Here is a 115343-nt window from a genome sequence, read left to right as displayed (position 1 = left end):
GGCTTGCCGGCCGTGCCGGCGACATGCTCGCAGGCTTTTGCGGTTTCCGCCTTGGGCAGCATCACCGCGGCGAGCGGCAGGCGGGCGGCGGCGGCAAGATCATCGGCAAACCATGCTGTGTCCGCGCCGTTGATGCGCAGGATCACCGGGACAGGCGGCGTCTCCGGCACCCGGCCTGCGAGCGCGTCGCGCGCGGCAGACTTGCCCTCCGCGCCGACGCCATCTTCAAGGTCGAGGATGACCGCGTCGGCGCCGGCGCCGAGCGCTTTTTCCAGGCGATCGAGCCGGTCCGCGGGCAGGAAGAGCGGCAGTGAGATACGGTCGAGATCCATCGGCGGCCATCCTCATCGGGTCGGGCGTGCGGTCTGCGGCAAAGGCTATGCGCGCGCATGCGTCGCGGGGACATATTGCGAGCCGATACCGCTCACAGGCAAAACCTATTTCCGGGCGTTGGGGCGCGTCCGGCATTGTGAACAACAGTGCCGGATTGCGGGAAGGATCGAGCGTGGCGGGCGAACTGAAGGGCCTTCTTGTCGTTTCGCTGGAGCAGGCGGTGGCGGCGCCGTATCTCTCGGGTCGGCTCGCCTCTGCGGGCGCACGCGTCATCAAGGTGGAACGCCGGGAGGGGGATTTCGCGCGCGAGTACGATCACCTCGTCCACGGGGAAAGCGCCTACTTCGTCTGGCTGAACCGGGGCAAGGAGTCCGTCGTCCTCGACCTGCGCGAACCGGCGGACAAGGCCGTGATGGCCAACATGCTCGCAACGGCCGACGTCTTCATTCAGAACCTTACCCCCGGCGCGATCCAGCGCCTCGGCTTCGATCCCGCCGAACTGCGCGCCAGGAACCCCCGGCTCATCACCGTATCGATCTCCGGCTACGGCGATGAGGGGCCGTTTGCGAAGAAGAAGGCCTACGACCTTCTTGTGCAGGCCGAAAGCGGCCTGTCGGCAATCACCGGCAACGAACACGGGCCGGCTCGCGTCGGCGTCTCGGTCTGCGACGTGGCCTGCGGGATGACCGCGCATCAGGCGGTGCTGGAGGCGCTGATCGCACGCGGGACGACCGGCGAGGGGCGCCACATTGCGGTCAGCCTGTTCCACGCGCTGGCGGACTGGATGAACGTGCCGTACCTCCAGTTCGTCTATGGCGGGAAGCCGCCCGCCCGCAACGGGCTCAGTCACCCCACCATCGCCCCCTACGGCGCCTATGCCGGGCGCGATGACAAGGAGGTGCTGTTCTCGATCCAGAACGAGCGCGAATGGGCCAATCTGTGCGCCGATGTTCTGGGGGACGCCGGCATTGCCACCGACCCGCGCTTTGCCTCCAACTCGGACCGGGTCGCGCACCGCGATGCGCTGGACGCCGTGATCGACGGCGTCTTCCGCCAGCACGACCGGGACACTCTGGCCGGGATGCTGGAGGCGGCCGGCATCGCCAACGGGCGCGTCTCTTCAATGGAAGACCTCGCCGCCCACCCGCAGAACCGCTATGCCGACGCCGACACGCCGAGCGGCCCGGTCCGCTTCCTGGCGCCAGGCGCGCTCGTCGATGGCGAGACGCCCGACTTCGGCGCCGTGCCGGCCATCGACGAGCACGGCGCCGCCATCCGCGCCGAGTTCAGCCCCACCGATGCCGGCGCGAAAAGGGGGTAAGGGCATCATTCTTGACGGACCGCAGCTGCCGACGGTGGCAGGCCGATCATCAATGAGGTCAGCTCGGGCGCCCCACCGCGATCGCCGACCAGAACGCTTGCCGATGCCCGCGCTGCGCCACCGGCGGTCAGCCCGGCGAACTGAGAGCCTACCGTGTCGATCGCTCCGAGCGCCGCTTCCCTGCCATCGCAACCTTTTTCAGATGAGCGTTGCAGCGACGGGTCGAAACCGCCCAGTTCACCAGCATGGATTAGGCGGCCTTCCTGAAGCACCACAATCTTGAGCATTCGATGAGCCGGCGCGGAAACTGCCACGACAACGCTGTGTCAGAGAGCGTCTTCAATCTTCTCAAGCGCGAGAGGATCCGGCGCAGGACTGACCGAACACGCGAAGAGGCAAGGCAGGACGTGTTCGACTACACCGAGATGTTCTACAACGCAAAGCGCTAGCACGTCAGCAACGGGATCCTGTCACCCGCCCAGTTCGAACGGCAGCAGGAAATGTAACTCGAGGGCGTCCAAAAAATTCGGCGCTATTCACGGTAGACTTCACCGGCCAGGGCAACCAGCTCTCGCTTGGTCAGCCTGCGTGAGCCATTGCGCAGACCATCTCAGACTGTGTTGAGGTGGTCGAGGACGGCGGCCTGGCGGCGCTTTGCCTCGGCCGGGTCACGGGTGCGGAGAGAGAATCCGATCTCCGATTCCTTTGGGCCGAGAGTCTTGTGAACGACCCTGTCACCAAAGGGAATCGTCAGCCGCTGACCGAGTGCCTTCGGCAGGACGTCGGACGACCACTGTGGAACACCCTTGTGTAGCACATGGGCTCCGTTAAGTCCGCAGAAACGCTGATGTTCAGGCTGCGGCCCTTGAGTGGCCGTGGTGCCAGAAGAGGACTGGCATTAGTTCGTTATGCCGTTGATTTATTACTAGATTTCGCCTCCGCAAGTGGCGGGGTAGAAACGATTGTACCAACAAACTATTCAGCTTTCGTGGTGTTTCGACGGCCGTTCACGGACTTTGATAATCTGGGTCCGACCTGAAGCCGGCCAATGTGGCGCTTCTAAAGGCGCACAATCTGCCACTATTTCGCGCCTTCGCTCGAGCGTGCGACGAAGTTTGTCAGTCCTAGGCACGATGGGCGCGGCATCATTGGCTACTCGGCGCGCTGATGGGTTTTTGGCTCGAGATGTAGGATTGCGACCCAGGTCGTGTGGACGAACCTGATCCAGATTCAGATTGTGGCGAGTTGTACAATGCCGAGGAAGCTGGAGGCCAGCTTGTCGCAACAGGCAGCTACGATCAGTCCGCGACGCCTGTCAGCGAGGCGATCGCGGTGGTGCACATGACCAGGAACTCCGACGCGCCCGCAACAGACAGGCGCGCGGCGTAAACCTGCGCCGCGCAGGCCAGCGCGAATCCATACAGCGCCACGAGCGCGTAAATCTTCATGTACCCTGCCTCCCGCCGCCACGATCGCGGTCTCGAGAACCTTTGGACGCCGCCCCCGGTCCGCGTCGGACGATTGGCCAAGGTAAGGACCCGGGAGCCGCGACCCGTGCCCGCCTAGTCTAGAGCCGCGCGGGCGGCCGAGGCTTGCCTCGACCGTCTCAGGCCCGGGCAAGACCTTGCGTATAGTGAGTGCTCCATCCGTCTGCAGCGCCCCGACGGGCAGCAGAGCGTGGTGAACCAGACCCCGAGGACACGTCGCATGCTTGACAGGACCACGTACGACCCATCCACTTCGATGGGTGCACACGACGACTCGCAGCGGCTCGTGCAGATGCGGGAGAAGTTCGGCAAGTTTCTCGCATTCTTCCTCTGGGCCCATCCGCCGGCGGCGCTGCTTCTCTGCGTCGTTTCGGGTCAGACGCTCGGCTTCGCGAGTCTCGTCGTTGGCATCAGCCTCGTGCTTTGCATCGTCTCGCTGGTGGGTTGGCGCATGGGCGGCGCCGCTTCTTTTGGCCGCCACATCCTGTCGGGCGTCGCGGTCTCGCAGTCGCTTGTCTTGATCGCCGCGCTGAACGGGTCCCCCTACCAGCTTGACATGCACATGTACTTCTTCGTGCTCATGTCCGGCATGATCGGCTTCTGCGACAGGAACGTGTTCTTCACCACGTCGGCGATCGCCGTCGGCCACCACGTCGTCTTCAACCTCTTCTTTCCCATGTGCGTCTTCCCGGAAGGGACGGACTGGTTCCGCGTCTTCGTGATCCACGGCGGCTTCGTCTTCATCCAGATCGCGTTCCTGATGCCGGCCTCGTCGCGCATGGAGAGTCTCGTGCGCGTGGCGGACGCCAGCGAGCGGGATGCGCTGCACAAGGTCGACATGATGACCGCCGACCTCAAGGGCCGGCTGGCCGCCGAGACGGCGCAACAGTCGACGCTGCGCAGCTGCATCGATCGGTTCAACGTCGAGACCGACAGCATTGCCGCCACCGCCGTCTCGGAGATGGAGCGCATGTCCAGCGTCGTCGACGCCATGGAAGCGGTAACGCGGGAGGGTCACGGTCGGCTCGATGACGTGCTGACGGCAACGTCCCGCGTCACGCAGGCCATGGAGACGGCGGACGTGGCAAGAGAAACCGTGAGCGGGTCCTGCACCCGCATCCGCAATAGCATGAACGATGCGATCAAACGGGTGGAGGCCGTCGCCAGGCGCAGCGTCGAAGGCAACGCCGCGGTAGATGGGGTCGCGAGCGCGGCGGCGGAGTTGACGTCCATTCTGCAGGTGATCCGCTCGGTCTCGGAGCAGACCTCCCTCCTGTCGCTGAATGCGACCATCGAGGCGGCACGGGCGGGGGAGGCGGGCCGCGGGTTCGCGGTTGTCGCGGCAGAGGTGAAGCAGCTGGCCGAACAGTGCGGCGCCGCCACGGACACCATCGCCCAGCGCCTCGCCGCCATCGAAGCCTCCACGCAGACCGCGACCGCTAAAATCGGTGAGATCGGCGCCATGTGCAACGCGGTGAACGAGAGCGCGTCCCAGGTCACGGCCGCGGTGGACGAGCAGGACACCGCGACGACCGCTCTGACGGATGCCTTCCAGGATGCCCGTCAGGCGAACCAGTCTGCCATCGCGAGCGTCGACCGACTGTCGAGGGTCATCGAGACCGGCAGCAAGGAAGCCGGGACGGTGCAGGGGGTCGCCGCCGCCGCGGCCGAGAAGCTCCATGGGCTGAAGAACCGCATTGGCGCCTTCGTCGGCGAGGTCGCCGCGATGGGGCGGATCCAAGAGGGTTGAGAGACGATCCGCTTTGGCCGGCGTCCGCGATACCGCCGGCAATCGCCACCAACGCTTGCCCCGTAGCAAATGTGGGTCCGCGCTTTCAAGAATGGCGCGGCTTCTGCCGCCCCCCGAACTGTCTACTGACGCGACGTCAGCTCAGAGCGCTGGACCCCCGCCGCCACGCCTATGTCATCCGCGTCGAGTGGGTTTGCGACTGAGACGGCCTACGTCCCGCACTTCAGGTGCCAAAGCGCCCCGGTCCCAGCCGGGGCGTCGGCATGTCAGGCAGATACCGGAACGATCCGTCGTCTGCCGGGATGATGATCCCGAGGCCCGGATACGGAAAATGGTAGCCGTGGAACCGGAGCCGTTCATCGACGGCCTTCCTGAAAACAGTCGCCTTCGCCTCGGCACCCTGCGCAGGGTTGCTGTCGAACTCGTTGTGAAAGAACCACTCGGGATGGTGCGGATCGAAGACGTGGTGGTGGGTTGCGTCACCGGTGAAGATCACCTTCTCCCCGTTGCTCTCGAAAATGTAGGCGCATTGCCCGGAAGAGTGACCGGCCACTGACATGACCGAAACACCCGCAAAAGGCTGTTCGCCCGGCTCGACGAGGCGGATGCGGTCCCGGTACGGCGCGACGGCCTCCAGAATTCCTTCGGTCCATACGCCGCGAAAATCGTCCCGGCCGAGGTTCCGCGTGTCGGTCCATTCCTCCCAGTCGATCCGCGGCACGACGAGGTCGGCGTTCGGGTAGGTCTTGCTGCCGTCCGGGCGGATGAGACCGAACGTGTGGTCGGGATGCATATGGGTGATCAGCACGACATCGACGTCAGCCTGGTGCAACCCAGCCGAAGCCATGTTCTGCGCCATCTTGCCGGTGAAGTCTCCCATGATGGGGCGCTTCTGGCCCATCCCGGTATCAACGACGAACAGCCGGTCTGCGGTGTTCACAAGCGCCGGGTTGAGGTCCATCGGGATGTGATCGAGCGGCAGGCGGTATGCCTCCTGCAACCGCTGCACTTCGGCTGGATCGCCGTTCGGGAACAGCCCATCATAAAGATGATGGATGTAGCCATCCCAGATGATCGTGCACTCGAACTCACCGATCAGGAAGCGGTACCAGCCTGGTACCTGCGTGTTGAGGCGCGGTGCGGCCATCGTCGTCTCCTACGCTGCCGGCCGGCCGGGAATTTCGCTCAGCATGACCAGGTGGCGTATTTCCACCGGCCGCGCGAGCAGTTCTGCCTGCCGGTCCAGCAACGGTTTCAGATGCGGCTTGGCCAGATGCTCGTCCAGCGCCTGCCGGTTCGTCCAGTTTTCGTAGAAGACGAAGACGCAAGGGTCTGCGGCGTCGACATGGAAGTCGTAGTTGATGCAGCCCGTTTCGGCCCGGGTCGGCGCAACCAGCGCTCCGAGGATCGCCTTGAGCTCCGCCTGCATCTCGGGTTTTGCAACGACGGTTCCGATGATCGTGCATCCTATGGTCACGGCTCAGCTCCTCTTCTGGTTCAGAGCGACGGCGAGGATGATGATGCCGCCGCGCGCGATGAGCTGCTGGCTGAATTCCAGGCCCATCAGGATCAGCCCGTTGTTGATGAGGCCGATCATCAGCGCCCCGACGATGGTGCCGACAACGGTGCCGTAACCGCCGAACAGGCTGGTGCCGCCAAGGACCGCTGCTGCGATCACGGACAGCTCATCGCCTTCGCCGAACTGGAAGCGGCCTGATTGCAGGCGGCCCGCATACAGCATCCCGGCGAGTGCTGCGGCCGTTGCCGAGATGACCAGAACCCGGAATTTGACCGACCGCGTGTCGATGCCGGAATAGCGTGCAGCCGTCTCGCCGCCGCCGCTTGCCAGCACCCGCCGGCCGAAGGTCGTTCGCCGCAGGACGAAATGTCCGATCACGCCGATCACCAGCATCCAGATGAGGAGGACCGGCAGCTTGCCGATGGAGCCGCCGCCGAAAAACCAGGAATAGATCGGGTTGATGATCGGGACCGCGGCGGAATCGCTGATCCACATCGCAACGCCCTTTGCGATTCCCATCATCGCAAGTGTCGTCAGGAATGAGGGGATCCCGATCCGCGTCGTCAGAAGGCCATTGAACACGCCGGCGGCAATACCGGTGGCCAGCCCGGCAAAGATGCCGAAGACCATCCCGCCCGAGTCGATGGCCATCGCGACCGTGACCGAGGCAAGCCCTGCCACCGCGCCGACGCTGAGGTCGATCTCCCCGGACGCCAGCACGAAGGTCATCGCGATTGCCATCACCGCAATCATCGCAGTCTGCCGGAAAATGTTGAGCAGGTTGTTGGGGTTGAGGAACCCCTTGTCGCTCAGTGTCGCCGCAAAGATCAGGAAGATTGCGACGAAGCCGATGTAGATGATGTATTTTCGCCAGTTGGCAAAGCTTGCGCGGGAAACAAGCCCCTGTGATTGGCCGGATTTTTCAGTGGGCATGGCGCGTTTCCTGATCCTTCAGGGCGTTCTGGATGTGGGATTGGAGTTTTTGCTCGGCGGCTTGCAGCCGATGTGCGGTGTCGCCGGCTGCAATGGTGGGGTCATCAAGGTCCTTGCGAGCGTAGCTGCCGGCAAGGCGCCCTTCGGAAAGGACAACGATCCGGTCGCAGGCGGTCAGAAGTTCACTGAGTTCGGAAGAAACCATGACGACGCCCTTGCCGGCTTTCGCCAGTTCGCGGATCAGGCGGATGATCTCGGACTTCGACCCGATGTCGATGCCGGCCGTGGGTTCGTCCAGCACGAAGAGGGCAGGGTCGGCTGCGAGCCATTTGCCGATCACCACTTTCTGCTGGTTGCCGCCCGACAGCGTGCCCACCGGGTGGTCGCGCGAGGCGGTCTTGATCGAGAGGTCTGCGATCTGCCCGTCGGCGGTTATCGCGACCGCTTCACGCTCGATCCAACCGCGCGACGACAGCTTGTCGAGCACCGCCATCGTCAGGTTGTCGGCCACCGAATGCGCGGGGATGATGCCCTGTGTCGCTCGCGCTTCAGGGACAAGTGCGATGCCAGCTTCAATCGCATCTCGCGGGCTGCGAGCGAGGATCGGCTTGCCGGAGAGCCGGATCTCGCCGCTCGCGCATGGCTCGATCCCGGCAATCACCTTGGCGAGCGACGAGCGGCCCGATCCGAGGAGGCCGGCCAGCCCCACGATCTCGCCCCGGTGCACCGTCAGCGTTACTTCCACCGGCTTGTTGCGGCCAGACACGCCCACAAGCTCCAGAAGAGGAGCGCCAATCTCGACGTCTTCGCGTTTCACATCATGAAAGCCGCTGGATCGTTTGCCGATGATATGCTCGATCATGGTGTCCATCGGCAGCTCGGACAGGGGCGCCGTGATGACATGTCGGCCGTCGCGAAGGATGGTCGCACGGTCGGCAATGCGCGCGATCTCGTCCATCCTGTGCGACACGTAGATGACGGCCACACCGCGCGCCTTCAACTTGCGCAGGAAAACAAAAAGCCGGTCCACGTCCGAGACGGAAAGCGCAGTGGACGGCTCGTCCAGCACCAGCACGCGCGCATCCTGGCTGATCGCCTTGACGATCTCTGTCAGCTGCCGTTGGCCGGCACCGAGTTCGGCCACCAGTGCCTTCGGGTTCACGTCGACCTCCAGAAGGTCGAACAGGTCGCGCGCTTTCCGCTCGCCCTCGCGGTCGTCGATCAGGCCGAGTCGCGTCTTCATCTCGCGGTTCAGGAAGACGTTCTGGGCGACCGTCAGTGAGGGGACGAGGCTCATCTCCTGAAAGATCATCGCCATGCCGGCCGCTCGGGCCGCTTCCGGCGATGGCTCGGTGATTCTGGTACCGCAGACCTCGATGGTGCCCTCGTCAGGCGCGTGGACGCCGTTCAGCACCTTAAGGATGGTCGACTTGCCGGCGCCGTTGCCACCCAGCAGCGCATGGACTTCTCCCGCGTCGACCTGAAAGTCGACGCTCCTCAGTGCGTGCACGCCACCGAAACGCTTGGAGATGCCGCGCATGTCCACCGCATGAGCCGTGGGGGTCATGAGGCTACATTGACCCATTGCTGGGTCTTGCCCGACTCGATCATCGCATCGGCCACAACTTCGGTCAGGTGGCCGTCCGCAAAGTTGGGCGAGGGCTGCTTTCCGGTGGCAATCGCGGTGAAGAAGTCATGGCACTCGATGATCTTGGTTTCGGAATAGCCGATGCCTAGAGCCGGGATCGGCCACAGCCCCTCGCCATACGGGTGCGCCGGCCCCGTGTAGACGGTGCGGAAACCCCTCGCATCGGCAGGGTCGCTGTTGAACATCACCTGGAGTTCGTCGCGCCGCTCGTAGTTGAAGGCGATCGAGCCCTCGGTGCCGTGGATCTCGAAAGTGATGAAGTTGTTGCGGCCATAGCCGTTGCGCGTCGCCTCCAGAGAACCGATGGCGCCGTTCTGGAATTTCAGCATCGAGACCAGCTCGTCCTCGACATCGACCGCCGCGCGTTCGGCGTTGGCGTTCTTGTCGCTGGCGCCCAGCTTGTCGACGCCGCCCGACTGGACGGGGCGCGTCTTGATATAGGTCGGCGTCATCGCGGACACCGCCGCAATCGGGCCCACAAGGTAGTGCGCCAGATCCACAACGTGCGTGCCGATATCGCCGATGGTGCCCGAGCCGGCGATCTTCTTCTGGAACCGCCACGACAGCGGGCCGTCCGGATCGGCCGACCAGTCCTGCAGGTAGGTGCCGCGGAAGTTGAGGATCTTTCCGATCCGGCCCTCGTCGATATACTTCTTCGCCAGCGCCACTGCCGGCGTCCGCCGGTAGTTGAAGGCAACCATGTGGATCACGCCGGCTTGATTGACGGCGTCCAGCATCTGGCGCGCCTCTTCGCCGCCGCGGGCGAGCGGCTTTTCGCACATGATGTGTTTGCCGGCCTTCGCTGCTGCGATGGCAATCTCGGCATGCACATTGTTGGGCGTGCAGATGTCGACGATGTCGACGTCATCCCGGTTCACGACGGAGCGCCAGTCCGAAGACGCTTCGTCGAAGCCGAACCGCAAACGGGCGTCCTCGGCCATTTCGTCGGTGACATCCACCACGACCTTTCGGTGCGGGATGGCCGCGGCCGGCCAGAAGAACATCGGCATCACGGCGTAAGCCATCGCATGGGCCTTGCCCATGAAACCGCCACCGATCATCGCCACGTTCAGCGTTTTTGTCATTGTTGTTGCTCCCGTCGGGACTGGCGAGGTTCAGGGCAGGCTTTGCGTGGCTGCCCAGCGGTCGTCGGGGCCGGCGCTCCTGGCGCCAGCCCCGGTTTCTCAGTTCATGCTCTTCTGGATGTTTGCCGTCGCGTCGGTGCGGTAAACGGTCTTCCACGCGTCGAGGAGGTTGTCCTTGGTGACGGGCAGTGCCGGCAGCGCGACGAAGGCAGGCGCCTCCTTGTCCAGGAGGCCGTAGCCGGCCAGCATCGCTTCAGCCACGCCCTGGTCGAACGGCCGCTGTGCGCCGATCCCCTTCACGTAGCTGCCCTGGGCCATGTTGATGGCGACGTTTTCGCCAAGGTCGATCGTGGTGATGACGAGGTCGTCGCGCCCGGAAACCCGCGCTGCGGAAACCACGCCTTCCGCCGGAACGTCCCAGACGGCCCAGATCCCGTCGAGGTCGGGGTTCGAGATCAGCATGGCGGAGGCCGCCTTGTCAGCGTCGCCGCTGAAGTCGGGTCCGCCGACGCCCTGTTCGGCCACGATCTCGATGTCCGGATAGTCCGACGCCATCGTCGCCTTGAAGGCATCGTAGCGCTGCTGGGTCACGAAGAAGTCGGCGGCGAAGAAGACCATGCCGACCTTGCCCTTGCCACCGAGAGCCTTGGCCATCAGGTGCGCCGACGCGACGCCGTTGCCGTAGTTGTCAGCGGAAACCACGGAAATGTAGTCCTTGCCGACTTCCAGCCCCGGCGGCGTGTTTTCCATGAAGACGACCTTCACGCCGGCGTCGGCCGCCGCCTTGTAGGCCGCAGCGGTCGCCGCAGGATCGGTCGGGACCGAGACGATGATGTCCGGCTTCTGCGCCAGGACGGTCTCGATGTCGGCGACCTGCTTCTCGGGCTTGAAGCCAGCGTCGGTCACGGCAATGACCTCGACGCCCATCTCGCCGAACTGGTAGCGCATCCCCTCGACCTGGGCCCGCGACCAGTCATTGCCGCCGTAGTGCATGACGATGGCGGCGGTGGCGTTCATCGCCTTGATCTTTGCAATTTCGTCATCGGAAAGGACGAGGTCGGATGCCGGGCTCGGCTCCTCGCCGCTGGGACCCTTCGACAACACGGTAGACTGAAGCGCCGCGAGCGCGGCATCCGGGTCGGCATGGGCCGGCATGCTGGCAAGTCCGCCCGCAAGGAACGCGGCTGCGATGGCGCCGCGCGTGAACATTGTTCTTATCATTTGTGTTTCCTCCTCCACTGTTGGGACGCGCCGGCAGGCCCGCCCTTGCAAATCGGCCGATCAGGCTAATTTCAGTCGCGATTCAAGGTAGTTGCGGCTTTGGACGGCGCCGCCGAGGGGATCGTCCCAGGCGTCCAGCTCGACGGTCACCCAACCGTCGAATCCCGTGTCGATGAGCGCGTCGACGATCGGGCCGCTGTCGACGTCGCCGCGGTCGAGCGGCGTGAATGCGAACGGTTCGCGTTGCAGGCCCTTGAGATGCACGTAGCTGATCCGGTCCCGATGCTCGCGGATCATGGCCGCGGGATCGCCGCCGGCGGCGGCCAGATGGGCCGTGTCCGGGCAGAAGTCGATCCCGGTTTCACTGAATATGCGGCGCACCTGTTCGGGGCCCTCGACAATGGTCGACAGGTGCGGATGGTAGTGGGCGGTGAGCCCGCGCTCTCTGGCGATGCCAGCGACCCGATCGAGCGCGGCGCCAAGCTTGCCATAGTCGGCATCGCGAATGCCGGTGGCGCGCGTTGCTCCGCCGCCCACGACCAGATGCGGCGCCCCGAGTTCGGCGGCACGGTCCGCGACGCGGCGGATCCGCGCCAGCTCCTCTTCAATAATGTCATCGAAGATGAAGTTGCCGCCGGAATAGGCTGCAACCAGTGCAAGCCCGTTGATGCCCAGCATCTGCGTGAATTCGCGGGCCGGGACATCCATCAGGTTGCCGTCGAAAACCTCGACACCCTGGTATCCGGCTCTCGCTATGTCCTCGAACGCCTGCCCCATATCGCCAAAGGTTCGATAGGTCAGCTGTGTAATCGAAGTTACGCCCACCGCGTCGCCTCCAAGCGGGCCCCAGCAGTTCGCGTGGTAGGCGAGATTCCACTGCACCATCTGATTCTCCCTTCGCGCACCGGTGACGGCGACAAGCCGATCCGGGCGCGCTCCCCGGTGGCCGGAGAATTTAATCTTGTTGTGGGCAGTTTAGACGATCACGGGCGCAAGTCAAAATTTATTCAGCATAATATGGCGGACTTTTGCAGATTAAATGCAGAAGCCTATGATTGTCATGCAGATCGGCGGCGTGTATCCCTGCGCCTCCGGCAACAGCAAAGTGTCTGGTCGTGGCCGACAACGGGATATTCGAGAACGGATCGCGCAAGCGCGGCAGGGGAAGGCCGCGCAATGCCGACGCCGCGGCGCGGAGCCTGGCGACCATCCTCAATCTCGTGCGCACCGGGGCTGCCAACACCCGTCAGGAGCTGGAACGCGAAAGCGAGCTCGGACGGGCCATCGTGGCCGACAGGCTCGCCACCCTGATCGGGCTGCAACTGGCCGACGAAAGCGCCTTTGCCGAGGCGGCAGGCGGCCGGGCGCCGCGGCTCGTCCAGTTCAACGCCGACCGTGCGCGGGTGATCGTCGCGACGCTGGACCAGACGGCCATCGGCGTCGGCATCGCCGATCTGTCGGGCACGCTTCTGACCGTGCACCACGAAACCCTGGATCTTGGCGAACCGCCGGAGAGCACGATCGCCCGGCTTTGCGCCCTGTTCGAGTGGATCCTCGAAAAGGAGGAGCGGTCAGTGCCGCTGTGGGGGATCGGGATTTCGGTTCCTGGCCCCGTCCGGATGGCGCCGGGGGAGGATTTTCTTGTCACGACCCCGGCGTTCCTGCCCGCCTGGAACGGCATTCCATTCGTCGAGCGTCTCTCGGTCCAGTTCGGGGCCCCGGTCTGGATGCGCAGCAGCGTGGAGACGATGACCGTCGGTGAACTCTACTCAGGCGATGATGCGGAGACGTCCGACATGTTGTTCGTCAAGGTCGGCAAGCGGATTGGCGCCGGAATTGTCTGCGACGGGCAGCTCTACCGCGGCGCGCAAGGGTCGGCCGGGCTGATCGGCCAGATGCCGACAACGTTCGGCGGACGCACGGCCGCGCTGGATGTATTGGCCGGGAGTGACATGATCACCGCCGAAGGACTCGCCGCCGCCCGCGACGGGAGCAGCCCGGCGCTGGCCGACATCCTGAGCCGCGGCGGCGATGTCACCGCCATCGACGTCGGGCAGGCCGCACAGATGGGCGATCCCGTCAGCATGGAAATCATGGCGCGCAGCGGCAACCTGATCGGCCATGTCGTGGCTGCCTTCGCCAACATGCTGAACCCGTCGATCATCGTCCTCAGCGGCTCGGTCGCGCAGACGAACGACATTCTCCTCGCCGCCGTACGTGAGGCGGTCTACGGCGAATCCCACCCGCTCGTCACGCGAGACTTGAAGATCCGCGCCTCGCGCCTCGGCAGCTCCGCCGGGCTCCTGGGGGCTGCGAAGGTGGTGATCGAAGCGCTCTTCGACTCGGACTTCTTGCGGGAATGGATCACCCTCAGCGAGCCAACGGCCCTTGAGCGGTTCCGCCAGACGCTTTCCAGCCACGACCGGGACAAGCCGCCGGCTCGATACGATCCGCCCGCGGCGCCTCCCCACACGAGGCGCGATGAACAGGAGGGGCGATAAGCCATGCCGATAACCGGATTGGGCCCGCACGGCGAGCGCGCGGTTTCGCCAGCCTGGAAATCTCTCACCCCGTCCGACATTGCTGCGGCGCGCGAACGGCGGTTCCGCGTGGCCGTGGTGTTGCACACCAACGACAGCGACTGGTCCCGGCAGCAGTTGACGGGCATGGTTGGCACATTCGGCGACAGCGCCGTCGTCGTGAACGAGGTCGTCGACTGCGGCTTCCGGGCGGACGCCCAGAGCAATGCCCTGCAGAGGCTGAGCAACGAGCCACTCGATGCGATCATCTCCATCCCGGTTGCGAACGCGTCCGTTGCCGAGGCGCACCGTTGCGTGTCTCGCGCCGGCATCCGGCTTTTCCTGCAGGAAAACGTGCCAACCGGGCTGCTGCCTGGCACCGACTACACCTCGTTCATATCCGCGGACAATTTCGGGCTCGGCCTGATCTGCGCCGAGCTTCTGTCTCCCCATGTCGCAACCGGCAGCGAAATCGGGCTGATGACGTATGGCATCGATTTTTATTCATCCAACGAACGCGAGATTGCCTTCAGGCGCTGGATGATCGCGAACCGCCCCGACCTGACGGTCCGCATGATCCGCTTTCCGTCGCTGGATGCGGTGGGCGAGACCACACGCGCTTTCATCGACGCCAGCCCGGCGATTGCAGGACTGTTCGTCGTCTGGGATACGCCAGCTTTGGCCGCAATCCATGCGTTCGAGGCGGCCGGGTACGACATTCCCGTCACCACGGTGGATCTTGGTCGTGACGCTGCGATCTGCCTGGCGCGTGGCCGGCAGATCGTCGGCATTGCCGCGCAGGAGCCGTTCCGCCAGGGCGTCGCGGCCGCCGAGACCGTGATCCAGTCGCTTCTGGGCGTTGCGGTCCCGCACTGGATCGCGCTGCCAGGGCTCCCGGTGACAAGGGAAAACGTGGCCGAAAGCTATCAGACGGTTTGGCGCTCGCAGATTCTGGAAAAACATTCGTTTGCTCCAACTCCAAAACCCGCGGCGTGATGCAGGCTTGCGTGTGAACTTGCCCCTGCACAAATTTCAGGACCATCGGGTTCGAAGCGCCCAAAACCTCTTTCAGGACTTCGAGGCCCAGCGCGACACGATCCTCTATGGCCAGAAGGCATTGGCCGGAAACCAGCTTAAAATTTTTCATGAGGATCGGTACTTGTCGGGCCGCGTGCTTGCGATGGGTTGGGGGAAGCGGCCATGCCCAGCTTGGCCGATTCCCCCCGACCGATTGCGAGCGACGTTATTCGATTTGCCGGCCCTCCTTGGGCCCTAAAGGGAAGTTCTCGCCGAACAACTACGTCAACAAACGTGGCATCAAATCGGGCCCTGATGGAATTACGGATCTTCGAAAGATCGAACGTGGCGTTTGTGGTGACGGCGCCATCGAGCATGTTGAGCGCGGCAAACAGCGTCGTCGTTCCGTGCCGCTTGTAATCGTGGGTCATCGTCCCGGCGCGACCCTTCTTCATCGGCAGGCCGGGCTGGGTACGATCGAGCGCGTGGATCTGGCTCTTCTCGTCGATTGACAGCACGACTGCATGCGCCGGGGGCGCGACATACAGGGCGACGATGTCGGTGAGCTTCTCGCCGAACACCGGGTCTCTGGACAGCTGAAATGCCCGCCAACGGTGGGGGCTGAGGACATGCGCCTTGCAGATCCCCTTGCACCGTCGAGGCGGCGACACCGGCCGCTCTGGCCATCGCCTGCAGCGTCCTATGGGTCGCCTCGTGCAGGGGCTCTTCGTGGGTCAGGCGAACGATCTCTGCCACATCGTTGGCGGGAAGCGGTCAATGCCGGGCGAGCGCGACTTGTCATAAAGAAGACCATCAACGCCCTCGCGCATGAAACGCTCCTGCCAGCGCCAGACGCAGTGCTCGGACCTGGCCGTCTCGGCGACAATCGCGTTCGTCCCCGCACCACGACCGCTGAGAAGAATGACCCGAGCCCGTCAGACGTGCATCTGCGGGCTCTTCGGATCGACGACGATCGCTTCAAGTCACTTGGCGGCGCGAGCGGAAACCGCGAACGAGATGCAGGTGCGCCCCCCACAGACTCGCACCAATCCCAGCGCAATGGAATCCCAGAACGGGGATCTTTCGTTGCGAGCAATCCACTAGTCCCGTGTGCAAAGCGCTAAACCATTTTGCCATCTCTCGTCGCTTATCCCAATCATCAGCTCGATTATACGCCCGTCTCACGGCGTTGATTTCGACGTGGCCGAGTTCGCGTTCAATCGCGTCAGGTGACCATAAACCGCTTTCATTGAGGAGCGTGCTGGCTGTTGCCCTGAAGCCATGGGCGGTCATGTCATTGGAGGTGTAGCCCATTCGGCGAAGGGCTCCGGTCATCGTGTTTTCGCTAATCGGCCGGAATGATGAGGTCAGAGAAGGGAACACGAGATCGCCATGCCCTGTTAAAGTCCGGAGGTCGCTTAGGAGGGCGAGTGGTTCATCATCCGGTGGTTTCCGATGCTCCCGGCGCATCTTCGTCCTCCCCGCCGGGATCGTCCATATCCCTTGTTCGAGGTCGAACTCCGACCAACTCGCCGCCCGGAGCTCGCCGGGGCGAGGGTAGAGATAAGCCATCAGGAGGAGCGCAGTCCGGACTGTTGGTTGTCCTCCGTATTCCGTCACCCGCTTCATCAGCGTCCGGATCCGACCGACGTTTGTGATCGCTGCCCTGTTGGTGACCGTTGGCGTAACCAGGGCGCCGCGCAGCGCCAATATGGGATCGTCTTCGACGCGAGCGGTTGAGATCGCATACCGAAAAACCCGCCCGACCATTGAGCGCAGACGGTTTGCAGTTTCATGGGTCCCGCGAGCTTCAACCTTTCGAAGAACTGCAAGGATGTCGGCAGCGCTGATTTCTGTGATTTTCCGAGTCCACAATTCGGCGCGCGCAAACTCAAGGAGCCAGCGTGCCTTCCCGAGCGTGACTTAGGATAGGCCATTTTTCGCGCGCTTAATCAGAGCTCCTCGGCGATGGCGCCGAAGGTGTTGGTATCGAGGGTTCGCTGTGCCCGCTCGCGCTTCGCGTGCTCGCCGGGATCGATGTCCTTGGCCAGCAGCTGTTTGGCTTCGTCGCGGCGGGCTCGTGCCTCCGCAAGGCTGATAGCGGGATAGGAGCCGAACGCCACGGTCTTCTGGCGCTTATCAAGCCGATTATTCATCCACCAGAGGCGGCTTCCATTCTTTTGACCTGGAGGTACAGGCCGCCGCCGTCCGATAGCTTCACCGTTCGAGCGGTTGGATTGGAATTCCGGATAGCGGTGTCGGTGGCTGTTGGCGTTGGTTTCGATGCCAACAAATATACCAACATGTCGCTGGCTGGCAGCACCCTCCGGCGCACGCTGTCGTTTTAGCCGGATGCCAAACTTCCGGGGTCCGTGGGATGTTTCGGAAAACCTGAAACGGTGCAGGACGGAAAAATGGTGCCCAGGAGAGGACTCGAACCTCCACGCCTTGCGGCACACGGACCTGAACCGTGCGCGTCTACCAATTCCGCCACCTGGGCATTTGCGTCGGAAGCCGCTGGGTATTGGGTCGCGCGTGGAATGTCAACGGCTGTTGCAGCCATGCTGCGAAACATTGTGGATACGCACCGTCAGGCAAGGCTGCGGCGATGTTGATGGTGCAAAACATTGCGCTTCGCGCCGCGGCGCCCTAACCCATGGGCGGGGAATGCAAGAGATCGGTCACGCCATGGAGCGCAAGGCTACTAAGCTCGTCACAGTGTTCGGAGGCTCGGGGTTTGTGGGGCGCTATCTGGTGCGCGCCCTCGCAAAGTCCGGTTGGCGCGTGCGCGTCGCCGTCCGCCGTCCGGACCTGGTGGGTCACCTGCAACCGATGGGCGGGGTCGGGCAGATCAAGCCCGTCTTCGCCAACGTGCGCCACGTGGACAGCGTCCGCGCCGCGGTTGCTCACGCCGACGTGGTGGTGAACCTCGTCGGAATCCTGGCGGAAGGGGGCAAGCAGTCCTTCGAGGGCGTCCAGGCGGAAGGTGCGCGCAACATCGCGGATGCGGCAGCGGCTTCGGGGGCCACACGGCTGATCCAGATGTCCGCCCTCGGCGCCGATGCCGAGAGCGAGAGCGTCTACGCCCGGACCAAGGCCGCCGGTGAGCGGTCGGCGCATGAGGCAATGGCGGGCCAGGCAATCACCATTCGCCCGTCGATCCTGTTCGGGCCGGAAGACCAGTTCTTCAACCGTTTTGCCGGGATGGCGAAGCGCATGCCGTTCGTGCCGGTGATCTCGCCCGATACGCGCTTCCAGCCGGTTTATGTGGGCGATGTGGCAGCGTTCACGGCTGCGGCCGTGGAAGGCCGCATTCCCGCCGGGACAACCTACGAGCTGGGCGGCCCCGAGATTCGCACCTTCCGCGAGCTGATGGAGCAGATGCTCGAGGTGACGCGGCAGAAGCGGCGTGTGGTCGCCATGCCGGAGGGCATTGCGCGGCTCCAGGCGAAGGCGCTGTCGATCCTGCCCAATCCGCCAATCACGGAAGACCAGATCACCATGCTCGGCCACGACAATGTGGTCAGCGACGCGGCGATATCAGAAGGACGCACCTTCAAGGCGGCGGATATGGAGCCGCGGGCGCTGGCGTCGATCCTGCCCAGCTATCTCTGGGTGTTCCGCCGCCACGGTCAGTTCGCCGAGCCGGGCAGCGCCGCCTGACAGCGGCGCAACAGGCTGCGGGGGCCGCTTCAGCTCCCGTAGTGGATCAGCGCGAGGCCGAGCGTGCCCACCACGATGCGCCACCATGCAAACGGTGCGAAGCCGTGGCGGGACACAAAGTCCAGGAGCCTGCGCACCACAAACAGCGCTGACACGAACGCCGCCACAAAGCCGATGGCGATGATGGTCACGTCATCCACCGAAAGCACGTTGCGGTTGGCGTAAAGGTCGTAGGCGAACGCGCCGGTCATGGTGGGGATGGCGAGGAAAAAGGAGAACTCCGCCGCCGACCGCTTGTCCGCCCGTAGGAGCAGGGCGCCGGCAATGGTAGAGCCGGAGCGCGACATGCCCGGGATCAGCGCCAGCATCTGGAAGCAGCCGATCGCAAGGGCCAGCCACAACGGGTACTTCGTCGCGTCATGATAGCGCGGCGTGGGGGCACGCCGGTCGACCAGCAGCAGCAGGACACCGCCGATGATCAGCGTCGAGCAGATCAGCACCGGCGTCTCGAACAGCACGGTCTTGATGAAGTCGTGCAGGAGCACCCCGGCGGCCGCGGCCGGAAGGAACGCGAGGATGATGCCCGCGGCAAAGCGCCGTGCCGCCGGATCGTGCGGCATGGCGAATGCAATGCGCGTGAGGCGTGCGGTGTAGACCGTCAGAATAGCGCAGATGGCACCAAGCTGGATCAGCACCTCGAATGTCTTGCCGGTGGACTTGAAGCCGATCAGCTCTCCCAGGAGCAGGACGTGGCCGGTGGATGAGACGGGGATGAACTCCGTCAATCCCTCCACGACGCCGAGCAGCAACGCCGAAGCGATGGTTTCGTTTTCCAAAAAGATCTCCTATGGAGCGGCTGGCGCCAGTATACAGCGTGCCGGATCGATCGCGAACGGATGGCAAGCCCTTACGCCTTCGTCCGGCTGCAGTTAACCTCGCCTTACCAACGCGCGACTAGGGTTCTCCCGTCCCGTCTTGCGCGAGGGCATTCAGGGTGTCAGGCATTTCTCGATGATCGTTCACCATCACCCCTTTCTTGCACCGTGTCGCTTCGCACGGCTCGTTCTGGCCGAACATGCGCTGGAGCAGGAGCTTGTGGTCGAGCCATTCTGGGACGAGCGGCCGCAATTCGTGGCCGTCAATCCGGGAATGACGCTGCCCATGGCGTTCGACGGCGACCGCGGCCCGATCTGCGGCGCTGCCGTGCTGATGGAATATGTCGACGAGCGTTATGGCGACGGACGGCCCGGCCATCGGCTGATGCCGGCCGACCCGTTCCACCGCGCAGAGGTGCGCCGCCTCGTGAACTGGTTCACGCAGAAGTTCGAGGACGAGGTGTCCGGCCCCATCGTGACCGAGCGCATTCTCAAGCTGGAAATTCCCAACAAGAAGGGCGGCGGGGCGCCCGATTCGTCCGCGCTCCGGATCGCGCGGCAAAATGCGGTGAGCCATTTCCACTATATCGGCTCGCTCGCCATGAGCCGGAACTGGCTGGCGGGCGACCAGTTCACCTTTGCCGACCTTGCAGCGGGCGCTGCGCTTTCGGTGGTCGATTATCTGGGCGAAGCCCCGTGGCAGGCGGACCCGGCGGTCAAGGCCTGGTATCAGAAGCTGAAATCGCGTCCCTCGTTCCGCCCCCTTCTGTCCGACAAGGCGCGCCTGGTTGCACCAGCGCCGCATTATGCCGACCTCGATTTCTGAAAATTCCCGCGCCGACGCCGCCAAGGCCTTCATTGTAAAGGAGGCGAGGGCCGCCGGGTTCGACGATGCCGCCGTTGCCGACCTCACGGCCTTTGGCGACGCGCCCGGCGGACGGCTGGCTGACATGGTCGGCGCCGGCGAGCACGGCGAAATGGCCTGGCTGAAGGACACCGCAGACCGCCGCAAGCATCCGCAGGCCCTGTGGCCGGAAGTCCGGTCGGTGGTGATGCTGGCGCAAAATTACGGCCCCGAGGACAACCCGCTCGACGATCTGGCGCACACGGACCGCGGTGTCGTCTCGGTCTACGCCCGCGGGCGCGACTATCACGACGTGATGAAGGGCCGGATGAAGACACTGGCCCAGCGGCTGGTCTCCCGGTTTGGCGGCGACGTTAAGGTGTTTGTGGACACCGCGCCGGTGATGGAAAAACCGCTGGCGGCGGCAGCCGGGCTCGGCTGGCAGGGCAAGCACACCAACCTCGTCTCCCGCCATTACGGGTCCTGGCTGTTTCTTGGCGCGCTGTTCACCACGTTGGAGCTGGAGCCCGACCCTGCCCATGCAGATCGTTGCGGGTCGTGCCGCCGGTGCCTCGATGTGTGCCCGACGGACGCATTTCCGGCACCATACCGCCTGGATGCTCGACGTTGCATTGCATATCTGACAATCGAAGCGCGAGAGATGATCCCTGTTGCGTTCCGCCGCGCAATGGGCAACCGGATCTTTGGGTGCGACGACTGTCTGGCCGTCTGCCCGTGGAACCGGTTTGCAAAGGCTTCGGCAGAAATGCAGTTTGCCCCCCGTGAAGGCCCCGCGCCGTTGCAGGAACTCGGACGGCTGGACGATGCAGCCTTCCGCAAGCGCTATGCGGGCACGCCGGTGAAACGGCTGGGCCGCGAGCGCTTCGTGCGCAACGTGATGGTTGCGGTGGGCAACGCGCAGTCGGACGACTACGCGGAGCTGATAAGCGAGCGGGTGGCAGACGAGGCGCCGCAAGTGCGTGCCGCGGCAGCGTGGGCCGCGCGGCAGACTTTGGACGACGCGCCGCTCCGCCGTCTGGCGGATGAGGCGCTGGGGCGGGAGCGCGACGCTATGGTGCGCGCGGAATGGGACTTATGAGTGAGCAATCGGCACTGCCCGGACGTCACCCCGAGATGCGGCTTGTCTGCCTCGGCTTCGGTTACAGCGCCCGTGCGTTCTTGCGCGCGGTCCGGCCAGGGGCGGTGACGGGCACCACCCGGTCGCCCGAAAAGGCGGATGCGCTGCACCAGTCCGGCATCCGGTCCATTGTTTATGACGGCGGGTCCAGCCCCAGCCTCAGCGAAGCGATCCGCAGTGCAACGCATGTTCTGGTCTCGGCCGGACCGGGGCCGGGCGGCGATCCGTTCCGCTTTCATTTCGAGCGGGATATTGCCAACGCGCCGGACCTTGCTTGGATCGGTTATCTCTCCACCATCGGCGTTTATGGCGACCATGGGGGCGCTGTGGTGGACGAGCGGACACTGTGCGTGCCTACCGCTGACCGCGGCCTCTGGCGGCTTGAGGCCGAGGACGCATGGTTCGCGCTCGGCCGGCGGATCGACGTGCCGGTTGGCGTGTTCCGCCTGGCGGGAATTTACGGGCCGGGCCGCAGCCCGCTCGTTTCGCTCAAGGAAGGCCGCGCCAAGCGGATCATCAAGCCCGGTCAGGTGTTCAACCGCATTCATGTGGAAGACATTGCGCAGACGCTGGTGGCGTCGATCGCCCGGCCTGCGCGGCGCTACTACAACGTGGCCGACAATGAGCCCGCACCGCCGCAGGACGTAATCGAATACGCCGCCGGGCTGATGGGGATGGACCCGCCGCCCGAAATTCCATTCGACGAAGCGGACATGAGCCCCATGGCGCGCTCGTTCTACGGCGACGTGAAGCGTGTTTCCAACACCCGCCTGCGCAGTGAGCTTGGCGTCAGGCTGCGCTACCCGACATACCGCGAGGGGCTGCGCGCCCTGTGGGAAAGCGGAACCTGGGACAACGCCAGCTGATCAGGCGGACCGTCCCAACGCAAAAACGCCGGCCCGGAAAATCCGGACCGGCGCTTTATTCGCAAGCTTTTCAGAAGGACTAGAAACGCACGCGCGCCACGTCGTCCTTGGAGGCTTCTTCGGCGGAACCCTTGAAGAGCGCATCGGCCATGTAGTGCAGGAAGTCGCCCGTGCCGGCCTTCCAGATCTGCGCTTCACCAAGGTCGAAACGCAGGAGCACCAGGTCGGGGTCGTCCTTGCCGTTTTCGAACCAGGCGGACACCACGGGGCTCCAGAACTTGTCGATCACCGCGCGGTCCATGTCGACTTCGAGCGTGCCGTGGACGGAGGCGAACAGGTCGTGACCCTTGGCGCTGTAGGCGAACACGGCCCGGTGTGACTGTGTGAGCGCGCCGACAAGCCGGTTCTGCCGGTTGGTGTAGAAATAGATGCGGTTCGGCAGATCGTCGTCAAACTGCGCGGTCATCGGCTGGGTGTGCGCCTCGTCCACGCCGGCAAGGCCGAGCATCACGAAGGGGCTGTCCTCCAGTGCGTCCCAAAATTTTTCCTTCATCTCCTGGCCATTGCTCATGGTTCGTTCCTTTCGTTTCTGAGGGGAGAACCAATGGGAAGCGATCCGGTTTCATCGGCGTTTTGTCGCCCACAGAATGAGCGCAATCAAAGGGGCTTGCAGGACGACCCGCAGCCACAGCGCCCAGGCGGGCAGATGAAGGCTGCCGATGGGCGTGCCATCCAGTGCATGCTGGATATTGGCGGGAAGCACGGCCAGCGCATAAAGCGCCAGGAGCTTGCCCGAAAGCGCCCGCGTGCGCGGGGGGAGGAGGAGCAGGCCAAGCACGCCTTCGATGGCGCCGGTCAGCTGCACGAGGAAGATTTTGGCCGGCAAGGGGGCCGGAACGATGCTGGCAAAGGCGGCGGTCTGCGTGAAGTGGAGAACCGCAGCCGCGACGAAGGCGGCGCTCAGCAGGAAAACGACAATGGTGCGGATCACGGGTGTTCCTGTTGCTCGCGCGGCGGAGAGATGGTGGGAGCCTGACATTCCGCGCCCGAGCCGTCACCGATCGTTTTGCCTGCGGGCAAAGAATATTTTCAGCCTTCAGGAGCAATTGCAGGCAGTCGGGGTTTTCCGTCGTGGCAGCGGAACGAACCATCCCCGGTGACGATCATGCGCACCAGCGCCACGGCGTCCGTCGATGGCCATCAGGTGGTGACCGCCGAATGGGCGGAGCCCGTACGGGCCACCGCCAGCAATTCAACCCGCCGGGCAGCCCCGCCGGCGGTTTTTTGCGTCCTCGATCGGGAGATTGTTCAGGCCGCAATTGCGGGCTGCTGCTGCGCCGGCGAACCGGTCGCCGCGCGGGCGACCGGGAACGACAGGGCGATGACCGTCCCGTCCGGCGTCGGCTCTTGCGTCAGCGTCCCGCCGAGCTGCGTTGCGGAGAGTGATATCAGCTTGGTGCCGAATGCGCCCGTGGATGCCGCCAGAACCGGCCCTGCCGCGCCGCTTTCGCGCCAGACGATGGTCCAGCTTTCCTCGGTTCGCGCAATGTCGAGCGTGACCGTGCCGCCGTCCTGCGCAAAGGCGCCGTTCTGGCTGGCGCGGGCGCCAAGTTCGTTCACCAGCAGGCTGATGGGGGTGAGCTGGGAAACGGCCAGCGGCTCCGCCCCGCCGCGGATCACGAGCCCGTTCTTGTCCACCGCGTAGGCGCGCAGGATCGTTTCGATGATCTTGCTGGCGCTGGCACAATCGGCTGCGCTGGGACTGAGGCTGTGCGCATGAGCCTGGGAGAGCGCCGAAATCCGCCGCCGCAGGTTCTCCGCAAACTCCGGACTGTCCCCCTCTATGCGCGCACTCATCAGGATCAGCGAGTTCACGACGGAGAACGTGTTTTTCACACGGTGGCTGAGTTCACGCAGCACCAGATTATGGCGCGCTGCGGCCTCGTGCAGCGCGCTTTCGTTGCGGCAGATCTGCACGAACAGCGTTTCGCTGCCAATCTGCCCGGCACGGCGGACCGTGGTGCGCGCCGGCACCATTTCACCGGATTTGGCGCGAAGGGACAAAGCGCCGCGCCATGCCTTCCCCGCATAGATGTCCTCGCAGACAGTGTCCCACTCGGCATTGAGCGTATGCCCGAGGATGGCGGAGGGATCGCGCCCCAGAACCTCGTCCTCGCCGTAGCCATACAAGGTCCGCGCGCTTTCGTTCCAGCGCTGGATGCCGCGCCGGTCGCTCCACAGGATCACCGCGTCATCCAGCGTTTCGAAGATGTCGTTGGCGAGCCGGCCAAGGCCCACGGCATCACTCTCGCCGACGGCGGTGTAGACGCCGAACATCCGCGTCGGATGCCCGCCTTCGCGCTGCGCAAACCCGCGGCTGCGCATGGTGACAAAGTCGCCCGAAGCGGTGCGGAACCGGATGAACTGGTCGTACGGATGGGCCGGATCCGCGCAGTGGCGCACAAGATCGCGCTGGGCCTGCTCGTGGTCTTCCCGCACTGCGATGGCTTGCCAGGCCTTGGTCTTGTGTACCCGAGAGGCTGGCTCATAGCCGAGCGAGCGCCAGAAGCCGGGGCTGATCCACTCGTCTTCGTGGGTTTGTAGATCACGCAGCCAGAAGCCATTGAACCCCACGCCATCCAGAAAACGCAGGGTTTCCGGCTTCTGCAGAAGCTCTGAGAATTCGTGATAGAGGTAGTGTTCGGAATTTCCGTGGATGCCGCACAGCATGCGGTATTTGGCTAAATCATTACCATCGTTCAGGCGTACATCTGCCATGACCTGATCCTTAACGCACGATACATTCGTTATCTGTTGGCGTTAAGATCGTTCCGTATGCTTGCTTGCGGCTTGAGTGACTTAGTTTTGGGTTATTATATCTGTCTTCGGTTGTAATGGTGGGCGGCGCGAGGTGGACGGGAACTGACCGGGGCCCGCGGGCCCCGGTCATTGGTGTCAATCAGGCGGCGCCGACAGCCTGTGCGTGCTGGCGGTGGCGGGCGGCCAGCTTGTTGACGGCGGCCACATAGGCCTTGGCCGAGGCCACCAGCGTATCCACATCCGCGCCGCGGCCGGATTCGATCCGCTCGCCCTGTTGCAGGCGCACCGACACTTCGGCCTGCGCATCGGTCCCCTCGGTCACCGCATGGACCTGGTAAAGTGACAGGCGCGCCTCGTGCGGCATGATCTTCTTCACCGCATTGAAGACGGCATCCACCGGGCCGGATCCGGTGGCCTCTTCGGTCACGTGCCGGCCGCCCAGATCCATCACCAGAATGGCCTTCTGCGGGCCGCCGGTGCCGGCAATCACGGTGAGGGACATCACGCGGGCGACTTCGTTTTCCTCGGTGATCTGATCCTCGACCAGCGCCTCGATGTCCTCGTCGTAGACATGCTTCTTGCGGTCGGCCAGCTCCTTGAAGCGGCGGAACGCGTCCTGCAGCGCGTTGTCACCGAGGACGAAACCCAGCTCTTCCAGCTTCTGGCGGAAGGCGTGGCGACCGGAGTGCTTGCCCATGACCAGCGAGGTGGCGTTCACGCCAACGTCGGACGGCTTCATGATCTCATAGGTTTCGGCGTGCTTCAGCATCCCGTCCTGGTGGATGCCACTTTCGTGGGCAAAGGCGTTCTTGCCGACAATCGCCTTGTTGTACTGGACCGAGAAACCACTGGCGACGGCAACCAGCTTGGAGGCGCGCATGATCTGCGTTGCATCCACCCGGGTGTCGTAGGGCAGCACGTCGGCGCGGGTGCGCAGCGCCATGACCACCTCTTCCAGCGCCGCGTTGCCGGCCCGTTCGCCAAGGCCGTTGATGGTGCACTCGATCTGCCGTGCGCCACCTTCCACGCCCGCCAGCGCATTGGCCACCGCGAGGCCGAGGTCGTTGTGGGTGTGGGTGGAGAAGATCACGTCCTGCGCGCCGGCGATGTCCTGCATCGCCTCGAACATGGCGCGGTATTCGCTGGGTGTCGCGTAGCCGACAGTATCGGGCAGGTTGATGGTGGTGGCACCGCAGCGAATGGCGGTTTCCACGCAACGGCGCAGATATTCGAGCGGGGTGCGCGTCGCATCCATGCCCGACCATTCGACGTCGTCGACGAGGTTGCGCGCCTGCCCGACGGTCTTCTCGATGATGTCGATCACCTCGTCTTCGGACTTCTTCATCTGGTATTTCAGGTGAAGCGGCGAGGTGGACACGAAGGTGTGGATGCGCGGACGCTTGGCGTGGCGCACAGCTTCGGCGGCGCGGTCGATATCGGCCGGGATGGCCCGGGCGAGACCGCAGACCACGGCGTCCTTCACTTCGTGGGCAATCTGGGAAACGGACTCGAAATCACCGTCGGAGGCGATCGGGAAGCCGGCTTCGATGATGTCCACCTTCATCTCGTCGAGAATGGTGGCGATCTGGACCTTTTCGTCCAGCGTCATCGAGGCACCGGGCGATTGTTCGCCGTCACGCAAGGTGGTGTCGAAAATTTTGATGTCGTGCATTTTAGAACGTCCTGACCGGGTTCTGTGCGAACCGTTTGATGCTGGTTTTGCGATCAAATCCCCTGAACGTGCGCCCGTCCGGCGGGCTGCCGACGATCAGGGGCTGGTAAGGAGAAGAAGCGGCGCGCACGGCAGCGCAGCAGCGGCCGAGGGGGCCGCAACCTGCCGGAGGAGGAAATGCGCGTGCGTCATAACAGCATGTTATACAGCACAAAGCTTGTGCTGGGAAGTGCCTACTTGTTGCCGCCGGGATTGAGCAGCACCCGGACGCGGGACGATGACTGCACGCTGGCAACGCCGGTATCCAGCGAAACGGTGAGCTTGTCGCCGGTGACCACGTTGCCGTCCTGCGTCAGCGTGACGTTGCCCGTCAGCGACAAAGTGCGGTCGTCGAAGTTGACGACGCCCGCGTCGCCGGTGGCGGACTGGCCGTCGGCGGTGATGAGCACCCTGCCGCTGGCCTCGAGGCGCGAGATGCGCTGGTTCTGCGGGGTGGAGGGGTTTTCACCGCTCGCCGGCATCGCGCTCTGGGAATAGTAGACGGTGAGGGTGGACGTCTGCAGCGCAGCCTGTTCCTGTTTCACGACCACGTTGCCCTTGAAGATGGCCGCGTTGGACTTGTCCTGGACTTCCAGCTCGTCGGCCTCGATCTCGATCGGCGAGGACTGATCGGACCCGAAGTCGGCAAAACCGGTGTCGAAGGTCTGGGCACTTGCGTGCAACGGAGCCAGCGCGAAAGCGGCAAGGAGGAGCGCCGCAAATGCGCTCAGGCGGACCACTGGGGCGGACATGGATAATCTCCAGCTTCGGTCAGTTCGAAGGGTTGATCATGATGGATACGCCGCCGGTCAGGCGGATGAAAGTGCCGCCATTGGTGACGGAAATGCCGCCGGCCGTCACATGGCCGCGCGGGGAGTCGATCTCGATGCCGCCGTCGGCGTCGACGGAGCCGGCGCGCAGGTCCACGGTGGCTGCCGGCAGGCTGATGGTGCTGCCATCGGACGAGGCGAGGGACACACCGTCCGTCAGGTCGAGGATCTCGGTGTCGGTGTTGTAGGCCGCCGTGTTGCCGTTGATCACGACTTCCTGGCCTTCGCCCATGTCGAGGTTGGCAGTCAGCCCCTCAAGGGTCAGCCGTGAGGGATTGAGAAGGCTCTGAATGGCGCGCTCGGCCACCACTTCATAACGGCGCCCTCCGCCCAGATGGCCGGCAAGCCGCGGCTCGTTCATGACCAGCCCGTCGGCGGTGAGGCTGAGGCCGGCAAGCGCTGCCAGCGGAAAGAGCTTGGGCAGGACTGCGGCGCCGACCAGCACCACCGCAATGAGGGCGGCCACCACCGGAAGGAAGACCCGCAACCGCCGGACCCGGCGGGAGTTCGACCGCGCGCGCCGCTGCTCCACCACCCGCCGCGCGGGCGGCAGGGCCTCGCCGCCATGGACGGCGGCTGCGGCGGAGATGGCGGCCTTGCCCATCACGAGTGCGCGAAGATGTCGACGTTTTCCCAGCCCGCCAGATCGAGGCGGACACGTGTGGGAAGGGCTTCGAACACCGCATGTGCCAGCTCGGCACGGCCTTCGCGCTCCAGCATCGCGTCAAGCTTTTCGCGGATGCGGTGGAGATACAGAACGTCGGACGCGGCATAGGCTTTCTGCGCGTCGGTCAGGGCAGGGGCGCCCCAGTCGCTGCTCTGCTGCTGCTTGGAAATATCCTCGCCAATCAGTTCGCGCGACAGCTCCTTCAGGCCATGCCGGTCGGTGTAGGTGCGGGCAAGCTTGGACGCGATCTTGGTGCAGTAGACCGGCGCGGGCATGACGCCGAGCGTATGCGCCAGCAGCGCCATGTCGAACCGGCCGAAGTGGAACAGCTTCTCGATGGACGGGTCGGCCAGCATGGCGGCGAGATTGGGCGCCTCGGTCTGGCCGCGCTCGATCTGCACCAGATCGGCCGTGCCGTCGCCGGTGGACATCTGCACCACGCACAAACGGTCGCGGGTGTTGTTGAGACCCATTGCCTCGGTGTCGATGGCAATGGACGCTATGCCAGTAATCGGGGCTGGCAGGTCGCGCTGGTGAAAGCGTATCGTCAAGGGAAACTCGCTGCGGTTTCTCTGTTGATGGGGTTGTTGGAGCCCGAGCGCAACCGCGGCGTGCTATCTGCAGTGCACTTTGCGATAATATGTGGCGTCTCGGACGCGCAAGTTTCCAGAACGACATCATTTCAGTGCCGGAGCCCGGAATGCCGCCATTTCACCTGTGCCGCATCAATGCAACCGCAAGCGGTTCGATTTGCCGCGCGCTGACGGCCGCGGTCCTTCTGGCCGCCAGCGCCGCAGTGTCGCCGCTTGCTGCGCAGGACGACGTCGCGCCACCGCACGCTGCCGGCGCGCCTGAAGTGCCCGCGACCGAGGCCGCCACCAAGCCGCCCGAACCGAAGACAATGTCCCCTGCCGAAAAGAAGGCGAAGGAAACCGCCGAGCTTTGCACCCTTCTTTCCGCAGCGGCAGATGCGCACGGCGTGCCGCACGAATTCTTCATTCGCCTGATCTGGAAGGAAAGCCGCTTCAACGCCGGTGCAGTCAGCCCCGTGGGGGCACAGGGGATTGCGCAGTTCATGCCGGGCACGGCGCGGCTGCGTGGGTTGAAGAACCCGTTCGACCGGGAGGAGGCGCTGTTCGCCTCTGCGTCATTTCTGGCGGATCTGAAGGCGGAGCTTGGTTCGTGGGGGCTCGCGGCGGCCGGGTATAATGGCGGGCCGAACCGGATTCCCCGCTTTGTGGCCGGCGAGGGGAGCCTTCCCTACGAAACCATCGACTACGTCTATTCCATCACCGGGCGCACGGCAAAGCACTGGGCCATTCGCGCCAACGGCCTGCCGGACCGTCCGCCCGTTGTGACCGCATGGCGCCGCAGCGGTGACCTTGCCGCACCAGCCCCGGCAAAACCAGACGCCGTGCTGACGGAGACGGCGGGGCCGCCGGCGCCCTCTGTGCCGGAACGTGCCGGACCGCCCGTGCAGGCGGTGGAGGTGGCGCTGGCCTACCCGCCGCCCGCCCGGCCGGAATACAGGCCGCAGGCCGTGGATTGCCCGGATCTCATTGCCCGGCTGGGCCGTGCGCGCGATGTGCGGCCGCCGACCGGTGGCGGATGGACACCATGGGGCGCGCAGGTGGCCGGCCACCCCAAGCGCAGCATCGCGATGCGCCAGTATGCACGTCTCAAGTCGCGCCTTCCCGGCGATCTGGTGGCCAAGGGGCCAAGCGTCGTCGTGCGCCGCTTCGCCGCCCGCGGCCGGTTGCCGATCCACGCTGTCCAGTTTGCCGCACCGAGCCGCGGCGAAGCGCAGGCGCTCTGCCGCCGCATCGCCAGGGCGCTCGCCCCTTGCGTTGTGGTGAAAAACAGCTGAGCCAAAGCTTCACGCGGCGCGCCCACCCGTTGCGGCGTGGGCGGACGCTCTCCTTCGCGGCCATTGCGCTGCGCAGGCTCGCAAATAGACTTGCAAATAAAATGCAGTTTGCAGTTCACATTGTTCATGGGCCGAGCATCGGTTCGCAGACCGAACGCACACGGCACATGGCACAATCGAAAGGGCTGTCAGATGGTTGATCTAATCCTGCGCGGTGGACGGGTCCTCGACCCGGCGGCCGGCCTCGACGCGGTGACGGACGTCGCCTTCGAGGACGGCAAGATCGCCGCCGTCGGCCCCGACCTTGCGCAGAGCGCCGGCACCGAGATCCGCGACGTCTCCGGCAAGATCGTGACCCCCGGCCTGATCGACCTGCACACCCACGTCTACTGGGGCGGCACGTCGCTCGGCGTGGATGCGCCAACCATCGCCAAACGCTCCGGCACCACCACATTCGTGGACGCGGGCAGCGCCGGCGCCGGCAATTTTCCGGGCTTTCGCGCCCATGTGATCGAGCGGACCGAGCCGCGGATCCTCGCCTACGTCAATATCTCCTATGCCGGCATCTTCGGCTTCTCGAAGAACGTGATGGTCGGCGAATGCGGCGACATGCGCCTCGTGAATCCCGACGAGTGCATGGCCGCCGCGAAGGCCAACAAGGATCTCGTCGTCGGCATCAAGTGCCGGATCGGGGCCAAGGCGGGCGGCGCGTCGGGTATTGCGCCGCTGCAGCTCGCCATCGAGGTGGCGGACATGCTGGACCTCCCGGTGATGGCCCATATCGACAGCCGACCCCCCAGCCAGAAGGACGTGATCGAGATCCTGCGGCCGGGCGACGTGCTGACCCATTGTTTCCGTCCCTGGCCCAACGCGCCGGTGGACGCCAACCGCAACGTGCGCGCCGAGGTGCTGGCCGCCAAGGAGCGCGGCGTCTATTTCGACATCGGCCACGGGCAGGGCGGCTTCTCGTTCGCCTCCTGCCGGGCAATGGTCGCCGAGGGCATCCTGCCGGACGCCATCTCCAGCGACGTGCATGTCCTGTGCGTCGAGGGTCCGGCGCACGATCTTCTGGCCGTCATGTCCAAATTTCTGGCGCTGGGCATGGACCTCAACGACGTGGTGCGCTGCGTCACCGAGAATCCGGCAAAGATCATCCGCCGGCCGGAACTTGGCGGCCTTGCCGCCGGCACCCCCGGCGATGCAACGGTGATCGAATTGCGTGACGAGACCGTGGAGCACACCGACGTTGTGGGCGAGAAACTCACCGGCAGCCAGCGGCTTGCCTGTGTCGGCACCGTCATCGGCGGCAAATGGTGGAGCGACGGCGCCGAACCGGCGTAGGCCGGCGCCTCACAGATTGTGGCAGGCGACGCGGCGGTTCTGGGTGGTTGCGCGCAGCGGCGGCATGGTCTCACACACATCCGTCCGCCTGGGGCAGCGGTCCTGGAAGGGGCAGCCTTCGAGCTGGCGGAACCGGCTCGGCGGCTCGCCGCGCTCCACGGCGCCGGTGACGCGGCGGCTCACATCCAGCCGCGGCACCGAGGCAATCAGCATCTGCGTATAGGGGTGCTGCGGATCTTCGAACAGCGACGGCCCGTCGCCGATCTCGACCACATGGCCCATGTAGAGGACGGCCACCCGGTCGGAGATCTTCGCGACCACGCCGAGGTCGTGCGAAATGAACATCATCGTGAGGCCGAGCCGCGCCTTGAGGTCGGCCAGAAGGTTGAGCACCTGCGCCTGGATCGACACGTCGAGCGCGGAGACCGGCTCGTCGGCGATGATGAGGTCCGGCACGGGCAGGATCGCGCGCGCAATGCCGACGCGCTGGCGCTGGCCGCCTGACAGCTCGTGCGGGAAGCGCGGCGCGTAGGAGGGGTCGAGGCCCACCTGCGTCAGCGCTTCGCCGACCTTCGCCGCACGGTCCTGCCGGCCGTTGAAGATGCGGTGGATGTCGCCGGTTTCCGCCACCGAGTCGCCGACCGAGCGGCGCGGGTTGAGTGAGGCGTAGGGGTCCTGGAAGACCATGCGCAGCTTGAGCCGCGCGGTCTTCAGCCGGCCGCCCCGCGCTTTCAGAAGGTCTCCGCCGCCGAACATCACTTCGCCGCCGTCGGCATCGGTGAGGCCAGTCACGATCCGCCCCACCGTGGTCTTGCCACAACCGGATTCGCCGACAATGCCGAGCACCTCGCCGCGCGTCACGTCCAGCGATACCGCGTTGACGGCCTTGACCTTGTATCGCTGCCCCTTCCGCTTGGCGCTGAAGCTTTTCGAGACGTCCCGCAGCGAGAGGATCGGTTCGGAGGTGGCCGTTGCATCGGTCATGCGGCGACCTCCGCATTCATGGGGAAGTGGCAGACCGCGGTGTGCGCGCCGTCCGTCACCACGGGCACGGGGCCGCTGCGGCAGGCGTCGGCTGCCCGCACGCAGCGCGGCGAAAACGGGCAGCCGGGCGGGATCTCGTAGGGTTTTGGCGCATGGCCGGGGATCGTCACCATCGCCTCCTGCCCGCGCGCCGGGTCGGGCACGCAGGCCATCAGCCCGTGGGTGTAGGGGTGGAGCGGGGCGGAGAAGATCTCGTCCACCGTGCCGGTTTCGACGATGCGCCCGGCGTACATCACCGCCACGCGGTCGGCGAGCTGGGAGACCACGCCAAGGTCGTGGGTGATGAAGAGGACGCCCATGTCGAGCCGGTCGCAAAGGTCGCGCACCAGGCCGAGGATCTGGAGCTGGACGGTGACGTCGAGCGCGGTGGTCGGCTCGTCCGCAATCAGTACCTTGGGGCGGCAGGCGAGCGCGATGGCGATCATCACGCGCTGGCGCATGCCGCCGGAAAGTTCGTGCGGGTAGGCGGCGAGCTGCAACTGGGCATCGGGCAGGCGAACGAGCTCCAGGAGTTCGCGGGTGCGGGCTGCGAGGTTGGCCTTGGGGTCGTGCACCCGCACGGCCTCGGCGATCTGGTCGCCGATGCGCATCACCGGGTTCAGCGAGGTCATCGGCTCCTGAAAGATCATCGCCACCTCGCCGTGGCCCTTGCGCACGCGCTCGTAGGGCGTGGCGTGGGTGATATCGGCACCGTCGATGGTGATGCGGCCCTCGCGCACGCGCGCCTCGGGCTGGGGGAGGAGGCCCATCACGGCCAGCGATGTCATGGACTTGCCGCAGCCGGATTCGCCCACCAGCGCCAGGATCTCACCGGGTTCGATGGCAAGGGTCACGCCGCGCACGATGTCCAGCATGCCGCCGCGGGTGCCGACCGAAACGACGATGTCGTCGACATTGAGCATCGTCATTTCCTCCGGTTGCCCATGGCTTCGCGGAAGCGCGGGTCCATGTGGTCGCGCAGTGCGTCGCCGGTGAGGTTGAGGGAAAAGGCCGTGAGCGCGATCATTGCGCCCGGAAAGAACAGGAGCCACGGCGCGCGGGTGATGTAGATGCGCGATTCGGCCAGCATGTTGCCCCAGGAGGGCACATCCGGCGGCGTGCCGAGGCCCAGAAAGTCCAGCGAGGCGGCGCCCAGCTGCGCAAATGCGAACACGAAGCTCGCCTGCACCAGAAGCGGCGAGATCATGTTGGGCAAAATGTGCTTGCGGATCATCCAGAAGGTGCCCGCCCCCATGGATTGGGAGGCCTCCACATAGGTTTCTTCGCGCAGCCGCAGCGCCACGCCGTAGACGATGCGCGCGGTGGTGGTGAGGTAGACGACACCTATGGCAAGGATGGCGTTCTCCACGCCGCGGCCGAGGATGACGATGAGCCCAAGCGCCAGAAGGAGCGACGGGAAGGCCATCAGCACGTCCACCAGCCGCATCAGCACCCGGCCAAGGCGCGGGTAGAGCGCGGAGAGGACGCCGATGGGAATGCCCGTCGCCAGCGCGAAGCCCACCACGCCGATGCCGATCATCAGCGCCAGCCGCGCGCCGTAGACGATGCGCGAGAAGGTGTCGCGGCCAAAGTGGTCGGTGCCGAACCAGTGGACCGCGTTGGGCGGTTGCAGCCGCTCGGTCGGCGCAATGTCCAGCGGGGCGTAAGGCGCGATCAGCGGCGAGGCGAGGGCGAACACGATCACCACCGCCAGGAAGACGAGCCCCGCCGCGGTCAGCGGGCGCCTGGCGATTGGCTCAAGGATGCGGCGGGTGGAGACGCTCACTGGAGTTCCACGCGCGGATCGAGGAAGCGATAGGAAATGTCGACCAAGAGGTTGATCACCAGATAAAGGCACACGATCACGAGGATCACGCCCTGGATGACAGGATAGTCCCGGCGCAGGATCGACTGGACGACCGTCCGCCCGACGCCCGGCAGCGCGAACACCGTTTCGGTGACGACAGCCTCGGAAATCAGCGCGGCGAGGGTGAAGCCGAACGCGGACACCACCACCAGAAGCGCGTTGCGCAAGGTGTGCCGCAGCACCACGCGGCGCGGGCTGATGCCCTTGGCGCGCGCTGTGCGGATGTAGTCCTCCTTCGACACATCCAGCATGGACGCACGGGTCAGCCGCAGGATCAGCGCCGCGTTGGGCGCGGCGAGCGCGAAGCTCGGCAGGAGCAGGTAGCGCAAGTTGGACAGGCCCCCTTCCTCGAAGATGGACGGGTAGCCGGACGACGGCAGCCAGCCGAGCTGCGCCGCGAACACCAAAATGAGATAGAGGCCGACCCAGAAGGTGGGCACGGAGGCAAGCAGCATGGCCGCGCCCGACAGCGTCTGGTCCAGCCACGTGCCGCGCTTCACGGCAGCGATGACGCCGACCGGCACGCCGATCAGGATCACCCAGACCATGGTGATGGCGGCGAGCAGCAAGCTCGTCTCGGCGCCGTCGGCGATGACTTCGGTGACAGGCTGGTCGAAGAAGATCGAGCGGCCGAGATCGCCCTGGAGCGCGGAACCGGCCCAGTAGAAATATTGCAGCACCAGCGGCTCATCGAGGCCGAGCCGCGTGCGCAGCTTCGCCACCTGCTCGGGCGTCGCCTGATCGCCCAGCATGACGAACACCGGGTCGCCCGGAATGAGGTGGATGAAGATGAAGATGATGACGGATGCGGCGACCAGCGTCGCCAGCGCCGCACCCGTGCGTTTCAGGACATAGCCCCACATCAGCGGCAAGGTCCTCGTTGGAGGCCGATCGCGCCTATTTCGATGCGCCCCAGAAGTAGGCGAAGGTGGGTGCCTTCTCCCACGGGGTTTCAAGGCCCGGCGCCGCGATGTCGAAGGAGTAGACGTCGCCAACCTTTACGGCCGGAACCTGCTCATAGGCGAGCGCCTGGAGCTTGGCCCATGCTGCGGTCCGCTTTTCCATGTCCGACGTGCCGATCAGCTCGGCGGCCAGCGCCTTCTTTTCCGGCGAGGTCCACCAGCCGGGGTAGTTCTCGTTCATGAAGGTGAGGAGGGCAGGCTCGGGCAGCGTGCTGTGGTGGGTCATGAACATGTCCCACGCCGCAGGGTCGGCGCGCTGCTTCAGGAGCGTCGCCCAGTCGACCACGTTGAGTTCGAGGTTGATGCCGGCATCGGCAAGCTGCCGCTTGAAGACGTTGGCCTGGTCGAAGTGCTGCTGATAGTTGGTGGAGACCAGAAGGCTGATCGGCTCGCCGTTGTAGCCGGCAGCCTTGGCCATCTCGGCAGCCTTCTCGGCGTTGCCCTGGTTGTAGTGCTCGGTGCCGGCGTCCGAATGCCAGACTGAGCCTTCGGTGAAGAACGAGCCCTGCGCGTCGAACAGCTCGGGGTCGCCGACGGAGACCTGGAGCGCCTCGGTCATGTTCAGCGCTTCGAGGATGGCGCGGCGAAGGGCGTAGTTGTCCTTCAGGATGCCGTCCGACGAGTTCATGAACATCAGCCCGAAGATCGGACCGGCGCTGATGTACGGCTTGATCGACGCGTCGTCCTTGAGGAGGCCGTAGAGGTCGCCGGAGATGTACTCGGCGTAGTCGTAGTCGCCGGCCTGCACGCCGCTGACGCGGGTGCCGACGTCAGGCACGGGCACGAACTGGATCTTGTCGAAGATCGCCTCGCGCTTGCCGGCCCAGCCGTCGGACGGCTCTTCGCGCGACGCGTAGTCGTCGAACTTCACCACTTCCACGTAGCGGTTGGGGCGCCATTCGCCGAACTTGTAGGGCCCGGTGCCCACATAGTTTTCCGGCTTGATCGGCTCGCCGCCGGCTGCGGTGACGATTTCCGCCGGGTAGATCACGCCGCCGCCGTTGACGTAGGAGAGCATCTGCTTCCACGCGCCGTTCGGCTCGTTGAGCGTGAGCGTGACTTCGTATTCGCCGGTGGCCTCGGCCTTGTCGAGGTTCAGCGTGCCGCCTCTGGCGCCGTATTCGGCCCAGCGGGTGAGGGAGGCGACCACGTCCTCGGCGTTCATGGTGTCGCCGTTGTGGAAGGGCACGCCCTCACGCAGCTTGATGGTGATGGTCTTCTCGTCGTCCGAGACGCTGTCACTTTCGGCCAGAAGCGGCTGCGGCAGGGACTTGGAGTCCAGCGCGTAGAGCGGCTCGAACATGTGCTGGGAGACGATGGTGGCGACGTTGGCCGTGCCCATCTGCGAATCAAGGCTGGGCGGCTCGCCGATGGTGGCGTAGCGCATTGTCTCCGCCATCGCAGGCGCTGCGCCGATGCCGGCAGCAAGCGTGATCGCAAGAGCGGCACCGGCCAGAAGAGACCGGGTCGGACGGTTCTTTGTCATCTCATCCCTCGTTGGTTCTTGTTCATTTTGTGGTTGGTTCAGATCACCAGCACGTCGAGCCGCCGTCGATGACCAGTGTCGCGCCCGTCATGAAGCGCGATGCATCTGAGGCGAGGTAGACTGCGAGCGGGCCGAGATCTTCCGGCGCGCCGGCGTGGCCGAGCGGGATCATCGAGACCACGTTCTCGATGACCTCCGGCTTTTCCCGCTCCCAGCGCTGGTTGGGTTCGGTCATGAAAAGGCCGGGGCAGATGGCGTTGGCGGTGATGGCGTGGGGCGCCCAGTCGACTGCGACCGCGCGGGTGAACTGCACCAGCCCGGCCTTGGCCGCCTCATAGTGCCGTCCGTTGATCCCCTTGCCGGCAATCATGGCATTGACGGAGGCGATGTTGATGATCCGGCCGCCGCGGCCTGCCTTGATCATCGCGCCGCCGATCACCTTGGTGCAGGCCACAGCGCTGGTGAGGTTGAGGTCCATCAGCCTGCGCCAGTCGTCCAGCGCGACGTCCTCTACGGGAATGCTCTCGCGCCGGCCGCCAACATTGTTGATGAGGATGTCGATGCCGCCGGCTTCGGTGAGGGCGCGGGCTGCGATGTCTTCGGCGGTTTCGGGCACGCCGACGTCACCTTCGAAGGTCCACACCGTGCGGCCGAGGGCGCGGATGGCATCGGCCGTGGCGTCGAGTTCGGCAGAGGGGCGGGCCACCACCGCCACATCGGCGCCGGCGCTTGCCAGGCCCAGCGCCATTTCGCGGCCGAGGCCGCGGCTGGCGCCCGTGACGAGAGCGCGTTTGCCATCAAGACGAAACCGGTCGAGTACGCTCACATCATCTCCTCATGGCACCGCAGACGCTGCGTGCCGAAGGGCCTTCGTGAGATGACACCCAGAATGATTGACCACTCCGGTTGCCAGAAATTTGCCCATCCGGTGCAGATTGGAGCATCAATTGCGCCCGTGTCGAGGGCGCAATAGCAATTTAGTTTCAAACAATTGCAGGCGAATGGCGGCCAAAAAGCTGGCGAATGTCTCCGGCCGGCGGGCTGCCGCAAGGCAATGGAATTGCCGCAGCCGGTCAGTATGCCTTGCCGCGCGCGGAAACCGGCCAGACGGTTTCCACCTTGCCGGCCCGCACGCCCACATACCAGTCGTGCAGGTTGCAGGTGGGGTCGCAATGGCCCGGCACCAGGCGCAGCTTTTCGTTGATCTTCAAGGCGCCGTCCGGGTCGGCGATCACGCCGTGCTCGTCGGAGCATTTGAGATATTTCACGTCGTCGCGGCCGAAGACCACGGGCAGGCCGCTGTCCACCGACTGGGCCTTCAGCCCCGCATCGCACACCGCCATGTCAGGCTTGGCGTGGCTCATGATGCTGGTGAGAAGGAACAGCGCATTTTCCCACTCGCTCTTGTCGATGCGGTTGCCGTCCTCGTCCAGAATGCGCCCGTAGTCGGCGTCCATGAACGCATATGAGCCGCATTGCAGCTCGTTGTAGACGCCCGAATTGCTCTCGAACTGGTAGGAGCCGGTGCCGCCGCCCGAGATGAGGCTCGGCGGAAGGCCCTCTGCCTCCAGCGCGGCGGCGGTTTCCTTCACCTGCGCAATGGCAATGTCCAGCTTCTCCTTGCGGGCCGCAAAACTGTCCAGATGCTGCATTGCGCCCTGGTAGGCCTGGATGCCGGTGAAGGTCAGCCCCGGCGCCGCATCGATGGCTTTGGCAATGGCGACGACATCTGCGGGATCGGTCACGCCGCAGCGGTCGGCGCCGCAGTCGATCTCGATCAGGCACTCGATCTCGGTGGCATGGCGGACTGCGGCGGCCGAAAGCTCGGCCACGTTGTCGATGTCGTCGACGCAGACGATGGTGCGGGCGCCAATCAGCGGCAGGCGGGCGAGCCGGTCGATCTTGGCCGGGTCGCGCACCTGGTTGGAGATCAGCACATCCTTGATGCCGCCGCGCACGAAGGCCTCGGCCTCCGACACCTTCTGGCAGCAGACGCCGACGGCCCCGCCGATGTCCTCCTGCAGCTTCGCCACATCCACCGACTTGTGCATCTTGCCATGGACGCGATGCTTCATGCCGTGGGCACGCGCATAATCACCCATCTTGCGGATGTTACGCTCCAGCGCGTCGAGGTCCAGGACAAGGCAGGGTGTCTGGATCTCGGATTCGTCCATGCCGGGGCGGGCCGGCACATCGTAGCCGACATCAAGGTCGGCGAAGTCTGATGAGGTGTTCATCCGGGTTGGATACTTCATATTGCGGCAATTGGTGCAAGTGAAACCCGACGCCGGCGCTACCCCCAGGTGGCTTTTTTCATTTTCGAGATGGTCAGGTGCTGGAGGAGGATGATGGTCTTGGCATCGCGGATTTCGCCGCGCGCAATCATGGCCATCGCCTCCGGCAGCGGGACATGCATGACCTCGATGTCCTCGCCTTCCTCATAGCTGCCGCCACCTTCGGAGGTCTGATCCTTCACGCCGTAGGACCCTGCGAAGAAGGCCAGATATTCGGTGACCGAGCCGGGGCTCATGTAGACATCGAAGAGGTGGGTGAGGGCTTCGATCTCATACCCGGTTTCCTCCACCAGCTCGCAGCGCATGCGTTCGGCCGCGCCGGCCCCGTCCAGCAGCCCGGCCGGCGTTTCCACCAGAGAGTCCAGCCCACCATTCAGAAACACGGGGAGCCGGAACTGACGGGTGAGAAGCACGCAATCAGTGTCCGGGTTGTGAAGAAGGCAGGTTGCGCCATTGCCCCGATCATAAGTTTCGCGGGTCATCCGCTGCCACGCGCCATTGCGGCGCCGCAGCTCGTATTCGTGCCGGGTCAGAATCCCCCAGTTGTCCGAAAGGACTTCTGTCGAGATCGGGCGAAACACGGTGTTTTCGGTCATTTGCATTGCTCCAGTGCATGAATGGCCGTATCGTGCAAAAACATGCAGAGTCAAGAAATAGCGTGCAATGCTGACCCACGACCGAAAAGCGCATCTCCTCTCCCTTCTGGCGGCCACCGGCAGCGTGGTGGCCAAGGATGTCAGCCGCGATCTCGGCCTTTCGGAGGACACGATCCGACGCGACCTGCGGGAACTGGCGCGGGACGGGCTGCTGAAGCGCGTCCACGGCGGTGCGGTTCCGCTGGCCGCAGCCAATGCGCCGTTCCCGAGCCGCGTCGCCATCGCCAGCCCCGAAAAGGTTGCCATCGGCAAACGCGCAGCGCGCATGGTGGAGCCCGGTCAGGTGGTGTTCGTCGATGGTGGCACGACGGCGTTGCAGCTTGTGCGGCATCTCGCGCCGCGCCTTGCGGCCACGGTCATCACCCACAGCCCGAACGTGGCGATGGCGCTGCTGGAGCACGAGGGCCTGACCATCGAGATCGTGGGCGGCAGGCTGTTCCGGCACTCGGTCGTGACCACGGGGGCAGCCACGCTCGCCTGGCTGGACCGATACCGGCCCGACATCTGCTTCATCGGCGCAACCGGCGTTCACACGGCGGAGGGCATCACCACCGGGGACAGTGAAGAGGCCGAAGTGAAGCGGGCCGTCATCGCGAAGTCGGGATCAGCGATCGTGCTGGCATCGCCCGAGAAGCTGGGGGCGGTGTCCTCGTTCGCGGTGGCGCGCCTTGCCGATATTGATGGATTGGTCGTCTCGAAGGAGACACACGCCAAGGCCCAAAAGGAGTTCGACCCAACGGGCTGCGAGATCTACAGCGGTGACTAATGGCGGGCGCATCGTCCGGCCGCCAGCGGACGCGCCGGCGGCGGCGCTGCCTGATGGTCAGGCCGGGCTGGCCTTGGCCAATGCTGAATGATTTTCAGGAAAACGGGTGGTGGAGCCTAGCGGGGCCTCTTTTACCTGTCTGAAAGTTCCATACATATCTGTAATCTCTCGTTTTTTCCGGCGCTGGATGCGCAAAGTGGGTGCGTTACTGGTTACGCTGCTTGAGTTTTGGTTGGGCTAACATCGCTCGATCTTTCGATAACGATAAAGGATTCCTCGAACGCGATGGCGCCAAGTGGCGTGTTGTGGTCCCCGTCCCCCGCGAGCTTCACGACAAGGCTTCCGACAAACCTGAAGCAGTCCCTGAGTACGGACAGCCTTACCGTTGCGAACCGGCTCAAGTGGCGAGTGATTGCCGAGCTAAGAGACCGGATCAACAAAGAGCGGACGGGGGGTATCGAAGACCCTATTTTGGCGCTTGCCTTGGACCTTCGCGAGGCGCTTCGATCCGCACAGACGGATGAGGAGCACGAGAAGGCCATCGACGATATCGACATCATCGCGGATCAACTCCTTGGTGGATAGGTAGGAGAGTACTACCATCCGAGTGGCGAAATGATGCCTCGCTGTGACACTGTGCGTTCTCGCAATGCTGGTAGTTTGTCCGCATCGCGCGCGGTATGGCGACACCGATCCTTCTTCACCACCCACAATTCCTCGCAGAGCGTCAGGTGAAGGCGCGCACCCGGGCGGACGACGAGCGGACCATAGCGGCGTTGATGCGGTGGTGCGAAGCTGGAGCTGAGGTCGAGAACCGCATCGACCCTTCGAATGAGATGGCCGGCCGGCACCCGATCCTCCAAATTGAACTCGTAGAACAGTGATGCTTGCCCGATCTTCCGATCCATCATTGCGTTGCTCCGTTTTCGCTTACCGGCGGAGCATCGATCCAGATGAGGAGCCCGGCGGCCATCGTCCGACGATGTTGTTCAACAGCCTCAAGTATTTTCGAGATCCAGACCCACACGCAATGGCAGAGACGCAAAGCTGCCATCTGAAGGGCTCGAAACCGGTTGTTAGACGCGGCTAGAGAACCCCATCAATATATCAACACTGCAATAAAACACTTCATTTCACAGGCGCGAAATATTGGTTAGAGCTGAGAATGCGGCCCTTGAATGATTGTCAGTCATATTCAAGTTGTTGGTCATCATCGCATTATTTGCGATTTACGTGAAATGCTCATGCGAACAAGAAGGGTTCCTGCGGGGCGGGTTATGAACGTGGTCACTAAATCGATTACGCCGCAGGCGGAGCAGCATCTGGTGGCCCTGGCCAACTGACCTGCCCCTGCCGTTCGTCCAGTTAAGGCAAAAACGCAATCCGCTTCAGCTGGAGTCCGTCAGCGCGGAATCCGCCGCCCCCGAGGATGAGCCAGCGCTTCCATTTTTTTCGGTGCTGCGTGGGAGTTTCTGCAGAATCCTACTCTAGGGGCATTCGGACTCGGAGGTGGCTTCGGTGAGGGCGGCGAGGGCGGCCGCAAGCGTGTCGGGTTCAACGGGCTTGGGCAGGATCGTTCCAGCGGGCAGCTCGTCCGGGCTGTACGTCTCGGTGTAGCCTGACAGGTAGACGAACGGGATCGCAAGGGCGTTGAGGCGCCGCGCGATGGGGGCGGAGGTCAGGGCCGGGCCGAGGTTGATGTCGAGCACGGCGCAGTGGGGTGCCGATTTGTCGATGAGGGAGAGCGCGGTCGCAGCGTCGCTCGCCGGCCCCACCGGAAGGTAGCCCGCCTCCTCCAGAATTAACGTCAGCTCCATGGCGATCAGCGTGTTGTCTTCCACCACCAGAACACGCGGCGGGATGCCCGCGCCGCCATCACGCATAAACGCTCGTCCGCGTCATGATGAAGTCCTGGAGCCTGTTGGCCTGCTCCTCGATCTCGCTGGCGTTGGCCGCAAAGCGGTCGGCGCTGGCGCTGCGCTTTGCGGCCCTGGCGTCGGACGCCATGGTGGCCAGGAGTTCGGCGCGCTCGCGCAGGCCCCGCAACGCGGTCCACAGCGCCTCTTCAAGCTTTTCCTGTTCGGCGGCGGCAAAGTCGGCCGCGGTGTAGGCGTGGCCCACATGGCAGCGAAACCGCAACACGTCGTCGTGGACGCGCCACAGGTTGCCGCTGCAGTCCGGGCAGGCGAAGGGGGTGAGCTCGCCGATGCGGTCTTCTGATCGTATGGTCATGCGTCTGCCAACGGTCATTTCGGTTTCGAGGATCACGTCGTCCGGCACATCGGGATCACTCGGCGCCGGCTGGGTGACGATTTCGCGCAAGAGATCGCCGATGCGCCGCGCGTCCGCGACAAAGTCCGCCTCATGGCGGTCGAGTGCGTTCTGCGGCATGTCGGCGACGCTGGCGTCCGCGGGGTCCTGCACCACGGTGAGGCCGCCACACCGGCGCACGGCAGACAGGCCCGCAAGCCCGTCCGACAGGTAGCCGCTGAGCAGCACCGCGACGACGCGGCCGCGATAGTGCCGCGCCGCTGAGCGGAACAGGGTGTCAATCGCCGGGCGCGAGTGGTTCTCGCGCGGCCCCCTGGTGAGGTGCATGTTCGCTTCGCTGAGCACGAGATGGTAATCGGGCACGCACGTGGACAGGGTTCCGGCCGTGAGTGACGCGCCGTCGGTCGCCTCGCGCACTGTGAGGGCAGTGCGTTGGGCAAGGATGTCTGGAAGCGCGGAGGTGTGGGTCGCCGGCAGGTGCTGGACGAACAGCACCGCTGCCGGGAAATCGCCCGGAAGGTGGCGCACGATCTGCGACAATGCGTCCAGCGAACCGGCCGACCCGCCGATTACGACGATATTTCTGTTCCGCCAATCCAGTTGCTGGGCCATATACTCCATCGGTGCCTGGCAATCCCTGAAGATGGCTCAAAGCGCTGACGTGTGGGGTTACGGAGCGCTGCGCTCTTGGTTTACTCTGGTTGAAACGCCCTCAGGCCATAGATCGTTCAAAATGGATCAAGTGACGGCACCAGAACCGCGCACCAGCACTGTGCCGCTGGTCGGAATTGGCGCGTCTGCTGGCGGGCTTGACGCGCTGCGCACCATGTTCGGCGCGCTCTCGACCGACACGCGGGCCTGCTTCGTCGTCGTCCAGCACCTCGATCCGACTCACAAGAGCCTTCTGACCGAGCTTCTCAGCCGCTCCACCGAACTGCCGGTGACGGTGGCGCAGGACGGCATGATCCCGGCCGCAGGCACCATCGTGGTGATCCCGGAAGACGCCACGCTCACCGTCGAGCACGGTGCATTCAAGGTCGAACGCCCGGCACCGCCGCGTGCGGTGCGCACGCCGATCGACACGTTCTTCCGCTCCCTGGCGACGGAACGCGGCGAGGACATGGTGGCGATCATCCTGTCGGGCACGGGTAGCGACGGGACCCAGGGCGCGAGGCTCATCAAGGAAACCGGCGGCTTCCTGATCGCGCAGGAGCCGGAATCGGCCGCCTACGATTCCATGCCGCGCAACGCCATCGCCACCGGGCTGATCGACAAGGTCTTGCCGCCAGGTGAAATCCCGGCCGCGATCAAGACCTACCTTGCGCAACTCGTCTCCGGCGGCCCCGTGGACCGGACCGAAGCCGCCGAGGCGGAACGCCAGATCGGACGCATCTGCCAGCACCTCAAGCTCGCGACAGGGCACGACTTCCGCCACTACAAGGAGCCGACGATGCGCCGGCGGGTGCAGCGCCGGATGCAGGTTCTGTCCATCGAGAACCTGTCAGACTACGCCGACCGCCTGCGCGACGACCGCGACGAGGCCGGCCACCTCTTCCGCGAACTGCTGATCTCTGTGACCGCGTTCTTTCGCGACCCGGACGCATTCGAGGCGCTGGAGACCGCGGTCGACGAAATTCTCGCCCGCAAGCAGCCGGGCGAGCCGGTGCGCGTCTGGGTCGCCGGGTGCGCCACGGGGGAGGAGGCCTACTCGCTGGCGATCCTCCTGTCGGAGAAGACCGGCGTATTGCCGAACCCGCCGCGCATCCAGATCTTCGCGACCGACATCGACGAGGGCGCCCTCGCCACCGCCCGGCGCGCGATCTACCCGGAGCCCATCGAGGCCTACGTGCCGCAGCGCTATCTCCGGCGCTACTTCCGCAAGAACCACCAAGAGTATCAGATTGCGGAAGAAATCCGCGAAATGTGCATCTTCTCCACCCAGAGCCTCGTCAAGGACCCGCCCTTTTCAAGGCTCGACCTCCTGTCCTGCCGCAACGTCCTCATCTACCTGAAGCCGGAGATGCAGGAGCGCGTCCTGCCGATCTTCCATTACGCGCTGCAGCCGGACGGATGCCTGCTCCTTGGACCCTCCGAGAGCGTCACCGGGCATGAAGCGCTGTTCGACACCATCAACCAGCGTTGGCGGTTGTTCCGCAGGCGGCCGAGCGTGCCCAATACGCAGCCGCGGTTTCCCCTGATGGGCCTTGCGGCCTCCTCTCAAAGCCGCGCCGCCGCTCCCAAGGGCACGCGAGGCGGTATTGCCGCTTACGTCAAAGCGGCGCAGACGGTGGTGCTGGCCGACCTCAGCCCCGCCTTCGCGGTGGTGGATGTCAACCGGGAGCTGATTTTCTCGGGCGGTGCCATCGGCACCTACCTCAAAATGGTGCAGGGCCAGGCCTCGCTCGACTTCTTCAACCTCCTGCACCCGGACCTGCGCATGGAGGTGCGCTCGCTGTGGCACCGCCTGACCACGGACGCCAAGCCGGTGGTTCGCGATCCGGTCACCTTCCGGCAAGGTGAGACGACGGCGATCGTGCGCATCATTGGCAGGCCGCTGGAGCTGGAGGGCAGCCAGCAGCATTTCCTCATCGCATTCCACGATCTCGGCACGGTGCGGGCAGAGCTGGACGGCGACGGGACCGAGGGCGACGGGGATCTCGGTATCAATGCGCTGGAGGTGGAGCTCAAGGCAACGCGGGAGCTTCTCCAGACCACCACGGAGGAGCTGGAATCCTCCAACGAAGAGCTGCAGTCGGCCAACGAAGAGCTGATGAGCATGAACGAGGAGCTGCAAAGCTCCAACGAAGAACTGGAGACCTCCAAGGAGGAGCTGCAGTCCATCAACGAAGAGCTGGAAACGGTGAACGCCGAGCTCATCAACAAGGTGGAGGAACTGAGCCGTACCAATGCGGACCTGACCAACTTTCTCTCCAGCACCGAGATCGCGACACTGTTCCTCGATGCCGATGGCCGTGTGCGCCGCTTCACGCCCGTGGCGCGACAGGTCTTCAACCTTATCGAGACGGACCTCGGACGCCGCATCGACGACATCTCCACCCGGGTGGTGGACATCGACATGGAGTCCGATGTTGCGCAGGTGCTGGAGAACCTGAAGCCCATCGAACGGGAGGTGACGGCGCGCGACGGATCGAGCACCTTCATGATGCGCATCCTGCCTTACCGTTCGGCGGCCAACGTGATCGAGGGGACGGTGGCGACATTTGTCGACATCACGCCGCTCACCCACGCGCGTCATCTGTCGGAACGCCGTGCGGAAGAGCACGAATTTGTCGCCCGCCTCGGCCGGCGCGGCGTCGCGGGGCTTTCCGCGCGCGAGATGATCGAGTTGTTGCCGGAAGAGCTTGCCACGCTCCTGCAGACCGATTTTGCGAAGGTTCTCATCCTGCGCGACGACGGGAGCCTGGAACTTGCCGCCGCCTACGCCTTCAGCGCACCCATCGGCAGCACGGTCGACATCGGCTCCGACAGCCAGGCCGGCTATACGCTCAACGTCAAGGAGCCGGTCATCGTGCGGGATCTCAACACGGAGACGCGTTTCAGCGGCCCGTCCATCCTGACCGATGAGAACATCCGCAGCGGGATGAGCGTGATCGTCGGATCACCGCGCGAGCCGCTTGGCGTGATCGGTGTTCACGACCGCGGCTTCTACGAGTTCACCCAGGACGACATCTCCTTCCTGGAGACGGTTGCGAACATTCTCGCCGCCACCATTCGCAGGGATGCAGCCGATACGCAAAAACGCCTGCTCCTCGACGAGTTGCGCCACAGGGTCAAGAATACCCTCGCGGTTGTCCAGTCGGTGGTGAGGTTCTCCCTGCGCGACGGTGGCGTCGGCGACGAGACTGTCGAACGGATCACGCATCGCCTGCGCTCGCTTGCGCTGTCCCACGACCTCAACTTCCGCCGCGACGACGACAAGGTCGACATCCGCGAGCTTATCGCGACCCAATTGAAGCCCTACGACCCGACCGGCAAAAACATCCGGGTCGAAGGCCAGTCCACGGCCAGGCTGTCACCCAACCTCTCGATCGACGTTTCGCTGCTGATCCACGAACTCGTGACCAACGCCGTGAAGCACGGCGCGCTCGGCCAGGACGGCGGCACGGTCGAGATCGCGTTGGAGAGCGAAGGCGGCACCGTGCGCATGGTCTGGAATGAACAGTCGCCAAACCCGATTGCCGCGGTGGGGGCAGAGGGCGCCGGCTCGAAGCTCTTACGGGCGATCGAGACCCGCCGCGAGATCAACCTCACCCGCAGCTTCCACGAACACGGCCTCCACTGCGAGCTGACGATCACGATCGACAACGCATCTCCCGATAACACGGCGGCCGAGCCGAAGGCATAGAGGCGCGAAGCGGCACCAACGCGGGATTCGAGGGTTTGCGGAGGAACTTTGATCGCTCCAGCCATTTCGTGACCCCTGTCGGGCCCCGCGTAAACGAACCGTTCCGTGGTCCCTGGCCGGCATCGCAAAAACGTTCCGTTTTGCGACAGTCGCGCATCAAAGAGCGAGCAAATAAATGGAAAAAGAAATCCATATCCATATTGGAACACACAAAACGGGCTCGACGTCGCTTCAGTCAATACTGGGTTCCAGCCGCATCGAGCTGCGACGTCAAGGCAAAGACTACTACTTTGGGTCCATTAATGAGAACAACCATATTGAACTATACCTAGTAACCTTGAGAAAAAGAGTGGAGACATTTGGCAGGCTCTCCGCTAATCCACGGCATAATGTGACGTATGGCGTTGTAAAGGCTGATGTTCAACAGTTCATCAATGAAAGCTCGTGCGATCGTTTGATATTTAGTTGTGAGGGACTCAGTTTGTTGCGCACACCCTCAGAGGTTCGCGCCCTGAAGTTACTTTTTGGGGATCAGCACAAGTTCAAGATACTTCTTGCTCTCCGAAACAAAATTGACTTTTTGGCATCGTACCGCGCTCAGATTTTGAAGAAACCTGGTCGAATGCCTTCATCGGATCCAGACTCCGCGCTCTACGTTGAGTCCGACACATGGCTGCTCAAGTATGAAGAATTGGAGAAAGTTTATCGGGACGAATTTGGCGATGTTGAAGTTGTTAACTATAGCCGTTCGGTGGTCAGAGAACTATTGATCGCTATGGGGGTAAATCTCCCCGAAGAAGAAACGCGGGTGTTCTTGAATTCTAGAAATTAAATCGGAAACTAAAGCATTCAAAGAGCGAAGAGATATTTCTTTAAGAAGGTTTTTGGGGTCAAATAACCATGCGAAATTTGGTGCTCTCAAAAGTCCTTTTGAGCAACGCCAATCTCGGTAATTTTGGCGTGGCCACGTCGTTCGCAGCCAGAACAATCGCGCCCCTTCGAGCCGGTCACCGGCCAACGGAAAGAAAAATCGGAGCCGCCCACCATTCTCAAACGGGCTCTAAATCTGATAGACCACCGCAACGAATAGCCGCTTTGTTCTCAAACGAGCATCGGTTGAATCGGCACCGAAAAGCGGACATGCTTAGTCTCGAAAACGGACGAGGCTGTTGAAAAACACCGTTGGTCGGGCCGCTTATTGGCGGTTCCGGTCTACCGGCACCGCACCCCTCGGTGCGCGAGCGTTGGCGTGGGCTCTTCCGGTAGTCCTCAGGCGGGTTCACGCTGCCACCATTCCAATCCTCGGTCCCCCTGTGGCGAGGAGCCTCGTCATCCGCTTCAGGTTCTGCGCCGTGGCCGCGAGCACGAATTGCTCGTCGGCGCCGCGCAGGCCGCGGAGCTGAAGGCGGTGGAGACCATCGTTGTGCTTCACGCATCCGTCCGGCGGTCTGGTGCGTGCGATCAATGATGGGAACATGCGCCTCGATCCCGCGCTCCTCGATCCACGCCAGGAAGGGGCCCAATCCGTAGGCCTTGTCCGCGGTGAGGATCTCGGGGACCGCACTGTGCCGAACGCGCAGCCGCTCGACCATCCGGCGGGCGGCTTCGGGTTCGTCGGCAAAGCGCTCCGGTGCCGCCTGGACGCCCAGAACGACGCCTGATCCGGTGTCAACGAGCGCGTTCATGCCATCGGCGAACCGCGCCTTGCCGTGCTTACGGCTGAGGGCGGCAGCCGGGTCGGTCAACAACACGCGCTTGACCGCAGAACGGCACACGGCTTCCAGATCCGAGGAGGCCTCGTCGAGATCGCTCAGGTATTCGCGCACGGCGCGCGAGGCGCAATCCGCGCCGGGGAGCTCGCTGACGGCCGCGACGCAATGGTCCTGCGCCGCCGATACCCGTATGTGGCTGCCGTCGACCGCCACATACGACGGGCTCGCGATCTGGCCTGCTGCCGGTTCCGTGGACACCGGGTTAAGGTTTCATAGCGCGGGCGTCGAACGCCATGGGGCTTGTATAGCCCAGCTTCGAATGACGTCGTCGCGGATTGTAGAAGCGCTCAATGTAGTCGAACACGTCGGCACGGGCCGCGTCGCGTGTGCGGTAGACCTTGCGGGCTATCCGTTCGGTCTTCAACGACGAGAAGAAGCTCTCCATCGCCGAATTGTCCCAGACGTTGCCGGCTCGGCTCATCGAACAGGTGATGCCATTGTCGAGCAGCAGGGGTTTGGAACTGCTCACTGGTATATTGCGATCCCTGATCTGAATGGTGCAACAGCGCGTCGGCCTTGGCGCGGCGCCAGACAGCCATCATCAGGGCATCCATGACCAGCGTGGCATCCCGATCAGCCTTCATGGACCAGCGGACAACGCGCCTGGAAAACAGGTCCAGCACAACTCCGACATAGAGCCAGCCTTGGGCGGTCCAGATTTAGGTAAAGTCGGCCAGCCACTTCTGGTTTGGACGGTCGGCCTCGAAGTCGCGGTCGAGGATCTTGTCGGCGATGATCGACCGTTCGCCATCGTCCTTGGGCTTCCCGCGCCGCTTCGGCCGCGCCCTCATGGCGTTCGACCGCATCAGGCGTTTGATCCGGTGCAACCCGCAGGCAAGCCCGTCTTCGAGCACATCGCGCCAGACACGACGGGCGCCATAGGTGCGGTCGCTGACCGGACGATGGAGCCAAGCATGAAAGCCTGAACGCGAGACCTCCATCACCTCACAAAGCCAACTCACTGGCCAGATATGTCGGTGTCTGGCAATGAAGGCGAACCTCATGTCGCCTCACGCGCAAAAAACGCCGCCGCTTTCTTGAGGATATCACGCTCCGCCCGGAGCGGGGCGACCTCTTTCTTCAGCGCTGCAATCTCGGCCAGATCAGCTCCCATCTGCCCGTTCCCGGGAAAGGCTGCAGCAGGCGCTGCCGTCAATTCCCGCATCCTGCGTCGCAGCACGCTCTCTGCCAGGTCCAGATCACGGCACGCTTGGGCGACCGAAACGCCTCGCTCGGTCACCAGCTTCGCCGCCTCGATCTTCAACTCGCGGCTGAACTTCCGTCTCGTCATATCCACTCTCCAGTTCCATGGTCACGGTCTTATCTTCGTGTCCACGGAACCGGCAGCAGGCCAGTCGCTCGGCATAGGCCATGCGATCCCCCAAGGGAGGGCGCCCCCGCCGCTGGCGATCTCCTTGCGAATGATCGCTCGGCCGGATTCGGGGATTGTGTAAAAGCCGCGACGGGCAAGCTCGGTGATCAGGCTGGTCTTGCCCGCACCGGGGCCGCCCGTCACGACGAGGAAATGGTCGCTCATGGGCCATCCTCAGTTTTGACAAGGGGGAGGGCTGCGAAGCGGTCAAGACGCCGAAAAGGCACGGATCAAAGCAGCATGGATTTTCGTAGGGAGAACAGAACCGGTCGGCACGGCAGAGGCAAATCCTCTGACGAAAAAGCCAAACCAATCTGGTGCTTTTCAGTACGCACCCGGTCTTCGGTCAGAGTCAACGATTTAAAATCATTGATTCTTTCCGGGTGGAAAACGGGTGGTGGAGCCTAGCGGGATCGAACCGCTGACCTCCTGCATGCCATGCAGGCGCTCTCCCAGCTGAGCTAAGGCCCCGTTCCGTTCGGGGGAGATAGACCAAATCTCCCGCGATGCAAACCCCGATCGCGCGTCGTCCCAATTTTTTTGAAACGCGATCGGATTTGGCGCTCAGGTGTCGTCTTCGTCGTCGTCGCCGACCACAACTTCGCTGACACCGTCCTCGTCGTCATCGTCGATCACGACCACGTCGTCGTCGTCCGCGACGACCACGTCGTCCGATTCGATTTCGTCGTCATCGTCGTCTGAGGACGTCTCGGCCTCGTCGAGCGAAACCAGCTCGACGCCTTCGTCTTCATCATCATCCTCGTCTTCGTCCGCCACGGCCTTGGCGGTTTCCGGCCGTGCCTTGCCGACAATGCCAGTCGCAAAAGCGGCATTGCACTGCGGGCAGACGACGGGATCCCGATTGAGATCGTAGTATTTTGCGCCGCAATTGGGGCAAAGACGCTTTGTGCCAAGTTCGGCTCGGGCCACGGAACACTCCGTCTTCTTGTCATAGTACTTGGGGGCGGCGCGTCGCATGGCACATGGATGGGGGGCTGTAAAGCTGGCGCTTCCCGTTTGGCCCTTTTAAAGAGGGCCGCTAGATCGGGATCAGCTATGCAAGCAACGCCAACCGCCGCCACCGCGCACGCCTCTGGCCCCCTCAGCGGGCGTATCCGGGTGCCGGGTGACAAATCCATCTCGCACCGTGCGCTGATGTTTGCGAGCCTCGCAATCGGCCGGTCCACCGTGCGCGGCCTGCTCACCGCCGAGGATGTGATGGCCACCGGCAACGCGATGCGCGCTCTCGGTGCGAGCATCGCAGGCGGCGAGGTGGTCACCATCGACGGCGCAGGCCTCGGCCTCCTGAAAGAGCCGGATGCACCGCTCGACTTCGGCAATGCCGGCACAGGCGCGCGGCTGACAATGGGCATCGTTGCCGGCCACCCTGTCGCGGCGACGTTCGTGGGCGATGCGTCGCTGTCCAAGCGCCCCATGGGCCGCGTCCTCAACCCCTTGCGCGAAATGGGCGTGACCGTGGTGGCCCGCGAGGGCGACCGGGTGCCGCTGTCGCTGCGCGGACCGAAGACGCTGGCGCCGATCGAATACACGCTTCCCGTCGCCTCGGCGCAGGTGAAGTCCGCGGTGCTGATGGCAGGCCTCAACGCGCCGGGCGAGACCACCGTGATCGAGCCCGTCGCTACCCGCGACCACACCGAACGGATGTTGAAAGCGTTCGGCGCCGACATCCGCATTGCCGAGAGCCCCGAGGGGCGCCGCATCACCGTCACGGGGCAGACACCGCTCAAACCCTGCGACATCACCGTGCCGGCTGATCCCAGCTCCGCCGCGTTCGCGCTGGTGGCGGCGCTGATCGTGCCGGGCTCGGACGTGACCGTGCGCGACGTTCTCCTCAACCCCTCGCGCACCGGCCTGATCGAGACGCTGAAGGAGATGGGCGCGGACCTCGAGATCATCGACAGCCGCGAAGATGGCGGCGAAACCATTGGCGATGTGCGGGTGCGGGCAACCCGCCTCAAGGGCATCACCGTGCCGGCCGAGCGCGCGCCCTCGATGATTGACGAGTACCCGGTGCTCGCCGTAGCGGCCGCGTTTGCCGACGGTGCGACCCACATGCCGGGCCTCGGCGAGCTGCGCGTCAAGGAAAGCGATCGCCTGGCGGCCGTCTCCGCGGGCCTCACCGCCAACGGCGTTGCCCACGAGAGCGGGCCGGACTGGCTGAGCGTCCATGGCCGCACGGGCCCGGTTGGCGGGGGCAAGGTCGTCACCCATCTCGACCACCGGATTGCCATGAGCTTTCTCATCATGGGCCTTGCCGCCGACAAGCCCGTCACCGTGGATGATCACAACGTCATCGCCACCAGTTTTCCGGGCTTCATGGGGCTGATGGAAGGTCTTGGGGCCGACATTCGGGTGGAAGCATGATTGTCGCGGTCGACGGTCCGGCAGCATCGGGCAAGGGCACGCTGTCACGCCAGATTGCGGCGCACTTCGGCCTTCGGTACCTCGACACGGGTCTCACCTACCGCGGTGTCGCCCACGCCATGCACCAGTCCGGCCACGGGTTCGACGACGTGGATGCCGCCGTCGCCGCCGCGAACGCGCTTGATTTCACGATGCTGGGCAACATGGATCTGCGTTCGGACGAAGTGGGCGAGGGGGCTTCGCGCATTGCGGTGATGCCAGCCCTGCGCAAGGTTCTGGTCGAGCGGCAGCGTTTGTTTGCACAAGGTGCCGGCAAGGGTGCGGTGCTCGACGGGCGCGACATCGGCACGGTGGTGTGCCCGGACGCGCGCGTAAAACTCTTCGTCATCGCCTCGGTGGAGGAGCGCGCACGGCGCCGCACGCACCAGCTTTTCGGCCTTGTCGAAGGGCCGCAGTACGATGTCCTTCTGAAATCGCTCAAGGCGCGGGACGAACGCGACATGGGCCGCGCCGACAGTCCGCTGCGTCCGGCGGCGGACGCGCACACGCTCGACACCACCCGCCTCACCATCGAAGAGGCGCTGGAGAGGGCAATCGCCCTTGTGAATGGCGCTTACCTTGAGTAGATAAGGCCTCTGCAACGGGGTCCGGCATTGCCGATCCCGCTTTCGTTGCATGAAAAGCGCGGTGACGGGCGACGGGCGGCAGGCCGCTCCTCATCGTGTGCGACCAACATCAAACCCACGCCGCAAGCGTCGTGAGACGCTGCACCCGGAGAACGAATGTCTTTAGCAACACCAACCCGTGAAGATTTCGCGGCGCTTCTCGAAGCTTCGCTCAACCAGACAGAAATGGTTGAAGGTTCCGTTATCAAGGGGACCGTCGTCGGATTCGAGAAGGACCTCGCCGTCATCGACGTCGGCTTGAAGGTCGAGGGGCGCATCCCCCTCAAAGAGTTCGGCGGCCGGCCGGGCGAAGAAAACATTGCCATCGGCGACGAGGTCGAAGTCTACCTGGAGCGCGTCGAGAATGCGCTCGGTGAGGCTGTCCTCAGCCGCGAGAAGGCACGCCGCGAAGAGTCGTGGATCCGCCTGGAAGCCGCGTTCGAGAAGAACGATAAGGTGACCGGCAAGATCTTCAACCAGGTCAAGGGCGGCTTCACCGTCGACCTCGACGGCGCCGTGGCGTTCCTGCCGCGCTCGCAGGTGGACATCCGCCCGGTGCGCGACGTGTCGCCGCTGATGAACACCCCGCAGCCGTTCCAGATCCTGAAGATGGACAAGCGCCGCGGCAACATCGTCGTCTCCCGCCGCGTCGTCCTGGAAGAGACCCGCGCCGAGCAGCGCCACGAGATCGTGCAATCCCTCGAGGAAGGCCAGATCATCGAAGGCGTGGTCAAGAACATCACCGATTATGGTGCGTTCGTTGACCTTGGCGGCATCGACGGCCTCCTCCACGTCACCGACATGGCATGGCGCCGCGTCAATCACCCGACCGAGATCCTGTCCATCGGCCAGTCGGTCAAAGTGCAGGTCATCCGGGTGAACCAGGAGACGCACCGCATCTCGCTCGGCATGAAGCAGCTTCAGTCCGACCCGTGGGAAGGCATCGAAGCCAAGTACCCGATCGACGCGCGCTTCACCGGCCGTGTCACGAACATCACTGACTATGGTGCGTTCGTGGAGCTGGAGCCGGGCATCGAAGGCCTGATCCACGTCTCCGAGATGAGCTGGACCAAGAAGAACGTCCATCCGGGCAAGATCGTGGCGACCTCTCAGGAAGTCACCGTGATGATCCTGGAAGTGGACGCTCAGAAGCGCCGCATCTCGCTTGGTCTCAAGCAGGTCATGGACAACCCCTGGGAAGCGTTCCTCGACGCCAATCCTCCGGGCACCACCGTCGAAGGCGAAGTCAAGAACAAGACCGAGTTCGGCCTGTTCATCGGCCTCGAGTCCGACATCGACGGCATGGTCCACCTCTCCGACCTCGACTGGAACCGTCCGGGCGAAGAGGCGATGGAAGACTACAACAAGGGCGAAACCGTCAAGGCGGTCGTGCTTGAAGTCGATCCCGACAAGGAGCGCATTTCGCTCGGCATCAAGCAGCTCGGCTCCGATCCGTTCACGGATGCAGCCGAAGGTGCTGGCGGCTCTGAAGTCCGCCGCGGTGCGATCGTCACCTGCGAAGTGAAGGAAGTGAAGGAAGCCGGTCTGGAAGTGCAGATCGTCGGCACCGAGCTTTCGACTTTCATGCGCCGCTCCGAGCTTGCCCGTGAGCGCAACGACCAGCAGCCGAGCCGCTTCTCGGTTGGTGACAAGTTCGACGTCCGCGTCACCCAGTTCGACCGCAAGGCGCGCCGGGTGCAGGTCTCGATCAAGGCACTGGAAATTGCCGAAGAGAAGGAAGCCGTCGATCAGTACGGTTCCACCGACTCCGGTGCATCGCTGGGCGATATCCTCGGCGCGGCCCTCCGCGCCCGCAACACCGACCAGTAAGTCGGCTGGGTCAGCGCCTCACGGCGCTGCCCTTCCGGACCATTGGTGTCCACCACAACGAGGCCGCAGCCCAGCGCTGCGGCCTTTTTTTTGCGCCGGTCGCGAGACCCGCGCCGGCGAATGCCAACAAAAATACGCTGCCTGCCCGCGTCCGATCGGAAAGCGTGTCCACGTGTGCCGCGGCACGGGATGACGGGTCCGGCAACCATGCTGACCGCATCGCGCCGGATGATCCGAGGCGGCCGGACAGCGGCGTGCAAGCCACGCGTGATGCGGTTGGGTCGTCAGTGGCGCGCACGGCAATAAATGCCCGGATTTTAATCTGCGTCAAAAAAGTTCATCGCCGCTCGGCGCCCGAACGGAACCAAAAAGCAGACCGACGTGTTGCCTCGCCAAGACCACGATGAAATTGGGGGATGATATGGCTGGTGAAAATGGATCGCCGCGGCACTTTGTCAAGGCCGCTATGAAAGCCCCCTACCTCGAACGGGAAGAAGAACACCAGCTGGCGCTAGATTGGCGCAACAACAAATGTGAGAAGGCGCTGTCTAAGCTGACCGCGTCGCACATGCGTCTCGTCATTTCCATTGCTGCCCGCTTCCGGCACTTCGGTCTGCCGATGGGGGACCTTATTCAGGAAGGTCATGTCGGCCTCCTGGAGGCGGCTGCCCGGTTCGAACCTGAGCGTCTGGTTCGTTTCTCCACCTACGCCACATGGTGGATCCGCGCGTCCATTCAGGATTACATCCTGCGCAACTGGTCGATCGTGCGCGGCGGTACGTCGTCCACGCAGAAGGCACTGTTCTTCAACCTGCGCCGACTGCGGGCCAAGATGTCCCGCAACGGCGCAGCGGCGCCCGATCAGGCCATGTACAGCGAGATTGCGGCAGCCATCGGCGTCTCCAAGGCCGATGTTGAGCTCATGAACTCCCGCCTTTCCGCGCCCGATACGTCGCTCAGCGCGCCGGTGGTCGAAGGCGATGCCGGGGCCGCCGACCGGCAGGATTTCATCCCCTGCGCCCAGCCGCTGCAGGACCAGACCGTATCGGAACACATCGACACGGCCCGCCGCAGCCGGTGGCTGGAAAGGGCGCTGCACGAGCTGAACGAGCGCGAGCTGCGCATCGTGCGCGAACGCCGCCTGAGCGAAGAAGGTGCCACGCTGGAATCGCTGGGCGAGAAGCTCGGGATCTCCAAAGAGCGGGTGCGCCAGATCGAAAATCGCGCCTTGCAGAAGCTGCGCTCGGCGCTGTTGCGCGATCATGAGCAGGCTGTCTTCGTCAATTGATGCGCTGCGCATGACCATGCTTTCTGGCCGCGCCCGGAAGGGCGCGGTTTTCGTTTGTCTGGCGTCGGTGCTGGTGTGCGCCTTTCTTTCACCGCCCGCCGCGCGTGCTGAACCGCTGACCGTTCTGGCCGCCGCCAGTCTGCGCGGTGCGCTGGACGCCGTGCTGGACGAAGCAGGCGTCACCGCGCGCGTCAGCTACGCCGGGAGCTCTGCTCTGGCCCGGCAGATCAGCGCTGGCGCCCCGGCCAACATCTTCATCAGTGCCAATGTCGGCTGGATGGACGCTCTCGCTGCCGACGGCGACGTTATCGCCAGCAGCAGAGTCGACCTGTTGCGCAACCGGCTGGTGCTGGTGGCCGCTGCATGGGATCTGCCACCGGCCCCGCTGACGGCGGATGCCGTGCAAGGCGCTGTGGGGGCCGAACGGCTTGCCATGGCGCTGGTGGACGCGGTTCCCGCCGGCCTTTACGGCAAGGCCGCCCTCATCAGCTTCGGCCTGTGGGACACGCTGGCGTCCCAGGTGGTGCAGACCGATAATGTGCGCAGCGCGCTGGCGCTGGTTGCCCGCGGCGAAGCGCCCTTCGGCATCGTCTACGCAACGGATGCCGCGCTGGAGCCCGGCGTTGCGCTGGTCGGTCCATTCCCGGCCGAAACCCACCCGCCCATCGTCTATCCCGCTGCCATCGTCGCCGATGGGGATACGGCGGCAGCGCGCGACCTGTTAAAGATCTTGCAGTCCGCGCCCGCACAGGCGACGTTTGCGCGCTACGGCTTTGCCTCTGCCCCGGGGGACGGCGACTAGGCGCGCAAGGCGCCGGCGCGCGCCGCCTGCGCCAGCCCACACCACAGGACCGACCGCACCCGTCATGACTGCTGCCGAATGGACCGCGATCCTCCTGTCCCTGAAGGTGGCGTTCTGGGCAACGCTGGTGACGCTCCCGTTCGGCCTTGCCACGGCGATGCTATTGGCGCGCTGCCGCTTTCCGGGCCGCATCCTGCTTGACGGTCTCGTCCACATGCCGCTCATCCTGCCGCCGGTGGTGACGGGCTACGCGCTTCTTCTGCTCCTCGGCCGGCGCGGTGCCGTCGGCAGCTGGCTCGACCAGTTCGGCATCGTCTTCGCCTTCAACTGGACGGGCGCTGCGGTGGCGGCCGGTGTCATGGCGTTTCCGCTGATGGTGCGGGCCATGCGGCTGTCCATCGAGGCTGTGGACCCGCGGCTGGAAGGCGCCGCGCAAAGCCTTGGCGCCGGGCGGATCGCGACCTTTGCATGGGTGACGCTGCCGCTCATTGCGCCGGGCATCCTGGCGGGCGCGATCCTCGCATTTGCCAAGGCGCTGGGCGAGTTCGGCGCCACCATAACATTCGTCTCCAACATCGAAGGCGAAACGCAGACCGTGCCCTTGGCCATCTACACTGCGCTCCAGATCCCCGGCGGCGAGGCGGCGGCGGGGCGGCTGGTGCTGGTGGCCGTCGCCTTCTCGCTGGTGGCGCTGTTTGCGGCGGAGCTGGTGTCCCGGCGGATTGCGCGCTGGGTGGCGGGCCGATGATCGAGGTTCGCGTCCGCCACGCCTTCGAGGATACGGTGATCGACGTTGCGTTCGAGGCGCCGGCCGGGGTTACGGCGCTGTTCGGGCGGTCCGGCGCGGGCAAGACCACGGTGCTCAGCGCCATTGCCGGCCTGATGACGCCGCAGGAGGGCCGCATCGTGGCGGGCGGCCGGGTTCTGTTCGACGCGGCCAGCGGCGTGAACCTGGCGCCGGCCAGGCGCCGGATCGGTACCGTGTTTCAGGACGGGCGCCTGTTCCCGCACATGAGTGTTCTCGGCAACCTCAAATTTGCCGAGCGTTTTGCCGCGCGCCCTGCGACCCAGAGGGAGCGGCTGATTGCGCTTCTGGGGCTTGAGGCGCTTCTTACCCGGCGCCCGGCCATGCTTTCCGGCGGGGAGAAGCAGCGCGTTGCCATCGCCCGCGCGCTCCTGTCTGAGCCCGATGCGTTGCTGCTGGATGAGCCGCTCGCCGCGCTCGACGACGCGCGCAAGGCCGAGATCATGCCCTATCTGGAGCGTCTGGCGCGCGATGCGTCGATGCCGATCCTCTATGTCAGCCATGCGTTGCCGGAGGTGGCCCGGCTGGCGGACCGCGTGGTCCTGATGCGGAGCGGACGGAGCGTTGCCACAGGCGCCGTGAGCACGGTGTTCACCGACGTGGAGGCCGCCGCCGTCATGGGGTTCCGCGATGCCGGCGCACTTCTGACCGGGCGCGTCTTCGCCCACGACCCCGCCGACGGGCTGACCGAAGTGGCGCTCTCGGCCTGCCGGCTGGTGCTGCCCGCGATTGACGCGCCGGCGGGCACCCCGGTTCGCATCAGGCTGCGGGCGAGCGAGGTTATCGTCGCGCTGGAGCCGCCGGGCGGGCTTTCCACGCGCAACGTGCTGCCTGCGGTGGTGGAGGGCATTGTGGCCGGTGACGGTCCGGGCGCGCTGGTGTCGCTGGCGGTGGGGGAGGACCGCATCATGGCGCGGCTGACCCAGCGGTCGGTGCGCACGCTGGGTCTTGCGCCGGGCAGCCCCTGCTTTGCCGTCTTGAAGGCATTTGCCGTGCCGCCCGAGGATGTGGTCGTGCTGGCCGGCTGAACCCGCGCGGCGGTGTCCGTCAGGCCTGGCAGAGGCGCTCGTAGCGGTCCTTGCAGGTGGCGATCACCGCGTCGGCCGGCTTCTTCCACCAGTTGTTTGCGGAAAAGATCTCCACCTCCTGCGGGCCGTCGAAGCCGGCGGCTTCCACCATACGGCGGATGGCGGGAAGGTCGATCACGCCGTCGCCCATCATCCCGCGGTCGAGCAGAAGGTCGGTGGTCGGCACCAGCCAGTCGCAGATATGGTGGGCAAGGATGCGCGAGCCGGCCCGTGCGATCTGCGTCTCAAGATCCGGGTCCCACCAGACGTGGTAGACGTCCACCGCCACGCCGACACCGACGCCGACCCTGTCGCAGATGTCGAGCGCCTGCCCCAGTGTGTTCACGCACGCCCGGTCGGCAGCATACATCGGGTGCAGCGGCTCGATCGCGAGCGGGATGCGCATGGCGCGCGAGTCTTCGGTGAGCGCGGCAATGCCGTCCTCGACCATCTGGCGGGCGCCCTTGATGTCCTTCGAGCCCTCCGGCAGCCCGCCGACCACCAGCACGAGGCAGTCCGCCGAAAGCTCGGCGGCTTCTTCCAGCGCGCGGCGGTTGTCTTCGAGCGCTGCCTTGATGCCGGTGCCGTCGGCAGCCGGGAACATGCCGCCGCGGCAAAGGCCCGTTACCTGAAGGCCGTTTTCGCGCACGAGCCTGGCGGCTTCGGCAAGGCCGATCTTGGCCACCTGGTCACGCCAGGGGGCAATGGCGGTGATGCCGTGCTTGAGGCACACGTCGACGGCCTCACGCATGTCGCACTGTTCACGGATGGTCGCGAAATTGATCGAAAGGGTCATGCGGTCTTCGGTTTCAGGAGGCGGGCGGCGCTGCGGCGCACGGTCGGGATGGAAGCCATGATGGTAAGGACGATCAGCCCGCAGAACACGGCGCTGATCGGACGGGTGAAGAAGGGCGAGAATTCCCCGTCCGACAAGGTGAGCCCGCGTCGCAGGTTCTTGTCCAGCAGGTCGCCGAGGATGATGCCGAGCACCAGCGGCGCCATGGGGTAGTCCATCTTGCGCAGGAGGAAACCGAAGACGCCGAAGAACAGCATCACCCACACGTCGAACATCCGCTGGGTGATGGCATAGGGGCCGATGACGCAAAGGACGAACACCACCGGCATCAGCCGCTCGCGCGAGATGCGCAGCACCAGAAGGAGCGGCCGGGCCAGCATCAGCCCGAATATGGTGACAGCGATGGTGGCGAGAAGCATCATCGCGACAACGAGGTACACGAACTGCGGCTGCTCGATCATGATCATCGGGCCGGGCCGCACGCCATGGATGAAGAGGGCGGCAATCAGCACCGCCGCGGGGGCCGAGCCGGGGACGGCAAGCGTCAGCGCCGGGATCAGTGCACCGGGTACCACCGCGCTGTTGCCGGTCTCCGCCGCCGTCAGTCCCTCAATGGAGCCCTTGCCGAACTGGTCCTTCTCCCGGGAGGTGCGTTTTGCGAGCGCATAGGACGCCCAGGCGCCGATATCTTCGCCCACGCCGGGGATCACGCCGATGAACGTGCCGACGATGCCTGAGCGCAGCGCGGTGATCTTGTAGCGCCAGACATCGACAAAACGCGGGATGATCCGGTCCACCGCGGTGGAAACCATCTGGGCGCGCTTGTCGTACATCACCGTCAGCACCTCGGCGAAGCCGAAGGCGCCGACCATGGCCGGGATGAGGCCGATGCCGCCGTTCATTTCCGGAATGCCGAAGGTGAAGCGGACGTGGGCATGGAGCCCCTCCATGCCGACCATCGCCACCATCAGCCCCAGGATGCCGGCAATGTAGCCCTTGATCGGCTGGCCGGAGGCGGTGAGCTGGCCGGAGATGACAACGCCGAAGAGGGCAAGCCAGAAGAATTCGTAGGAGCCGAAGTCCAGCGCGACTTCGGCCAGAAGCGGCGCGACGATGGCCAGCGCGACAATGCCGATCAGGGTCCCGATGGCGGACGACGTGGTGGCGATCCCCATGGCGTATCCGGCGCGGCCCTGCCTGGCGAGGGGGAAGCCGTCGAGCGCGGTTGCCGCGTTGGCGGGGGTGCCCGGAATGTTGAGGAGGATTGCCGAGCGCGAGCCGCCGTAGATGGCGCCGACGTACATGCAAAGGAGGATCAGGATCGCCTGTTCCTGCGGCAGCTTGTAGGTGAGCGTGGTGAGGAGGGCGACGCCCATGGTGGCCGTCAGCCCCGGCAGCGACCCGACGATGATCCCAAGCACGGTTGCCCACGCCACGTTGAAGAGCGTGGTGAAGCTCATCAGGCTCAGGAGGCCCGATGCCAGCATTTCGAGGCCCTGCATGTCAGCGCTCCTGCCGGGTTGTGTTGGCGATCATGGCAGGCGGACCAGAAAGAGTTCGGAAAACACGTAGGCAATGACGACGCCGATCAAAACGCCTTGCAACAGCGCGGTGGCAAGGGCGATGGCGTGGCGCGCGGGCGGGCGTGCCGTCCATTCGAAAAAGGCGATGAAAACGGTGACGAACAGCGCGGTTGCGAGCCAGAACGGCAGAAGCCCGATGAGAACGAGCGGGTAGGCAAGGCAGAGCCCCAGCGCGATGGCGAGCCGGGCAAGGCCACTTGGATGGCCGAAGTGGAAACCGGCCCTGAGGCCGCCAGACCTGATGGCGCCCTGCATGAGAACGAGCGCGCAGATGGCGAGCGCGGCACCCAGTGCCATCGGCACCATGCCCGGAAAGGACATGGGGTGGATCTGGCGGATGGTCAGCCGGTCCATGGTGTAGCCGCCGTAAAGCATGGCAAGGCCGAGCGCCAGAAACAGGACGCCGGTGAACAGGTCGGCGCGGGCCGGCTTTGTGCCGGCGGGACTCACAGGATCAGCGCTCAAGCGCGTTCGCCTTTCCGGTCAGGGAGATGGTTGGGCCGCGATGGGCGGGGGCAGCATGGCTGCCCCCGGTTTTCGCAGTGAGGCTTATTCGGCCGGGCAGGTGATGCCGATTTCGGACGGGTCGATCACCGCTTCCTTGCGGGACACCTTGGCGCAAGCCTCGGAGATCACGACGGGCATCGCCATCGCCTTGGCATCGTCGCCGTAGGCGGGCTGGAAGGTTGCGCCGCGGTTCTTGGCGTAGTCCTTCAGCGCCTGCGCGTTCATGACCTTGTCCTGCCAGATCTTGTCCACGGTGTCGTAGACTTCCTGCGGCGCGCCGGTGGGGATGAAGACGCCGAAATAGTCAGGCGCAACGTCCATTTCCAGATAGTTGGTGATCGGCGGGATGGCGTCGATCCCCTCGATCTCCAGCGGCGATGACGACAGGGCCACCAGCGGGCGCAGACGCCCGGCGCGGATCAGCTCGGCCTGTTCGGAGGCAAGCTGCGTGGTCGCCTGCGCTTCGCCCGACGCTGCTGCCAGCACGGCGGGGTTGCCGCCATCATAAGCAATCATCCGGCCGCCGGTCTCACCGGAGGCTTCTTTCAGCGCCGCAAGCGCCATGCCGCCGGAGGAGTTGATGCCGGCCGTCGCGACGTTGAGGTCGCCCGACTTCATCTTGGCAAGGAAATCCTCGAACGTCTTGATGTCGCTGTCCGGGTTCACCGAGACGACGGGCACGTTCGCGATGTGGAGATAGACGCGGTAGTCGTCGATGGACGTGTCGGGGACGAGGCCGGTCACCGAGTAGGTGGCGTTGTTGGCGATGGCGTTGGCGGTCCAGGTGTAGCCGTCACGCGGGGCATCCAGCGCAGCCTTGGTGCCGATGGAGCCGGACGCACCCGGCTGGTTGACCACGACGACCGTCTGCCCGAGCGCCTCTTCCAGAAGCGGGGCGACGACGCGGGTGACCTGATCGGTCGAACCGCCGGCGGACCAGGGCACGATGATGTTGATGGGCTTGTCGGGCTGCCAGTCCTGCGCGACCGCGGGGGCGGCCATCAGGGTTGCGGCCGCGAGACCGAGAACGAGCTTCATTATAGTTCCTCCCGTGTTGAGCGGCGCGCCTCTGCCGTGCGCTTGCCGCGTGAAAAATCTAGGCCATCCCGTGGACGGCGAGAACCTTCTTCATCCGCATTGCCGCATCGTCCGGGTCGCGCAGGATGCGCGCCTTGTCGGCAAGGCGGAAAAGCTCGGAAAGGTGCTGGATCGAGCGGGCCGACTGCTGGCCGCCCACCATGGTGAAGTGGTCCTGGAGGCCGTTGAGGTAGGCCACAAAGACGACGCCCGTCTTGTAGAACCGCGTCGGCGCCGCGAAGATGTGGCGCGACAGCGGCACGGTCGGCGCCAGAATGTCGAAGAAGCGGTTGTCCGAACCTTCGGCCAGCGCACCAAGCGCCGCCGATGCGGCCGGGGCAATGGCGTCGAAGATGCCGAGGAGCGCGTCGGAGTGGCCTTCCGCGTCGCCGGCAATCAGCTCGGCGTAGTTGAAGTCGTCGCCGGTATACATGCGCACGCCTTCGGCCAGGCGGCGGCGCATCGACACTTCCTTCTCCTTGGACAGGAGCGAGACCTTCACGCCGTCCACCTTGGCGGCATTGGCCTTGATGACGTCGAGCGAGACCTTCATCGCCTCCATGTGGTCGGCATGGCCCCAGTAGCCTTCCAGCGCCGGGTCGAACATTTCGCCCAGCCAGTGGATGATGACGGGCTCCTTCACCTGCGACAGCAGCCGGTCGTAGACGCGGGCATAATCGTCCGGACCCTTCGCGGCCTTGGCGAGGGCGCGCGACGCCATCAGGATGATGCGGCCGCCTTCGCCTTCCACAAAGGCGAACTGCTCCTCGTAGGCACGGATGATGTCGTCGATGGTGACGTCCGGCCCCGGCGCCAGATGGTCCGTGCCGGCGCCGAACGCGATCAGCGCGCCCTCGCGCGCCTTCGAGGCGGCGGCGGCGTGGCGGATCAGATCCTGCGCATCCTCCCAGCTGAGGCCCATGCCGCGCTGGGCGGTGTCCATCGCTTCGGCAATGCCGAGGCCGAGGTCCCAGAGGTATTCGCGGAACGCCATGGTGCGTTCCCAGTCGATCGCCGGGGTGAGCCACGGATCGTTGGCCGCATAGGGGTCGGCGACGACGTGCGCCGCGGCGAAGGCAACGCGGTTGAAGTCGTGCTTGCCGTTCACCAGCGCTGCAAAGTCCAGCGGCTCGCCGGTGGTGTAGGGGGCAAGGGTCCGCTCGGGAGTGGGGAGGTCGATGGTCGCCATCAGTCGAAATACTCGTCTTCAGGGTCGAACTGGGGGATTGCGACGATCATCACCTTGAGATCGCCGACGGCGCGGTGCCGGCATTGCGGCGCGATGTAGACGCTGATGCCGGGGCGGAGCGGCACGCGCTCATCGTCCAGCTCCATCGTCCCTTCGCCTTCCAGCACATAATAAAGCTCGGTCATCCGCCGGTGGTAGTGGGTGCGGCTGTCCGCGCTGATGGTGGTCTGGTGCAATGTCGCGACGCCGCCCGGCACATCGCCAAACGCACGGCGCGCGGTGCCGCACGGGCAGGGGACGCCCGGCAGCGCGGGCACATCGGCCACGCGGAAGCGGGTGGCCGATGCTGTGGTCATGCGGAGACGGCCGGAACGTCGAGCCAGCGGCGCTCTTTCCAGCTCTGGAGGCCGAGCTGGGCAAGCTGCACGCCCTTCACGCCCTCCATCAGGTCGAACTTCCACGGCGTATCGGCGACGATGTGGCGGATGAAGTCCTCCCACTGCGCGCGGAAACCGTTGGGGTAGACCTCGTTGTCCGGCACCTTGGCCCAGGTGTCGTAAAAGTCGATGGTCTGCGGCACGTCCGGGTTCCAGACGGGTTTTGGCGTGTTGGCGCGGTGCTGGGTCCAGCACTCGGTCAGCCCCGCGACGGCGGAAGCCTCCGTGCCGTCCACCTGGAAGGTGACGAGATCGTCGCGCCGGGGCCGCACGGCCCAGGAGGAGTTGATGTGGGCGATGGCGCCGCCTTCAAGCTCGAACGTGGCGTAGGCGGCATCGTCGGCGGTGGCGTCGTAGGGCTTGCCGTTCTCGTCCCACCTTGTCGGAATGTGGGTGGCGCCGAGGCAGGAGACGGACTTCACGTCGCCGAACAGGTTGTCGAGCACGTAGCGCCAGTGGCACAGCATATCGAGGATGATGCCGCCGCCATCGGCCGTGCGGTAGTTCCACGACGGGCGCTGTGCGGGCATCCAGTCGCCTTCGAACACCCAGTAGCCGAACTCGCCGCGCACCGAAAGGATCTTGCCGAAATAGCCGGCATCGATCAGCCGCTTCAGCTTGCGAAGGCCGGGCAGGTAAAGCTTGTCCTGCACCACGCCGTTCTTGACGCCCTTTTCGCGGGCAAGGCGGGCGATCTTCAGCGCCTCGTCCATATCGTCGGCGATGGGCTTTTCGCAGTAGACGTGCTTGCCGGCATTGATTGCCTTCTCCAGCAGGGAGAGGCGCATGAGCGTGGTGCCGGCATCGAAGAAGACGGTGTCGTCCGGGTTGGCGAGCGCGCCTTCAAGGTCGGTCGACCAGCGCTCGATGTTGTGTTCGGCGGCAAGGGTCGCGAGCTTTTCGGCATTGCGGCCGACGAGGATGGGGTCGGGCATGACGCGCGATCCGTCCGGCATCACGACGCCGCCATCGGCGCGGATTGCCGCGATGGAGCGGATGAGATGCTGGTTCATGCCCATGCGGCCGGTGATGCCGTGCATCACGATGCCGAGCCGGGTGGGGGTGGGCAGGCCTTTATCGGCTGCCGCGGTGTGCGCGTGCTCTGTCATTCTCGCCTTCCTCGAACCTCCCGAAGCCCGCGCGATCTTGCGTCGCTACGGGAGTAACCATGCGGTTACATTATGGGCGCGATTCGGGGGAGTCAATCAGCGCACGATCCGTTGACGGAAATTTGGGCAAACAAAAACCCCGCCAGGCTTGCGATGGCCTCGGCGGGGTCGCCTCCCGCAAGGGGAGGTCTAAGGCTCGGCGGACTTATGCCCGCGAGCAACACTGTGAATATGGTGCGATGCGGGCGCCCCGTCAACGCACCTCGCCGATTGCGGCGATGATTCCAGCTCTCACAGCGGCGAACTCTTGCGGCGACAACGTCCGGTCAGAATAGCGTCGCTTGCCGGTCTGCGCGTCGGTGCCGACGCGAAACAGGTCAAGTCGCGCGAGAGATACGGCGGCGATCATGTCGCATTTGGCCCACATGGTTGTCGCCCTGAAGCGCTTCGCCAGCGGTTCGTCGAAATTCAATTCAACGACAAACGGCTCCGGGGGGTCTGGTGGCGTCGTCGATAGCGGAACCACGGTCGTGATGAGCGTTCTGCTGCGAAGACGGGGCGATACCACGACCGCAGGGCGCCGCTTGACCATCTCCGGCGGTAGAAATCCGCCTTTATCAAAATCACAGATCAAGAGCTGGCCGAGCTTGGGCGGAAATTTAAGCGGCATCGGACTATGATGCCACAACTGCCACAAGCTGTACTGGGGAAGCCGCTAAGCCGTGGACCACTGAAAGCAGCCAAGTTGAGGACAACAGCAGCACTTTTGGGAAAATGGTGGGCGGTACTGGGATTGAACCAGTGACCCCTTCGATGTCAACGAAGTGCTCTCCCGCTGAGCTAACCGCCCGAAACCGTGCAGGGAGCGGCCCGTATAAAAGGGTTCGCCGCCAACTGCAAGCGCCGTTTCGCATCGATTATGCGTACTCCAGCATCCGGCCCACTTCACGCACCAGTTCGCGCAGGTGGAAGGGCTTGGACAGGATCTTCGAACCGCGCGGCGCAGCGTCGTCGCCGTCCAGCGCCACGGCGGCAAAACCGGTGATGAACATCACCGCAAGGTCGGGGTCGAGCCGGGTGGCGCGGCGGGCAAGCTCCACGCCGTTCATCTCCGGCATCACGATGTCGGTCAGGAGGAGCGAGAACGGTTCTTCGCGCAGTCGCTCGTAGGCCGCCTGGCCGTCGCCGACCGCCACCACGTCGTAGCCCGCCCGTTCCAGCGCCCGCTCCAGGAAGCGACGCATGTCGCCATCGTCTTCAGCCAGTAAAATGCGCACGGCGTTTTCGCGAGATCGGTCCCGCGCCTCCTCAATGTCAGGCGCACATTAATGGGGAGGGGGTATGAAACCGCCGTGTGGAAGGTCGCTAAAGCGTCGCTTACCGGCTTCGATCAAAATCGATGCTGTTCGGTCACGCCTGCCCTACATTAGAGTCACATAACGCGGCAGGCCGCGGCTGGAAGGGAGGCCCATGAGGCTCGTCGACGATTACACGCAGATCCCCCCGTTCGAGATTCTGGAACCGGCGCGCCGGACATCGCCCTTTGTTTTCAATGCGCCGCACTCGGGCAATGCCTATCCGCGCAGCCTCATCCGAAGCTCGCGGCTGGACCGGCACACCATCCGCCGCTCCGAGGATACGTTTGTCGACGGCCTGTTCGCCGGGGTGATCGAGCTGGGCGCGCCGATGCTGAAGGCGAATTTTCCGCGCGTCTACGTGGATCTCAACCGCGCTGCCAACGAACTCGACCCGGAGATGTTCGACGCGCCGCTGGATCTCGCCGTGGCGGTGGACAGTCCGCGCGTGGCCGGCGGGCTCGGCGTGATTGCCCGCATCGTGGGCGAGCGGCAGGAAATTTACGGCGCCAAGCTGCCGGCGTCCGAGGCCAGCGCACGGATCGCGACGCTGTACGACCCATACCACCACGCGCTGGAGCAGCTGATCGAGTCCACCGTGGACGATTTCGGCGCATGCGTGCTGGTCGACTGCCACTCGATGCCATCGGGCGCCGTGCGGGCAATGGGGGAGGGCGCCGGTCCCCGGCCCGACGTGATCCTCGGCGACAGGTTCGGCACCAGCTGCGCGCCGGAGCTGACCGATGCGCTGGCTGCCGCCTTGCGCGAAGTGGGCTTTGTGGTGGGCCGCAACCGGCCCTATGCGGGCGGCTTTATCACCGAGCACTACGGGCGGCCGCCGCTGGTCCACGCGGTGCAACTGGAGATCAACCGCGCCCTTTATATGGACGAGGCGTACTACACCCGCTCCAGATCCTTCGGGCGGATGCAGGACCAGATGACGGCAGTGTGCGAAACGGTGATGGATGTGTTCAGGCGGCGCGGCTCGTCGGATGCCGACTGGCCGCTGGCGGCGGAGTAGGGGCGTCCGCTGCACCTTCTTACCCGGCTTTCTTTTATCGGGCAAAAAAAAGGCCGCTCCGAAGAGCGGCCCGAAGTCTAGGGAGGAAACGCCCAAGGAGGGCAGCGACACAACAACCGTCGTGCCGCGCTGCAACAATTGGCCCCGTGAGCCGCGATCGTCAAGCCGCCGCTTTCGTGAACATTGCGTCTTTCTGCCTGCATGGCAGGCAATCAAGGTCGAAAAGCGGGCGATTTAATTTGCGACCAAAAAAATGAAAGTAAAATCAAGCGCCTGAAATGGCGGGCTATCAACGCGCCGCCTAATATTTCCCATTTGCATCAAACGCATGGCACGTATGCACACTTCAGAAAACGACCTCGAACTTACCCATTTGCTCGCCGATGACGCCGGCCATGTGATCCTGCCCCACTTTCGTGCCCTGCCGGAGGTGGAGAACAAGGACGCGGCGGGCTTCGACCCGGTGACGGTCGCAGACCGGGCCGCGGAAAAGGCCATCCGGTCCAGATTGCAGGCCGAGCGGCCGGACGACGGCATTCTGGGTGAGGAGTTTGCCGGCGTGGACGGCACCAGCGGCCGCACATGGGTGCTCGATCCGATCGACGGCACCCGCGGCTTCATGGCGGGCCTTCCCACATGGGGCGTGCTGATCGCTCTCGGCGCGGGCGGGCGGGTCGACCTTGGCATGATGGCACAACCCTTCGTGGGCGAGCGCTTCTATGCCTCGCGCGACGGCGCGTTCCTGGACGGGGTGCGGGGCACCACTGCGCTCCGGACCCGCCGCTGCGCCAACCTGTCGGAGGCCATTGTCGCCTGCACCAGCCCGAAAAACTTCGACCCGGCCATCGCGCGGCAGATGCAGGCGCTGACCGATACCGTGCGCATGGTCCGCTACGGGACCGATTGTTACGGGTACGCGTTGCTGGCCGCCGGGCTGGTGGACATCGTGATCGACACGGGGCTGAAGCCCTACGACATTGCCCCGTTCGTGCCCATTGTGCGGGAGGCGGGCGGCGCGCTGATCGACCGCCATGGGGCAGACATCGAGCCGACAATCCTGTCTGGCTACAAGGGCGACGGATTTGCCGTGGGCGACCCGTCGCTGGCCGAAGCGCTGGTGGCGGCGCTGGCCTGACCGCAAGGCCCGGCCAGCCGAGGTGCGCTTACTGGAGGGCGGTGAACTCGATCCGCCGGTTGCGCCACTTGTTGCGCTTCGTGTTGTTGGGGAAGGCGGGTCTGGTCTCGCCGTAGCCCACGGTCAGGATCCGCTCCGGTGCAATCCCGCTGTCGGTGAAATAGCGCCGCACGGAGGCGGCCCGGTTTTCCGAAAGCGTCTGGTTCTTGGCGGCGCTGCCGTCTGAATCGGTGTGGCCGGCCACTTCCAGATTCATGCCCGGACAGCGCTCCACAATGGCGACGATGCTGTCCAGGAACGGGCGGCTCTTGGCCTGAAGACGGGCACTGCCGACGGCAAAGTAGATGTCGTTGGCCTCGCTCATCACCTCGAAGCGGCCGATGCAGGCCTCTGGCGAGAAATTCCCTTCGGCTTCCAGCGCAAGGGAGGCCGGCTGTGCCGCGGGCGACGCTGCGGCGGCCACAGGGGTGACTACCGCGCCGGACGGCTGGCCGCGCGTTGCCGCCGCAACCTGGGGCTCTTCCTGCGCAGGTCCGCTGCGGCGGAAGATGAAGTCGAAGCTCACGCTGGCCGACGGGATGATCTCGACGCTGGCCGCCTCCTCCAGCTTGGTGACGCCGAGGTCCATCCCGAAGTCCGATGTGGCGATCGAGATGGGCGCATGGGAGGCGACGGAGACCATGTCGTCGGACAGAAGGGTCACCGCAATTTCCGTCTGAAGCTCTTTCTGGAGGCCGTGAAGATCGAGCGTGTAGTCCACTTCGATCACCTTGCGGCGCACCTGCGGCAGATCGTCCAGCATTGCGGGGTCGATCTCCACCGTCACCCTGGCTTCGGGAAACTGGTAGGTCTCGAACAGGAGGAACCGCATGCGCACGTTGCGCAGGTCCACCTTGGTGTCCACCGAATCCAGAAAGACGGTGACCGTGGCCGTGCCGCTCTCGTCGATAGCGCCCTGAAGGGTGGCAAACGAGCTGGTCTCCACCTTCGTCTCGTTCTTGACCGACTGGAAGCGCAGCCCGGAGCTGGCGGCATCCAGCGTCCACCCGCCTTCGAACGGCGTTGCCGCTGATGCGGGTGCCGCAAACGCCAGCGCAGCCGCAACAACTCCGGCAAAAATACGATGTGACATCAATTTCCTCCTATAAATAACGAGCGCGTCACAGATGGGTGGACCCCCAGCCGTGTTTTCATTCTGCGGTGGAATATGAAGGCCCTGTCGCTTACCTGCGAGGCTTGAAGTTTCGAACATCGGCCACGTGGTGACAAGCGTCACGCATTGCTGTTTTTGATGTGTCCAACTGGATCGGGTAAGATGAAAGCTGTCCATAAAGTAGACGCCATGATCCAAAATTCAGTTTTTGCAGGCATTGTCTGCTCGATCGCGTTGTTAATGTGCGGCCAGCCGAGCGCGGTTGCCGCGGAACCACCGGTGCGCATTGCGCTGGTGGTCGGCAACTCGGCCTATGCAGCCGGCCCTGTGCCGGAGCTTGAAAATCCGGCGCGCGATGCGTCGCTGGTGGCCGAACGCCTGCGCGCGTCAGGCTTTGACGTGACGCTGGTGCAGGATGCGCAGCTGGTGCGGTTCAAGTGGGCCGTGGCTGAATTCGGCCGGGCACTGCGCCGTGCGGGGCCGGATGCGACGGGGCTGTTCTACTATGCCGGCCACGCCGTCCAGTCGTTCGGCGCCAACTACCTCCTGCCGGTCGAGACCGATATTGCCGACGCGGCCGACCTCGACCTTGTGGCGGTGGAGGCCAATTCCATCCTGAGGCAGATGAGTTCGGCGCGAAACCGCACCAACATCTTCATTCTCGACGCGTGCCGCAACAACCCGTTTTCCGCCATTCCGGCGTTCGACGACAACGGCCTTGCCGAAATGCGGGCGCCCACCGGCTCGTTTCTCGCCTTTGCGACGGCACCGGGCGCGGTCGCGTTCGACGGTGCGGGCGACAACAGCCCGTTCACCGCGGCGCTGGCCGAAGAAATGATCGAGCCCGGCGCACCCATCGAGGAGGTGTTCCGCAACGTGCGCATCAAGGTGATCGAGACGACAGGCGGCCGGCAGACCCCGTGGGATACGTCCTCGCTCACCCGCGAGTTCACCTTTGTGGAGGAAGCACCGGTGGACCCCGCCGCGCTGGCGGAGGAGCGGTTCTGGGCCAGTGTCTCGGCCCAGCGCGACCTTGCGCAGATCGACCTGTTTCTGAGCGCATATCCCAGCGGACGGTTTGCCGATGCGGCACGGTTGCTGCGGGCCGAGCTCGCACCGCCCGAGGTCGCCGCGCTGGCACCCGATGCAGAGCGTGCTTTGAACGTGACCCCCGCGCCGCCCGCGGCCGCCCCGGTCATCCCCAGCGAACCGGAAGAGACCCTTCTGGCAAGAGCACAAGAAAGCGGTCTGCGCGCTGACTACGAGGCCTACCTTGCCGCCTATCCGGCTGGCGTGTTTGCCAGCCTGGCGCGCGCCGAAATTGCGGCACTGGCGGACGCTGCGCCGGCGCCGCCCCCGGCCGCCGATGCGCCGGGCATCGAATTTTCCGCACTGCCGCCGCCGGACGTTGCAGAAACCACTGACACCAGCGGCGAAATCACCTTCGACAGCCCGCTTGCCGCAGCCCTTCCGGAAATTGGCGGCAAGTCACTCGAAACGCTGATCGAGGGCCATCCGGTCTATCCCCCGATCGAGGGTTTGCCGGAGAGTTTCTGGGCAACGCGCACCTGTTCGGGGTGCCACCAGTGGGAGCGGGCCAACCTTTGCGACCAGGGCAAGAGCTATCTGACGCCGGAACGCGCCGCGATGCTGAAGAAACAGCACCCCTATGGCGGCGAGTTCAAACAGGCGATCCGAACCTGGGCCGAGCAGGGCTGCCCCTGACGGGCGACGCCCCGTGTGCGGCGTGAACCGCTAAGCAGACCGCCGCCCGGCCCGAAGAACCTCAGTGCGCTTCGGCCCAGCTCTTGCCGGCTCTCGCATCCACCTCCAGCGGCACGGCAAGCTGAACCGCGGGCGCTGCGGCACCGACCATCACGCTGCGGATGATGTCGATGGCCTTGTCCGTTTCGCTTTCCGGGGCCTCGAACAGAAGTTCGTCGTGGACCTGCAGCAGCATTCTTGTCGACAGGCCCGCCTCGGCCAGCGCAGGCTCGATCCGCACCATGGCCCGGCGGATGATGTCCGCCGCCGACCCCTGGATCGGCGCATTGATTGCCGCGCGCTCGTAAAATGCGCGCAGCGAGGGGTTGCTCGTGCCGATCTCGGGATAATGGGCGCGGCGGCCGAACAGCGTCGTCACGTAGCCATGCTCGCGCACGAAATTTTTCATGGCGTCCATATAGTCGCGGATGCCGGGGAAGCGCTCGAAGTAGCGCTTGATGTAGGCGCTCGCCTCCTCGCGCGGGATGGCCAGCTGGTTGGCAAGACCGAACGCCGAAATGCCGTAGATGATGCCGAAATTGATGGCCTTCGCCCGGCGGCGCACCGAGGGGTCCATCCCCTTCACCGGCACGCCGAACATCTCGGACGCCGTCATTGCATGAATGTCGAGCCCGTCGGCAAAGGCCTGCCGCAACTGCGGAATGTCGGCCATGTGGGCCAGCACCCGCAGCTCGATCTGCCCGTAGTCCGCCGCAATCAGCTTGGTGCCCGGCGCGGCGACGAAGGCGGTGCGGATCTTGCGGCCTTCCTCGGTGCGGATGGGGATGTTCTGGAGGTTCGGGTCGGTGGAGGACAGGCGGCCCGTGGTGGTCGCCGCCATGGAAAACGTGGTGTGGACCCGCCCGGTTTCGGCGTTGATGTCTTCCTGCAACGCGTCGGTGTAGGTGTTCATCAACTTGGTAAGCTGGCGCCATTCGAGGAGTTTGACGGGCAGCGGGAAGCCTTCGGCAGCCAGTTCGTCCAGCACCTGCGCGCCGGTGGACCATGCGCCCTTCTTGGTCTTCTTGCCGCCGGGGTAGCCGAGCTTGTCGAACAGGATTTCCGACAGCTGCTTGGTGGAGCCGATGTTGAAGCGCTCCCCCGCCAGCTCGTAGATCTCCACCTCGATGCGGGCGAGCGTCTGCGCAAAGTCGCTCGACATGCGTGACAGGACGTTGCGGTCGACCAGAATGCCGGCTGCCTCCATCCGCGCCAGAACGGGCAGCAGCGGCCGCTCCAGCGTCTGGTAGACCGTGGTGACGTTGCTTGCGACGAGGCGCTGGCGCAGGAGCGGCGCCAGGCGCAGGGCAATGTCGGCCTCCTCGGCGGCGTGCCGGGTGGCGGCATCCAGCGAAACATCGCCAAACGGCACGCGGGACTTGCCGGTGCCCATGACATCGCGGTCTTCAATCGGGGTGTGGCCGAGGTAGCGCTTGGACAGGGTGGCAAGGTCGTGGGGGCCGGCGCCGGCTTCGGCCGCGTAGGAGAGGAGACCCGTGTCGTCCAGCGGCGTCACTTCGATGCCTGCCTGCTGGAGCGCCAGAAAGTCACGCTTCATGCCGCCGGAAATCTTGGCGATTCCGGGGGCCTTCAGCGCGGCGGTGAGGAGGGGGAGCGCCTCCTCGGGCGGCATGCCGTTGCTTTCGGCCATCAGGTCGCGCATCGCGTGCTTCAGCGGCACGTAGGCGGCCTTGTTGGGGCCGATGGCAATGGCAATGCCCGCAATTTCGGAAACCATCGGCGCCCCGTCCACCATCCGCACCGCAATGCCGAGCTGGCCCGTTTCTGCTGCCACCGCCAGCCACTCTGCCAGCGTTTCGGGGTCGGTGATGGTCTCGTAGGCGTCAAGGTCGAAGCTGGCGTCGCGCAGCGCCGCTTCCATGCGGGCGGCAAGCGTTTCAGGCGTCTTCGGGCTGTCGTCGGCAATCTCCGCGGGGGCGTCTTCTTCGGCGGGGCCGGCCAGATAGCGCGCATCAGGCGCCACCTTGGCGTGGTCGATCTCATAGTCTTCGGCAATGCGGCGGGTGAGGGTGGAAAAATCCATCGCCTTGAAGAACGCCACCAGCGGCGTGGCATCCATCGCCTTCATGGTGAGGGAGGACAGCGGGTGCTCGACGTCCACCTTGTCGTCGAGGGTCACGAGCTTGCGCGACAGGCGCGCCTGATCGGCAAACTCGATCAGATTCTCGCGCCGCTTGTTCTGCTTGATGGTGCTGGCTTCGGCGAGCAGCGTGTCGAGGTCGCCGAACTCGTCGATCAGCTGCGCCGCGGTCTTCTTGCCGATGCCGGGGACGCCGGGCACGTTGTCGGTCGCGTCGCCGATCAGCGACTGGACGTCCACCACCTTGTCCGGCGCCACGCCGAAATACTCCACCACCTCGTCGACGCCGATGCGCCGCTCGGCCCGCACGCCCATTTTGCTGGCGCCCGCCTTGCGGCCCTCGCCGGAGGCAGGGTCGAACATGGAGATGCGCTCGTCCACCAGCTGCATCAGATCCTTGTCGGCGGACACGATCACCACGTCGGCGCCCTTGGCGGCGGCCTGGCGGGCGTAGGTGGCGATGATGTCGTCCGCCTCGAAACCCGCTTTCTCGATGGGGATGAGGCCGAACGCTTCCACCGCCGCGCGCATCAGCGGGAACTGGGGGATGAGGTCGTCCGGCGGCGCGGAGCGGTTGGCCTTGTATTCGGGATACAGCTCGTTGCGAAACGTGTTCTCGGACTTGTCGAAGATGATGGCGATGTGGGTGGGCTTGAGGTCCGCCGCACCGTCCCGAATGAACTGGTACATCTTGTTGCAGAACAGCCGCACCGCCCCGGTGGGAAGCCCGTCCGCACGATAATTGTATTTCCGGTCTTGGTTCATCGACTGGAAATAGGCGCGGAATACAAAGGATGAGCCGTCGACCAGGAAGACGGTGTCGCCCTTGCCGGGCATTCCAGGTGCTTTCTTTGCGGCGGCCATCGGGGTTCTCCTTCGCGGAGCGCGACATTGGCGGGCGCGCGCAATGCGATCAACCTCCCCGGCGCGCCGCTCCCGTGTTAACAGGGCGGCCGGCGGAGTTCAGCGCCGCATCGCACCGCGCACTCACCGGATGTTAATGAGGGATGTGCCGCAATGATGCCGGCGATCCCCGTAGTGTTGCGTAACGATGGAGACGTTTCTTGCCGGCAGATGACAAAGGCCGCCTTGGCATCAGGCCTGGCGACCGCGCGAAGGATGCGCGGCGCGACAGGACACCGCCCGCCGAAACGCCGCAGAATGCAGGCCGGACGCAGCCGCCGCGGCAGGCCGCGGACGCGCCCCGCGCCAAAAAGCCCGCAGGACGGGCCGCCGATGATGGCGCGCGCACCCTGCGCGAACCGGCAGCGAACGAAGGGACGCGCAAACCTGCCGCTGCCACGGGCGAAAAGGCGTCCCGCAAGGCAGCGCCCCGCCGCGCCGGGGCAGCAGGCGCCAAGACCGTTCCGCTGCGCCCGGCGGCCAATGCACCAGCGCGGCCGCAAGCTGGCAGCGCGCAGGATGCAGCGTCCGGCGAGCGCCCGCGCAAGGCAGCCGGCGGTCAGCCAAGAGCCGCCACCGGAGCGCCGAAAAAGGCAGCGTCGTCGCGCGCGACCAACCCGCGCCGCAGCAGTGCCGACGGAGCGCCCGTCCGCGCCGCCCCGGCGCGCCCCGCAGCCCCGGCCCCGCGCCGGAAGCCGCGCCGGAAATTCAGCTTCGTGCGCTTTGTGTTCCGCATGGGTGTCACGCTCACCCTTCTCGGGATCGTCGCGGTGGGGGGCATCATCGCCTACTACGCCGCCACCATGCCGCCCATTGCCGAATGGGCCGTGCCGGAGCGGCCGCCCAACGTCGCCATTCTGGCCGACGATGGCGCCTTGATCGCCAACCGCGGCGACACCGGCGGCCGTGCCGTCACGCTGGAGAGCCTCCCGGCCCATGTGCCGCAGGCGGTGATTGCCATCGAGGACCGCCGCTTTTACGCGCACCCTGGCGTGGACCCCATCGGCCTTGCCCGCGCCATGGCGACCAACCTTTCGTCCGGCCAGTTGCGCCAGGGCGGCTCGACTCTCTCCCAGCAGCTGGCGAAGAATTTGTTCCTCAGCCCGTCCCGCACCATCGAGCGGAAGATCCAGGAGATGATCCTCGCCGTCTGGCTGGAGATCCAGTACTCGAAGGACGAAATCCTCTCGATGTATCTCAACCGCGTCTATCTGGGCGCAGGCGCTTACGGCGTGGATGGCGCAGCGCGGCAATATTTCGACAAGCCGGCCGAGGATCTGACGATTGCCGAGGCCGCCATGGTGGCCGGCCTCCTGAAGGCCCCGTCCTACTACGCGCCCACCAACAACATCGGTCGGGCGCAGGCCCGCGCGGCCATCGTGGTCGAGGCAATGCGCGAGCAGGGCTACATCACGGACATGGACGCGCTGGTGGCGCGGGAAAACCCGGCAACGGTCCGCGCGCCAAAGGTGGCCACGTCCGGCGGCTATGTGGCGGACTGGGTGGCGGATGTGCTTCCCGGCTTCGTCGGCTCCATCACCGAGGACGTGATTGTCGAGACATCGGTGGACCTGGAGCTTCAGGATCTGGCGCAGGCTGCGCTGCAGGACACGCTCGACACCGAAGGTGCGGCAAAGGGTGTCAGCCAGGGCGCCGTCGTGGTGCTGGATTCCGGCGGCGCGGTGAAGGCGCTGGTTGGCGGGCGAAAATATGGTGACAGCCAGTACAACCGCGCTGTGGACGCGGCCCGCCAGCCGGGCTCCGCGTTCAAGCCGTTCGTCTATCTGGCGGCGCTGGAGGACGGGCTGAGCCCGCAGACCATGCGCATCGACCAGCCCCTCCAGATCGGCAACTGGAAGCCGCAGAACTACAACAAGAAGTATCGCGGCCCGGTTTCGCTGCAGACGGGGCTGTCGCTGTCGCTCAACACCATTGCGGTGCAGCTGGCGATGGAGGTCGGCCCGCAGGCGGTGGTGGACACGGCGCACAGGCTGGGTGTCCGCTCGAACCTTCAGCCCAATGCGTCCATCGCGCTCGGCACCAGCGAAGTGACGCTGCTGGAGCTGACCACCGCATACGTTCCGTTTTCCAACGGCGGGGTCGGCGTCGTCCCCTATGTGATCCGCCGGATCAAGACGGCGGAAGGAAACCTCCTTTACGAGCGGAGCAATGGCGGTTCGCGCGAGGTGCTCACGCTGGAGCACGCCGGCCAGATGAACCAGATGATGGCAGCGACCGTCACATCCGGTACGGCGCGGCGCGCGGAGCTGCCGGGGTGGCAGGCGGCGGGCAAGACCGGCACCAGCCAGGATTGGCGTGACGCGTGGTTCGTCGGCTACACGGCGTTCTTTACGGCGGGGGTGTGGCTCGGCAACGACGACAATTCGCCCACCAAGCGCGCCACCGGCGGCACGCTTCCGGCGGTGTTGTGGAAGCAGCTGATGGAAAATGTGCACGAGGGCATGCGCCCCGCCGAGCTGCCCGGCGCACCGGAAGCTGCAGCCGCCACGCTGGCGATGGACGTGATCCCGGCCGATGATCCGTGGAACGCACCGGCCGTCAGCACCGCGCCGCCGGGGGCCGATGCCGGCGTGGCGCGGGGCGCGCGCGGCTGGGCGGGCGAGCCGGAAAATGCGGGCGGCAGCTTCCTGCGCCGCCTGTTTGGCGGCTGACCGGCCAGACGGAGGGGCAAGGGCCGAACAAGGCCCGTGCAGGATAGGCAGGGTAGTGAATGGTGGCGTAAAACCCGGAGTACCGCCATGTTGCCTGAGCACCCGTCTTCCTCGCTGGTCCATGTGTTGTCCGAGCTTGCGGTGGCGGCCGACGCCGCCGGCCACATGGACGTTGTGGACTGGGCGCGTTCCGAACTCGGCGGCTACCGGAGCGACGTGCCGGCCTACCGCCACGTCCACGGCGTGCCCATGGGCTTCAACCCCATGCGCGGCTGGATCCCGGTCTATCTGGAAGACCGCAACCTCCTGAAGCGAATTGGCGGGCACACCCTGCGCCAGAGCATCGGCAACATCGAGCAGGCGGTTGCCAACTCGCGCAACGGCAAGGCCTACGTCCACTACACCGCCGAGCAGATCGCATTCATCAACGCGGCCGGCACCATCCGCTATGCCCAGATGGCCAGCAACATCGACGTTGCGTCCCTCGCGTCCGTGGTGGACAGCGTGCGCTCTCTGGCTGCGTCCTGGCAGAAAAAGCTGGGCACGCTGCAGGTTCCCGTCGCACCGGAGCACCAGTCCGCCGCGCACTGACAGCCTCTGCCGCCTCAACGCGGGGGCGTTGCAGGGGGGGAGACGGTCGCATAACCTCGTGGCAAATATGCTTGACCGGGGTTCCGCCATCACCAATCGCTTCAGTCTTGCCGGCCGCGTTGCCCTTGTCACCGGAGCCAGCCGCGGGATCGGGCAGGCACTCGCTGTGGGCCTTGCCGAGGCGGGCGCAGACATCGTGGCCGTCGCCCGCTCTCAAGATGGCCTTGAACGGACGGCCGAAGCGGTCACTGCGGCAGGGCGCACCTGCGTGTCCAAGGCCGCCGATCTTGCCGCGCCGGGCGGGATCGACCGCCTGTTCGCCGACCTTGCGGCTGACGGCCTGACGCCCACCATCCTCGTCAACAATGCCGGCACCGAGGACGTCGCCCCCTCGCGCGACGTGACGGAAGCGCAGTGGGACACCATCGTCGGCACCAACCTCAAGGCGGCATTCTTCGTGGCGCAGGCGTTCGCCCGGCAGACCGAGGCCGGCGCCATCCTCAACCTCGGCTCGCTGAGTTCGGCCGTCGGCATTCCCACCGCAACGCCGTACACCGCCTCAAAATCCGGCATTCTGGGGATGACGCGCGCACTAGCGGCCGAATGGGCGCCCGCAATCCGCGTCAATGCGCTCGGCCCGGGCTATTTCCGCACCGCAATGACGGAGGGGTTTTACGCCGATCCCGCCTGGCAGGACGCGATGCGGGCGAAAATCCCCATGCGGCGTTTTGGCCAGATGGACGACCTCAGCGGCGCTGCAGTCTTCCTTGTGAGCGACGCTTCGGCGTATGTGACGGGGCAGATCATTTATGTCGATGGCGGGACTCTTGCTTCGCTCTGAACCCATGTGTCCGACCCCGAAGAAACCACCCGTCGCCACCAGCGCCCAGCGTGTGCAATGACCGCCAGCGGTTGGTCATCGTCCGCCGCGGGATGGATCGCAGCGCAGCAGGGCGGCGGCGATTTTGCGCGCAAACACGTGCTCGACGGCCCGATGATGGCGCACGCCACGGCAAAGCCGCCCCGGCGTGCGCTGGATGTGGGCTGCGGTGAGGGCCGCTTCTGCCGGATGCTCGCCAATGCCGGCATTGCGGCAACCGGGCTCGACCCCACGCCCGCGCTGATTGACGAGGCCCGCACCCGCGACACGCTCGGCCAGTACGTGATCGGCACTGCGGAAGCCCTGCCCTTCGAGATCGGGCGGTTCGACCTTGTGGTGAGCTACCTCACCCTGATCGACATTGACGACATCGACCGCGCCATTGCCGAGATGATCCGTGTTCTTGCGCCCGGCGGCACGTTGCTGGTGGCAAACCTCGCGCCGATGGTCACTGCCAACCCGCACCACGGCTTTGTGGAGGCGGACGGCAACAGCATCTGGCCGGTGGACGACTACCTGGCCCCGCGCGCCGAATGGGTGGCGTGGGACGATATCCGCGTGCGCAACTGGCACCGGCCGCTCGGCCAGTACATGCACGCCTTTCTGGCCGGAGGGCTGATACTGCGCGCATTTGAAGAACCGGTGCCCACAGGCGGTGACCCGGCGCGCGTGGCGCGCTATTGCCGGGTGCCGTGGTTCCAGATCATGGCGTGGACCAAGCCGGAAGGGCAGATCGCATGAGTTCTGAAATGGTTGCGATCGACGGAGTGACCAAGCGCTTCGGCACGTTCGAAGCGGTGGCGGACGCCGCATTCACGCTGGATCGCGGCAAGTTCCTCACGATTGTCGGCCCGTCCGGCTGCGGCAAGACCACGCTGCTCCGCATGCTCGCCGGGTTCGAACGGCCGAGTGCCGGCAGCATTCGCATCAACGGGGACGACGTTTCGGCGGTGCCGGCGCACAAACGTGCCATCGGCATGGTGTTCCAGCGCCTTGCCCTGTTTCCGCACATGACGGCCGCGGAAAACATCGCCTACCCCATGCGCCGGCGCGGCCACCCCAAGGCCGAAATCGGCCCCCGTGTTGCCGAAATGCTGGACCTTGTGCGGCTCCCCGGCCTTGGCGACAGGCGCCCGCACGAGCTGTCCGGCGGCCAGCAGCAGCGCATTGCCATTGCCCGTGCGCTTTCCTTCCGGCCCGATCTTCTCCTTCTGGACGAGCCGCTGTCGGCGCTCGACAAGAAGCTGCGCGAAGACATGCAGCTGGAATTTCGCCGCATCCAGCAGGACCTCGGCGTCACCACCATCAACGTGACCCACGACCAGCGGGAAGCGCTGGTGATGTCCGACAAGATTGTGGTGATGAATGAGGGCCGCATCCAGCAGACCGACACCCCGCACACGCTCTACCACGCCCCCAAAACCCGCTTTGTCGCGACGTTCCTCGGCGTTACCTCGATGCTTCCGGGCAAGGTCGAAAAGGCCGACGGCGAAAGCCTCTGCGTGCGCATCGGCGAGACGACGCTGCTGGCGCGGGGCGCCGCCGATGCAGGCGCAGAGGTCGACTGCGCGGTCCGTGCCGAGCACGTCACCATTGTGGCAGGAGACGGCCCGCTGGGGCTGGACAACGAATTGCACGGCCGCGTGGCGCAGGTGGTGTTCGAGGGCGAGCGCACCGCGCTGATTGTGGACGTCTCGGCGCTCGGCGGCCCATCGGTGCAGGCGTTCGACCTCGACCCCGCCAGCCATGCCCCCTTTAGCGTCGGAGACCCGGTCACCGTGGGCTTCGACAAGGCGCATCTGTTCGCGTTCCCAAAATGAAAACACCAAGGAGCATCACATGACCAAATTGACCCGTCGTACCGTGCTTGCGGGGACCGCCGCTGGCGCGTCCGTGCTGGCCATGCCGTCCATCCTGCGGGCGCAGGACAAGCCCTCCGAGCTGATCGTCCGCGCCTGGGGCGGTGCCTGGGGCGATGCGCTGAAGTCCGGCGTGACCGATCCCTTCACCGCAAAGACCGGCGTTCCCGTCCGCCTCGACTTTACCGAGGACAACGAAATCAAGCCGAAGATCTGGGCCGCCGTCGACCAGGGCCGGATCCCGCCGATCCACGTCAACTGGGACACCTCCACCAACGCCACCATCTCGGCGCTGCGCGGCGTCACGGTGGACCTGTCGGACCTCTCCAACCTCAAGGGTCTGCTGCCGCTTGCCAAGCCGGTGGGCCTCGAAGGCTACCCGCTCGTCAACACCTACGCCTATGTCTATGTCTGCGCGTACCGGCCGGAAGCCTTCCCCGATGGCCCGCCCGACAGCTGGACGGTGATGCTGGACCCCAAGTTCAAGGGCCGGGTCGCGCTGTATGACGACGGGATCGGCTTCAACCCCATTGCTGTCCTTGCCGGTGGCGGCACGTTCGACGACATTCCGGGCAACATGGAGCCCGCATGGGAATTCTACCGCAAGCTGAAGGCCAACGCGCCGCTTCTGGGTGAAGATCCGGACTTCACGTCCTGGTTCCAGAATGGCGAGATCGACCTTGCGTGCACTATCTCGGTGAATGCGCGGGCGGCCAAGCAGAGCGGCATCAACGTGGAGTGGACCGTCCCCAAGGAAGGCTGCAAGGTCGACACCGACGGGCTGTGGATCCCCAAGGGCCTGCCCGCCAACGAGGAGCACTGGGCCAAGGAACTGGTCAACTACGCCCTCACCGAAGAAGCGCAGAAGGCCTGGTGCGGCGCCCTTGGCCTGCCGCCGGTCTACCCCGGCATCGCGCCCCCGGCGGACCTTGTGGGCGACCCGTCCTATCCCACAAAGCCTGAGGATTTTGCCGATCTGGTGTCGGTGCCGACGCCGATCCTGGTGGAAAACCAGCCGATCTGGTTCTCCAAATTCTCCGAAATCTTCCAGGGCTGATCCGGGCGGGCCGCCACCCCGGCGGCCCCTCCATTTGCACATGAACACAGATACGCCCACCAAACGCCGCTTCGCCGGCTGGCTCCTTCTGGCGCCGGCCCTCCTTCTGGTGGGCGTGCTTCTGATCGGCCTTGGCTGGATGCTGGAGCTGTCGCTCCACGAGCTCGACATTTCCACCTACCGCCTGAAGCCCGAATACACCTTCGCCAACTACGAGACGGCGCTTGGCCGCGGCGTCACGTGGCGCATTCTGGCGCGCACGCTGGCGGGTGCTGCCATCGTCACCGCGGTCACGCTGCTGCTTGCCTTCCCATACGCCTATCTTCTTGTGCGCACCGCCTCGGCTGGGGTGCGCAAGGCACTGCTGGTGGCGCTGTTCCTGCCCTTCTTCATCGGACAGGTGGTCCGCGCCTATGGCTGGCTCATCATTCTGGGCCGGGAGGGGCTGGTAAATTCGGCGCTCACCGGGCTCGGGCTGCCGCCGCAGGAAATGCTGTTCACCTACGGCACGGTCCTGTTCGGCCTCATCCAGTACATGCTGCCCTTTGCGGTGCTTCTCATCATCCCCGCGCTGTCGGCCATCCCGGAAGATATCGAGCGCGCGTCCGAAGGGCTCGGCGCAAGCTGGGTTGCCACATTCGCGCACGTTGTCCTGCCAATGGCGCGGCCCGGCCTCATCGGCGCATCCGTGGTGGTGTTCACGCTGACGCTGACCGACTTCGCGATGCCGGAGATTCTGGGTGGCGGCACGCAGGATTTCTTCGCCAGCGCCATCTACGACGCGTTCTTCCAGATTTCCAATTCCGGCCTCGGCGCTGCCCTAGCCATTGTCCTCACGCTGATCGGCAGCCTCATCGTGGCGCTGGTTTTTGCGCTGGCGGGGACGGGTACGCTGGGCTTCAGGCAAAGCGATTGAGCGGGCCGGCACGGGGAAGGGCGGCGATCCGCGCCCTCAACATTCCGGCAAAAAACCTGCATAGTTCCGGCACGTCACCTTAAAGCTGTCCATGAACCTTTCCAAAGCCATCGTCCTGTGGACGCTCACCGCCTTCTCGCTGATCACGCTCAGCCTGCCGACGCTCATCGTCATCGGCGCGTCGTTCACGGCGGGCGATATCATCGCGTTTCCGCCGGACGGGCTGTCACTGCGCTGGTACGGCGAGATGTGGGCGCTGGACAGCTTCAAGCAGGCTCTGGGGCGCACCTTTTACGTGTCGATCATCTGCACGCTGGTGGCGATCCCAGCTGGCACGCTGGCCGCAATCGCGTTGGCGCGCTACCGCTTCCGGGCGCGAACCGCCATTCAGGTCTACCTGCTCCTGCCATTCACCATTCCGTTGGTGGTCTCTGGCATTGCGATGATGCTGCTGTTCGGCGAGATCCGCATTCTGGGCCAGCTCTGGCCGGTGGGGGTGGGGCTTTGCATCATCAACCTGCCCTTCATGATCTGGGCGGTGGCCGCATCGGTGAACGCGCTCGACCCCGAGATCGAGAACGCCGCGGCCAATTGCGGCGCGGGGCCGCTGGCGGCCTTCCTCACGGTCACGCTGCCCGCGGTGGCGCCCGGCGTCATCACCGGCGCGCTCCTCATGTTCATTCTGGCGTTCAACGAGTTTCTGGTGAGCCTGTTTCTGACCGACAGCCGCACAGTCACGCTCCCAGTGCAGATCTACAATTCCATCCGCAGCGTCATCACGCCCGACCTTGCGGCCGTCTCGGTGCTATACATTCTCATCGCACTCGTGGCCGTGTGGCTCCTCGACCGTCTCGTCGGCCTCGACATCTTTCTGAAATCGAAGTGAAACCGCCAATGCCTGAAGTCAGCGTCCACGTCCTCAAATCCCTGTCGGCGGAGGCCCGCGCAAAACTTCTCACCCGCGTGGAGGGCGACCTCGGTCCGTTCATGGAAAAGGCCGCTCCCATCATCGAGGCGGTGCGCACCGAAGGCGACGCCGCGCTCGCCCGCTTTGCGCAGCAATTCGACAAGTCACCCGTCACCGAAGACGCGATCGCCGCAACACCGGCCGATTTCGATGCCGCGTTCGACAGTGTCGAGCGCGAGATGATCGACGTTCTGGAGATGGCCGTCGACAATGTGCGCCGTTTCCACGAAGCGCAGATGCCGACGGAAATGTGGATGAAGGAGATGGCGCCCGGCATCCATTGCGGCGAGCGGTCGAGCCCCATCCCGTCCGTCGCCTGCTACGTGCCCCGCGGCAAGGGCTCGTTCCCGTCGGTCGTCAACATGACGGCGGTGCCGGCGGTGGTGGCCGGTGTGCCGCTGCCGATCATCGTGACGCCGCCAGGGCCGGACGGGAAGGTGGACGCTGCAACGCTGGTCGCCGCGCGTCTTGCGGGCGTGGAGCGCGTGTTCAAGTGCGGCGGGGCGCAGGCCGTCGCCGCCGTTGCGTACGGCACGCAGACCGTGCCCAAGTGCGTAAAATTCGTCGGCCCCGGCAGCCCGTGGGTGATTGCCGCCAAGCGGCTCCTGTCGGGCATGATCGACCCCGGCCCCCCCGCCGGCCCGTCAGAGTCGATCGTTCTGGCCGATGAGACCGCCAACGGCCGCGTCGCCGCGCTGGATCTTCTCAACGAGAGCGAGCACGGCCCGGACTCGTCGGCCTATCTGGTGACCAATTCGCAGCGGGTGGCCGACGAGGTTCTGGCCGCCATTCCGGGCTACTGGGCGCACATGGGCGACGAGCGCACCGGCTACAGCCAGGCTGTGCTGTGCGGCGCGCGGGGCGGCATCGTCGTGTGCGAGACGATGGAGGACGCCATCGCCTTCACCAACGATTATGCGCCCGAGCACCTGCAGGTGCACTCCAAGAGCCCCTACGACTATCTCGGCGCGTTGAAGAATGCCGGCGAGATCCTGCTGGGCGAGCACAGCGCCATCTGCCTTGGCAACTACGCGCTGGGCCCCAACGCTGTGCTGCCCACAAACGCCACCGCCATGACCCGTTCGCCGCTGGGTGTGCACGATTATCTGAAGCTGACATCCATCGCCCACGTGACGAAGAAGGGCTACGACAGCCTCGCCCCGCAGGTGCGCCGCTTTGCCGAGTATGAAGGCTTCGAGGCCCACGCCAACGCGGTGTCGCCGCTGCGCGAAAAGGCGTTCAACGGAGAGTAGGCGTGGAGATCGCGCCGCTTTCCACGCCGGATGAGGCGCAGATCGGCGCGATCGTCACCCTGTGGGAGGCGTGCGGTCTGACACGCGCCTGGAATGATCCGCGCGCGGATATTGTCCGTGCGGTCAATGGGCCGGCCTCGGCCTTGCTGGTGGGGCGGATTGGCGCGGACACTGTGGCCACCGCCATGGTCGGCCACGATGGGCATCGCGGCGCGGTCTACTACATGGCGGTTGCTCCCGGGCACCAGCGAGCGGGGCACGGCGCGGCGATGATGGCAGCCGTGGAAGCGTGGCTGCGCCTGCACGGCGCGCCAAAGCTCAACCTGATGGTTCGGCCGGAAAACCGTGCCGTGGCGGCTTTCTACCGCGCTCTCGGCTATGGCGAGGAAGAGCGGCTCGTCCTCGCCAAAAGGCTTTAGGCGGGCTGGCGTTTTTGCGGACCGCCGGGTTTGTCAGCCGGTGCGGGCGAGGAGCCGGGGCGGCTGGAAGCGGGCCTCCGCCATCCGGTCCGCCACGGCTGAAGTGGGCTCGCTCCGGCGGCTGGCTTCCGCGAAGATGGCCTCCAGACGGTCGCCGATCCCGTCGATCCGTGAGCGGACGGCCGCATCGTCCCAGCCAAAATAGTCCGCACACATCTTGATGACGCCGCCGGCATTCAGCACGTAGTCCGGCGCGTAGAGGATGCCGCGGGCGCGCAGGAACTCACCGTCTTCAGGTGTCGCGAGCTGGTTGTTGGCAGCGCCCGCCACGGCGGCGACCTTCAGCTGCGCAATTGTCTGCCGGTTCAGGACGCTGCCCAGTGCGTTGGGGGAGAAAATGTCTGCCTCCACGGCAGCAATGTCGCGCACGTCCACCACAGTGGCACCAAGCTCGGCCACGGCGCGGCGCACTGCGGTGCGGTCGATGTCCGCCACGGTGAGCCGTGCCCCGGCAGCGCGCAGCCGCGCGGCCAGACCGAAGCCCACATTGCCGAGGCCCTGGATGGTGACGTGAAGGTTGCAGAGGTCCCGCCCGATGGCGCGCGCGGTGGCCGCAACGCCAGCAAACACCCCGTCCGCCGTTGCGGGGGAGGGGTCGCCCCTGCCGCCGGCAGCCAGGGGAAGGCCGGTCACATGGCGGGTGCGGGCGGCAATGCGCTTCATGTCGTCCGGCGTGGAGCCGATGTCTTCTGCGGCGATGTAGCGGCCGCCGAGACCGTCCACCATCTCGCCCAGCGCCTCGAACATGCCGGGCGTCTTCGCGCCCCGGCCGGGAAGCATCAGCACAGCCTTGCCGCCCCCCAGCGGCAGGTCGGCCATGGCCGCCTTGTACGTCATGGCGCGGGAGAGACGCAGCGCGTCGGTCAGTGCGCCGGTGGCGTTGGCGTAGGTCCACGCCCGCACGCCGCCGAGCGAGGGGCCGCGCTGCGTGTTGTGGACCGCAACGATGGCGCAAAGCCCGCTGTTCTGGTCGTAGGTGTGAACGACGGTCTCGTGTCCGTCGAATGCGGGATTGTCGAACATGGGCTCAGCCTCGCCGATTTTGGGTCGAACGGATGCAGTATGAAGTGCTAACGTGACGGTACGCAGGCAACCGGCGCAGCCGTTGCTGATACACTCTGACGCTGTCGCGAAGGTTGCCCGTTGTCCGTTTCCACCCCCGCCGCGCGGAAGAAAACCCCGGTGCGGGATGCCGAGCGGACCCGTGCCGCCATTCTTGCCGCGGCAACCGTCGAGTTCACGTCACACGGATTTTCCGGTGCCAGCGTCAACGAGGTTGCGGCCCGCGCACAGATCAACAAGCGGATGCTGTACCATTATTTCGGCAACAAGGAGGGGCTCTACCTCGCCGTGCTGGAGGAGGCCTACGCCGGCATCCGCAGCGCCGAGAACAAGCTCCGCCTCAGCCACCTGCCGCCGGTGGAAGCGATGCGGAGCCTCGTCCTCTTCACATGGGACTACTTTGTCGCCCATCCGGAATTTCTCAGCCTTCTCAACACCGAAAACATGCACAAGGCGCAGCACCTGCAAAAATCGGAGCGGGTGCGGGACATGCATTCGCCGCTGGTGGGGATGATTGCGACCATTCTCAAGCGCGGCGCCGAGGAGGGCATCTTCCGAAAGGATGTGGACCCCGTGCAGATCTACATCTCCATCGCCGCGCTGGGGTTCTTCTACCTCTCCAACCGCCACACCCTGTCGACCATCTTTGTCCGCGACCTCAATGCGCCGGAGGCGCTGGATGCACGGCGCGAGCACATCGCCGACGTGGTCCTCAGCTATCTGCGCTAGCCTTCAGTTCAGCGCGGGTGCTTCTTGCCGCCGTGGCTGCGCAGGCGCAGCGCAAAGCCCTTCAGGGGACGGCTCTCGGGGTGGTCTTCATCAGCGTTCGCGCCGTAGGCCTTGGCGAGGGGACTGGCGCTGATGCCGTGGAGGATGATCGACAGGGCGACCGTGAGAATGACGGTGGCCTTCACATCGGTCATGTCGCCGACGTCGTATTCCTCCAGCACCAGAAGCAGGTAGATGATCGAGGCGAGCCCCCGCGGGCCGAACCAGCCGATGAACAGCACCGTGACCGGCCGCACCGGTGCACCAACGAGGCTGAGCGCAACCGGCACCATCCGCAGAACGGTGAGCGACAGCACGGCGTAGAGCAGATGGCGCCAGCCGACGTCGGACGCAATGTCCGGCAGCAGGATAGCACCGAAAAGGGTGAAGACGATCAGCGTCAGAAGCTGGCCCTCGGCCTCCCCGAACGCGCCTGCGGCGGCCCGCACCGCATTGGAGCGGGCGGCCACCACCAGCCCGCAGGCAAAGGCCGCGATGAAGCCGTTGCCGCCAATGAGCTCGGCGCCGCCGTAGGCCACCAGCGGCAGCGCCAGTGTCCCGATCTTGAGGTAGATCTCAGCCATCCAGTCATGGGCGAGCGCCTTCTCAGCCGCCCATGACCCGGCCCAGCCCACAAAAACACCCGCTGCCGGACCGAGCAGGATCTGCAATGCGGCAAAGGTGACAAAGTCGGCCGTGCTCTTGTCCACGCTCGCCTGCGCAAGGGCGGCGACCACCAGCAAGGCCGGAAAGGCGAGGCCGTCGTTGAGGCCGCTTTCCACGTTGATGGCCTGGCGGATGCGCTGGGGCACCCTCGGGTTGGCCACCACGGACTGACCGAGCGCGGCATCCGTCGGTGCCAGGATGACGCCAAGGATTGCAGCGCCCCAGAGGCCAAGCGCTGGAAACAGCAGCCAGGCCGCGCCGGTGCCGGCAATGATTGCCAGAGGCAAGCCGATCAGGAGGAGGCGGATGGGGATGGCGTGCTGGACGCTGAGCTCGGTCACGTCGATGCGCGATGCATCGGTGAACAGCGTCAGGATGAGGGTGATTTCAGCCAGCGCGTGGATGAGTGCGCTGGTCGCCGGCAGCTCGATCAGTCCAAGGCCGGCACCGCTGACGACAACGCCAAGCGCTGCAAACGCCATGGGCGGCGTGACGAGGCTGTCCTCGGCTTTTTTCGACAGCAGCGAAAAGGCGAGCACGGCGCCCGCCAGAATGAGCAAGTCCGACGGGTTCACGCACAATCTCCCATGACGGGCGCGGATGCGCCCGGTGGCAGACCTATGTCTCTTTCAAAACCCGTGCGCTTGTGAAGAGGGTTTCGGCAATCGCGGCTGAAAGATCAGTCCTGACGATGGTGACCGGAGACAATTTCGTATTCGCCATCGATGATCGTCGCGGGGCGGCGCTGGGTGGCGTGAACACGGGCGCGGACGGGCTCTTCCTCGCGCCGGGGCGAGAGAAGCATCGCAGCCCCACCCACAATGGCGAGACAGATCGCAACGACCGTGCCGACCATAAAGGCGGCAATCAGCACTGCCGTGACAGCGACGATCGCGAGAGCGGAACGGGCGGCATTAACAACATTCATGGCGTTGCCCTTCGATTGAAGCGGGAATGAGCGGCGTCCTCGCCGCGTCCCGTACTGATCTGGTGCTTTTTCCGGCCGGTGCAAGAATTGTTACCTGAAAGTATGTTTGTGCATTCCTTGCGCCGCGGTCAGTCGAGCATGATGGCGGGACACTTGGCGATGGTAAACCCGCGAGGCAGCCGCGTCTTGTCGTCGCCACAGGCAAGCCGAAGCTGCGTCTTGGTCAAGCCGCGGACGTCCGACAGGTCCGCACCGGCAAGGTTCGTGCGGCGGAGGAGGGCATCGTCGACGTTGGCATTCCCAAAATCAGCACCGCTGAAATTGGCGCTGGTGAAGCGACCGCCGCTGAGGTCTGCTCCGGAAAGAACGGCGCCGGACAAGTCGGCCCTGTCAAAATCGGAGCGCTGAAAGTCCCCGTCGACGAGGACGGCGCCGGCCAGATCCGTGCGCTCGAAGTCGGCATCGCGCGCCAGCACGTCAGTCAGCCGCGCCCCCATGAGGCTCGCACGGCGGACAAGCGCGCCGCGCAGGTCCGCGTCGGTCAGGTCCGCCCCGCTCAGGTCAGCCTCCGACAGGTCGGCGTCGCGCAGGTCTGCTTTGTGCAGAACCGCGTCCTTCAGCACGGCCTTTTCGAGGTCGATGTTGCGCATCTTGGCGTGGGTGAAGTCCGCCGCGGTGAAAACGGCCTTTTCGGCTTCGGTCCGCTGCAGGTCACCTTCGCGAAATTTGCCGCCGGGCAGCATGGCGGCCTTCAGGTCGGCTTCGCGCAGGGTCGCTTCGGAAAAATCCGCATTCTCGATATTGAGGTCGCGAAGGCTGCGCAGAACGAGGTCGCAGTCGGCGCAGCCCTTGTCGGCGATGATCTGCTCGCGCGAAATCTCGTCGGCGGCAGTCGCTGTGGCGGTGCACAGCATCAAAGTCACGCAAAGCCCTTCCAGAAACATGAACTCTACTCCGGTGATGAAGGCTCAAGGCCCCGCCCACATCGCGAGGTCCTGTTCGCCGCCCTATTTTTTTTCCATCTAGGGCGGGGCGAGGTTAAATCTTGCGCCGGGCTTACGAATCAAGCTCGGAAGCGAGGCGGGCGATGGTCTGCTGGTACACGGTGGCTCTGTTCCACTGCCCGATCACCGCATAATTGGCGGTGCCGGGGCCGAATGGCTGGCCGCGCTGCCAGCCGTGCTTGGCGAACCAGTTGGCCGTGGACGCCAGGACATCGGGCACGGAATTGACGAGATCGCGCCGGCCATCGCCGTCGAAATCCACCGCGTCGCTGAGATAGCGCTCGGCCAGGAATTGCGTCTGCCCGATTTCACCGGCCCAGGCGCCGCGCATGTCGGCAGCCCGCATGTCGCCCCGGTCGATGATCTTCAATGCGGCGATGAGCTCGGTGGTGAAGAACTCGCTCCGGCGGCAATCATAGGACAGCGTTGCAAGCGACCGGATGATCGGCAGGTTGCCCGAATCGCGGCCGAAACCGCTCTCCAGCGCCCAGACCGCGACCACGAGCCCCGCGGGAACGCCGAAGCGCTGCTCGATGCGGTTCATCATGGCGGCATTGTCGGCAATGTACTTGCGGCCGCGCCGGATCATCGCGTCGTTAACACGGCGCTTCCAGAACTGATCGAACGAGAGCTTGAACGATTTCTGGTTGCGGTCGAAGCCGATCACGCGGCTGGAATATTTGACGCCTGCCAGTGCGGATTCAACGGTGGACGGGCGGATGCCCTTGGCCACGGCCTCCTGCTTGAAGGCGGCCAGCCAGGCGTTGAAGCCGGCTGAAGTGTTGCCGCACGGCGCGGCGGCCACCGGCGTGGCAAGGACGGCGGTGACAAAGCCCGCGGCGATCGCACGATAAAAGGTCTTGCGCATGACAATTTCCCTGACGCAGAGGAGAGCATTGCAAGGACAAATGCTCCCATGACCCATTCCTATCAGATTTTTGACGTGTTCGCGTCTGCTCCGCTGGAGGGCAACCCGCTCGCGGTCGTTTATGACGCAGGCGACCTGCCGGGCGAGGCGATGCAGGCGATTGCGAAGGCCTTCAACCTGTCCGAGACGATCTTTCTCATGCCGCCCGAGGATGCGGCCAACACGCACAAGGCGCGGATCTTCACGCCAACCATGGAAATGCCGTTTGCCGGCCACCCCACGGTGGGCGGCGCGGTGGCGGCTGCGCGGCGCGCCGGCGGCCTTGCCACGGTGTCGCTGGAGCTGCCGGCCGGCGTAACCCGCTGCACCATTGCGCCGGACGCCAGCGGTGCGACAGTTGTCGCGCCCCAAATTCCAGCGCTTGAAGACGGTGTGGTTTCCACGAGCGTTCTGGCCGGGGTTCTGGGGCTGGACGAAGCGGAGCTCGGCTTCGGCGCCTACAAACCGGTGCGCGCCACTAGCGGTCCGCGGTGGACGGTGACGCCTGTTGCGTCGGCCGACCGGCTGGCGGCCATCCGGCTCGATACCAACGCCATCAAGGCGCTGGGTGCGGGCTATGAGAGCCTTTACGTGATTGCCCCCACCGGCGAGGGGGCTTTTCAGTGCCGGATGTTCGCGCCTGAGCACAACATCTACGAAGACCCGGCGACGGGGTCCGCTGCCGTGGCGTTTGCCGCGCTGTTTGCGCAATGGGGCGGTGCCGGAGACGGTACGCACGAACTCACCTTTTTGCAGGGCGTGGAGATGGGCCACCGCGCCGTGCTGCGGCTCGGGATCGACATTGCAGACGGCGCCGTGACGGAAGTCCGGCTGTCCGGCGACGTGGTGCTTATGGCTGAGGGGACGATGGTCTTCTGACGCCGGAAGCTCTGGGCGAAGCAAAAAAAAACCGGGCACAGGGCCCGGTTTTTTCGTGTGGCGGTGTGAACGGCTCAGTTCAGGCTGTTGCCGTAGTTGCCGCGGACCGACGGCGGCAGGCCGCGGACGAAGAACTCCTGCGATGCGCGGCGGCTGGCTGACGTCGAGCCGGACTTGTTGACCGCGTCGAACATGCGCTTGGCGTTCTTGTAGTCGCCCACATTCTGGTAGGCGAAGCCCTGCAGGAGCATCAGGTCCTTTTGCAGCGGTGCGATCTTGTTGCGCTGCTCCAGGAAATGCAGCGCCGCCGTGTACTGCTTGGCCTCGTTGGCGGCGATGGCGCGCTGGGTCAGAATGCTGATCTGCGTTTCGGTCCGCCGCGGCCGCGACATGGGGGCAGAGGCTGCGGCAAGCGCTGCTTCCTGCGTCATGTTGTTGGCGATGGCGGCCAGTGTGGCGCCGTAGGCTGCGTCCGCCGCGGCGCTGGTGCCGTAGCGCGCCTTGAACTGGGCAAGCTGGAAGGCCTGTGCAGCTTCCACCGGGCGCTTCAGCTCCAGGAGGCAATAGCCGCGTGCCGACGCGTCTGCCGCAGACAGCGTGCCGTTGCGAATGGCTCTGTCGGAAGCTTTCACGCAGCCGGCAAAGTTGCGCTTGCCAAGCGCGGCCTGCGCGCCGCCACCGCCACCGCTGCGGCGCCGGCGCACGCGCCGGGTGGGGGTGGAGCGGTTGACGATGTCGCGCACATTGTCGTCCACAGTCGTGCTGAGGCCTTGCCGCACGCGCCGGCGAACGGTTGCGCCGCCGGTGTCCAGCGGGCGGTTTGCGGCGCTGACAACGGTGGTCTGGCGCCGCACCGGGTTTGCCAGTCTGCCATCGCGCAGCCGCACCGGCGAGCGCACGACCGAGGTGCTGGGCTGCGCAGCACGCCGGACGGGGGCGACCGCCTGGGGGGCCGCTTGCCGGACGGTGGGCTGGGGCGCCGGGTCGATAGGCTGCGGCGCGTTCAGCGGCAGCAGCGGCTCCAGCGTGTTGGCCTGGATGCGATGAAGCAGGCCGCGCCTCTCCTCGGTGTGCGGCTGGATGACCACGGACCGGCGCGGAATTTCGGGCGTTGCGAAACCGTCGGGCCGCCGGGTCAGCGCACGCACGCGGATGGGTGCCGCGGTGAGGGAACCGGCTTCGGTGATGATCAGCGGATCCTGCTGCGCGCGGCGCTGGTTCTGCTGCTCGACAATCAGGTTGCGCAGACGTTCACGCTCTTCAGGGTCGCAGATGACGGAGGAGACGCCGGTTTCCTGGGTCGGGTCGTCGATGTCTCCGGAAACGGGCGCCTCGGGATCGACGTCGCCGCCAACGGCCAGCGCACGCACCGCCGGATAAAGCGGACCCCATTCGTCGACCACTTCCTGGAACCCGGCCTGATCGCCCAGCCGCAGCCGCGACAGCGCCAGACCGAACAGCGCCGCTTCGGTGGGGACCCAGTTTGCAGAGGTGATGAACCACTCTTCGGAAATGATGAACTGGCAGGTGTTGAAGGCGTACCAGCCCAGTGCCTGCGCGCCGTTGGGGTCACGCTGGTTGATCACGATCGGAACGAAGCGGTCGACCGAATCCTGCTCGACGTCTTCGATGCTGCGCTCGCCGAGTTCGTCCGCGGTGAGGATCGTCGACATCGCGTCGAGATAGGACTCCATCAGCTCCGGGGTCTGCTCGCGCCACTGATAGGCCACTTCGCGTGCCAGGAAATCGTCTTCGCGCACATCGGTTGCCCGCAGCGCGGTGATGTAGGCTTCGGCTGCATCCGAGCCGAGCCCGCCATCAAGCGCGAACCTGAACCATTGGGCGCCTTCTGCCGGATTGTTCTGCCGGTAGAGATAGAACCCGACCAGCATGGCATCCTGCAGATTGTTGCCGGTGCGGGCCGAAGCCGCCAGAAGCTCCAGCCACTCCATGGAGACAGGTTCGCCGCCTTGCTCGCCGCCGCGGGCGACGGCGCCGCGGATGATCTCGAGCCGGGCATTGTCGAATTCGTTCACGCCCGCCGCATCGGTGCTGCCGAGAGCGAACAACTGGGTCACATACGCCTGATCCAGCGTCTGCGCGGCCTTCTGAAGGCTCGCTGCCCGCTCGGCCTGACCCTCGGTGCAACTGTTGATGACGTAGGCGTAGGCGTCGTAGGCGCGCTGGGGCCTGCCGGTTTCGGCAAAGGCCTGCGCCACGCGCCAGATCGAATCCACATCCTCGCAGGTGAGGATCCGCTCGTTGGCTTCCGCGATGGACAGAACCTGAGTGAAATTGTTGGCATCGCTCGCCGCGCGCAGCTCCTGGCGCACGTCTGCAAGGTCGAGAATGTCGATCAGACGGACCGGGGGCTCATAGGTCGGGTCGCGCCGGCGGCGTTCGGCGATGGCTTCGCGAGCTTCCGCGTAGCGCTGTTCGCCCACAAGCTGGTAGACGCGCTGCAGTTCGGCGTCTTCAAAATCGGGGTCCAGCAGGTCGGTCGGGGGCTGCCAGTTGGGGTAGAGCGCGCGCAGACGGCGCAGCTCGGCCTCCAGCCGTTCCACCGCCCCTTCGCGGGCAAAATAGCGCAGCGCCGCCCGGTCGGCCTCAGACGGAACGGCCGTATCGCCGGTGTTGGCGGGAATTGCAGTGTTGCGCGGTGCTTCCTGCGCGTCGGCCGTGCCGAGGAGATGACCCGTCCACCCGCTCCACGGGCCGATGTCGAACACGAAACCGAACATCAGTGCGGCGGTCGCGCCCAGCAACAGCGGCTTCAGCCGCGGCGTATATTTCCTTGGCAGGGCGCGGCTGGCCTCCGTTGCCGTTCGCGCCAGATACCTTGCGCTCACGTCCATGCGGAGGGGTTCCTTGGGGCGCAACGCGAGCGGCGGCTGGATCCCGTACGTCTCGATCGAGTGTTTAACCATACGTCCCTCGCGCAATCACAACATGCCATTGCAGCCGGAAAGAAGTGCTGCACAGCGCAGGCAAACCGCCTGTCGATACTGCCCGAACTATGAACCGTTACAGTTAATGAACGGTTATAGCGCAGTTTCTTTCGTGTCCGTCGACCCCGCCATTTGCAACGCGGATCCGCCGCCCGGCGCACGCTGGCGGCGCCGGAAAACCCGATCAGCCGACCGCCTGCCGGAGCATCATCAGCTCTTGCGGCCGAGCGGCGTGACCAGCAGGAACGTGACGACACCGAGCACCATGGCAATCAAGATCAGCGCGATCGAGTAGATGCCGTTGTTGAGTGAGAACCAGTTGGCCGCAATCAGCCGGATATTGGAGAAGGACAGCGGAAGGGTGGCGAGGTAGCTCACATTTTCCGCCGCAATGGTGTTCACCCGGTTGTTCTCCAGATCGTAGGCGGTGATCCTGCCGCCAATCTGGCGCCACTGATCGGGCGATGTGATGGCCGCGGTGGACGCAGACAGGAGCCCGGCTGAAGGCGCGGTGATCAACGTCCAGGCCGTATCGGCATTTTCCGGCGATGCGGACTGCGCCATCAGGAAGGTGGCGCTGTCGGGGATCGGTGTCACGTCCACCTCGTCGATCCCGTCATCGCGCGAGAAGTCAATGTTGAGGTTGATGGCATTGCGGACATAGGCAATGCCGTCCTTGATCATGCCCGTGATGCCGCTGCTGCCCTGCAGCTCCTCGAACCAGCGGTCGCGCGAACGTTCGGTCTCGTTGCGCTGGTCGCGCGCGAGGCTGCCGCGGGTGGTGTCCTCGTCGCTCTCGGCCGCATCACGGTCGAGCCGTACTTCCTCCTGGCGCAGCTGCTGGCGCAGGCGGCGCAGGACCTCGTCGTAGCGCTCCAGCCCCTCCGGCTCGCCGGTGACGGAACCGCCGCGCTGCGAAGGCTGCAGCCAGTTCGCCGGAATGACCGAGGACGCGCCTGTGGCTTCCAGCGCAATGTTGGACACTTCCTCCAGCGGCGCGACGACGATGGCCCCGGCATCGGCAAATTCGCCCACGTTCTCCACCACGTTGGTGGCAAGCGGTGCGCCGCGGCTCACCGCAACGCGGGCCAGGAGCGTGCCGGCCGCGCCGATGGTGTCCAGCGACGTGCCGCCCACGCGCACACGCACCGGCGCGTCGGTGAGCGTGTAGGGGAAGCCGTTGGTGGCGAAGGAGGCAAGGTTCGGCAACTGGCCGATCCGTGCGAAGGACGGGAAGACGAGCCGCGTGGACGAGAACAGCGCAAACCGGTCACGCGCCGGAACGGTGCCGCCCGGCAGGCAGGCGGCGTCCGAGTCGGTGTTGAGGTCGGCGACGATCTCGATCTTGTTGATGCCCGGCCGGAACTGCTTCATCACCAGCACGATCGGGAAGTCGTCGAAAACTTCGCCGCTGGACGACGTGAAGCTGATGGCCGTCGACAGGACACCGTTGACGAAGACCGACAGACGGCTGCCGGGGTTCACGTCGCCGGAGTAGGCCGCGTCCAGAAGCAGGCGCGCTTCGCCGTAGGCTGCGGCATAAAAGTCCGGCGGCAGGGTGACCTGAAAATCGGTCACGAACCGGCGGCCCGAGAAGTTGATGGTCTCCACACCCGCCTTGCGCAGCGACACCGTGCCCGCACCGTCGATGGGAACGCTGTCCGGCACCAGCCAGGGCGGCGTTGCAGCGATGGGGGAGCGCGGCGCGCCGCTGCCTTCGGTCACGTCGAGGCGGGCAAGGGCGGTGTCCACCGCGCGCTCGTTGGGGCCGGAGATGAGGAGCGTGGGACCGAGGCGGCTGGGGTCAATCAGGGTGGCGAAGGGGCCGACGCCGGCTTCGGGCGGAATGTCCTCGGAAATGCGGCGCAGCTGCTCGTAGGTGCCGATCATCACCGTGAGGGTACCCTGCGCGGATTCCGGTTTGGCGCTGAGGTCGACCACCTCCACCAGCGGCTGCACGTAGCGGCCGCGCACCGATGCGGCCTGCACCGCGCGAAGCATCCGGTCGATGTTGGTGGCTGACGCCGGGGCTGCCTGGAAAACGCGGATGCGCGTTGCACCGTTGGTGCCGACGCCGACGCCCGGCAGATCGCCAAGGCCTGCAAGCGGTGCCCGGCCGCCAGGGTAGGTGAACCCCGTCAGGCGCGTGTCGATGCGGGTCCAGAGCTCGTAGGTGGCATCGAGCGAACAGTCGATGCGGTGGCGCATCTCGGTCTCGATGCGCAGGGCGTTCTCGCCGGCGCGCAGCAGTTCGGGGCTGATGGGAAGCGCAATGACCTTGGTGCGGTCCGGGCTGTCGATGGCGGTTTGCGCCAGTTCGCGGCCGTTGAGGTAGACCCGCATGCGCGACGCTTCCGGCAGCACCAGCACGGAGTTGGTAAAGGCGATAGAAAGGGTACCGCCCCGCGCGGCTTCCGTGGCGGAGAGGTAAAAGCCCCAGGACGCGTAGTCGATCTCGCCGTCGAGCCGCAAGGTCCGGTCGGGCACGATGGGGCGGTCCACCACCGAATCGACCCATGCCTCCGAGTTCTCGACATTGACGCGCAGCTCGCGCACCTGGTCGCCCTCTTCCTTCAGAAGGCGGTTGAGATTGCTCCGCTGCTCCTGGTTGACGGCATCGACCGGCACCACCAGGCCCAGGCCCTGGCCGTTGGAAAGCGGCGACTCGGTCGTCGACTGCTGGAAGATTTCTTCCTCTTCTTCAGGAATGACCAGGACGGGGGACGTGCCGTCCTGGTTGATGTCGAACGGGGCCGGGGTTGACCGCAAAGCGCGATTGCCCTGCTGCGCATTCACCGTCGCCGCCGGTTGCGCCGAGAGAGGTGTGCCCGGCGGGGCGTTTGTGCGGATCCCCGGGCTGTCGGGCGAGATTTCGCGGGCTTCGTCCGCAGCAAGGTTCTGCAGGCGGCTCGGCGAGGCCGAACCGGGCAGGTTGGGCCCGCCTTCGTTGCCCCGGATCTGGAACGGGGCCACCTGTGCGCCCGCCAAGCCCGGTGCCATCAGGCCAAGGGCAATAACTGCGGTGCCAAGAAGGGACTTGCGCATCTGGGCGATCCTCAGCGGTCGGGACGGGAATTGGCGGAACGGGTGACAGGCACTCCGTGGAGCGCTGCCGTGGAGCCGGCGCCGGACGAGACGACCGCATCCGGGTCCGCGCCGATGTAGCGCGAGCGGGGCGGCTCCGGTTTGGCGGCGGGCGCAATGGTCTGCTGTGCGCTGGTCGGCGCGCTTTCCTTGCCGCGGCGGCTGCCCGGCGCTGCGGTGAACAGGTAGGAGAGACCGCGCACCGTCTGGAAGACGGCCAGTGACAGAAATTCGACGATTCCGCGAATTGCGCCGATGTTCTTCCGGCGCCGGTTCTGGAAGCGGACCCACTCGTCGGAGTTTGCGAAGACGAGGTCGGCCACCAGTTCGTACTGGCGCGGGTCGACCACGGAGAACTCGGAGCCGAGCGCGACGCCGCCTTCGTCGCGCACCACGGAACGCACGGTCAGCGGCAGCTCGTTGGACGCCAGCGGCGACAAGGGCTGGAAGCGCATGATGATCTGCTCGCCAGGCTTGATCTGCCTCAGCACGTTGGCCGGCACCAGAATACGGGCGCCGGCGATGGAAACGTCGTCGATCTTGGCGGGGATCACGCGGTCGCCGTAGATGATTTCGGCCGGCCGGTCGATGGAGACGCGCTGGGAGGAGCGCAGCTGCCGCCGCTCGGCCACCACGCCCAGCGCTGCGCCGAACAGGAGGATGTTGAACAGGTTCCAACCACCCACAACCAGCGTCACGTCAGCCGCGAAGGGCTGCGCGATCAGCCGCCAGATGGTGGCGACGACACCAGCGGTGAGGATGAAGAAGATGACGTAGAACGGGCCGCCCAGCTCGGAAATACGCGATGTCCGGTTGGTTTCGCCCTTGGTGGTCACCTTGAAGGTGGGTTTGGTGGGATTGACGATCACCGAACCCAGCGCGCGGATCAGATACACCGACTGGATCGTCTCGTAGAGTTCCGAGATGAACGGCCAGCGCACCCTGTTCCACAGGTAGTTCTGCATCAATATGTTCACCAGAAGGTAGGTGACCGTGTAGGCGGCAAATTCCGCGCCGGATGCATCAAAGATCGACAGGCCGAAAAACAGGTAGAACAGCGGCGCAAACGCGAAAACCAGCCGCGAAAACGGAAACAGCCAGTAGAACATCGACGACATGTAGCAGATGCGCTGCGGAATGCTGAGGCCGGACTTGAACAGCGGGCTGTTGAGCAGCAGGATCTGCATCATGCCCTGGCACCAGCGGGACCGCTGGCCGATGAAGTTTGCGAACGTTTCCGGCTGGAGACCGGCGATCATCGGGCGGTCGACGAATGCCGAGTTCCAGCCCTGCGCGTGCAGGTTGACCGACGTTTCCGCGTCTTCGGTGATCGAACGGCCGGAGAAACCGCCGACTTCTTCGAGTGCCGTGCGACGCAGGACTGCCGCCGATCCGCAGAAGAACGTCCCGTTCCACTTGTCGAGACCCTTCTGGATGATGCCGTAGAACATCTCGTTCTCGGACGGCATCCGGTTCCAGGTTTCGAGGTTGTGCTCCAGCGGGTCGGGGTTGATGAAGAAGTGCGGCGTCTGCACCAGGAACATCCGCGGATCGTCGTAGAAATAACCCAGCGTTTCGGTGAGAAAGTCCCGCGTCGGCGCATGGTCGGCGTCAAACACCACCACAAATTCGCCCGTCGAGTGGGCAAGGCCGTTGTTGAGGTTGCCGGCCTTGGCGTTGATGTTGGCCGAGCGCGTCAGGTAGTTGACGCCAAGGTCGCGGGCCAGCTGCTGAAGTTCGCGGCGGCGCTCCTGCGCGGCGGCTGCGCGCTCGGGGTCGGCCGATTCGGTGCGTTCGTCCGTGCCGCCATCGTCCAGGAGGTATACTGTCAGCTTGTCCGCCGGGTAGTCCATCTGTTTGGCGGCAGACAGCGTGGTCGCCAGAAGCTGCGGGCTCTCGTTCACCGACGGGACGAAGACATCCACCGTGGGCCGCGGCGAATCCTTGGACAGCACCTTGCGCGTGCGGTCGAGCGGGTCAGCCACCACGAACAGCGACAGGAACAGCATCACCACCGAGTACATTTCGGCAATGTAGAGGAGGACGCCCGGAATGAAGTTGCCGAGTTCTTCCACCGGCGGGATGGTGGTGAAGGTCCGCCAGTAGATGTAGCGTAGCACCACGGCGGTGCCGAGCGCCAGCACAACCGCCCGAAGCGCGCCCTTGCGGTCAAACATTTTCAGGATGGCGATGATGACCACAATCACCATCGAGGTGACGAAGTGGGTATCCAGACTGACCGGCTGCGTCACCATGAAGACAAGAATTGCAGCGACGAAAAGCCACAGTAGCAAAACCAGGAATCTCATTTCGCCTGTCCTTCACGTCGAATTGGGCGCTGCTTCATCATGGCCGAGAGGGCATTTGCGGGCCTTGAAGGCCAATGGCCCGCGGCGTCATGCCCGGTCCTGGCTGCTTTCGCGCCACCGGCCATAACGCCCCTGTAGTTTAATGCAGTCCTCGCCGCCAGACGAGTGCTCATATTTGACCTGTTCATCAACGCACCGTCCGATTCTGCCTGGATCGATCCGCGCATGCCCGTCAGGAAATTTCTGTGCTCGTTAAACAAAGATTGCCTTAATCCACGATTAATGGCTCGTCCGGCCGGCCCGGCAGGGTCTGCGACCGGACCCCTTCTACCCATTAACGTTAACGCAAACCATAGTTAACAAACGATCAAGATTTCTCAGACAACCTCGTTTTCATAGAAGCCGATTCGGGCCGGGCTGCCTCCAGCAAGTGGAGTCAATCTGGCCGGTTTCCTGGAAAAAATGGGGCTGGATGGGAATGTTTCTGAACTCGCGCAAAGCGCATCGCGCATTGGCGGTTCTGTTTGCCATCACCGTTGGTGGTTGCGCATACAATGTGGGGGGCGGCGTCGGTACGTTTTCCACAGGCCGTCAGGTACCGATCACCGAAGCGTTCATGGTGCCGCCGCCCGGCGGTCCTGCCGTGATCGCCGTTCTGGAGCAACGTTATCGCAACGCACTTGCCCAGGACATCATCCTCGAAAACAACACCGGCACGCCGGGCCAGAACGTCCTTTACGTGCGGGCGTTCGGTCCCATGGGGCGCGACGGAGGGGATGCGACGCTGACCGACGACCGGCTGCAGCTTTCCGATATTCGCGGCGAACTCTCGGAGCGTTTTCCCGGCATCCACATGGAAGTGTCCGGCCTCTACGCGCAGAATCACTACGGGGCGATCAGCTACGCCACCGGGCGGTCCCGCTCCGGTGTGAATTGCATCTATGTCTGGCAGCGCATTGCCGCCGAGCCCGGGCTGTTCCGGTTCAAGAACGGCTCCATCAACTGGCGCCTTCGCCTGTGCGATCCCAATACGTCCACGCGGGATCTGCTGCTGATCTCCTACGGCTTTACCGTCAGCGGCTACTTCAAGTCCCAGCGCTGGGACCCGTATGGCCCGCCGCCCGAGCCCGACCCGCGGATCGGCAAGCCCGGCGCCGTCATTCTGCCGGAGCAGCCGGTCGATCCCTCGGTGGTTGCGCCGGTGGCATTCGGTGCGACGGCCCGGCCGACGATCAAGGCCCCGCGTCGCCGCAGACGGTCGGCCCCGGTGCGCACGGTGTCTACGGTGGAGACCGTGACGCGGCCCACCGTTCTGAACCAGCCCGTGCCCGGTGCCGCCGTCGTCCCGCGGCCGGAAAACACCAATCTGCGCGAGCCAGAGGTGGACAGCTCCAACCTCCCGGCCATCGCACCGCGGGCGCCCACCGGCTTGACCGTGCCGCTGCCCGCTTCGCCGCGGCAAGGCACACCGGCGGTCATCACGCCGTCGGCACCGCGGACGCTGGCACCGCCGCCGGCCGGACCGAGCCTGATCTTGCCGAACCAGCAGGATGCCCGTCAGGGCACCCCGCAGGTCCGAGTGGTGGGCCTCAACTGACAAACGCCATTGCCGTGCGGGTTCGCCCGCCGGCAACCGGCCCGACCATTCGGGCCGCACGACCGACGGCCGCGTCGCGGCGCGATGCGGCCGCCATCCAATGCCTCAGACTTGCCCCGGAGCCTTGCTGCTCCGGGGTCTCTTTGCGAGAGGCGGAAGGGGGACGGTCAGCCGATCATTTCTGCCAGCGCATCACGCATGGCATCGGGCCAGGGGGCGGGGCGCCGCGTGTTGCGGTCCACCAGAACGTGGATGAAATGCGCATCGGCCGCAGCCGGATCGTCCGGCGCGGCGGGGGCTGCAAACAGCCCGGCGTTCCACGTCACGCTGGTCCGCCCGATCCGCTCCACCCGCAGAGCGACTTCAATGTCCTGGGGAAATTCCAGCGCGCTGTGGTAGCGGCAGCCGGTCTCCACCACCAGCGCAATCAGCGGGCCGGCGTGGATGTCGATCCCCGCCCGCGCAATCATGAACCGGTTCACCGCGGTGTCGATCAGTCCGTAATAGGCTGCGTTGTTGATGTGGCCGTAAACGTCGTTGTCCGCCCACCGGGTGGCAAGAACGTAGGCGGCCGGAAATCGGGACCGAAGGCTCGGCAGATCCCGTGACATAACAATCCTCCGCCGTTTGAATTCACACGGAGTTTGAATGATCCGCCAAGCCGGCGCCAGCCTTGGCGCGGGCGCTTTCGATCAGACGGCGGCGGAGGCTTCGGTCGGCCCGGCCGGCGGCAGATGCTCGGACGCCTCGGGATGATCCTTCGAGGGCGTGGCCCCAACGGGCGTGGTCTCGTCGGCACGGATTTTCAGATAGCGCAGAAGCAGCGCATCGGTCTTCGCCATGATTTCGGCGTCCCGCTTGAGGTGAAAGCCGCTCAGGCTGACAGCGCGGGCAATCAGCGCCAGGCGTGACGTGAAACCGCGGATCACGTTGCCGCTCCGCTCGCTGATGATCTGGTTGTCCGGATCGATCCGCGTCTTGAGGTTCTGGATGTTGAAGCGGTCGAACCGGCGTTCGTGGTCGTCGGAATCCCACTGGTGATAGACATTGTCGAACACCATGTTCTCCACCGCGGAGCCGCCGTTTTGCAGGTCTTCCACAATCAGCTCCAGCCGCTCGGGGCTGAAGTTCTGGTCGAGCTTGCCGTTGAGGATCGCGATCGGAGCGCCGGTGGTGGTGTAGTCCACCAGCCGCGGCACCGTCGGCCCGTAGTAGCTGACGTGGGACGCGAACTTCTCGTCCCCGGCAACGAAGTGGCGGCGCATCTGCTCGTAGGCGGTGAGGATGCAGATCATCCCGCCATAGGAAAAGCCGATGTTGGAGATGCGCTGCGAGTCGACGTCCTCTCGTGCCGCAAGCCATGTGAGGGAGCCGAACGCGTCGGCCAGCATCATCGATTCGGTGACGTTGATGGCGCGGATCGGGTGAGGCGCCTTGCCGTAGCCGCGCGTCCCGAAACTGTCCACCACCAGCGCGGCGCAGCCGTTCTGCGCCAGAAAGCGGCCGTAGCGCCGCTCGCGCGCATGCTTCACGCCGCCCAGCCCCTCGTTGACCACAACCGCCGGGAAGGGCGGTTTGGCCGTGGCTGGAAGGTAGAGCTCAGCTTTCAGCAGCGCCGGCGTTTCGCCCAGCTTGAAGTCGTTCAGCACAAAGGGGTTGGCGGTCGGGATGTGGACCTTTGCGTATTTCACGTCATCCATGGGGCGTCACCTTTTTCGAGACGGGGTCTGCCGATAAAGGCGGCGTCTAGAACTGAACGCGTTTCTCTTGTGCAAAGTTCAACAAACTTTCCCTGACGTCCCCGTCCACCAGCACCCGTGGCACCTTGTTTTGCCCGCCGAGCTTGCCGCGAGCCCGCATCCAGTCGGCAAATCCGCCGGCAGCGACGAAGGCCACGTCGGGCGGCAACAGCTGAACATCGCCAGCGCGGTGCACCTCGTAGTCCTCGTTGCCGGCGGCAAGCGCGGCGTCGAGTGCCTTGGTGAAACGTGCGGCATCGCCAGCGTCCGGCGTCTCGTCCAGCTCTACCACAAACAGGTGCTGGCCCTTGCTGCGCGCTTCGCCCGGATAAAGCGGCATGACCGAAAATTCCGAGACGTTGCGGCCGATTTCGCGGGCGGCTGCCAGAACCCCGGCCTCCAGCTCGTGGCCGGACAGGTGCTCACCAAAGGCACTGAGGTAGTAGGACGTGCGGCCCGTCACCTTCACCCGCGGCGGATCGGCGTCCATCAGCTCGACCACATCGCCGATCTTGTAGGCCCAGAGGCCGGCGCAGGTGGACAGGATCAGCCCGTACTCGCCCGGCGGGGCGTTGCCGATCCAGTAGCGGGTGGGGTTCGGGTCGTCCCATTCGGCGATGGGCACGAACTCGAAGAAGAGGCCGATGTCGAGGTTGAGGCGCATCCCGTCATCGATGCCCCTGTCCGCACTCGCCACGAAGCCTTCGCTGGCGGAATAGACCTCGCGCCAGTCCACGTCGTCGTCCGGAAACCACTCGGCAAAAATATCCCGGTAGGGCGCGAAGCTCATCCCGCCGTACACCATCAGGTCGAGGGCGGGGTAGAACGCCTTCACGTTCTTGCCTGCGTCGGTGACAGCGCGCAGCCTCTCGAAGAAAAGGAGGAGCCAGCTTGGCGTGCCGGCAATGCAGTGGATCTTCTCGTCCAGCGAAAGGCGCGCCAGCCGGTCGATCTTGTTTTCCCAGTCCGCCTCAAGCGCTTCTTCGATGTTGGGGAACACGTATGGCGCGGACCAGCGTGGGTTGTTGAGCCGGGCGATGCCCGAAAGGTCGCCGCTCATCACCCCTTCGCCAAGGTCCTCCATCCCCACCGAACCGCCCAGCATGAAGCTCTTGCCGCCCAGAACGTCGCTGTCCTTCTTCCAGCGGACGTGGTGGGCCAGAAGGTCCGTCCCTGCGCGGGAATTGGAGCGGATCATCTCGGCCGATATGGGGATATGCTTGGTTCGGCCGGACGAGGTGCCGGACGATGCGGCAAAATACGGGATGCGGCCCGGCCACGTCACGTCATCCAGCAGCGGAAAGGACGCTGCAAAATAGTCCCGCCGGAAATCCTCGAAACTGCGCAAGGGGACGCTCGCCTGATAATCGGCCACGGAGCGGATTTCGGCGAAGTTGTGGTCCTGCCCGAACTTCGTGTTCTGGGCGTGCCAGACGAGCTTGCGCAGCGTTTGGGCCTGATGTTCCGCAGCGCTCTTGCGGGCAAGTTTCTGGCTGCGCAGCGAGGCGTAGGCGCGCAGGAACGGAGTTGCATCAAGCATCGGGGGCGCCAGTCTCGATCCGGGTGACGTGCGCGAAATCGGCGTCCAGCCCGGCTGCGGTCATCGGCAGACGCACATAGTCGCTCCGCCGCCATGGGCCGACCATGTCGAACATGGTGCGCGAGCCCGGCCAGCCGTCCTGCCCGCCAAGAAGGCAGGCATACGTCTCGTCGGGGTCCGAAAGGTCGGCAAGGAAGCGCGCGTTGGCGGCAAAATTGGTGCCATGAACCTTCTGGGTGAACGGGTGCATGGACTTCATCAGCGTGTCGTTCGAGCCGCCCGTAGGCAGATCAATTGTGGGAAGGCGGCTGCCGACCCAGGGGAGTTTGGTGAGCGGATGCGCCAGACGCAGCCGGTGAATGCGGCCCCAGGTGCGATGACGCTCCAGGAGGGGCTCCGCGCTGTCGATGGCCTTTGCCAGAGCCGTGGCAAGCTCTTCGGGCGTCGCGTGGTCGGTGAGGTTGGTCAGCCGCGCGAACGGGCGCCAGTAGGGCGTTGCACGCCGCTTCTCTGAGACGAAATCCAGGCTGTCGATCAGCGGTTTCGCCACCAGTTCGAAGGCGAGCGCGCCCGCGGAGCTGGCCTCGTACCGCCCGTCCCAATCGGCAAGCGCCGCGGTCACCCTGGCGTCCGGCCGCACATCCCGCGCAACGACCGCAAGCGCGCTGGCGAGCGTGTGGGCCGGGGCGAGATAGACATCGGCGTGGAAGGTTCGGAAGTCCTGCAAGGTGAGGTCCTGCCGGTCGCCGATCAGCGCGGCAATCCGCTCCACGCGGGTGGGCGCGGAGAAGAAGAGGCTGATGGTGACTTCGGGGTCCTTCGGCTCTTCGTTTGCGCTGGAAATGAAACCGCAGGCAGGGTTCACCACCTTGGGCAGGTCCCGCCCGGTGACGAGATCGCGCCAGTGGTCTTCGGCAACCTTGCGGCTCACCACCATGTCCTTGGGTGTGGCAAGCGGGCGGCGCGGCACATGGGCGCCGATCATCTTGCCGATGCCGCCCTCGTTGCCGGCCCACAGCATGTTGAGGCCCGGGAGCGCGTAGCCGTCCACCGCACTCTCGAACTGGTCCCAGTTCTCTGCGCGCATCAGGTCGAGGAACGGGGTGTATTCGTCGCTGGGGCGATGGCCGAGCCAATGCAGCGCCACGGTTTCGGCGGGCATGCGGAACGGCTTCGCGTCCGAAATGATCGGCCCCAGCGTGCTCTGGCGGTGCTTGCGCTTGACGCGCCGCTTGCCGCGCAAGGGGATGATGATCTCTTCGGTTTCCACGTCCTCGTCGGCCACGTTCACCAGCTCTGACGACGTGGCGTGCAGGTTGGTGCCGCCCCAGGCGCCGTGCCCGTTGCGGCCTGCGCCGAAGATGGGGAGAGCCGGCACCATCAGGCCCCAGACGGTGAGGTCCGGCACCTCGAACCCGGCAATCAGCCAGGGCTGCGGCGTTGCGATCATCAGGTGCGGATCGCAGGCGAGCATCGGCTTGCCCGTGGCCGTGCGCGTGCCGTCCACGGCGTAGCAGTTGCTGCCGCGGGTGAACGCGGTGGGCAGCATCTCGTCCAGCTGCTCGGCGCCATAGGGAATGTCTTCGTCGGCAACGGCGGCAACGCCGATGAGGTCGGCCCACATCTCGGCCCAGTCGTCTTCCTGACGAAGCGCATTCAGCGTGCGCCACACCTTCCACGAATAGTCCGCCGAGCAGAGGCGCGAGATGGCAAACAGATCCTCCGCAATGAAGGGGCTGGGGCGGATGCCGAAAATCTCGAACTCGGGCGGCGGCGGCGTCTCGAACGCAATTGTGGTGATGCCTTCGGCAAACCCGTCGATCCAGTCTCGGGTTTCCGCCGGCATCATCGCGAGTGACGCCTCGGTGGCGCGCGGAAAGTCGAGAAGGCGGAGAAGCTGGTCAAGCTCCAGCGCGGCCTTGCCGGCCACTTCGGAGACGATGCCGAACGCGGCGCGGCGCATCACCTCCATCTGTGCCAGACGCAGGTGGCCGTGAACCATCCCGAGCCCCACGGCGGCATCGCGCATCGACTTAGCCTGCACCATCGGCACGTGCTGCGCGTTCCACCGGATATCGATGGGTTCTTTCAGGGTGTGGGCGGCCTGGGGGAGGGAGGCGAGGCGCCCCTCCAGATCAAGCTCCGGGAACGGGCGGGCGACCGTGCGGCGGACGACGGACGCGGCGAGACCTGCCAGGCTGAAAGCCTGCCGGGTCCGGGTGGCCATTGGGGGGCGTTTTATCGGCATCTGAACTGCAACGGTGGGCTCTCGCTCATTGTTCCAACCTGAGATGCTGTCGTGCGCCTTGCGGTCAACCGTCCACGAGCACGGTTGCAATTTTTCCGGCGTACCCGGCGTAGCGCAGCTGAGAGACCAGATCGGTCAGTTCGCTGCGCTCGGTGACCGCCGCCCGCACGACAATGGCCGTCACATCGGCAATGGCGGAAAGGGCCTGCGCGTCCGGCACGTCCGAGATTGGCGGCAGCACCACAATCACGCGGGAGAACGCCTCGGCCAGCTCGTCGACCACGTCGTCCATGCCCTTCGCGCGGTAGAGCGAGGGGTCGGCCTCCTTGCCCGCGGCGATGAACAGGAGCGCGGTCTGGCCATCCACCTGCAACGCGCCTTCGATCTCGCCATTTTCCGAAACCGCGTCCGACAGGCCGTATTCGTTGACGCCGCCCAGCATCAGATGGACGCTCGGCCTGTCGAAACAGGCGTCGACCAGCACGACCTCGTCGCCGGCAACGGCCGCGGCCTGCGCCAGCGCGACGGCGAGTGCAGCGTGGTCGCTCTTGCGGTCGGGTGTGGTAATGGCGACCACCAGCGCGCCATCGCGTCCCGCCCCCAGAAGCAGCGCCGCCCGGAGCTGCGAGATGGCATCGGCAAAACGGGCGTTGCGGCGCTCGGCGAAGAGCTTGCCCCTCAGCCCGCGCCCGCGGCCTGGCACCGGCGGCATCACCGCGACCGGTGAAAGGCCGGTGGCCCGCGTGACGTCGGACGCGGAGCGGGTGCGCCGGTCCATCAGCGCCAGCCCGATGACCAGCATGAACGCAAGAGCGCCCGAAAGGACGCCGCCGCCCGCCAGCACCAGAAGCCGGTTGGGGCCGGATGGCTGCACCGGCGGCAGGGCCGACGCGATGATCCGCCCCTGCGCCTGCTCGAAGCCGGTGGTGTTGTCCACCTGATTGAACCGGTCGAGGAAGGACTCGTAGATCCGCTTGGCGGCATCGGCCTCGCGCTGGAGGCGCCGCAGCTCGAACTCGGCGTCGCGCTGGCTGTTGAGCTGGCCGCGCACATCCTCCACGTCAGCTTCCAGCGAGAGCACCCGCTGCTGCTGCACCGCTTCGGAGGTCGTCAGGCTGGACGCGATCTTTGCGGTTTCCTGGGCGATTGTGTCGCGGATGGCGGCCAGTGCACTGCGCGCCTGGATGAGGCGCGGGTGGGTGGGCTTGTAAAGGGTCTGGAGCTCGTCCACCTCGCGGGCCTGGGTCGCCTCCTGCGCCCGCAGCGCCTGAATGAGCGGCGACGCGACCACTTCGGGCAGCGCGGCCGGGTCGTCCGAACGTTCCGACGAGCTTGCCGTGGCCGCAGCGGAGGCCAGCTGCGCCTGCGCAAGGCTCAGCTGCTCGTTGAGACGGTTGAGCCGCTCGGCCAGAGCCGTGGTCCCGGCGGCCTCCGTATTGCGGTTCTGGCGCAGATATTCCTGTACGGCCTTCTCGCGCTCGGTGAGCGTCCGGCGCAGGTCTTCCAGCCGGTCCGACAGGAGGGCGACGGATTCGCGTGAGAAGTCGCGTGCCGTGTCCACCTCAACGCCGAGATATTCGGCCATCACCGCATTCACCACCTGCGCGGCGAAGTCCGGATCTTCGCTTTCGTAGGATACCTGGACGACAAACGAGCGCCCGGTCGGCGCGACCGACAGGTTGCGGGCGAGGTTGCTGGCGATCGCTCGGCGCGCAGCGCCACGGTCGGTCGGCATGTCCCGTTCGGCCTCTTCGCGCAGGAGCGGGTTGGCGCTGCTGAACTCCAGGTTCAGCTGGGCGACCACCTGCTGCAACACGCGCGACGAACGGATCACGGCAACTTCGGTTTCGGTGATTGTTTCGGCCGGGACGAAGCGGCTGCTCTGCTGCTCGTTGAGCACCGTGTTCGGCTCGGGGTCGATTTCCAGAAGGCCGCTGGCGCTGTAGACATCGGGCATGCGCGAGGCGAGCACGGTGGCGCCCGCAACGCCGGCCGCCACAATGGCAACGATCAGCCATTTGTACTGCCACAGGGCTGAAATCAACCAGAGGACCGGGTTGAACGGGTTGGCCGCCGGCACGGCCGGGGGGCGCGCGTTGCCGGCGTTGTCGGTCACTGCCACCGGGGCACCTCAAGCGTGTCGAGATTGCCGTGCACCGGGACAGTCCTCCATGATACGGCGCACGCGCCACTCGTTCTGCCGTGTCGGTGATACGACCATTCCGGACCCACACTAGCACCAAGCTGCGCTGATGGCCGGACCCGCGCGGCTGATGTTTGCACAGACCTATGGTCTTCGGGCAACGCGTCAAACGTTGGCACACGTTCATTCACAGAAATGACGAATGCGATGGGCAAAAGTTGCGCGGCAAATCGCATATGATGTGTGCTATGTTGAGAGACTTGCCGGCAAAGGAAATTACATGACCAGATCAATTGGCCGGACATGCGGTCGTGTCTTTGCTGGCTGGTGAATCTCAGGCGCGCCAAGCCGAAAAATGGAACCCTTGGCGCGCGCTTTCCGGGCCTGGACGCTTTGGCATGCTATTTGAAGCGACCCCCCCTGGCATGACGTCCGCTTTTTTTGCCCCCGTCCGATTTGTGTGGTGGTTTTGATAGGCTTAAACAACCATGTATTCCCTGAAAGTGTGGATCGGTCCGGAACGGTCGGCCCTGCACGCCCCGGCTGGGCGTTATCGAAAGCGTTTTGCACGGCATGACTGAGAAAACGGCAACCACGGAGAGCGAACGCGGCAGCGAGGCGGCGAAAGGCGGTGCGGACAGCGGCAGGGCGCTCACCCCGCGTGGAACGGTTGCCGCCGCGCGGATTGCAGCCGCCAAAGCCAGAAACAACACGCTCAATGCCGTCGAGTTCATTGAACCCGGCCACGGCCGGCCGGACTATCTCTATCTTCAGAACATCGACCGGGCGCTGATCGTCGGCGATCTCGCGTGCTTCTTCATCGCCGGGCTCGTCTCGTCCTATTTCATGATCGGGGAGACGCAGCCCGCCTCCACCTACGTCCCCGCCGTTGCGCTGGCGACGTTCCTCTTTTCGCGCATGCTGGAAGGCAACCACGTCTACAAGACCGCGGCCCACAATGTGCAGTTCAGCCTGTTGCGCCGGCTGGCGCAGGCGCTCGTTCTCACTTTTGCGATGGTGACCGCTGCCGCCTTCGGGTTTGCCATCGAGCAGACCGCATCACGCGGGTGGCTGGCGCTGTGGCTGGCCGGGACGGCGGGAGGTCTTCTGGCGTTCCGGCTTGTGGTGGCAGGGCTCGTGCGCATGGCCATCCGCCGGGGACGGCTTCGCCGCCGTGTTGCCCTTTATGGCGCCGACACGCAGGGCATTGCCGTGATCGAGCATCTGGCCGCCAGCGAGGATGCCCACTACGCCCTCGTCGGTTATTATGACGACCGATATCAGCGCGTGCCGACCGAAATTCAGGGCTACCATCGCCGTGGCGGGCTGGCCGAGCTGGAAGATGCCGTGGAGCGCGGTTACGTCGACGAAGTGATCGTCGCGCTGCCGCTGGCCGCGGTCGAGCGGCTGGCCCACATCATGGATCGCCTGTCCCGCTTCTCGGTGACCGTGCTGTTTGCACCTGACCTTCCCATGTGGCGCTTCTTCGACAGCCCGGTCGAAATAATTGGCGGAGCGCCGATGCTGCGCGCACTGGATAAGCCCATCAGGGGCTGGGAAGGCGTCGCCAAGTTTTTCGAGGACCGCATTCTGGGCGGGTTGCTGGTGCTCCTCTGCTCGCCGGTGCTGGCGCTGGCGGCGCTCGCAATCCGGCTCGATTCGCCGGGGCCGGTTTTCTTCCACCAGCCCCGCCGCGGCTGGAATGGCGGTATCTTCACCATCACCAAATTCCGCACCATGCGGACCGACATGGAAGACGTTGCGGGCGACAAGCAGACCACCAAGAACGATCCGCGTGTGACCCGCGTCGGCCGGTTCCTGCGGCGCACCAGCATCGACGAGCTGCCGCAGCTGCTCAACGTGCTGCGCGGCGACATGAGCCTGGTCGGTCCGCGCCCGCATGCGCTCGGGACCAAGGCCGAGGGCAAGCCGTTTGACGAGGCGGTGGCCGACTACATGCTGCGCTACCGCGTGAAGCCGGGCATCACCGGCTGGGCCCAGGTCAATGGCTGGCGCGGCGAAACCGATACCAACCGCAAGCTTCTGGTGCGTGTGCGCTACGACATCGAATACATCGAGAACTGGACGATCTGGTTCGATCTTTACATTCTGATGGTCACGCCGCTGTCCCTCCTGTTCCGCTCGCGCAACGCCTACTGAGCTGAACATCCGCCGGAAACTGTCCCGTGATGAAGCCTGCTGACGTGCCCTTTACCCCTTCTTAAGGTTAACGGCCGAACGTGTGGGGGCGATATCCGCAGGATCGGTTTTTGTTATGCAGCGGTTTGCCTTTCTGGCGGCCTTCACATTCATCGTCGCGTCGTGTGCGTCGCCGGAAGGGCAGAGCCCCTGCGCCGGCACCACCGGGTGCGGCGTGGCTGGCGCGTCCGGCACGGCCATTGCGCCGGCCATCCCCAACGGCTTTCTGCCGTGGGCGGAGGGGTTCGGTGGGTCGCTCCGCTTCGTCATCGGCGATGAAGTGCGCATCACGCTTCCCTTCTACGAAGAAGAGAATGTCACGACGCAGGTGGCGCCCGATGGCAACATCTATCTGGAGCTGATCGGCGCGGTTCTCGCCAATGGGCGGACGCCGGAGGCGCTGTCGGCCGAGCTTGAGCAGAAATATTCCGAGTATCTGCGCTTTCCGCAGGTTGGCGTGGTGCCGACCGCGTTTGCCAGCCGTCAGGTCTACGTGGGCGGCGAGGTCGAGAACCCCGGCGTCTATCCGCTGACCGGGCCGACGGGCGTACTGGAGGCCGTGTTCCAGGCTGGCGGGTTCGAGTTCACCGCCAAGCGGGAGCATGTGGTGCTGATCCGCCGCGGGCCGGACAACCTGCCGATGATGCGCTTTCTGGACCTGAAGGCCTTTGCCCGGGATGGCGTCCCGACCGAAAACACGCTGCTGGAGCCATTCGACATCATTTTCGTGCCGCGCTCGCAGATTGCGGAGGTGAATCTTTTCATCGCGCAATATATCGAAGGTGTCATTCCGTTTAATCAGAACTTCGTCTACACGCTGCTGCAAACCGAGTGACGGAGCGGAAGATGAGTTCGGTCACCATCCTGATCCCGACCCGCAACCGGCCGGGTCCCCTGGCGCGGGCGCTCGAAAGCCTGGCCGCTCTCGATGTGCCGGCGGACCTTTCGGTCGACGTGCTGGTGGTCGACAATGCGGCCGATGGCACGGCGGCGGATGTGGTGGCAGCCGCAAGCTTGCCGTTCGCGGCGCGGTGCCTCAGGGAGCCGCGGCCCGGTGTTTCCAGCGCGCGCAACGCCGGTGTGGCTGCGGCAACCGGCGACATCGTCGCCTTTGTGGATGACGATTGCGCGGCAGACCCCGGCTGGCTTGCCGCGCAGGTGGCTGCGCTGCGCACCACCGGCGCGGACGGCAGCTTCGGCCCCCGTGTTGCGGAGATCGACGGCACGGCCCCGCCCGGCGCCGACTTCTTTCTGGATACCTATTCGCGCGATCTCGGCGCACCTGCCGGCGGCGATGTGAGCGACCAGCACGCCTATCTGCCGCTGCCGGGAGCAGCGTTCGTCAAGGCGCGGTGTCTGGCCGGGCCGGCGCCGTTCGACCCACGGCTCGATAATATTGGCGGCGAGGACGTGCTTCTGTTTCGCCAGCTGGTGGAGGCCGGTCGCCGCTTCGTCTGGGCGCCTGATGCGAAGATGGTGGAGTTCATTCCGCCAGCGCGGCTGGATGCCGGGTTCATCCTGAGGCGGCGTTATCTCTCCGGCCAGCACCGCTGCATTGTGCCGATGATGCTGGAGCCGCCCCGGCGCGGCGAGATGCTGGAGCACATGGCCAAGGGCGCGGTGGCCGCCGCCGCCATGGCGCCGGTGGCCCTTGCCGGCCGGATGGGCGGCACGTGGCCCACAAGGTCGACCGGCCTTCTCATGAGCGGGCTCGGCAAGCTCAGCTGGTGGCGCACCAAGGGCTCGTCGCTTTACGGAAGCGGTCACCGATAGAAAGCCGGTTTCTCATTGCAACCCCCTTTAATCGTCTGTTCGGTTAAAGAGGATTACTGACAAATTTCGCAAAACTCACCATATGGTTGGTGATGGCAGGCAAAACGTCCGTGGTTTGCGGCGCGCTTTGTGCAGGTGGCACGGTGCCGACAGACCGCGAGTGAGGCAGAGCCGATGAGCGAGGAACCGGGACAGACGGGCAACGCGAAGCTGCGCGAGCGGATCAGGGACCGCCGCGCCGGGCGCGCACGTGCGCCATGGGGCCAGGTCGAGACCGCGGCCAGCGCAGGTGCAGCGCCGGACACGGCCTACGATCACGGCTATGGCGGGTGGACGGCAACGGTCGGTGGCATCGGCGATGCGCCTCGGACGGTCACGCCGGCGGCCGATGCCGCGCCGGAGACGACCGGTCCGCAAGCGGGGGACCCCACCCCGGCGGAAAATGCCCCAAAGGCGCGGCTTGGCGAACGCCTGAAAAAACGCCTGCGCCAGCGAAACCCGCAAACTGAACGCACCGAAACGCAGGAGAGCGCCGCCGACACCGTCGCCGCGACAAACCCCGAACCTGCGCAGCCGTCGCCGACCGCCACCGATGATGCGCCGGAGCTCGTTGCAGCGCGGGACCGCCTGCGCCGCCGCAATGCATCCGCGGAGGCGGCCGCTGCGGGCAAGGCGGCGGGCGAACCTGCCCCGGAACCCACCCCAGAACCCGCCCCCGAGCCCGCAGCAGCGCCAGCCGCCGCAGCGAAGCCGGATGAGCCGGCCGCCAGCGCCGAGCGCGCACTCGTGTTGCCGCCGCGCCGCAGCGGCGCGGGACCGCGTGCCGACCGGAACCGGCCGCGCGGGGATGACACGGACGGCGCCAAAGCAGCATCGCACAATCGCCGGTCCCAGCGGATCGACGGCGGCGGCACCGTGATGATCGACGAGGCGCTTTATCCGCTGCTCGACTGGTCGATGGGCGGCATTGCCGTGCCGCCGGGCCGCCAGGATATCCATGCCGGCGATCGCCGCACCCTCGAGGTCGAGATCGACATGCGGGACTATTCGGTCAGTCTCCAGATGGAGGGCGAGGCCGTCAACGTCACCGAGGATCGGATCGGGTGGCGGTTTGTCAGCCCCAACGACAGGCAGCGGCAGGTCCTGCGGTCGCTCACCAACGCGGCATGCCAGGGTCGCAGCTTTGCCCCGCCGCTCGACAACACGCCCGCACCAAAGATGATCGACACGTCCGGCCGTGACGCGGTGCCCCGCCGGTCCGTGGGGCGGTTCAGCCCGATTGCGGCGGTGATGTCGCTGCCGTTCAACGCCGCAGTCATTGCGCTGGTGGCGGGGCTTGCCATCATTGCACTGCCGGACGGGAGCAGCACCGAAAGCACGCAGAGCGTTGGCAGCATGGCTGCGAGCACCGTGCGGGCCGAACATGCCGCCGTCGCCGTGGCACGGCAGACGCTGGCCGCCGATGCCACGGGTCTCGTGCTGGAGTGGGGCTTCGCGCCGGGCGAGACGGTGGACGAGGGGGATGCGCTCGTTTCGCTCCTCCTTTCCGCCGCGGGCGAGGAGACCCGTTCGGTGATTCAGAGCCCCTGCGACTGCAACCTCGCGCGCATTCT

99 protein-coding genes, 3 tRNA genes and 4 pseudogenes (2 of these 106 cut by a window edge) are annotated in these 115343 nt (G+C 65.2%); 42 read left to right on the top strand and 64 right to left on the bottom strand.

Translation table 11 applies throughout. From position 1 onward, the window contains the following. Positions 1-332: the beginning of a CoA ester lyase gene (locus RDV64_RS05135; protein ID WP_309198202.1), read on the bottom strand. The gene continues 475 nt to the left of window position 1, outside the view; 332 of the gene's 807 nt are visible here — the first part of the coding sequence; its start codon is at positions 330-332; its stop codon lies beyond the left edge, outside the window. 173 nt (positions 333-505) lie between these two features. On the opposite strand from RDV64_RS05135, the gene RDV64_RS05130 reads away from it, so the two are divergent. Further along, positions 506-1654, top strand: a complete 1149-nt coding sequence (locus RDV64_RS05130; RefSeq protein WP_309198201.1) for a CaiB/BaiF CoA-transferase family protein — start codon at positions 506-508, stop codon at positions 1652-1654. A gap of 5 nt (positions 1655-1659) precedes the next feature. Here the strand turns inward: RDV64_RS05130 and RDV64_RS05125 are convergent, their stop codons facing one another. After that, positions 1660-1941: a hypothetical protein gene (locus RDV64_RS05125; RefSeq protein WP_309199602.1), complete on the bottom strand. Its 282-nt coding sequence runs from the start codon at positions 1939-1941 to the stop codon at positions 1660-1662. Here RDV64_RS05125 and RDV64_RS05120 point away from each other — a divergent pair. Then, positions 1912-2100, top strand: a pseudogene (locus tag RDV64_RS05120) (IS3 family transposase); the annotation flags it as partial. The gene RDV64_RS05125 and the pseudogene RDV64_RS05120 sit on opposite strands and share 30 nt — an antisense overlap. A gap of 852 nt (positions 2101-2952) precedes the next feature. Here the strand turns inward: RDV64_RS05120 and RDV64_RS05115 are convergent. After that, positions 2953-3102: a hypothetical protein gene (locus RDV64_RS05115; RefSeq protein ID WP_309198200.1), complete on the bottom strand. Its 150-nt coding sequence runs from the start codon at positions 3100-3102 to the stop codon at positions 2953-2955. Positions 3103-3361: 259 nt separating this feature from the next. Between RDV64_RS05115 and RDV64_RS05110 the strand changes: the two genes are divergently transcribed. After that, positions 3362-4891 carry a methyl-accepting chemotaxis protein gene (locus tag RDV64_RS05110; RefSeq protein WP_309198199.1) on the top strand — a complete coding sequence of 510 codons (1530 nt, stop codon included), beginning with the start codon at positions 3362-3364 and terminating at the stop codon, positions 4889-4891. Between the two features lie 223 nt (positions 4892-5114). Here RDV64_RS05110 and RDV64_RS05105 read toward each other — a convergent pair whose 3' ends face one another. From RDV64_RS05105 to RDV64_RS05075, 7 genes are all read right to left on the bottom strand, one after another. Beyond that, positions 5115-6038, bottom strand: coding sequence for an MBL fold metallo-hydrolase (locus RDV64_RS05105; protein ID WP_309198198.1), 924 nt, complete (start codon positions 6036-6038; stop codon positions 5115-5117). Between the two features lie 9 nt (positions 6039-6047). Next, the gene (locus RDV64_RS05100) at positions 6048-6368 is read right to left on the bottom strand and encodes a putative quinol monooxygenase (RefSeq protein WP_309198197.1); all 321 of its coding nucleotides are present in this window, start codon (positions 6366-6368) and stop codon (positions 6048-6050) included. A gap of 3 nt (positions 6369-6371) precedes the next feature. Next, positions 6372-7343 carry an ABC transporter permease gene (locus RDV64_RS05095; RefSeq protein ID WP_309198196.1) on the bottom strand — a complete coding sequence of 324 codons (972 nt, stop codon included), beginning with the start codon at positions 7341-7343 and terminating at the stop codon, positions 6372-6374. Then, positions 7333-8910 (bottom strand): sugar ABC transporter ATP-binding protein, encoded by a 1578-nt coding sequence (locus RDV64_RS05090; RefSeq protein WP_309198195.1) that lies wholly within the window; start codon positions 8908-8910, stop codon positions 7333-7335. Before RDV64_RS05090 ends, RDV64_RS05095 begins: the two co-directional genes overlap by 11 nt. After that, complete coding sequence (locus RDV64_RS05085) at positions 8907-10076, bottom strand: Gfo/Idh/MocA family oxidoreductase (protein WP_309198194.1); 1170 nt, start codon at positions 10074-10076, stop codon at positions 8907-8909. The genes RDV64_RS05090 and RDV64_RS05085 overlap by 4 nt, the downstream gene beginning before the upstream one ends. 99 nt (positions 10077-10175) lie before the next feature. Further along, the gene (locus RDV64_RS05080; RefSeq protein WP_309198193.1) at positions 10176-11297 is read right to left on the bottom strand and encodes a substrate-binding domain-containing protein; all 1122 of its coding nucleotides are present in this window, start codon (positions 11295-11297) and stop codon (positions 10176-10178) included. Positions 11298-11357: 60 nt separating this feature from the next. Then, a complete protein-coding gene (locus RDV64_RS05075) occupies positions 11358-12182 on the bottom strand; it encodes a sugar phosphate isomerase/epimerase family protein (RefSeq protein WP_309198192.1) in 825 nt (274 codons plus the stop codon). A gap of 230 nt (positions 12183-12412) precedes the next feature. Between RDV64_RS05075 and RDV64_RS05070 the strand changes: the two genes are divergently transcribed. After that, positions 12413-13798, top strand: coding sequence for an ROK family protein (locus RDV64_RS05070; protein ID WP_309198191.1), 1386 nt, complete (start codon positions 12413-12415; stop codon positions 13796-13798). 3 nt (positions 13799-13801) lie between these two features. After that, positions 13802-14812: a substrate-binding domain-containing protein gene (locus RDV64_RS05065; protein WP_309198190.1), complete on the top strand. Its 1011-nt coding sequence runs from the start codon at positions 13802-13804 to the stop codon at positions 14810-14812. 380 nt (positions 14813-15192) lie between these two features. Here the strand turns inward: RDV64_RS05065 and RDV64_RS05060 are convergent. The 5 genes and pseudogenes from RDV64_RS05060 to RDV64_RS05045 form a co-directional block, all read right to left on the bottom strand. After that, positions 15193-15807 (bottom strand): annotated as a pseudogene (locus RDV64_RS05060) (IS630 family transposase); the annotation flags it as partial. Between the two features lie 4 nt (positions 15808-15811). Then, positions 15812-16543 (bottom strand): site-specific integrase, encoded by a 732-nt coding sequence (locus RDV64_RS05055; RefSeq protein WP_309198189.1) that lies wholly within the window; start codon positions 16541-16543, stop codon positions 15812-15814. A gap of 42 nt (positions 16544-16585) precedes the next feature. Continuing rightward, positions 16586-16708 (bottom strand): annotated as a pseudogene (locus RDV64_RS23820) (hypothetical protein); the annotation flags it as partial. Positions 16709-16785: 77 nt separating this feature from the next. Beyond that, positions 16786-16989, bottom strand: coding sequence for an integrase arm-type DNA-binding domain-containing protein (locus RDV64_RS05050; RefSeq protein WP_309198188.1), 204 nt, complete (start codon positions 16987-16989; stop codon positions 16786-16788). Positions 16990-17248: 259 nt separating this feature from the next. Continuing rightward, positions 17249-17333, bottom strand: a tRNA-Leu gene (locus RDV64_RS05045). 167 nt (positions 17334-17500) lie between these two features. Here RDV64_RS05045 and RDV64_RS05040 point away from each other — a divergent pair. Then, complete coding sequence (locus RDV64_RS05040) at positions 17501-18496, top strand: complex I NDUFA9 subunit family protein (protein WP_309198187.1); 996 nt, start codon at positions 17501-17503, stop codon at positions 18494-18496. Positions 18497-18525: 29 nt separating this feature from the next. Here RDV64_RS05040 and RDV64_RS05035 read toward each other — a convergent pair whose 3' ends face one another. Further along, a complete protein-coding gene (locus RDV64_RS05035) occupies positions 18526-19332 on the bottom strand; it encodes an undecaprenyl-diphosphate phosphatase (protein ID WP_309198186.1) in 807 nt (268 codons plus the stop codon). A gap of 175 nt (positions 19333-19507) precedes the next feature. On the opposite strand from RDV64_RS05035, the gene RDV64_RS05030 reads away from it, so the two are divergent. Genes RDV64_RS05030 through RDV64_RS05020 form a run of 3 tightly spaced genes read left to right on the top strand, consistent with a single transcriptional unit; the run spans position 19508 to position 22219 of the window. Next, positions 19508-20197 carry a glutathione S-transferase family protein gene (locus tag RDV64_RS05030; RefSeq protein WP_309198185.1) on the top strand — a complete coding sequence of 230 codons (690 nt, stop codon included), beginning with the start codon at positions 19508-19510 and terminating at the stop codon, positions 20195-20197. Then, a complete protein-coding gene (gene queG / locus RDV64_RS05025) occupies positions 20178-21314 on the top strand; it encodes a tRNA epoxyqueuosine(34) reductase QueG (protein WP_309198184.1) in 1137 nt (378 codons plus the stop codon). Before RDV64_RS05030 ends, queG begins: the two co-directional genes overlap by 20 nt. Continuing rightward, positions 21311-22219, top strand: a complete 909-nt coding sequence (locus RDV64_RS05020; protein ID WP_309198183.1) for an SDR family oxidoreductase — start codon at positions 21311-21313, stop codon at positions 22217-22219. Before queG ends, RDV64_RS05020 begins: the two co-directional genes overlap by 4 nt. Positions 22220-22298: 79 nt before the next feature. Here RDV64_RS05020 and RDV64_RS05015 read toward each other — a convergent pair whose 3' ends face one another. From RDV64_RS05015 to RDV64_RS04985, 7 genes are all read right to left on the bottom strand, one after another. Next, the gene (locus RDV64_RS05015; protein ID WP_309198182.1) at positions 22299-22790 is read right to left on the bottom strand and encodes a pyridoxamine 5'-phosphate oxidase family protein; all 492 of its coding nucleotides are present in this window, start codon (positions 22788-22790) and stop codon (positions 22299-22301) included. A 51-nt stretch (positions 22791-22841) separates the two neighbouring features. After that, the gene (locus tag RDV64_RS05010; protein WP_309198181.1) at positions 22842-23210 is read right to left on the bottom strand and encodes a hypothetical protein; all 369 of its coding nucleotides are present in this window, start codon (positions 23208-23210) and stop codon (positions 22842-22844) included. 317 nt (positions 23211-23527) lie between these two features. After that, entirely contained in the window at positions 23528-24997 is a 1470-nt protein-coding gene (locus RDV64_RS05005) for an HWE histidine kinase domain-containing protein (protein WP_309198180.1), read from the bottom strand. A 181-nt stretch (positions 24998-25178) separates the two neighbouring features. Continuing rightward, positions 25179-26711 carry a 2-isopropylmalate synthase gene (locus tag RDV64_RS05000; protein WP_309198179.1) on the bottom strand — a complete coding sequence of 511 codons (1533 nt, stop codon included), beginning with the start codon at positions 26709-26711 and terminating at the stop codon, positions 25179-25181. Between the two features lie 233 nt (positions 26712-26944). Further along, positions 26945-27502, bottom strand: a complete 558-nt coding sequence (locus RDV64_RS04995) for an LptA/OstA family protein (RefSeq protein WP_309198178.1) — start codon at positions 27500-27502, stop codon at positions 26945-26947. A 19-nt stretch (positions 27503-27521) separates the two neighbouring features. Next, complete coding sequence (gene lptC, locus RDV64_RS04990) at positions 27522-28184, bottom strand: LPS export ABC transporter periplasmic protein LptC (RefSeq protein WP_309198177.1); 663 nt, start codon at positions 28182-28184, stop codon at positions 27522-27524. Continuing rightward, the gene (locus RDV64_RS04985) at positions 28184-28798 is read right to left on the bottom strand and encodes a ribonuclease D (RefSeq protein WP_309198176.1); all 615 of its coding nucleotides are present in this window, start codon (positions 28796-28798) and stop codon (positions 28184-28186) included. Before RDV64_RS04985 ends, lptC begins: the two co-directional genes overlap by 1 nt. Positions 28799-28947: 149 nt before the next feature. On the opposite strand from RDV64_RS04985, the gene RDV64_RS04980 reads away from it, so the two are divergent. Continuing rightward, a complete protein-coding gene (locus RDV64_RS04980; protein WP_309198175.1) occupies positions 28948-30114 on the top strand; it encodes a lytic transglycosylase domain-containing protein in 1167 nt (388 codons plus the stop codon). Positions 30115-30306: 192 nt separating this feature from the next. Then, a complete protein-coding gene (locus RDV64_RS04975) occupies positions 30307-31455 on the top strand; it encodes an amidohydrolase/deacetylase family metallohydrolase (protein ID WP_309198174.1) in 1149 nt (382 codons plus the stop codon). A 9-nt stretch (positions 31456-31464) separates the two neighbouring features. Here RDV64_RS04975 and RDV64_RS04970 read toward each other — a convergent pair whose 3' ends face one another. The 8 genes from RDV64_RS04970 to RDV64_RS04935 form a co-directional block, all read right to left on the bottom strand. Beyond that, positions 31465-32439, bottom strand: a complete 975-nt coding sequence (locus RDV64_RS04970) for an ABC transporter ATP-binding protein (RefSeq protein ID WP_309198173.1) — start codon at positions 32437-32439, stop codon at positions 31465-31467. Next, complete coding sequence (locus tag RDV64_RS04965) at positions 32436-33401, bottom strand: ABC transporter ATP-binding protein (protein WP_309198172.1); 966 nt, start codon at positions 33399-33401, stop codon at positions 32436-32438. The genes RDV64_RS04970 and RDV64_RS04965 overlap by 4 nt, the downstream gene beginning before the upstream one ends. 2 nt (positions 33402-33403) lie before the next feature. After that, positions 33404-34264: an ABC transporter permease gene (locus tag RDV64_RS04960; protein ID WP_309198171.1), complete on the bottom strand. Its 861-nt coding sequence runs from the start codon at positions 34262-34264 to the stop codon at positions 33404-33406. Next, on the bottom strand, positions 34261-35208 hold the full coding sequence (locus tag RDV64_RS04955) for an ABC transporter permease (RefSeq protein WP_309198170.1): 948 nt from the start codon (positions 35206-35208) through the stop codon (positions 34261-34263). Before RDV64_RS04955 ends, RDV64_RS04960 begins: the two co-directional genes overlap by 4 nt. A 34-nt stretch (positions 35209-35242) precedes the next feature. Continuing rightward, positions 35243-36793 carry an ABC transporter substrate-binding protein gene (locus RDV64_RS04950; RefSeq protein ID WP_309198169.1) on the bottom strand — a complete coding sequence of 517 codons (1551 nt, stop codon included), beginning with the start codon at positions 36791-36793 and terminating at the stop codon, positions 35243-35245. A 43-nt stretch (positions 36794-36836) separates the two neighbouring features. Continuing rightward, positions 36837-37619: an SDR family oxidoreductase gene (locus tag RDV64_RS04945; RefSeq protein WP_309198168.1), complete on the bottom strand. Its 783-nt coding sequence runs from the start codon at positions 37617-37619 to the stop codon at positions 36837-36839. 247 nt (positions 37620-37866) lie between these two features. Beyond that, positions 37867-39030, bottom strand: coding sequence for a 3-hydroxy-D-aspartate aldolase BhcC (gene bhcC, locus RDV64_RS04940; protein ID WP_309198167.1), 1164 nt, complete (start codon positions 39028-39030; stop codon positions 37867-37869). A 56-nt stretch (positions 39031-39086) separates the two neighbouring features. Further along, on the bottom strand, positions 39087-39683 hold the full coding sequence (locus RDV64_RS04935) for an NUDIX domain-containing protein (protein WP_309198166.1): 597 nt from the start codon (positions 39681-39683) through the stop codon (positions 39087-39089). 67 nt (positions 39684-39750) lie between these two features. Between RDV64_RS04935 and RDV64_RS04930 the strand changes: the two genes are divergently transcribed. Continuing rightward, positions 39751-40509, top strand: coding sequence for a DeoR/GlpR family DNA-binding transcription regulator (locus RDV64_RS04930; RefSeq protein WP_309198165.1), 759 nt, complete (start codon positions 39751-39753; stop codon positions 40507-40509). A 596-nt stretch (positions 40510-41105) separates the two neighbouring features. On the opposite strand, the gene RDV64_RS23815 is transcribed toward RDV64_RS04930, so the two are convergent. Continuing rightward, positions 41106-41420, bottom strand: coding sequence for a hypothetical protein (locus tag RDV64_RS23815; protein ID WP_375143790.1), 315 nt, complete (start codon positions 41418-41420; stop codon positions 41106-41108). Positions 41421-41687: 267 nt separating this feature from the next. Here RDV64_RS23815 and RDV64_RS04920 point away from each other — a divergent pair, with 267 nt between their 5' ends. After that, positions 41688-41852 carry a hypothetical protein gene (locus RDV64_RS04920; RefSeq protein ID WP_309198164.1) on the top strand — a complete coding sequence of 55 codons (165 nt, stop codon included), beginning with the start codon at positions 41688-41690 and terminating at the stop codon, positions 41850-41852. 144 nt (positions 41853-41996) lie between these two features. Here the strand turns inward: RDV64_RS04920 and RDV64_RS04915 are convergent, their stop codons facing one another. Then, entirely contained in the window at positions 41997-42392 is a 396-nt protein-coding gene (locus RDV64_RS04915) for a response regulator (RefSeq protein WP_309198163.1), read from the bottom strand. Further along, a complete protein-coding gene (locus RDV64_RS04910; protein ID WP_309198162.1) occupies positions 42385-43392 on the bottom strand; it encodes a chemotaxis protein CheB in 1008 nt (335 codons plus the stop codon). Before RDV64_RS04910 ends, RDV64_RS04915 begins: the two co-directional genes overlap by 8 nt. A 121-nt stretch (positions 43393-43513) precedes the next feature. On the opposite strand from RDV64_RS04910, the gene RDV64_RS04905 reads away from it, so the two are divergent. Then, entirely contained in the window at positions 43514-47146 is a 3633-nt protein-coding gene (locus RDV64_RS04905) for a chemotaxis protein CheB (RefSeq protein ID WP_309198161.1), read from the top strand. A 175-nt stretch (positions 47147-47321) separates the two neighbouring features. After that, positions 47322-47978: a hypothetical protein gene (locus RDV64_RS04900; protein ID WP_309198160.1), complete on the top strand. Its 657-nt coding sequence runs from the start codon at positions 47322-47324 to the stop codon at positions 47976-47978. 217 nt (positions 47979-48195) lie between these two features. On the opposite strand, the gene RDV64_RS04895 is transcribed toward RDV64_RS04900, so the two are convergent. From RDV64_RS04895 to RDV64_RS04875, 5 genes and pseudogenes are all read right to left on the bottom strand, one after another. Beyond that, on the bottom strand, positions 48196-49116 hold the full coding sequence (locus tag RDV64_RS04895; protein ID WP_309198159.1) for a transposase: 921 nt from the start codon (positions 49114-49116) through the stop codon (positions 48196-48198). Between the two features lie 4 nt (positions 49117-49120). Beyond that, positions 49121-50209: pseudogene (locus RDV64_RS04890) on the bottom strand (IS3 family transposase). A gap of 21 nt (positions 50210-50230) precedes the next feature. Continuing rightward, the gene (locus tag RDV64_RS04885; RefSeq protein WP_309198158.1) at positions 50231-50455 is read right to left on the bottom strand and encodes an AAA family ATPase; all 225 of its coding nucleotides are present in this window, start codon (positions 50453-50455) and stop codon (positions 50231-50233) included. 230 nt (positions 50456-50685) lie between these two features. After that, positions 50686-50761, bottom strand: a tRNA-Ala gene (locus RDV64_RS04880). Between the two features lie 93 nt (positions 50762-50854). Next, entirely contained in the window at positions 50855-51220 is a 366-nt protein-coding gene (locus RDV64_RS04875; RefSeq protein ID WP_309198157.1) for a TIGR02300 family protein, read from the bottom strand. A 126-nt stretch (positions 51221-51346) separates the two neighbouring features. Between RDV64_RS04875 and aroA the strand changes: the two genes are divergently transcribed. From aroA to modC, 7 genes are all read left to right on the top strand, one after another. Next, positions 51347-52675, top strand: coding sequence for a 3-phosphoshikimate 1-carboxyvinyltransferase (gene aroA, locus RDV64_RS04870; protein WP_309198156.1), 1329 nt, complete (start codon positions 51347-51349; stop codon positions 52673-52675). After that, a complete protein-coding gene (gene cmk / locus RDV64_RS04865) occupies positions 52672-53301 on the top strand; it encodes a (d)CMP kinase (protein ID WP_309198155.1) in 630 nt (209 codons plus the stop codon). Before aroA ends, cmk begins: the two co-directional genes overlap by 4 nt. Before the next feature lie 156 nt (positions 53302-53457). Further along, complete coding sequence (gene rpsA, locus RDV64_RS04860; protein ID WP_309198154.1) at positions 53458-55170, top strand: 30S ribosomal protein S1; 1713 nt, start codon at positions 53458-53460, stop codon at positions 55168-55170. 403 nt (positions 55171-55573) lie between these two features. Beyond that, entirely contained in the window at positions 55574-56458 is an 885-nt protein-coding gene (locus RDV64_RS04855) for an RNA polymerase factor sigma-32 (RefSeq protein WP_309198153.1), read from the top strand. 10 nt (positions 56459-56468) lie between these two features. Continuing rightward, positions 56469-57260 carry a molybdate ABC transporter substrate-binding protein gene (gene modA, locus RDV64_RS04850; protein WP_309198152.1) on the top strand — a complete coding sequence of 264 codons (792 nt, stop codon included), beginning with the start codon at positions 56469-56471 and terminating at the stop codon, positions 57258-57260. 64 nt (positions 57261-57324) lie between these two features. After that, positions 57325-58008, top strand: a complete 684-nt coding sequence (modB, locus tag RDV64_RS04845) for a molybdate ABC transporter permease subunit (protein WP_309198151.1) — start codon at positions 57325-57327, stop codon at positions 58006-58008. After that, positions 58005-59093, top strand: coding sequence for a molybdenum ABC transporter ATP-binding protein (gene modC, locus RDV64_RS04840; protein ID WP_309198150.1), 1089 nt, complete (start codon positions 58005-58007; stop codon positions 59091-59093). Before modB ends, modC begins: the two co-directional genes overlap by 4 nt. Before the next feature lie 19 nt (positions 59094-59112). Here the strand turns inward: modC and RDV64_RS04835 are convergent, their stop codons facing one another. The 10 genes from RDV64_RS04835 to cpdR all read right to left on the bottom strand — a co-directional run bounded on the left by RDV64_RS04835 (position 59113) and on the right by cpdR (position 67107). After that, the gene (locus RDV64_RS04835) at positions 59113-59928 is read right to left on the bottom strand and encodes a sugar phosphate isomerase/epimerase family protein (protein WP_309198149.1); all 816 of its coding nucleotides are present in this window, start codon (positions 59926-59928) and stop codon (positions 59113-59115) included. After that, positions 59925-61430, bottom strand: a complete 1506-nt coding sequence (locus tag RDV64_RS04830; RefSeq protein ID WP_309198148.1) for a tripartite tricarboxylate transporter permease — start codon at positions 61428-61430, stop codon at positions 59925-59927. Before RDV64_RS04830 ends, RDV64_RS04835 begins: the two co-directional genes overlap by 4 nt. 30 nt (positions 61431-61460) lie before the next feature. Then, positions 61461-61976 carry a tripartite tricarboxylate transporter TctB family protein gene (locus RDV64_RS04825; protein WP_309198147.1) on the bottom strand — a complete coding sequence of 172 codons (516 nt, stop codon included), beginning with the start codon at positions 61974-61976 and terminating at the stop codon, positions 61461-61463. An 84-nt stretch (positions 61977-62060) separates the two neighbouring features. After that, positions 62061-63056 carry a tripartite tricarboxylate transporter substrate binding protein gene (locus RDV64_RS04820; protein WP_309198146.1) on the bottom strand — a complete coding sequence of 332 codons (996 nt, stop codon included), beginning with the start codon at positions 63054-63056 and terminating at the stop codon, positions 62061-62063. A 58-nt stretch (positions 63057-63114) separates the two neighbouring features. After that, entirely contained in the window at positions 63115-64284 is a 1170-nt protein-coding gene (locus RDV64_RS04815; RefSeq protein ID WP_309198145.1) for a dihydrodipicolinate synthase family protein, read from the bottom strand. Beyond that, complete coding sequence (locus RDV64_RS04810) at positions 64284-64640, bottom strand: cupin domain-containing protein (protein ID WP_309198144.1); 357 nt, start codon at positions 64638-64640, stop codon at positions 64284-64286. Before RDV64_RS04810 ends, RDV64_RS04815 begins: the two co-directional genes overlap by 1 nt. Continuing rightward, positions 64637-65830, bottom strand: coding sequence for a Gfo/Idh/MocA family oxidoreductase (locus tag RDV64_RS04805; RefSeq protein WP_309198143.1), 1194 nt, complete (start codon positions 65828-65830; stop codon positions 64637-64639). Before RDV64_RS04805 ends, RDV64_RS04810 begins: the two co-directional genes overlap by 4 nt. A 253-nt stretch (positions 65831-66083) precedes the next feature. Beyond that, on the bottom strand, positions 66084-66500 hold the full coding sequence (locus RDV64_RS04800; RefSeq protein ID WP_309198142.1) for a type II toxin-antitoxin system PemK/MazF family toxin: 417 nt from the start codon (positions 66498-66500) through the stop codon (positions 66084-66086). A gap of 105 nt (positions 66501-66605) precedes the next feature. Next, positions 66606-66680, bottom strand: a tRNA-Val gene (locus tag RDV64_RS04795). Positions 66681-66747: 67 nt separating this feature from the next. Further along, positions 66748-67107, bottom strand: a complete 360-nt coding sequence (gene cpdR, locus RDV64_RS04790; protein WP_309198141.1) for a cell cycle two-component system response regulator CpdR — start codon at positions 67105-67107, stop codon at positions 66748-66750. Between the two features lie 193 nt (positions 67108-67300). Between cpdR and RDV64_RS04785 the strand changes: the two genes are divergently transcribed. Together RDV64_RS04785 and RDV64_RS04780 are read left to right on the top strand one after the other, a co-directional pair. After that, positions 67301-68206 (top strand): N-formylglutamate amidohydrolase, encoded by a 906-nt coding sequence (locus RDV64_RS04785; protein ID WP_309198140.1) that lies wholly within the window; start codon positions 67301-67303, stop codon positions 68204-68206. A gap of 337 nt (positions 68207-68543) precedes the next feature. After that, on the top strand, positions 68544-69341 hold the full coding sequence (locus RDV64_RS04780; RefSeq protein ID WP_309198139.1) for an inositol monophosphatase family protein: 798 nt from the start codon (positions 68544-68546) through the stop codon (positions 69339-69341). 28 nt (positions 69342-69369) lie between these two features. On the opposite strand, the gene RDV64_RS04775 is transcribed toward RDV64_RS04780, so the two are convergent. Next, positions 69370-70473 (bottom strand): OmpA family protein, encoded by a 1104-nt coding sequence (locus RDV64_RS04775; protein ID WP_309198138.1) that lies wholly within the window; start codon positions 70471-70473, stop codon positions 69370-69372. A 210-nt stretch (positions 70474-70683) separates the two neighbouring features. On the opposite strand from RDV64_RS04775, the gene RDV64_RS04770 reads away from it, so the two are divergent. Further along, the gene (locus tag RDV64_RS04770) at positions 70684-72219 is read left to right on the top strand and encodes a caspase family protein (RefSeq protein ID WP_309198137.1); all 1536 of its coding nucleotides are present in this window, start codon (positions 70684-70686) and stop codon (positions 72217-72219) included. A 61-nt stretch (positions 72220-72280) separates the two neighbouring features. Here the strand turns inward: RDV64_RS04770 and polA are convergent, their stop codons facing one another. Beyond that, on the bottom strand, positions 72281-75223 hold the full coding sequence (polA, locus tag RDV64_RS04765; RefSeq protein ID WP_309198136.1) for a DNA polymerase I: 2943 nt from the start codon (positions 75221-75223) through the stop codon (positions 72281-72283). Positions 75224-75423: 200 nt separating this feature from the next. Between polA and RDV64_RS04760 the strand changes: the two genes are divergently transcribed. The 10 genes from RDV64_RS04760 (at position 75424) to RDV64_RS04715 (ending at position 85876) form a co-directional block, all read left to right on the top strand. Further along, on the top strand, positions 75424-77934 hold the full coding sequence (locus RDV64_RS04760) for a PBP1A family penicillin-binding protein (RefSeq protein ID WP_309198135.1): 2511 nt from the start codon (positions 75424-75426) through the stop codon (positions 77932-77934). Between the two features lie 87 nt (positions 77935-78021). After that, positions 78022-78525, top strand: coding sequence for a hypothetical protein (locus RDV64_RS04755; RefSeq protein WP_309198134.1), 504 nt, complete (start codon positions 78022-78024; stop codon positions 78523-78525). Positions 78526-78592: 67 nt separating this feature from the next. Then, complete coding sequence (locus RDV64_RS04750; RefSeq protein ID WP_309199433.1) at positions 78593-79366, top strand: SDR family oxidoreductase; 774 nt, start codon at positions 78593-78595, stop codon at positions 79364-79366. Positions 79367-79423: 57 nt separating this feature from the next. Further along, a complete protein-coding gene (locus RDV64_RS04745) occupies positions 79424-80146 on the top strand; it encodes a class I SAM-dependent methyltransferase (protein ID WP_309198133.1) in 723 nt (240 codons plus the stop codon). Continuing rightward, positions 80143-81225 carry an ABC transporter ATP-binding protein gene (locus tag RDV64_RS04740; protein ID WP_309198132.1) on the top strand — a complete coding sequence of 361 codons (1083 nt, stop codon included), beginning with the start codon at positions 80143-80145 and terminating at the stop codon, positions 81223-81225. Before RDV64_RS04745 ends, RDV64_RS04740 begins: the two co-directional genes overlap by 4 nt. A 19-nt stretch (positions 81226-81244) precedes the next feature. Next, positions 81245-82321, top strand: a complete 1077-nt coding sequence (locus RDV64_RS04735; RefSeq protein ID WP_309198131.1) for a PotD/PotF family extracellular solute-binding protein — start codon at positions 81245-81247, stop codon at positions 82319-82321. A 40-nt stretch (positions 82322-82361) separates the two neighbouring features. Then, the gene (locus tag RDV64_RS04730) at positions 82362-83237 is read left to right on the top strand and encodes an ABC transporter permease (protein ID WP_309198130.1); all 876 of its coding nucleotides are present in this window, start codon (positions 82362-82364) and stop codon (positions 83235-83237) included. Positions 83238-83328: 91 nt separating this feature from the next. Then, positions 83329-84123, top strand: coding sequence for an ABC transporter permease (locus RDV64_RS04725; protein ID WP_309198129.1), 795 nt, complete (start codon positions 83329-83331; stop codon positions 84121-84123). Positions 84124-84131: 8 nt separating this feature from the next. After that, positions 84132-85457, top strand: a complete 1326-nt coding sequence (gene hisD / locus RDV64_RS04720; protein ID WP_309198128.1) for a histidinol dehydrogenase — start codon at positions 84132-84134, stop codon at positions 85455-85457. Positions 85458-85459: 2 nt separating this feature from the next. Continuing rightward, the gene (locus tag RDV64_RS04715) at positions 85460-85876 is read left to right on the top strand and encodes a GNAT family acetyltransferase (protein WP_309198127.1); all 417 of its coding nucleotides are present in this window, start codon (positions 85460-85462) and stop codon (positions 85874-85876) included. A gap of 33 nt (positions 85877-85909) precedes the next feature. Here RDV64_RS04715 and RDV64_RS04710 read toward each other — a convergent pair whose 3' ends face one another. Continuing rightward, positions 85910-86959: a Glu/Leu/Phe/Val dehydrogenase dimerization domain-containing protein gene (locus tag RDV64_RS04710; protein ID WP_309198126.1), complete on the bottom strand. Its 1050-nt coding sequence runs from the start codon at positions 86957-86959 to the stop codon at positions 85910-85912. Between the two features lie 120 nt (positions 86960-87079). Between RDV64_RS04710 and RDV64_RS04705 the strand changes: the two genes are divergently transcribed. Further along, on the top strand, positions 87080-87727 hold the full coding sequence (locus RDV64_RS04705; protein ID WP_309198125.1) for a TetR/AcrR family transcriptional regulator: 648 nt from the start codon (positions 87080-87082) through the stop codon (positions 87725-87727). Between the two features lie 8 nt (positions 87728-87735). Here the strand turns inward: RDV64_RS04705 and RDV64_RS04700 are convergent, their stop codons facing one another. The 4 genes from RDV64_RS04700 to RDV64_RS04685 all read right to left on the bottom strand — a co-directional run bounded on the left by RDV64_RS04700 (position 87736) and on the right by RDV64_RS04685 (position 91232). After that, positions 87736-89007 (bottom strand): sodium:proton antiporter, encoded by a 1272-nt coding sequence (locus tag RDV64_RS04700; RefSeq protein ID WP_309198124.1) that lies wholly within the window; start codon positions 89005-89007, stop codon positions 87736-87738. Between the two features lie 104 nt (positions 89008-89111). Further along, a complete protein-coding gene (locus RDV64_RS04695) occupies positions 89112-89360 on the bottom strand; it encodes a hypothetical protein (protein WP_309198123.1) in 249 nt (82 codons plus the stop codon). A gap of 128 nt (positions 89361-89488) precedes the next feature. After that, positions 89489-90304, bottom strand: coding sequence for a pentapeptide repeat-containing protein (locus RDV64_RS04690; protein WP_309198122.1), 816 nt, complete (start codon positions 90302-90304; stop codon positions 89489-89491). Between the two features lie 112 nt (positions 90305-90416). Next, positions 90417-91232 (bottom strand): lytic murein transglycosylase, encoded by an 816-nt coding sequence (locus RDV64_RS04685; protein ID WP_309198121.1) that lies wholly within the window; start codon positions 91230-91232, stop codon positions 90417-90419. 48 nt (positions 91233-91280) lie between these two features. On the opposite strand from RDV64_RS04685, the gene RDV64_RS04680 reads away from it, so the two are divergent. Continuing rightward, the gene (locus RDV64_RS04680; RefSeq protein WP_309198120.1) at positions 91281-92150 is read left to right on the top strand and encodes a PhzF family phenazine biosynthesis protein; all 870 of its coding nucleotides are present in this window, start codon (positions 91281-91283) and stop codon (positions 92148-92150) included. Between the two features lie 74 nt (positions 92151-92224). On the opposite strand, the gene RDV64_RS04675 is transcribed toward RDV64_RS04680, so the two are convergent. The 3 genes from RDV64_RS04675 to bcsA all read right to left on the bottom strand — a co-directional run bounded on the left by RDV64_RS04675 (position 92225) and on the right by bcsA (position 100491). Further along, positions 92225-95077, bottom strand: a complete 2853-nt coding sequence (locus tag RDV64_RS04675; RefSeq protein ID WP_309198119.1) for a hypothetical protein — start codon at positions 95075-95077, stop codon at positions 92225-92227. A gap of 231 nt (positions 95078-95308) precedes the next feature. Further along, entirely contained in the window at positions 95309-98143 is a 2835-nt protein-coding gene (locus tag RDV64_RS04670; protein WP_309198118.1) for a cellulose biosynthesis cyclic di-GMP-binding regulatory protein BcsB, read from the bottom strand. Between the two features lie 11 nt (positions 98144-98154). Next, positions 98155-100491: a UDP-forming cellulose synthase catalytic subunit gene (gene bcsA / locus RDV64_RS04665; protein WP_309198117.1), complete on the bottom strand. Its 2337-nt coding sequence runs from the start codon at positions 100489-100491 to the stop codon at positions 98155-98157. 472 nt (positions 100492-100963) lie between these two features. Here bcsA and bcsN point away from each other — a divergent pair, with 472 nt between their 5' ends. Beyond that, entirely contained in the window at positions 100964-102088 is a 1125-nt protein-coding gene (gene bcsN, locus RDV64_RS04660; protein WP_309198115.1) for a cellulose biosynthesis protein BcsN, read from the top strand. A gap of 167 nt (positions 102089-102255) precedes the next feature. Here bcsN and RDV64_RS04655 read toward each other — a convergent pair whose 3' ends face one another. The 5 genes from RDV64_RS04655 to RDV64_RS04635 form a co-directional block, all read right to left on the bottom strand. Then, complete coding sequence (locus RDV64_RS04655; protein WP_309198114.1) at positions 102256-102699, bottom strand: thioesterase family protein; 444 nt, start codon at positions 102697-102699, stop codon at positions 102256-102258. An 81-nt stretch (positions 102700-102780) separates the two neighbouring features. Continuing rightward, positions 102781-103788, bottom strand: coding sequence for a dienelactone hydrolase family protein (locus RDV64_RS04650; protein ID WP_309198113.1), 1008 nt, complete (start codon positions 103786-103788; stop codon positions 102781-102783). 46 nt (positions 103789-103834) lie between these two features. Then, complete coding sequence (locus RDV64_RS04645) at positions 103835-105367, bottom strand: GH3 auxin-responsive promoter family protein (RefSeq protein WP_309198112.1); 1533 nt, start codon at positions 105365-105367, stop codon at positions 103835-103837. Further along, positions 105360-107594 (bottom strand): penicillin acylase family protein, encoded by a 2235-nt coding sequence (locus RDV64_RS04640; protein WP_309198111.1) that lies wholly within the window; start codon positions 107592-107594, stop codon positions 105360-105362. Before RDV64_RS04640 ends, RDV64_RS04645 begins: the two co-directional genes overlap by 8 nt. Before the next feature lie 85 nt (positions 107595-107679). Further along, a complete protein-coding gene (locus RDV64_RS04635; RefSeq protein ID WP_309198110.1) occupies positions 107680-109737 on the bottom strand; it encodes an exopolysaccharide transport family protein in 2058 nt (685 codons plus the stop codon). 594 nt (positions 109738-110331) lie between these two features. Here RDV64_RS04635 and RDV64_RS04630 point away from each other — a divergent pair. From RDV64_RS04630 to RDV64_RS04615, 4 genes are all read left to right on the top strand, one after another. Further along, positions 110332-111918, top strand: coding sequence for an undecaprenyl-phosphate glucose phosphotransferase (locus RDV64_RS04630; RefSeq protein WP_309198109.1), 1587 nt, complete (start codon positions 110332-110334; stop codon positions 111916-111918). Between the two features lie 115 nt (positions 111919-112033). Further along, entirely contained in the window at positions 112034-112792 is a 759-nt protein-coding gene (locus RDV64_RS04625) for a polysaccharide biosynthesis/export family protein (protein WP_309198108.1), read from the top strand. Positions 112793-112803: 11 nt separating this feature from the next. Further along, on the top strand, positions 112804-113730 hold the full coding sequence (locus RDV64_RS04620) for a glycosyltransferase (protein ID WP_309198107.1): 927 nt from the start codon (positions 112804-112806) through the stop codon (positions 113728-113730). Positions 113731-113904: 174 nt separating this feature from the next. After that, positions 113905-115343: the 5' portion of a PilZ domain-containing protein gene (locus tag RDV64_RS04615; RefSeq protein ID WP_309198106.1), read on the top strand. 352 nt of this gene lie beyond the right edge of the window; the window shows 1439 of its 1791 coding nt (coding positions 1-1439); the start codon lies at positions 113905-113907; its stop codon lies off the right edge, out of view.

It is taken from the genome of Acuticoccus sp. MNP-M23 (assembly GCF_031195445.1).
Lineage (GTDB): Bacteria > Pseudomonadota > Alphaproteobacteria > Rhizobiales > Amorphaceae > Acuticoccus.
This window is presented reverse-complemented; position numbering and strand designations above follow the sequence as displayed.

What these genes read in the sequence shown, in the direction of transcription:
- RDV64_RS05125 (WP_309199602.1), bottom strand. Translation starts at nt 1,941, where the DNA reads ATGCTCAAGATTGTGGTGCTTCAGGAAGGCCGCCTAATCCATGCTGGT.
- RDV64_RS05115 (WP_309198200.1), bottom strand. Translation starts at nt 3,102, where the DNA reads ATGAAGATTTACGCGCTCGTGGCGCTGTATGGATTCGCGCTGGCCTGC.
- RDV64_RS05110 (WP_309198199.1), top strand. Translation starts at nt 3,362, where the DNA reads ATGCTTGACAGGACCACGTACGACCCATCCACTTCGATGGGTGCACAC.
- RDV64_RS05105 (WP_309198198.1), bottom strand. Translation starts at nt 6,038, where the DNA reads ATGGCCGCACCGCGCCTCAACACGCAGGTACCAGGCTGGTACCGCTTC.
- RDV64_RS05095 (WP_309198196.1), bottom strand. Translation starts at nt 7,343, where the DNA reads ATGCCCACTGAAAAATCCGGCCAATCACAGGGGCTTGTTTCCCGCGCA.
- RDV64_RS05090 (WP_309198195.1), bottom strand. Translation starts at nt 8,910, where the DNA reads ATGACCCCCACGGCTCATGCGGTGGACATGCGCGGCATCTCCAAGCGT.
- RDV64_RS05085 (WP_309198194.1), bottom strand. Translation starts at nt 10,076, where the DNA reads ATGACAAAAACGCTGAACGTGGCGATGATCGGTGGCGGTTTCATGGGC.
- RDV64_RS05080 (WP_309198193.1), bottom strand. Translation starts at nt 11,297, where the DNA reads ATGATAAGAACAATGTTCACGCGCGGCGCCATCGCAGCCGCGTTCCTT.
- RDV64_RS05075 (WP_309198192.1), bottom strand. Translation starts at nt 12,182, where the DNA reads ATGGTGCAGTGGAATCTCGCCTACCACGCGAACTGCTGGGGCCCGCTT.
- RDV64_RS05065 (WP_309198190.1), top strand. Translation starts at nt 13,802, where the DNA reads ATGCCGATAACCGGATTGGGCCCGCACGGCGAGCGCGCGGTTTCGCCA.
- RDV64_RS05050 (WP_309198188.1), bottom strand. Translation starts at nt 16,989, where the DNA reads ATGAATAATCGGCTTGATAAGCGCCAGAAGACCGTGGCGTTCGGCTCC.
- RDV64_RS05040 (WP_309198187.1), top strand. Translation starts at nt 17,501, where the DNA reads ATGCAAGAGATCGGTCACGCCATGGAGCGCAAGGCTACTAAGCTCGTC.
- RDV64_RS05030 (WP_309198185.1), top strand. Translation starts at nt 19,508, where the DNA reads ATGATCGTTCACCATCACCCCTTTCTTGCACCGTGTCGCTTCGCACGG.
- queG (WP_309198184.1), top strand. Translation starts at nt 20,178, where the DNA reads ATGCCGACCTCGATTTCTGAAAATTCCCGCGCCGACGCCGCCAAGGCC.
- RDV64_RS05020 (WP_309198183.1), top strand. Translation starts at nt 21,311, where the DNA reads ATGAGTGAGCAATCGGCACTGCCCGGACGTCACCCCGAGATGCGGCTT.
- RDV64_RS05015 (WP_309198182.1), bottom strand. Translation starts at nt 22,790, where the DNA reads ATGAGCAATGGCCAGGAGATGAAGGAAAAATTTTGGGACGCACTGGAG.
- RDV64_RS05005 (WP_309198180.1), bottom strand. Translation starts at nt 24,997, where the DNA reads ATGGCAGATGTACGCCTGAACGATGGTAATGATTTAGCCAAATACCGC.
- RDV64_RS05000 (WP_309198179.1), bottom strand. Translation starts at nt 26,711, where the DNA reads ATGCACGACATCAAAATTTTCGACACCACCTTGCGTGACGGCGAACAA.
- RDV64_RS04995 (WP_309198178.1), bottom strand. Translation starts at nt 27,502, where the DNA reads ATGTCCGCCCCAGTGGTCCGCCTGAGCGCATTTGCGGCGCTCCTCCTT.
- lptC (WP_309198177.1), bottom strand. Translation starts at nt 28,184, where the DNA reads ATGGGCAAGGCCGCCATCTCCGCCGCAGCCGCCGTCCATGGCGGCGAG.
- RDV64_RS04980 (WP_309198175.1), top strand. Translation starts at nt 28,948, where the DNA reads ATGCCGCCATTTCACCTGTGCCGCATCAATGCAACCGCAAGCGGTTCG.
- RDV64_RS04975 (WP_309198174.1), top strand. Translation starts at nt 30,307, where the DNA reads ATGGTTGATCTAATCCTGCGCGGTGGACGGGTCCTCGACCCGGCGGCC.
- RDV64_RS04970 (WP_309198173.1), bottom strand. Translation starts at nt 32,439, where the DNA reads ATGACCGATGCAACGGCCACCTCCGAACCGATCCTCTCGCTGCGGGAC.
- RDV64_RS04965 (WP_309198172.1), bottom strand. Translation starts at nt 33,401, where the DNA reads ATGCTCAATGTCGACGACATCGTCGTTTCGGTCGGCACCCGCGGCGGC.
- RDV64_RS04955 (WP_309198170.1), bottom strand. Translation starts at nt 35,208, where the DNA reads ATGTGGGGCTATGTCCTGAAACGCACGGGTGCGGCGCTGGCGACGCTG.
- RDV64_RS04950 (WP_309198169.1), bottom strand. Translation starts at nt 36,793, where the DNA reads ATGACAAAGAACCGTCCGACCCGGTCTCTTCTGGCCGGTGCCGCTCTT.
- bhcC (WP_309198167.1), bottom strand. Translation starts at nt 39,030, where the DNA reads ATGAACACCTCATCAGACTTCGCCGACCTTGATGTCGGCTACGATGTG.
- RDV64_RS04935 (WP_309198166.1), bottom strand. Translation starts at nt 39,683, where the DNA reads ATGACCGAAAACACCGTGTTTCGCCCGATCTCGACAGAAGTCCTTTCG.
- RDV64_RS04930 (WP_309198165.1), top strand. Translation starts at nt 39,751, where the DNA reads ATGCTGACCCACGACCGAAAAGCGCATCTCCTCTCCCTTCTGGCGGCC.
- RDV64_RS23815 (WP_375143790.1), bottom strand. Translation starts at nt 41,420, where the DNA reads ATGATGGATCGGAAGATCGGGCAAGCATCACTGTTCTACGAGTTCAAT.
- RDV64_RS04920 (WP_309198164.1), top strand. Translation starts at nt 41,688, where the DNA reads ATGATTGTCAGTCATATTCAAGTTGTTGGTCATCATCGCATTATTTGC.
- RDV64_RS04915 (WP_309198163.1), bottom strand. Translation starts at nt 42,392, where the DNA reads ATGCGTGATGGCGGCGCGGGCATCCCGCCGCGTGTTCTGGTGGTGGAA.
- RDV64_RS04910 (WP_309198162.1), bottom strand. Translation starts at nt 43,392, where the DNA reads ATGGCCCAGCAACTGGATTGGCGGAACAGAAATATCGTCGTAATCGGC.
- RDV64_RS04905 (WP_309198161.1), top strand. Translation starts at nt 43,514, where the DNA reads ATGGATCAAGTGACGGCACCAGAACCGCGCACCAGCACTGTGCCGCTG.
- RDV64_RS04900 (WP_309198160.1), top strand. Translation starts at nt 47,322, where the DNA reads ATGGAAAAAGAAATCCATATCCATATTGGAACACACAAAACGGGCTCG.
- RDV64_RS04885 (WP_309198158.1), bottom strand. Translation starts at nt 50,455, where the DNA reads ATGAGCGACCATTTCCTCGTCGTGACGGGCGGCCCCGGTGCGGGCAAG.
- aroA (WP_309198156.1), top strand. Translation starts at nt 51,347, where the DNA reads ATGCAAGCAACGCCAACCGCCGCCACCGCGCACGCCTCTGGCCCCCTC.
- cmk (WP_309198155.1), top strand. Translation starts at nt 52,672, where the DNA reads ATGATTGTCGCGGTCGACGGTCCGGCAGCATCGGGCAAGGGCACGCTG.
- rpsA (WP_309198154.1), top strand. Translation starts at nt 53,458, where the DNA reads ATGTCTTTAGCAACACCAACCCGTGAAGATTTCGCGGCGCTTCTCGAA.
- RDV64_RS04855 (WP_309198153.1), top strand. Translation starts at nt 55,574, where the DNA reads ATGAAATTGGGGGATGATATGGCTGGTGAAAATGGATCGCCGCGGCAC.
- modA (WP_309198152.1), top strand. Translation starts at nt 56,469, where the DNA reads ATGACCATGCTTTCTGGCCGCGCCCGGAAGGGCGCGGTTTTCGTTTGT.
- modB (WP_309198151.1), top strand. Translation starts at nt 57,325, where the DNA reads ATGACTGCTGCCGAATGGACCGCGATCCTCCTGTCCCTGAAGGTGGCG.
- modC (WP_309198150.1), top strand. Translation starts at nt 58,005, where the DNA reads ATGATCGAGGTTCGCGTCCGCCACGCCTTCGAGGATACGGTGATCGAC.
- RDV64_RS04835 (WP_309198149.1), bottom strand. Translation starts at nt 59,928, where the DNA reads ATGACCCTTTCGATCAATTTCGCGACCATCCGTGAACAGTGCGACATG.
- RDV64_RS04830 (WP_309198148.1), bottom strand. Translation starts at nt 61,430, where the DNA reads ATGCAGGGCCTCGAAATGCTGGCATCGGGCCTCCTGAGCCTGATGAGC.
- RDV64_RS04820 (WP_309198146.1), bottom strand. Translation starts at nt 63,056, where the DNA reads ATGAAGCTCGTTCTCGGTCTCGCGGCCGCAACCCTGATGGCCGCCCCC.
- RDV64_RS04815 (WP_309198145.1), bottom strand. Translation starts at nt 64,284, where the DNA reads ATGGCGACCATCGACCTCCCCACTCCCGAGCGGACCCTTGCCCCCTAC.
- RDV64_RS04810 (WP_309198144.1), bottom strand. Translation starts at nt 64,640, where the DNA reads ATGACCACAGCATCGGCCACCCGCTTCCGCGTGGCCGATGTGCCCGCG.
- RDV64_RS04805 (WP_309198143.1), bottom strand. Translation starts at nt 65,830, where the DNA reads ATGACAGAGCACGCGCACACCGCGGCAGCCGATAAAGGCCTGCCCACC.
- RDV64_RS04800 (WP_309198142.1), bottom strand. Translation starts at nt 66,500, where the DNA reads ATGCCGCTTAAATTTCCGCCCAAGCTCGGCCAGCTCTTGATCTGTGAT.
- RDV64_RS04785 (WP_309198140.1), top strand. Translation starts at nt 67,301, where the DNA reads ATGAGGCTCGTCGACGATTACACGCAGATCCCCCCGTTCGAGATTCTG.
- RDV64_RS04780 (WP_309198139.1), top strand. Translation starts at nt 68,544, where the DNA reads ATGCACACTTCAGAAAACGACCTCGAACTTACCCATTTGCTCGCCGAT.
- RDV64_RS04775 (WP_309198138.1), bottom strand. Translation starts at nt 70,473, where the DNA reads ATGTCACATCGTATTTTTGCCGGAGTTGTTGCGGCTGCGCTGGCGTTT.
- RDV64_RS04770 (WP_309198137.1), top strand. Translation starts at nt 70,684, where the DNA reads ATGATCCAAAATTCAGTTTTTGCAGGCATTGTCTGCTCGATCGCGTTG.
- polA (WP_309198136.1), bottom strand. Translation starts at nt 75,223, where the DNA reads ATGGCCGCCGCAAAGAAAGCACCTGGAATGCCCGGCAAGGGCGACACC.
- RDV64_RS04755 (WP_309198134.1), top strand. Translation starts at nt 78,022, where the DNA reads ATGTTGCCTGAGCACCCGTCTTCCTCGCTGGTCCATGTGTTGTCCGAG.
- RDV64_RS04750 (WP_309199433.1), top strand. Translation starts at nt 78,593, where the DNA reads ATGCTTGACCGGGGTTCCGCCATCACCAATCGCTTCAGTCTTGCCGGC.
- RDV64_RS04745 (WP_309198133.1), top strand. Translation starts at nt 79,424, where the DNA reads ATGACCGCCAGCGGTTGGTCATCGTCCGCCGCGGGATGGATCGCAGCG.
- RDV64_RS04740 (WP_309198132.1), top strand. Translation starts at nt 80,143, where the DNA reads ATGAGTTCTGAAATGGTTGCGATCGACGGAGTGACCAAGCGCTTCGGC.
- RDV64_RS04735 (WP_309198131.1), top strand. Translation starts at nt 81,245, where the DNA reads ATGACCAAATTGACCCGTCGTACCGTGCTTGCGGGGACCGCCGCTGGC.
- RDV64_RS04730 (WP_309198130.1), top strand. Translation starts at nt 82,362, where the DNA reads ATGAACACAGATACGCCCACCAAACGCCGCTTCGCCGGCTGGCTCCTT.
- RDV64_RS04725 (WP_309198129.1), top strand. Translation starts at nt 83,329, where the DNA reads ATGAACCTTTCCAAAGCCATCGTCCTGTGGACGCTCACCGCCTTCTCG.
- hisD (WP_309198128.1), top strand. Translation starts at nt 84,132, where the DNA reads ATGCCTGAAGTCAGCGTCCACGTCCTCAAATCCCTGTCGGCGGAGGCC.
- RDV64_RS04710 (WP_309198126.1), bottom strand. Translation starts at nt 86,959, where the DNA reads ATGTTCGACAATCCCGCATTCGACGGACACGAGACCGTCGTTCACACC.
- RDV64_RS04695 (WP_309198123.1), bottom strand. Translation starts at nt 89,360, where the DNA reads ATGAATGTTGTTAATGCCGCCCGTTCCGCTCTCGCGATCGTCGCTGTC.
- RDV64_RS04690 (WP_309198122.1), bottom strand. Translation starts at nt 90,304, where the DNA reads ATGTTTCTGGAAGGGCTTTGCGTGACTTTGATGCTGTGCACCGCCACA.
- RDV64_RS04685 (WP_309198121.1), bottom strand. Translation starts at nt 91,232, where the DNA reads ATGCGCAAGACCTTTTATCGTGCGATCGCCGCGGGCTTTGTCACCGCC.
- RDV64_RS04680 (WP_309198120.1), top strand. Translation starts at nt 91,281, where the DNA reads ATGACCCATTCCTATCAGATTTTTGACGTGTTCGCGTCTGCTCCGCTG.
- RDV64_RS04675 (WP_309198119.1), bottom strand. Translation starts at nt 95,077, where the DNA reads ATGGTTAAACACTCGATCGAGACGTACGGGATCCAGCCGCCGCTCGCG.
- RDV64_RS04670 (WP_309198118.1), bottom strand. Translation starts at nt 98,143, where the DNA reads ATGCGCAAGTCCCTTCTTGGCACCGCAGTTATTGCCCTTGGCCTGATG.
- bcsA (WP_309198117.1), bottom strand. Translation starts at nt 100,491, where the DNA reads ATGAGATTCCTGGTTTTGCTACTGTGGCTTTTCGTCGCTGCAATTCTT.
- bcsN (WP_309198115.1), top strand. Translation starts at nt 100,964, where the DNA reads ATGGGAATGTTTCTGAACTCGCGCAAAGCGCATCGCGCATTGGCGGTT.
- RDV64_RS04655 (WP_309198114.1), bottom strand. Translation starts at nt 102,699, where the DNA reads ATGTCACGGGATCTGCCGAGCCTTCGGTCCCGATTTCCGGCCGCCTAC.
- RDV64_RS04650 (WP_309198113.1), bottom strand. Translation starts at nt 103,788, where the DNA reads ATGGATGACGTGAAATACGCAAAGGTCCACATCCCGACCGCCAACCCC.
- RDV64_RS04645 (WP_309198112.1), bottom strand. Translation starts at nt 105,367, where the DNA reads ATGCTTGATGCAACTCCGTTCCTGCGCGCCTACGCCTCGCTGCGCAGC.
- RDV64_RS04640 (WP_309198111.1), bottom strand. Translation starts at nt 107,594, where the DNA reads ATGGCCACCCGGACCCGGCAGGCTTTCAGCCTGGCAGGTCTCGCCGCG.
- RDV64_RS04630 (WP_309198109.1), top strand. Translation starts at nt 110,332, where the DNA reads ATGACTGAGAAAACGGCAACCACGGAGAGCGAACGCGGCAGCGAGGCG.
- RDV64_RS04625 (WP_309198108.1), top strand. Translation starts at nt 112,034, where the DNA reads ATGCAGCGGTTTGCCTTTCTGGCGGCCTTCACATTCATCGTCGCGTCG.
- RDV64_RS04620 (WP_309198107.1), top strand. Translation starts at nt 112,804, where the DNA reads ATGAGTTCGGTCACCATCCTGATCCCGACCCGCAACCGGCCGGGTCCC.